We start from the raw sequence: 115,343 nt of genomic DNA on the forward strand, positions 1-115,343 counted from the left end.
CCTGATAAATCCGTAGTTCTTTGGCTTTGTCGTAAGTTTCCTGATTGCAGGCGTAAGGCTGATAACTTGACTCGACAGGCGTGGAGCCGCCGGAACTGTTTCCACCGCCACCGCTGCATCCGGCCATGAAAACGCTGAACGACAGTATGGCCGCCGCTTTGTTCAACTGCATGAGTGCTTCCCCGTTTTTTATTCTCGACATAAGGTGCGGGCTTACCTCCGCCAAGATTGCTCAGGGCGAGAAGTCCGCTAATGATATAGCGCCAAGTAATATCACCTATCAGACGAAAATTTATCCTTCCGGGGGGACGAGAATGGGGCGTAGAAAGAGGGAGGGATGCTCCTCCCTCCTAATGCAGAGAGAGGAGCTGATAGGTCAAACCATGCTGCGCAACATCCAGGCGGTCTTTTCATGGACGCTCAAGCGGTCAGACAGCAGCGAGGCGGAGCTTTCGTCCGTCGCCTCTTGGGCCGCAGGCAACGCTTCGCGGATATTCCGGGCGATCTGCTCGTGGTCTTTCGCCAGCACCGCCAGCATCTCATTCGCCGCAGGTACGCCGGCCTCTTCCTTCAGCGTCGCCAGTTTCTGGTAGCTGGAGTAGCTGCCGGGAGCGAATTCACCCAGTGCGCGAATGCGTTCGGCGATAGCGTCAATGGCGGCCGCCAGATCGGTGTAATGCATTTCCGTCAGGGCATGCACTTCCTGAAATCGGGGACCGGTGACGTTCCAGTGGAAGTTCTGTGTTTTCAGGTACAGGGTGTAGCTGTCCGCCAGCAAGCTAGACAATGAGTGCGCGATATTCTGACGGGCGTTTTCAGTTAATCCGATATTGATATCCGACATGGTCGTCTCCATTCCTGGTTACTTAAAGTGGTTGAGGAGATGATATGCTCAACCCGATAAGCAATAAATTTTATTAAAACTAAAATCATGATTGATTCTAGCTATACAACCATTAATTATTCCGTTTACTCCGCCATGTTATAGCTGATCAAGACCTTAGCTAACAACCCGCCCGGGCATGATCATTTCAATTGTCACGCCATCGCTGACGCCCGAAGCCAGTTTCAGTTCGCCACGATAACTTTCCACCAGTTCGCGCACGACGGAAAGCCCAATGCCCTGACCAATCGGGCGACTATCCAGGCGCACGCCGCGCTGTAGCGCTTTTTCCCAATCCTGCGCGGGAATGCCGGGACCATCGTTCCTGATCGCCAGCGTCACAAAACCGTCCACTTCGCCAGAACCTTGAATAGACACTTCCGCATCGCCGTATTTAAAAGCGTTATCAATCAGATTGCCCAGCATCTCCATCAAGTCCGCTTCATCCGCGAGAAACGCCACATCTTCGGGCACGTTGATTTCACAATACATGCCTCGATCAGCATAGACTTTCTGTAAAACGGAGGTGACGCGATTAACCAAGGGCAGGATAGGCGTTGGTTTATGCCAAACCCCCTCCCCCCCGGCGCTGGCTCGCTTGAGCTGGTAAGTCACGACGTCATCCATCCGCGCCACCTGTTCACCCAGGGTGCGCCGACGTTCTTCCTCATTCATGTCAATAGCGCCGCGCAGCACCGCCAGCGGCGTCTTCAGACTATGCGCCAGGTCGCCGAGACTATTGCGATAGCGCTCCCGTTGTCGCCGCTCCACATCCAGGACCGTATTCAGCGCGTGGGTCAACGCGGCGATTTCTTTGGGGTAGTTTTCCGACAGAGTGTCCATCTCGCCTTTTTCAATCGCCCCCAATTCTCTGGTCACATTTTGCAGAGGCCGCAACGCCCAGCTCAGAAACAATGCAACGATGGCGCACAAGGCGATTGTGACAATCACCAGACCGATAGAGAGCGTCCTGGTGAATGAACGGGACTCCTGCTCCAGCAAAGACGCCTGCTGCCAAACCTCGAATACATAGCGACGAAAGCCATTTTCGACGAGGCCGCTGTCCACAGCGAACAGAGCAGGCAGTTGCACTTGCAGATAGCCTGGCCTGGCGTCTACGCGCCGATGGGAAATTCTGCCCGGCTCGGTCTCCGGCGCCAGCCAGGGTAATGTCTGCGGGAGACCTAAACTGGAACGGGACTGCCAGACGATAAATCCATCGCTGTTGCGCACAACCGCGACCAGACCCGACTGGGCCTGATTAAAGCGGCTTTCCTGAAGCTCTTCCGGTAAGTGCAGACTGTCGCCAGAAGGCTCCGCCGCCGCCAGCAACAAATAAAGATGCGCGCTGAGGCGATCGATGTGCGCCCGCTCCAGACTTTCCTGATAAGCGACATAAACAACCCACCCTGCCGATACCACGAAAAAGGGAATTACCAGGGTGAGCAGCCAGAAGCGGGCGCGAAGTGAGAGCCGCCGCACAGTGATCAGGCGGTCTTCTGTGGCGACCAGTTAAACCGGTAGCCCTGTCCGCGCAAGGTGGTGATCGGCTTGTTGACCCCATCCGGGTCCAGCTTTTTGCGTAAGCGGCCGATGAAAACTTCTATGACATTGCTGTCGCGATCAAAGTCCTGCGCGTACAGATGCTCCGTCAATTCAGTTTTGGACACGGCCTGACCAGCGCGATGCACCAGATATTCAAGCGTGTTGTATTCGTAAGCCGTCAGCTCCAGAGCGGAACCGTCGATTTGCACCAGCTTGGCGCGGGTATCCAGGGTCATAGGGCCAGCCTGAATCACTGGACTGCTGAACCCGGAAGAGCGTCTCAGCAGGGCGCCCAGCCGCGCCATTAATTCGGCGACGTGAAAAGGTTTCACCAGATAGTCGTCAGCGCCGGCCTCCAGGCCGCTGACTTTATCCTGCCAGTGTCCGCGAGCGGTAAGGATGAGAATGGGAAACTCCTTGCCCATGCCGCGCCACTCCTGGATCACCTCCAGGCCGGTGCGTTTGGGCAGGCCCAGGTCGACGACGGCAAGGTCATAAGGGTTTTCTTTACCCAGATAAGCGGCGACCTCGCCGTCTTCCGCCGTGTCTACGGCATAGCCATGTTTAACCAGCTCGTCCCGTAATTGGCCACGTAACAACGCTTCGTCTTCGACCAATAATATTCGCATGCTTGATTCCCGCTAACTTCCTATACCCTGTCGCTTTATCGGAGTTGACGCCCCGTTAGCTGACTCTTCCCGAGCTGCGCTCAACTACGTAGGTTTTCACCACTCCGTTGGGAAGCAAAACTTTCACCCGATAGACATCGCCCTGGGACTCAACTTTCAGCACCCGTCCTCCACTTACCTGACGCACGAGACTGGCGGCGTCCTGCTCACTCACGTCCGCCAGCAACAAGGTGTCCGCTTGCGAGGGTGAATAACCGAAGGCCGGAGCGGCCAACGCAGCCGGGGTATGCAGCCAGGCTGTCAGTAAAATGGATGTTAAGAGCAATGTTCTGGTCATGGTTCAGCTTCTCGTAGAGGGCCGCCCGCCAACCAATCAGGCGGGCTCCACAGTCACTCTGATACGAATGCGGTCACCCGGGTATTGGTCCATGCGGGTGCGGTATTCGCGTCCCTGATACTTATAGGTCACCCAGTATCCCATAGTCTCCTGCACATATTCCACGTCGTAGGTGGTTTCGCAGCGTCTTTCATTGGTGTAGTAGGACTGGGAATAAGAGGTTGATCCCCGATTGGAAATATCATGTCCGATGGACGCGCCCAGTATCGCGCCGACAGCGGTTCCAACCTGCTTATTGCGTTTCTTGTGCCCTACCGCATTACCGATGGCTCCGCCGATCACGCCGCCCAGAATAGTGCCGGTGTATGAGTCGGAAGACTGACGCGGCGCTTCGTGGCGAACCTGTTCAGTCCAGCAGGACTCGCGAGGCGTGCGATGCTCAACGGATTTAGTGATAGGCTCTACATCCACCACTTTGGCGTAATCGTATTCAGCGCCGCCGCGGTGGTGACGGCCGCCAGCAAGAGCCGGCGTGGCCAGGGTAACTGAAAGTGCGGCGACGGCCAGTGTTTTGATTTTCATGAATGAATCTCCTTGCGCTTATCTGATGGGGTCAGATTAATGCAGTCAACCTGAATGCTAACTGAACTTGCGCCAACTATTATTTGTCTGCAACGACAGGGCCTGCCCATGTCAGGCCCAGCCTCCCGCGGCTGGCCGCGCAGGCGCATCCATACGTCTGATTATTAACCGTCCTCAGCGGCGCTAGACCGCCCAGCCTTTTACTTCCTGCATAAGGAATGTGAATGCGTTCTCCACCCGGCATTGTCTGCTGCAGGTGCGGCGCAGAGCGATCAGCCCCTGAGTCACGCTCACCAGGTAACAGGCGGCGGCTTCCGCATCCACATCCCCACGCAAGCCATTATTGTCCCGCGCACGGACCAGAGCCCGAGCCAATAGCATCTCCAACTGGCGCAGCCAGTCATCCACTTTTTTCTGCACTAGTTCGTCCACGCCCCCCATCTCAGAACCCGCATTTTGAACATAGCAGCCAACTCGGCCGCCTTCGCTGCAAAGCACTGCGCTCAACCCCGCCAGGTACTCTACGACCGCTTCCAGCGCAGCCTCATCGTGCAATAAAGGCGCAGCGATACGCCGTATTACCGTATTCAAATAATGGTCAAGCGTTAAGTGAAACAGGGCCCGCTTGTCGCCAAAGGTGTTATAGATACTGAAGCGGTTCAATTCCAGTTCGTCACACAACTGCTGTAACGAAGTGGCTTCGAAGCCCTGCCTCCAGAACAGCTTCATGGCGATATGCAGTTTTTCTTGTGGGTCAAATGCGGTAGGTCTTCCCATTAATCTCTTCTGATTGCTCAGGCTCTTAAGCGGATTTTCAAACAAAGGTCGTCTACATTATAAGCAGTTCTTGACTGAACATTTAGAAAAAATCTATATTTCTAAACGATCAGTCAAAAATAAAAGGCGGAACAATGAAAATTTATCAGGCACGGATCGCGCCCAATCCTCGCAGAGTAAGAATTTTCCTGGCGGAAAAAGACATTGCGATGGAGTATGTCGAAGTCGACATTCAGAAAGGAGAACAATACAGCCCTGAATTCAAACAGAAAAATGTGCTGGGTCTGCTCCCCGTACTGGAGCTGGACGACGGCTCCCACTTGTCGGAATCCATCGCCATCTGCCGCTACTTCGAAGAAGTCCAGCCCGAGCCGCTACTGTTTGGACGAGACGCCAAAGAGAAAGCAATCGTCGAGATGTGGATCAGACGCTGTGATTTCTATTTCATGTTTCCCACCGGAATGTGTTTCCAAAACACATCCGACTATTTCAAAGGGCTCAAGCGCCAGGTTCCCGAATGGGGCGAGCTATGTCGTGAGAAGTCCGCCAAGTTTTTCAATCTATTGAACAACCATTTTGAGCATAACGATTATCTGGCTGGCGATTACTTCAGCATCGCCGATATCAGCGCGTTCTGTACGGTAGACTTCGCCAAGGTCATCCAACAGCGAATTCAACCAGAGCATACTCATTTGCAGCGCTGGTATGACGCGGTTGCTGCGCGGCCGTCCAGCAAAGCTTAAATAGCGAACGTCGCCGCATGGGCGACGCATAAGGAGCAATCTCATGATAGACCTGTATACCGCCGCCACTCCCAACGGGCATAAAATCAGCATCGCCCTGGAAGAGATGGCTCTTCCCTACACTGTGATCGCAATAGATTTGAGCTCCGGCGTGCAGAAACAGCCGGAATACCTGAAGCTGAACCCCAACGGACGCATCCCCACCATCGTGGACCGGGATAATGATGACTTTGTGGTATTCGAGTCCGGCGCTATTCTGGTTTATCTGGGCGAGAAATCGGGCGAATTTTACCCCACTGACGCCAAGCAGCGGTCACAGGTTCTACAATGGCTGATGTTTCAAATGGGGGGCATCGGTCCCATGATGGGACAGGCCAACGTGTTCTTCCGTTACTTCCCGGAAAAGCTGCAACCTGCTATAGACCGTTATCAGAATGAGGTGAAACGGCTTTTCGGCGTACTGGACGGACATTTGGCGGAAAACCAATTTCTGGCGGGCGACTACTCCATCGCAGATATCGCCAACTGGGCCTGGGTGCGCACGCATAACTGGTCTGGCGTTGATATCGTCGATCTGCCTCACCTGACTCGTTGGGTGCAGGAAATCGCCGCCCGGCCTGCCGTGCAGAAAGGCATCGAAATTCCCAAGCGCGCAGAGCCGGAAGATATAGTGAAAGGCGTACAGTCCATCCTTGTAAGGTGACGAAGCTAGAGCTTGAAGCGCTCCAGCATGCCGTCGGACGTAATGGCGATCACCTCTCCATTAGCGGCGAACGCCATGTCCAACACCGCCCCGCTGCTTGCGGGGCCCCAGATACGTCTTGCCTTGGCGGACCAGTATCCGATTTCATTGCCGTTCACGGCGTCAACAAGGTAGATATCGCCACGGAAAGTGCCTAGCAATAGACGACGTCCGTCCTCGGAAAATCGGGCGCTGGTGAAGTTCTCATAGCGATAGGAAAGCTTGGCTTTGGCGTCGCCGCTGATGGTGTCCCAGATCACCGCGTCTTCTCTCTGTGCGGAGGAAAACGCCAAAGCGCCGTCATTGGAGAGCGCAACGGTTTTTACCTGGTTGGAGTGAGAGAAGGTATGCATCAATGCGCCCGTGTCCAAGCGCCACAGGCGCGCGCTCTGATCATCCGAGCCAGTAATCGCCCAACGGCTGTCGCCGGAAATATCCACCGACGTTACTTCCGCTTTATGAGGAAACTCATAGCGGGCCTGACCTTTTTCCAGATCAAAATACACCGCTTGGTTGCTGCGCATGCCAAGCAAAGCGTATTTATTATTCGGACCAATGGCGATACTGGAGATTTTATCCGGCGCACGCCAAAAGTTGAGCGAGCGCCCATCCAACACATTCCAAACAGCCAGATCCGCATCGACAGCAGTAATGGCCAGCTTAGCGTCGTCCGCCATCGCTACTGCGCGGATGGTGCTGAACTCTCCCTGTTCATGATTCCAGTTGTATAGCCGCTCATTTTTGCCCACCCCCCACAAACTACCGCCATGCTGCAACGAGCCGATAAGCGCATAACCTGCGTCGGCGGAAAGCCCGGCGCTGAGCAACCCTTGTTGCGCCACTTTTAATGAACTTTCAGGGCCTTTGCCGCCACAGCCGGAAAGCAGCAAAAAGACTGATAAAATCAGCGACAGGGATTTCCACAGGTAAGTCCTTGGGGCGCGCATACTGAGTCAGGTGGTCGAGACTGAATTCAAGGTTGATTAAGGAAGTTTAGACAACCTTATATGATAGGCAAAATTATTTGTGAAAAATTAACAGCTTAGAACAAGCCGACCGCCTGAGGCGACCGGCTTTCATGATTTGGGCCGGTTCAGGCGACTTGGTCAGCGTGAGCGTTATGCAGCTTTTCGATCAGCATATCTTCCAGTTCGAAACGCTCTTCAAGGCGTTCGCCCAATCTGGAGAGTTCAGGCAACAGCGCATTCAGCTCCGACAACTCTTCCGGCGTTTTATCAAACCGGTCGTTATAGTCCAGCGCAGCTTCAGTGGTGGACTGGATCTTAGGATACAGCTCTTTCACCAGTTCCATACCGCCGTCGTTAAACTCGCGAGCTTCTTCGATTAATTGCTCGTACACTTCAAAGTGGCCTGCGGAAACGTAATCCAACAGCACTTGGCAGAACGTCTTAAAGTTTTTTACCGCTGATTCCACATCGTCAAACTTGCTCTTACCAACCAGATCGCAATAACGCACGATCAGGTCTTGCCTCTCCTTAAGCCAGCGGTCGATTATTTCACTGACGCCACCCCATCGCTCTTTGGCGTTTTGGCAATTTTCCAGCATGACCTCACCCTTATCTCTATCTATCTGTGCTAGCCGTTAGTGTTATAAGTATTTTTAATAGTGGCTTCCAACTATACGCGATCACTCGTTTGCTAAACAAGCGTACCGAATTCCTTTTTCAATGTTTTACCAAACCACGTTCAACGCGGCCTGCGCACCCATGCGAAAGCCCAGACGGCGGTAAAACCAATGAAAGCGACCAGCGTCCAGCCGGGTATGCTTAACCCCAGAAACGTCCACTGCACCTCAGCGCATTCGCCAGTGCCGGTAAGCATCATCGTCAACACTTCCGAGAATGGAAAAGCCTCCAGCATATACTCCAAACCGGGACCGCACGCAGGCACCTGATCCGCCGGCAGACTCTGCAGCCATAACTGACGCGTCGCCAGCGCCGCGCCGCCCAATGTGGTCACCCAACCCAGGAATGCATAAACCGTTGTTCCCGTGTTCTTCGGGTTATGCAGCGCCGCCGCAAGAAACACCAGTCCCGCCAGCACAAACGCGATACGCTGCGCCATACACAATGGACACGGCTCAAGATCTTTCACGTATTGCAGGTAGAAAGCGAATCCCATTAGTCCGGCGATAGCCAGAAAACACAGGAAGTAAATCGTTCGGTTAGTGAGCCATGCGGGCATGAGATCTCCTGTTCTCCTGGTAGAGTAGCGTGTCAAAACGGTTTTCGATTTTGCTGAGAATAAACTTTGCTTGCAAGACGCGAAAACCATTTGACGCTCTCCAAGGCCTTGTCTAGGCTCGAAATAACCAAAGTTTAATCAAGAGGACGCCTTCCATGGTATTCAAGCACGCGTTTCCGCGGGACATCCGTCTGCTTGCGCTGCTGGCGATCATCGCCCTGGCGACGGCGTCCGGCGCATACGCGGAAGGTCAGGATGACCTGGTGCAATATATCGATCTGAAGCCCTCGTTCGTACTTAACTACGACGGTCCCAGCAGCAAACTGAAGTTCGCCAAAATAGATGTTTCCGTACGAGTCAACACACGCACTGCGGCGTCGGCGGTGGAACACCATATGCCGGCGCTACGCAACCTGCTGGTGTTGATGTTCAGTCGTCAAACGGAAAAGGTGATGGGCTCGAATGATGGCCGCGAACAGTTGCGAGCCGAAGCGTTGCAGGCGCTGCAGGACTTCCTGCAGGAAGAGTCCGGAGGCAAAATGGTGGAGGATCTGCTGTTCACCAACTTTGTAGTGCAACGCTGACCTCTTAAGCACCGGACCCCGACGTCGCCATTACCAGCGACGTCGGCGAGACCCTTCGGTTCGACAGACTCAGGCCGTTCTCGCCTTCCCTTTCTTGTCGCCTGCTTGAGCGCCGTCTTCCCAGCCCGCCTCCCAGGCTGCGATGACAACTTCACCTCGGTACGGGCATTTAACCCGCTCCATACCCAGGACGCCCGCCATGTATCCTTGCTGATAAGCCTTGTTTAGCGTTTCCAGATTCCAATTCAGAGATAGATCTGCGGCCATACCCGGCCTCCCAATTCGCATGCCAAATTAAGTTGATGGTTCAGATTTGCTTTTATCGTTATATCGCCGCCAGCGTCGTGGATGACTTGTTTAGTAATCCCTGCAGCAGGCTGCGAGCTTATTCATTGGCTACTTCGCGACCCAGGATTAGGCCAATAGGCTTAGTCGCATTACAACAATAATCCAACACACCAATAACAAAAAGCTTCTGACGCCTAAAAAGTGTAGCAAATTGTAAACTTATGTTACAGCAGGCAAAAAGTAGCACGCCAAAAGGAGTAGAACAAGGTGAATGGCTCGGAAATGTGCACTGGTTGACGCGATGGTTGATCGGACAATTTCAGCAAGGGTAAGCAGGAGGCGCGGAGCCTGGAGAGATCAATCAAGCCGGGACCTGCACGATCCCGGCATGCTTAAAGTAGACCAGATAGGATTAGACGTACGTCAGATACTGTTTCAAATAGGCGTCGAAAGACAGGTTGTCCGCTTCCCGCAGCGCTCTTTCGTCGGCCCAGGACTGTTCACCGGCGCGAACATAGTGCTGCATACGCTCTGGAGACAACGGATTTGCGATCAATGTCTGATGATGCGCTTGCGACATCGCCAGGGTCCAGTCAACGTAGCTCTGACCGTTGGAGACCGCCGCATAGGTGCGCGCGGACGGCGTCAGGCTGGGGTCATTCACTTTCGCCCTGGCGTCACGTACAGCCACTGCATAGCTATCGCCGCCTTTAATGGCGTCCAGCTCTCTGGCGCATAATTCGACCTGCTCCAGAATGCGCGACGCCCATTCCTGGAGGCCGCCCTGAACGTAATCATTCTGCAGCAAACGCACCAGCTCAACGTCTGTGGCGCGCCCTCGAGAGACCGCGGTCAGGAAGTTCTCTTCAATGATCGAACATTCTTCATCCACGATCTTAGCGCTGTCAGACAGCAAGCAGGTCAACAGGAAGGCGTCCAGAAAACGGATTTGCGACTCGCTCACGCCGATAGGCGAGAACGGGTCCAAATCAAGGCAGCGCACTTCAATGTACTCAATCCCGCGGCGCTTGAGCGCCTGGATCGGCTTCTCGCCGCTCTGAGTCACCCGCTTGGGCCGGATGGTGTTGTAGTACTCGTTTTCGATCTGCAACAGGTTGGCGTTAAGCTGAATGTATTCGCCATCCCGCTGCAAGCCGATCGCCTCGTAACGAGGAAACGGCGTGTGCGTGGCGTCATACAGGGTTTTGACGTAGGTGCTGAGGTGATTAAAACAGATCTTCAGCGACGACTGCGCATTATTCTGGTACCCCAGATCGCTCATCCGTAAAGAGGTCGCATGAGGTAATCCCAGGGTGTCGGTCCCAAATTGATCCAGCTTATGATCGCGACCATTCAGGAAACTGCGGTCCAACGCCGGCGAGGCGCCGAACAGATACATCAACAGCCAGGACCAACGGCGGAAATTGCGAATCAATGAGAAATAGCTCTCTGATTTAAATTCCTGCAGCGGCGCGCTTTGCGCCAGCACTTCCTGATAAGCGCGCCAGAAATCATCTCCCAAGGAGAAGTTGAAATGCACGCCGGCGATGCTCTGCATAATGCGGCCGTAACGATAAGCCAACCCGCGTCGATAGACGTGCTTGATTTTACCCAGGTTGGACTCGCCGTATTCCGCGATGCGAATACTTTCATCCCCATCCAACAGACTGGGCATGCTGCCCGCCCACAGGGATTCGCCCGCAGGCAGATTGGCGTGTACGAACTGATGTATTTCCTGCAGAGAGGTCAGCAGTTCATCCACTTCACGAGTCACCGGAGTGATCAACTCCAGCAACGCTTCAGAATAATCCGTGGTGATATTCGGGTGGGTCAATGCGGAGCCCAACGCCTGCGGATGGTCGGACTGGGCGATGAAGCCCTTACTGTCGACGCGCAGACCTTCCTTTTCTATACCGCGATAGATATCCGCCAGCGCTTGGGGGTGACGACGTCTCAACTTTTCCAGTCGCGCCGCTAACTTCTCACTCATGCACGATTCCTTGCTCCAGGAACTAATATTGGAGGAGAGAACACTCTCCCCGCCTTCGCCGCCGCGTCGCTCCCGGCGAAACCCGCAGAGAGCGCGCAAAAATCTCCGCAGATGCGACCGTCCCTGGAATCACGGCAGTTATATTTAAATACTAGCCTTTCTTTCCTGGTTGCTGCTTCTGCGCTTTCAACAACAAGGCGCCGAACGAGCCCATGCCTCCCGCAGCGGATTCGTTACCGGCATTCCTCTTTTGTTTTTGAGGCTGCCGTCCGGCGTCGCGAGCGCCTGCGCTGGCGCCGCTTTGCACTTCGTCGTCCAGGCGCATGGTTAAAGCGATACGCTTACGCGCCGCGTCCACTTCGATAACCTTCACCTTCACTATGTCGCCCGCTTTGACCACTTCCCTGGGGTCTTTGACGAACTTGTGCGACAGAGCGGAGATATGCACCAGGCCATCCTGATGCACGCCGATATCCACAAACGCGCCGAAGTTGGTCACGTTGGTGACAGCGCCTTCCAACACCATGCCGGGCTTAAGGTCTTTAATATCCTCAACGCCTTCCTGGTACTGCGCGAACTTGAATTCAGGGCGCGGATCGCGGCCCGGTTTATCCAGCTCGGTCAGAATATCTTTGACCGTGGGAACGCCAAAATGTTCATCCACATAGTCATTCGCTTTCAGGCTGCGTAAGAATGTGGTGTCGCCAACCAGGGATCGCAAGTCCCGGCCATTTTTTTCTGCGATTTTATTTACCACTACATAGGCTTCCGGGTGCACCGCCGAGGCGTCCAGCGGGTTGTCGCCGTTCATGATGCGCAGGAAGCCGGCGGCCTGTTCGTAGGTCTTGTCTCCCAGACGCGGTACTTTAAGCAGTTGCTGACGATTCAGAAACGCGCCCTTGGCGTCGCGATAGGCCACAATGTTGCCCGCCAGCGTCTGGTTCAGACCCGCCACTCGCGCCAACAACGGCGCAGAGGCGGTATTGACGTCTACGCCCACCGCGTTAACACAGTCTTCCACCACCGCATCCAAGGTACGCGCCAGCTGCGTTTGGCTGACGTCGTGCTGATATTGGCCCACTCCGATGGATTTGGGATCGATTTTCACCAGTTCGGCCAGCGGGTCCTGCAAGCGTCGCGCAATAGAGACCGCGCCGCGGATGGTAACGTCCAGATCCGGAAATTCTTTTGCGGCGTATTCAGAAGCGGAATAAATCGAAGCGCCGGATTCATTGACCATAATTTTGGTCAGTTTCAGTTGCGGGAACTGTTTGATCAGATCGGCGACCAGCTTGTCGGTTTCTCTGGAAGCCGTCCCGTTGCCGATACTGACCAGCTCCACTTTGTGCTTGGCGCACAGAGCCGCCAATTGCGCGATGGATTGCGACCACTGATTTTTCGGCGCATGAGGATATATCGTCGCGTGATCGACAAACTTACCGGTGGCGTCGATCACCGCCACTTTAACGCCTGTGCGCAGACCGGGGTCCAACCCCATGGTGGCCTTGGCGCCCGCCGGCGCCGCCAGCAGCAGGTCCTTGAGATTGCTGCCGAATACATTGATGGCCTCTTCTTCCGCACGCTCGCGAATTCTACCCATCAAGTCGGTTTCCAACTGCGTCAGCAGCTTGACGCGCCAAGTCCAGCGCACCACATCCTTGAGCCAGCCATCGGCGGCGCGGCCTTTGTCGGAGATGCGCCAGTGCGCGGCGACGATGTTTTCACAGGGATGCGGCTCCAGCCGGGACTCAGGCTCGTCCGGCAACACGATCTGAAAGCTCAGCACGCCTTCGTTGCGGCCGCGAAAAACCGCCAGCGCGCGGTGTGAGGGAACGCCTTTCAGCGGCTCCTGGTGTTCGAAGTAATCGCGGAATTTGGCGCCGTCCTGTTCTTTGCCCTCTACGACGGCCACTTTCAATACGCCCTGCCCCCAGAGATGTTCTCGCAGGCGGCCGATCAATTCGGCGTCTTCCGCAAAGCGCTCCATCAGGATGTAACGCGCGCCTTCCAACGCGGCTTTAACATCGGCGACGCCTTTATCCGCATCAACAAAGCCTTCCGCCAGAGTTTCAGGAACCAGCGTGGGGTCCGCCAGCAGCTGTTCCGCCAACGGCTCCAATCCTGCTTCTTTGGCGATCTGCGCTTTGGTGCGGCGTTTGGGTTTATATGGGAGATACAAATCCTCCAGGCGGTTCTTGGTGTCCGCATCGATGATCTGCGCGCGCAACTCGTCGGTGAGTTTGCCCTGCTCCTCAATGCTGCTCAGGATAGTCTGCCGCCGATCTTCCATTTCACGCAGGTAGCGTAAACGGTCTTCCAAGTGACGCATCTGGGTGTCATCAAGACCGCCAGTGACTTCCTTACGATAACGGGAGATAAATGGAACGGTAGCCCCTTCATCTAGCAGCGTGACGGCCGCCGCAACCTGTTCGGTTTTGGCGTTGAGTTCTTGGGCGATAACGCGATAAATCTTTTCCATTAAAAACCTGTTTACTCAGTTCTTTGCATAATATCTGCTGAATTTCGCCAGCTCGCTCTCCCATTGTCTATAGGGGTCGAAGTCTTGCGCAGCCCCGTCCTTTTACTCAAGAAATTCCTTATCAATCAACGGCCATTGCAGTTACAACAGGCCTTGGGCGACGCCTTCGACACAGGGGGACGGCCGACAGTCTTATATTCCGGGCGTCCCATTATATAGATCAGGCCTCAAACAAGAAGAGCCAAAACAGACAGGGGGAATGCGGTTTGGACAGGCCAGTCCTTACTCATTACTGCTTGCGCAAGCGGCGCAGGTCGCCGGCCACCTGCAGAAAATCGCAGAATTCATGGAAAGGCAACGGGCGCGCGAACCAGTAGCCTTGGGCCTGATCGCAGTTATGCTGGCGCAGAAATTCCAACTGCTCAGGTTTCTCTACGCCTTCGGCGACAACGGTCATGGAAAGACTATGCGCCAGCGAGATCATCCCACTGACCAGAGTGGCGTCTTCAGCAATCGTGCAGACGTTCTCGATAAAGGACTTGTCTATCTTCACCGTGGAGATAGGCAGGTTGCGCAAGTTGGTGAACGAGGAGTAGCCCGTTCCGAAGTCGTCCAGCGCGAAGCGCAGCCCCAGATGAGTCAACTCTTTCAGGCATTTGAGCGTGTAGTCCCGGTCAAACATCATCGCGGACTCGGTCAGCTCGAACTCGAACTTGGTGGTGTCGATATTGGCGTTATAGATAATGCGGAAGACTGTTTCCGACAAACGCCTGTCGAAAAACTGTCGGAACGACAGGTTCACCGCACACACCAGGTCGTCATACCCCATTGTCTGCAACATATTGAGATCCCGGCAGGCGCGCTCCAGCACCCAATATCCCATGGGAATTATCAGACTGCTGCGCTCGGCGGCGGCGATAAAAGCCGCAGGCGTCAGCACGCCCAGACGCGGATGGGGCCAGCGCACCAGCGCTTCCATGCCCACCACTTCGCCACTGCGCACGTCGATCTTGGGTTGATAGTAGAGGTCCAGCTTGTCGCCGCGCAGCGCCTGCCGGAACTCGGTCTCCAGCTCCAGGCGCATATCCAGTTCACGATTCATGCGATCATTGAAAAAGCGATAACTGACGCCATGCTCTTTTTTGGCGTCGAACATCGCCTGATTGGCGCGGCGAAGCAGTAAATCCGCGCTGTCGCCAGACTCTGGAAACACCGCCATACCCATGGATGCGGTCAAATTCACCGGATGCTGATTGACGACGAAGGCCTGTTCGAAAACGTTAGCCATTTTTTTGGCCACATTGATCAGGCTGAAACTTTCCTGACCATCTTCAAGAATGACGGCGAACTCATCCCCTCCCACCCGGGCCAGGCAGTCGGAGCGCCGCAACACCTGGCGCAATCGCGCCGCCATCATCTTGATCAGAATGTCCCCCGCCCGATACCCCAGGGACTGATTCACAGTGCGGAATTCATCCACATTCACGAATATCAGGCCAACCCGATGCTTAACCCGCTCCGCGCGCAGAATCGCCTGATGCAGGCGATCATAGAAGCGGGCGCGATCCAGGATGCCGGTCAGGCTGTCCAATTGCTCGCGCATTTCAAAGTCGAGGCGATACAGCTCGCGATACCAGGCCCGACGCAGCGCCCGCACCAGCAAAGAGGCGTCCAGGGAGGATTTACACAAGTAGTCCGCGGCGCCGGCCAGAATCAGGCTCCGGGCGCGCCGTTCCTCAGCGAAGGGCCCCAACGCAATGACTGGCGCATCGGCATGATGAGACAGGATGCGTAGAAAACTGTCCTTGTCGCCGTCAAACTGGTTTTCCTCCCACAGCACCATGTCAAACTTGCGTTTGCGCAGTATGTCCATGGCCATGGGAATGCTGTTGCACCAGTACAGTTGGATATCCGACTCAGCGGCGGTCAGGTGTTGCAGCCAGAGAAAGTCGCAATGTGACTTCACTATCGCCAGCACATCCACATTGTCTTCAGTGCAGGAGACGGCCCGAACGCCAGATTGATCCGGATTCATAAGAGATTGTCCGACATGCTCGCTCATGCAGTAAATCCCCTCAACCGCGATTTAACGCAGTGTGATGACAGAACTTATTCACGGCGGCGGTTAACATTTGCAACTAGCGCCAACTTTTACGGTAATTTAGCCATGACGTTATTGCAGCTTATATAGAATGTTAGAATTTTAGTGACAACACTTAACATTTAGACCATTTTCGTTTTTTTTTCCTGTCCGCCTCGGAAATTATTAACATGGCAATGATATTGGCATGTTAATCATCAGGCGCATGGGTGCGCCTGCGCGGCGGCTAGCCGCGGGAGACAGGGCCTGACCTGTGCAGGCCCTGTCGTTGCAGACAAATAGAAGGAAGCTATTTGTCTGCCTGGTTAATATTGTGCGGGCGCGCTTCCCCGTTATAAGCATTCGTTATCAACCAGGCTGCGAATGTCTGATAAAATGCCGCCCAGTTTTTTCCCAGCCATGAGCAAACCGTGTCGCAACTCAATCCCCGTCAACGTGAAGCCGTTAAATACATCGACGGCCCTCTACTGGTGCTCGCCGGCGCCGGCAGCGGCAAGACCAGCGTTATTACGCGAAAAATCGCCTATCTGATCGAAGAATGCGGCCTCAAGGCCAAGCATATCGCCGCGGTGACGTTCACCAATAAAGCCGCCCGTGAGATGAAAGAGCGGGTCAGCGCGTTGGTATCTGGACCTGCCGCCAGAGGTCTGACGGTCTCGACCTTTCACAACCTGGGAATGAATATCATTCGCCTGGAGCATAAAGCCGTGGGACTCAAACCCGGCTTTTCCATTTTTGATCAGCAGGACTGCAAAGCCATCATCAAAGACCTGCTGTTCAAAGAGTTCGATGAAGCGGAGGAAGACGTCGACCAACTACAGGCGCACTTCTCCAATTGGAAAAACGACATGCTGACGCCGGCGCAGGCGATCAAGCAGGCGATTACCGCCGAGGATCTGACCGCGGCGCGCCTGTATGAGCGCTACGACCACTATCTGCGCGCCTACAATGCGGTGGATTTCGACGATCTGATCCTTATGCCGGTGATGCTGTTCCGCAATCATCCGGAAATATTGGCCGCGTGGCGCCTGCGCATCCGTTATCTGCTGGTGGACGAATATCAGGACACCAACCTCAGCCAATACGAGCTGGTGCAGCAACTCGTGGCGGGGCGTCAGGCCTTCACCGTGGTGGGCGACGACGACCAGTCCATCTACGCATGGCGCGGCGCCCGGCCGGAAAATCTGGTGCGTCTGCAAAAAGACTTCCCGACCCTGAAGCTGGTCAAACTGGAGCAGAACTACCGCTCCACCGCCCGTATCCTGAAAGCGGCCAATACGCTGATCGCCAATAACCCCCACGTTTATGAAAAGGCGTTGTGGAGCCAGCTGGGCATGGGGGATGAAATTCGCATTATCCGCGTACGCAATGAAGAGGCGGAAGCGGAGCGCATTGCTTCGGAAATCATCGATACACGCCTGAAAAAGCGGGCCCAGTACAAAGATTTCTCCGTGCTGTATCGGGGTAATCATCAATCCCGTCTGCTGGAGCTCAAACTGCAGGCGTACCAGATTCCCTATCGCATCAGCGGCGGCACGTCCTTTTTCTCCCGCAACGAAATCAAGGACGCCATGTCCTACCTGCGCCTGCTGGCCAACCCGGATGACGACGCCGCCTTCCTGCGGGTGGTCAACGTACCGCGACGGGAAATTGGGCCGGTGACTCTGGAGAAGCTGTCTTCCTATGCGGAGTCACGCAAAATCAGTCTGTTTTCCGCCATCTCCGAGTTTGGATTGGAAAGCGTGCTGACCGGCAAAACACTGGATCATCTGCGGGAATTTTCGGAGATCATCCTGCACACTGGCCAGAAGTGCGAAGAGGAACACGACGCGGTTCCTGTACTGAAGCAGCTATTCACGCGCATAGATTATGAAGAGTGGCTGCTGCAGAACAGCACCTCGCCGCAACAGGCGGAGCGGCGCATGGCCAACGTATGGATATTGCTGGACCAGGTGGCGCGCATGCTGGAGTACGACGCCGCGGCGGACGAGCAGATGACCCTCAAAGACGCCATCGGCAAACTGCTGTTGCGGGATATCATGGATCAGCAGAAGGAAGAAGAGGACGAGGATAAAGTCCATTTGCTGACACTGCATGCGTCCAAAGGTCTGGAATTTCCCCATGTATTTATCATGGGTCTGGAAGAGGACATTCTGCCTCACCGCAACAGTATCGAGACCAACCAGATCGAGGAAGAGCGTCGCCTGATGTACGTGGGCATCACCCGTGCGCAACGCAGTTTGTGCCTGACCTTCTGCTCCGAACGCAAGCAGTTCGGCGAGAAAATCGAGACCATTCCCAGCCGCTTCCTCGACGAAATGCCGCAGGAAGACCTGGTGTGGGAAGGCCTGGGACAGCGCAACGAAGAGCGCAATCAGGCGCGCGGCCGCGCTACCCTGGATGCGCTATTGCGGGACCTTGGGGATTAAACCTCAAACACTACCGCCGCATTCTCCGGTCGGAAACGGTGGTTGGCGATGCTGGCGTTGATATAGGTGCAACCGTCTTTTTCAAGAACGCCATAGCTTTCATGAATGTGTCCGCATACGTGGAAGCGTGGGCGAATACGCGCAATGGCCTGGGTCAGTTCCTCACACCCTACCCTCAGGCCGCCAACGGTCTGATCGTGGACGCCGAATGCCGGGCCGTGGGTAATCAACACATCGGTATCCTCGTCTATCAGATCCCACTTGGCTTTCAGCTCCCGCCCCCGCTGCAGATTAAACGCCCAATTATGGAAAAAGGGTTGCCAGGGAGAGCCGTAAAACTTGACGCCATCAATGGTGACCGCCTCGTCCTGCAGATACACCGCATTGGTCAGCAGCATGCGACAGGCTTCTTCTTCCCGCGCGAAACACCAGTCATGGTTGCCGGCGATAATGATTTTCACCCGATGGGGCAAAGCGCCCAGAAACGCATTGAACGCCTCCACTTCCTTTAATTTTCCCTGCCCGAATATATCCCCGGCGTGAATCAACACATCTCCGTCGGGAATATCAATCTTGTCATACATGCCATGGGTATCGCTGATGGCGACGCACTTCATCTGAATCATCCTTCTCCGATTGACACTGCCAGTCCGGCATCATACCCAAATAAACACGCTGAAAACGACCGCTTTGTCGCAGTTCGCTATTCACCTCTGGCGTTATAGCGAAGCAGCCGCCCTGGCGGCCTGATCGTAGACGCCGGTCAGGGTGCGCAACACCCGCGCCACTTCGCCGATTTCTTCATTGCTGATGCCGGTGGTGAGCAGCGTATCCACCAGACAGTCATTGCGCACTTCCCGGTACTTGAGACAAAGCTCCGCGCCGCTTTCCGTGGCGGAGTAAAAGGTTTCCTTACCGACTTTTTCACTGGTCACCAGTCCCATTTTCGCCAGCTTGCGCAGGGAGTATGACACCGTATGGGTGTCGTCGATGTGCAGGATGAAGCAGATATCGGCAATGCGCTTGGGCCGCTCGCGGTGATACACGTTATGCAGCACCAGTATATCGATGGTGCTGAGCTCTTTATTGCCCGCCGCGGACATGCAGTGCACCAACCAGCGCTGGAATGTGTTTTCAGCCATTATCAATGCGTACTCAAACTCGCTGAGCTCAACGCTGCGCTCATTGAGCAGGTGGCTGGAGGAGACGATTCTTGATTTTGTCATGGTGTGTGTTGTTTCCTTCTTGGTCTCGCCAATGTGGGCCAGAGCATACTTTCGGCGCCGGGCAATGTCTAATCCTGCCGCCGAAAGCCGCTCCGTCAGGCGTTGTCTAGTCCTTTTGCGACTCGCCGAAACCGCCGCCTCCGGGGGTTTCGATTTGCAGGCGGTCCCCCGCTTCCAATTGCAGGCTAACCTGAGCGCCCAGAGACTGAACGCCGCCGTCACGGCGAATCACCCGGTTTACGCCCACTTGTCCAGGTTCGCCGCCGGATGCGCCATAGGGCGCCACTTCCCGCCGGTTGGACAGAATGCTGACCTGCATAGGCTTGAGGAATCGCAGACTGCGACATACGCCGTCGCCGCCGCAATGCCGCCCGCCGCCGCCGGAACCGCGCCGCACCTTGAACTCCTCCAGCAATACCGGGAAACGCCATTCCAGCACTTCCGGATCGGTCAGGCGCGAATTGGTCATGTGCGTATGCACCGGCCCAGCGCCGTCGGCATTGGCCGTAGCGCCGTCACCGCCGCAGATGGTTTCGTAATACTGGAACTCATTGTCGCCCCAGGTCAGGTTGTTCATCGTGCCCTGGGCAGCGCCTTTCACGCCCAAGGCGCCGAACAGCGCATCCACCACCAGCTGGGAGACCTCTACATTGCCCGCCACCACTGCCGCGGGATAACAAGGATTCAGCATGGAGCCTTCCGGGACAATAATCTGCAATGGCCGCAGACAGCCGCCGTTGAGGGGAATCTGATCATTGACCAGACAGCGGAATACATACAATACCGCCGCATGCACCACCGCCAGCGGCGCATTGTAATTACGCGGGTGCTGTGGGCTGGAGCCGGTGAAATCCACCGTCGCCGTGCGCTGGTCGCGATCCACCTGGATTTTCACTTGCACCTTATGGTCGTCATCCATGGCGTATTCAAATTCGCCATCGGACAGCACATCGATGACCCGACGCACGCACTCTTCCGCATTTTCCTGCACATGCTTCATGTAAGCCTGCACCACTTCCAGGCCATACTGGGACACCACTTTCTGCAGCGCCTGCACCCCCGCCTCGCACGCCGCCACCTGGGCGCGCAGGTCCGCGATGGTGAACTCGATATTGCGCGCCGGATGAGGACCGGACAGGAACAGCTCCCGAGTCATCTTCTCCTGGAATACGCCTGCATCCACCAGTTTGACGTTATCCAGCAGAATGCCTTCTTCATCTATATGACTGGAATCCGACGGCATGGAGCCCGGAGCCACGCCGCCCACATCCGCATGATGTCCCCGTGACGCTACGTAGAAACAGATATTTTCCCCAGCGCTGTCGAACACAGGCTTAATCACCGTGATATCCGGCAAGTGAGTGCCGCCGTTATAGGGATCGTTGAGCATGAATACATCACCGGGACGCATGGTTCCGGCATTGCGCGCCATCACTGTCTTGATGCTGTGGCTCATAGAACCCAGATGCACCGGCATGTGCGGCGCATTGGCCACCAGCTCGCCCTCTGCGTCAAAAATCGCACAGGAGAAATCCAGTCGCTCTTTGATGTTTACCGACACCGCCGTGTTTTGCAGCACCAGCCCCATTTGTTCTGCGATGAACATGTACAGGTTATTGAAGATCTCCAGCATCACCGGGTCGGCGTCAGTGCCTATCGAATGGCGCTGCGGACGCGCGGCGACGCGCTCCAGCACCACGTCATTGCGATCCGTCAGCTGCGCACGCCAGCCTGGCTCCACCACGATCGCGCCGATTTTCTCCACGATCACAGCGGGGCCGTCAATGGCGCGTCCCTGGGGAATATTTTCACGCACGTAAAAAGGAGCCTGATACTGCTCGCCGCCGGTAGTCAGCGGCAGCAGTTTATCCGGGGTCAGCTTGCCCCCCTGACAAGGCGCGGTCGCCGCCACCTGTGCGTCACCGCGCCCGGAGACTTCCACTTGCACTGCTTCCACCATGAGCGTTTTATCGGCGACGACAAATCCGAAGCGCTTTTCATGCTCGATAGAAAAAGCCTGACGCACCGCATCCACTGCGTCCAGCGCCACCAGAATAGAGGTGTCGGAACCTTGATACTTAATATGCAGTCGCGCGGAGGATTCAATACGCGCCGCCGGAACCCGTTGCTCCGTCAGTTTGGCGGCGGCGTCCTGGCTCATGCGCTCGACCAGCGGCGTCAGCTCCGCAATCAATGCTTCCGACAAGGGCTTTTCTACTGTGGTTTCCGCCATTTCCCGCACATCCGCCAGCCCCATGCCGAAGGCGGATAACACGCCGGCGTAGGGGTGTAGGAATACCCGTTTCATTCCCAAAGCGTCCGCTACCAGACAGGCATGCTGGCCGCCAGCGCCGCCAAAGCAACAGAGGGTGTAGTCCTGCACATCGTAGCCGCGCTGAGTGGAGATATGCTTGATAGCGTGGGCCATGTTATCCACCGCAATCGCCAGGAAACCTTCGGCCACTTGCTCCGGCGTACGCGTATCGCCGGTCTGATCCTGAATCTGCTGGGCCAGCGCCGCAAATTTTTCCCGCACGCACTCTGCGTCCAGGGACTGATTCGCTTCGGGACCAAACACTTTCGGGAAATAATCCGCCTGCAGTTTGCCCAGCATGACGTTGCAGTCGGTCACCGTCAGCGGTCCGCCATTGCGATAACAGGCCGGCCCCGGATAAGCGCCGGCGGACTCCGGCCCTACGCGATAACGTGAGCCGTCAAACTTAAGCACCGAGCCGCCGCCCGCCGCCACCGTATGAATCGACATCATCGGCGTTTGCAGGCGGAACCCGGCCACTTCCGTTTCGAAACTGCGTTCATATTCGCCGCGATAATGGCACACATCCGTGGAGGTGCCGCCCATGTCGAAGCCGATCAGCTGCTCGAAACCCGCCGCTTCGGCGGTTTTCACCATGCCCACCACGCCCCCGGCGGGGCCGGACAGTATGGCGTCTTTACCATTGAATACGCGGGCGTCGGTCAGTCCGCCATTGGACTGCATGAACATCAGCCGTCCCGGTTCGCTGGCCATGGAGCCCAGCTGCCCTGATACCTGGTTGACATAACGCTTAAGGATCGGCGACAGGTATGCATCCACCACCGTGGTGTCGCCCCGACTGACGATTTTCATCAGCGGGCTTAATTCACTGCTCACCGACACCTGGGTATAACCAATATCCCGCGCCAGTTGCGCGACTTTGCTTTCATGCTCGCAGAAAGCGTAACTGTGCATAAACACGATGGCGCAGGAACGCAGGCCGCGCTCATAGGCCGCGCGCAACGACTTTTCGGCGCCCGCCACGTCGAGAGGCGTCAACACTTCGCCTTGGGCATTGATGCGTTCATTCACTTCCGCTACTTCGGCGTAGATCATGTCCGGCAAACGAATATCCAGAGCGAACAGGTCCGGACGCGTTTGATAACCGATGCGCAGAACATCGGCGAAGCCTTTGCTCACCACCAGCAGCGCCGGCTCGCCTTTGTGCTCCAGCAATGCATTGGTGGCGACGGTGGTGCCCATTTTGATTTCTTCGATATCCTGCTCCGGCACCTGCGCGCCTCGGGGAACGCCCATGAGTACGCGCACGCCTTCCAGCACCGCGTCAGGATATTGCGCAGGGTTCTCGGAAAGCAGCTTATGGGTGATCAATTCTCCTGCAGGATTACGCGCCACGATGTCTGTAAACGTTCCGCCCCGGTCCACCCAGAAACGCCATTTGCCCGCACCCGCCATGTTTGTCTTTTGTGTTGTCATTATGTCTGTCACCTCAAAAAATCTCTTAACCCGCTCAGCCGCGATTGCTCAAAGTCTGCGGCAGCCACAACGCAATTTCCGGATACGTACTGAGCAGCGCCACCGCCGCCACCAGAATCAGGAAGAACGGCGTCGCATAGCGGGCCACCCTGAAAATATCCCTGCCGGTCAGGGATTGGATAACAAACAGATTGAAACCGACCGGCGGCGTGATCTGCGACATTTCCACCACCAGCACCAGATAGATGCCGAACCAGACCAAATCGAATCCGGCCTTTTCCGCCAATGGCAGGATGACCGATGTGGTCAGCACCACCACGGAAATGCCATCGAGGAAACAGCCGAGTAGAACAAAGAACAGGGTCAGCGCCACGATCAGCAATGCCGGAGACAGTTGCATGGCGCCAATGAATTCAGCCAACTCCCGGGGAATGCCCGTAAACGCCATGGCGACAGTGAGAAATGAAGCGCCGGCGAGAATAAAAGTGATCATGCAGGAGGTGCAGACCGCTCCGATCAGGCTGCGCTTAAACATATCCCAGCTCAGCGACCCGGTCAGGGCGGTTAACGCCAGCGCTCCGATAACGCCAAGAGTGGCGGCTTCCGTAGCGGTGGCGACGCCAGCGTATATGGAGCCGATGACAAAACCGATCAGCAACGTCACAGGCAGGAGACGCCTCAACGCAGTGAGTTTGGTTTTCATATCCGTTTTGCCTTCCGCTGCTGGAACCTTATGTCGGTTTAGCAGGGACCAGATCACCGTGTATCCCATAAACAGGCAGATCAACATCAGTCCAGGGATCGCTCCCGCCATGAACAGACGGTCAATGGACACTTCCGCGGCGACGCCGTACACGATCAGAATTATCGAAGGTGGAATTAGTAATCCCAGAGTACCGGAGCCAGCCAAGGTCCCAATCGCCATGGTTTCGTCATAGCCGCGCTTTTTCAGCTCCGGCAGGCTCATTTTGCCGACTGTGGCGGTGGTCGCCGCGGAGGACCCGGAGACAGCGGCGAATATGCCGCAGCCCAGAATATTCACGTGTAGCAGTCCGCCTGGCAGACGCTGTAGCCAGGGAGAAAGCCCTTCGAACAGGTCTTCCGACAGGCGGGTGCGAAACAAAATCTCTCCCATCCAAACAAACAGCGGCAATGCGGACAGCGTCCAGTTGGAGGAAGCGCCCCAGGTCGTGTTCGCCATAATGGCCCCGATCTGCGCATTGTCATTGAGCAGCATGGCGACAAAGGCCACGGTGAACAGCGTTGATCCCACCCAGAAACCAAACGCCAGGAAGGTGAACAACACCCCCATCAGCAACATCGTTAATTGCAAAGTATCCATAAACGCTTACTCCACCGCCGCTTCGCCGGCTTCCTGCGCCGTCACGTAGCTGGGTTTGCGTTTAAGCAGCGCTGCGACCCAATCGTCCAGCACGGCGATAAAAAATAAAGCCAGTCCCGCCAGCATGACGCTTTGAGGCATCCACAAAGGCACTGCAATATAGCCCGTGCTGACATCTTCGAATTCGTATGTTTCCAGAACAAAGCCACCGACCGCGTAGGTAATAAAACCAACCAGAATCAGCAGCGCCGTCAGGTTGAACAGCTCCACATAGCGCTGCGCAACGCCTTTTACCTGACGGGTAAGAAAGGTCACGCGAATATGGCTGTTATGGCGAAAGCTGTACGCCAGGGCGAAAAAGGTGGCCGAGGCCAGAAAGTAACCGACGAAATCTTCAACGGAAGGAACAATCAGACCAAACCAGCGTCCCACTATCTGCATCGTCATCAACAGACAGATCAGCACCATGCTCACGGACGCCAGGACAAGGCCCGCCTTGTATAGGCGATCAAGCGTAAGTCTCAGCATTTTCATCTTCCCACAGCGTGTTATGGGTATTGTTTTTATTTGTGAGGCGGACTCTCGTGAGCCCGCCTGAAGGGCGGACGGAAAGGGAATTAGCCGCCGTTGAGTCCTTTCACAATTTCAACGCCTTCAGGGCCGACTTCGTCCTGCCATTCCTTCGCCATGGTCTGGCCGACTTTGCTGAACTCGCTGATAAACGCCTGCGTGGGCTCAGTCACATTCATGCCGTGCTTGGCCAGGTCAGCGGTTTTCTCAGTGGTTTCCTGCTCCGCCATTTTCCAGCCGCGCTCTTCCGCCTCTTTGGCTGCTTGCAGCACCGCATCCTGTTGTTCCTTGCTCAAACGTTTGAAGGAGCGCAGATTCACAAACACCATGTTCTTGGGAATCCAGGCGCGACTATCCATGTAATAACGGGAAAAGTCCCAGGCCTGACTGGAAACGCCTGTCGTAGGTGAGGTCACCATAGCGTCGATGATGCCGGTGCTGAACGCCTGCGGAATTTCCGGAGTCTGCACAGTAGTGGGCGTTGCGCCTAACAGTACGGACAGGCGCGAAGTTGACGGACTGTATGCGCGCATCTTCAGACCTTTAAGGTCATCAATAGCGGCCAGTTTTTCCTTGGTGTAAATGCCCTGGGGCGGCCAAGGCACGCTGAAGAGCAGCTTAAGCCCTTGTTTCTCCAGTTTCTTTTCAATGTGTGGGCGACTCGCGTCATAGAGTTTTTTGGCGCCGTCGAAACTGGTCACCAGAAATGGAATGTTATCGACTTTATAGATGGGATCGTCATTGCCCAGCAGCCCCATGAAGACCTCGCCAATGGGAGCCTGGCCGGTGCGCACGGCGCGGAATATCTCAGGGTGTTTGAACAGAGAAGCGCCGGAGTGCACCACGATTTTCAGATCGCCGCCGGTGGCTTTATCAATATCCGTCGCGAATTCGCGAATGTTCTGCGTGTGATGAGTCCCGTCCGCATAGGGGGTAGGCATATCCCACTTAGTGGCGGCGAAGCCAGTGGATGCGGATAACGAAAGCAGAAAGGATAAACAGAGTCTTCTTATTTTCATTGGGTTTGCACCTCTTGTTGGTTCAGGGAGACCTGAATTGCTATCGAAAGATCATATTTACACAAAAAATCCTTTTTGAATACGTTTTGCATTCATTTTACATTCAAAAACTTTAACCCGACCTAAAACAAAGAGGTAAACCATTGACGTTACAGGATTCCCTCCATGGATGCGGAATAACAAGGGATGTGTATATCAGGAAGGGGCAAATGACAGGCGAAAAAAAACCGCCCTACGGCGGTTTCTTTTGCTACGGTGGGTAAGCTTACTGGCTCTGCTCAACAATAAACTCAACCGTGGCTTTAATTTCATCATCGGAACAATCGCCACAGGTGCCGCGCGGCGGCATGCCTCTGATGCCATTGATCGCATGGGTCACCAGCGTTTCCATGCCTTGTTCGATACGTGGACCCCAAGCAGCCGCATCGCCTTTTTTCGGCGCGTTGGCGACGCCAGTGTCGTGACAGGCGAAACATTTACTGGCATATATATCAGCCGGTTCACGGGGGCCGGACGGCGCAGCGGCGGCTACAGCAGCCTGAGCGGCTTTACACTCCTGACCTTCCACGCACACTTCGCCCACAGGCTTAATGCGTTCTGCAATCTTCTCTTCAGCTGGAGTTAATGACCACACAGTGCCCGCAAACACCATCGCCAACATTGCGGTAATCGCTTTCACGGTTGTCTTCACGACCCATCCTCATCAGCAGCTTAAAATTATTAATGGCGCATTATAACGGCATCGCCGCAGAAATAAAGCAGAGGCTCCGGGTTATCAAAGGACCTGCGGCGCGCATTTTTGATCCATGACAGTTCCCGGGCGAAAGCTTTAGAACCCCCACAAATGACCATCCCAAGCGCTTTCTCGATAAGCTTCCACAACTCGGGATGAAAAGTGGATTCGCCTCTACCGCCTCGCTATAATGCCCGACGCGCTTAACCGAGCGCACTTGTTCGCGCTCACAAGGCTCGAGCCTACCCCGACGCCAAAAGCGGAGGGGCCGCGCTTATTTTTCCCAGCGCACATTCCAATCCAGCAACGTCATGGTAACGCCGATGCGCCTCGCACCTTATAGACGCCACCTCATCATTACGGAGTTCGTCGCCCTCGCCTTCCTGATCGGCTCCATGTACCTGTTCGCCCAGATGGCGAAGCAAGGCGAAGTGGTTTCCCCCCGACTTTGGCTAATACCTATTATTTCCAGCTTTCTGGTAATCTCAGGTTTTTGCGGCAATCTTTATATCCGCTGGGTGGAGAGCGTCAGCCAGACAGATGGACAATCATCAGGCGGGAAACCTGTTCAGCGAGTGTTCATATATCTGCTGATAGTCTCCTTATATATCATCTGGTTTATGGCGGTGGCTCAAGCATGGTCCTCTCATCAGGCGTTAAGCGCCTCACCCTAGCACTTTTACTCTGTTCTGTGTCAGCTTCCAGCTGGGCGCTGCGATGCGGCAAGGATCTGGTCTCAGAATCAGATCTGGATTACGAAGTTCAGGCCAAATGCGGCCCGCCGGAGCATATCAGTCTGATCGGCTACGGCCTGACGGATGATAAAACCCGAGAGTTTAAAATCGAGCGCTGGATTTATCGGCAGCCAAACAAAACTCTGTTCATCCTGCAGTTTGAAGCCGGCAAGCTCGTGGATATTTCCTGGAAACGCGCACCCTGATTCATTCAACGCATAAAATAAAAGGCCGGCGCTCCGAAGAACGCCGGCCTTTTTTGTATCTCATTCTTTATCGATAGCTCAGCCGAATCAGATGCTGTCGATCTTTTCCAGCAGTTCCGCCGTCTTGGCCTCCATCAACGCCTGATCCCCACGAGACTCAACGTTCAAGCGCACCAAAGGCTCGGTGTTGGACATACGCAGGTTAAAGCGCCAGTCGTCGAATTCCACACTCAGGCCATCCACGAAATTCACGGATTTCGCCTTGGGCGCGTATTCTTCCTCGATGGCTTTCAGCACTTTGCCCGCATCTTCCAGGGTACGGTTGATTTCACCGCTGGCGGGATACTTTTTCATGCGGTCGTCAATCAAACTGGACAGCGACTTGCCGGTAGCGCTGATCAGGTCCGCCACCATCAACCAGGGGATCATGCCTGAGTCGCAGTAGGCGAAGTCACGGAAGTAGTGATGCGCGCTCATTTCGCCGCCATATACCGCGTCTTCATCACGCATACGCTGCTTGATGAAGGCATGTCCGGTTTTGCTCTGGATGGCTTTGCCGCCTGCCGCTTCAACCACGTCGATGGTGTTCCAGACCAGACGCGGATCGTGAATGATGCCCGCGCCAGGGTGCTTGCTCAGCAACTGCTCCGCCAGCAAACCTACGATGTAGTAACCTTCAATGAAGCGTCCGGTTTCGTCGAACAGGAAACAGCGGTCATAGTCGCCGTCCCAAGCCACGCCGAAGTCAGCGCCAGATTCCAGCAACGCAGAACGAGTGCTGTCGCGGTTTTCCATCAAAAGAGGGTTAGGCACCCCATGCGGGAAGTGTCCGTCCGGCTCGTGATGTACTTTGACGAAGGTGAACGGCAGGTGTTTTTCCAGCTCATCGATAACCAGACCCGCGCCGCCGTTACCGGCGTTGACCACGACTTTCATCGGCTTCAATGCAGAGGCGTCAACGTAAGTCAGCAGGTGCTGAATATAGGCTTCCAGAGTGTCCAGCTTGTGATAGGAGCCTGGCTTTTCGGCGTCTTTGAACTCGCCCGGCACTTTGCCTTTGATATCCAACAGGCCGGTATCGGAACTAATCGGGCGGGAATCCACGCCAACCAGCTTCATGCCGTTGTAATCCTGGGGGTTGTGGCTGGCGGTCACCATGATGCCGCCGTCCATTTTGTGATAGAAAGTCGCGAAATACACCTGCTCTGTGCCGCATAAACCGATGTCGTAAACATCGGCGCCGGCCGCCATCAGGCCTTTGCTTAAGGCTTCGGCCATAGCCGGACTGGACAGGCGGATGTCATAGCCAACCACTACTTTCTTAGCTCCGGTCACCTCAACATAGGCGCGGCCAATCCGTTCCGCGATATCGTTATTCAGCTGGTCAGGCACGCGGCCTCTGATGTCATAGGCTTTGAAACAGCTAAGATCCATGAATGCGTTACTCCAGTATGTGTCTGTAAATATGGACTGCAATGAATATAAGTCGATTGTAAAGTGGATATCGGGCCGTTGCACTGCGCCAAAAGGAATATATTTCCGCCATGGAAATACCCCATAAACCTCATTCATGCAGACATTCGAACCGTTGCGTACAGTCACCGCCGCAGTAGGTCAGGATAAGGTCGATACAACTGTTGGCGGCGGCGCGCACGCTCTCCGCCGCCATATCGGCATGTCCCTGAACGATCAACAAAATCCTGCGACTTGACGGCTGTAGACAAGTCTCCCTGGATTGACGGCAATCCATCCTGCACAACACCCGGTCGGCGTCGTCCAGATAAGCAAACTCCCCCGCCGGCGCACGCGCCAGCTCTTCTGCGCCCAGCGGCGCGAACCTCTCCACGCCCCGGGTGATATCCAGGCGCACATCGCCTTCCAACCTGTCGATATCATGAGCGCCAATGGAAATTCTTCGCTCTAAAGACATCAGGTTATAGATATCCACCACAGGACTGATTAACGGAATATCGCCATTACGCCGCAGGGTTCCGATCAGATTTTCAACTGAAACCGGGAAGCGTTTCCAGGATCGCGCCATCGACGCCTTTAGTCGTCGGTAGCCGCCAATATGGGGGTCTGAATCCAAATCACAACCCTGATACGCCGCCACCGCTTGCGCCAACTTTACCTTCCTAAGGGCATGTAAATAAGGTGTATAGTCCTTGTTATTCACATCCTCCAGCGCCACTGCGACCACCTGCAAACCTAAATTCGCGGCGGCGTGGGTCATCTGAAAATCAACCATCCCTAAACTCCTTTTGCTGGGCGTACGTCAACGCGATGGTTGACTGGCGCAGGCCAAAAAAGGCAGGGGAAAACAAGCTCGCCCTGCCTGATCGCTTCAATCGTCCCGGCGTTTTACATAGACTTTTTTCTGCGCTCGCCGTGCGGAGGCGGCGCGCGCCATTGCGTAAGCCATCGTTCCTAACGCCAAAACTGCAAGGAAAGACACGCCGGAGCTATCGGCAAAGGTAAAAGAGGCGGTTGCGTCTTGCCAAGTACTAACCAGACCTGATTGCATTGTCCACTCCCACTATTACGGTAGTGTTTTAGTCTCAGTAAAAAGCACCCATCCCTCAGCGCATCGGCCAACAGCATCAATGCCAAGCTTCCATAATTGTTCAGCATAAAATATGCCATGCCTTAACCTACTGATTCAGGTTAAGAAGCATCAAACTGGCAAGCCGCAGACGTCCTTGCTGACGCCCTCATTCGCGTCACTAAAGCGCCTGCAAACTATCAAAGTGGTGCATAGATACACATAAATAAAAGAAGGGGGACATCCATAACCAGACCCAACGGCCATATCAACGTACGGCCAGAATCTTCAGCGTGAACCGGAATAAGAGAAGAGAAACCAAGAAAAATCGAGCCAAACGCGATTCAGACATAGACAGAAAACGACAATCTACCTATCATATGCACCCTGTTTTGTTGAGTCTCGAATGGGCTCCACATCACAACCTGCCCTAAAGCGCCCGTAGCTCAGCTGGATAGAGCGTTGCCCTCCGGAGGCAAAGGTCAGAGGTTCGAATCCTCTCGGGCGCGCCATTTTATCTCTCTTATCGCATAGCAAAGCCCTTACACTGCCTGTATGTCCCAAGCATATCTATATGGTTTTGTTCAATAAAGAAGAATGGAGCCAGCTCTCGCATGGGCTCCATAAAAAGAACTGCGAACGTTGAAAGGTTACCCTTTCGTCCTCGCAAACATTTCTTCAAACAAGGTTTTGGCTGGCTTCTGGCTATCAATATTGTCTTGATTCAGTTCAAGATGGTTCTTGATGCATTTCAGCATAGCGATGCGTTTTTTGCGCTTGGCCAGTTTGGCGGGGTTGCCCGACCCTTCATATGCTCTAATGATGTCATCGATATTGAGTACATTTCCCCCTGCGATATGCACGCAATCCTTCACTTTTTCCGCGACCATCCCGTCCGCGCCGCCGATCAGGTCAACAGCCAGATCGCCGAAACTGCCAACAGCGACGACGAGTTCCCTACCTTCCAAAGACTTGAGAATTCTCTCCCTGGCCGCTGGCGCCACTACCACTTCAATGTCGTTAGGAAAGATAGATCTGTACTCTTCAGCCCCTTCAGACATATTTCTGGGCGCTCTGGCGATATGCATCCACGCTGCGCAGCCGCCAACCACATACCAGCCATCCGCACCCGCCCAGGTATTCATATATGCGAAAAATTCGGGTATTCCATTTATTCTGTGAACTGACATTCCATAGATCCTTGTTAAGTTTGTAAGTGTTATTTTTATCGCATAGAGAGATACGCGTTATTCCCTATGCTTGTACGAGGATGGCGTTTTTCGCCCAGGTATCCCTTCACACTTTGCGAACTAATTTGTTTATGGAAAGGCAGGCGCGAATCATGGGTACAAGCGTATTTATGACTCGGCATTGATCGATTCTCACCACACGGCAGCCATATTTGCACAGCACCAGAGAAGCTTGCGCTCGCCTTCTTGGTTAATAGCTATACTTTCCTAATAACGCCAAGTTTAAGGCGCTGAAGGTTGGCGGCCGTTCCGGCTTCCTTGTTTCCTAACTGCACGTTGAATTAGGCAAGAATGATATGAAAGCGTTAATTGTCAGTGTTGTTTTGTGTCTAATCACTTCCTTTGCTCAGGCGGAGAAGATTACCCTGGCGAACGGTGAATGGGCGCCTTATCTGTCTGAGAATTTGAAGCATCACGGATTCATGTCCCGGATCGTCAAGGATGCATTTGCAGAGGAAGGCATCGAGGTGGATTATGTATTTCTCCCCTGGAAGCGTGGTTATGAGGACGCCAAAGAAGGCAAATTCGAGGGGACGCTGATCTGGGGTTATAACGACGAACGCGCCAAGGATTTCCATTACTCCGATACAGTGGCGACGCTGGGCACATCTTTGTTTTACAACAAAGACAACCCCATCGACTGGAGTGCGCCGGAAGATCTGGCCAAGTATAAAGTCGGCGGCATTATCGGCTACGCCTATGGGATTGAAGAGCAGGAAAAACAGGGCGTGGTCAAAATCGACCGCATCGGTAACGAAGAGGGAAACTACAAGAAGCTCGCCGCCGGACGTCTGGACATCGTGCTGGAGGACACTGAAGTCGGCATAGAAAGCATTGCCCGTTTCGGCTTTGCGGACAAACTGGTTCCTCATCCCCAAACGCTGGAGCCACGCAAATACTCTGTTCTCATCAGTAAAAAAACGCCCAATGCTCAGCACCTGCTTGACGCCTTTAACCGGGGCTTGAAGAAAGTAATCGAGGACGGTCGTTACGAGCGTTATCTGCAGGAGTCACGCAAAGGGGAATACAAATAGTTTCTGCGACTGGGTTGCGCAGTGCGCGAGATTCCGCTTTGATGACGCCAACAGGCGGATAAGGCGAGGTCATCAGTGGATCTGAATAAAGCATTGATAACAGCTGCGGTCATGGAAGACCTGGACGGCTTGAAGCAACTTCTGCAAGACAATCCCGGGCTCGACGTGGATACGCGCAGCCCATTCGCAGCAACAGAACGCAATACGCCGTTGATTATCGCCGCCGGCAACGGGGATGCAGCAATGCTCACGTTTCTACAGGCCCAAGGCGCCGATATAAATATCCAGGGTAAGAACGGCGCCACGGCGCTAGCCATGGCGGTGGAGTGGCGGCGCTCGGATATTTTCGAACGTTTATTGGAGACAGGGGCCGACGTCGATCTCGCCATGGACGATGGAACCACTCCCCTGATGAAAGCCGCCGCTTATGGCCTGCCGGATTTGGCGAAGCAACTGTTACAACACGGAGCCAAAGCCAATCACAGCAGAAGTGACGGTTGGACGCCGCTCATGCTGGCGTCTCATTCCGGTAACGAGGAAGTGGCTACGCTACTGCTGGCGCACGGCGCAGAGGCTGACCATCAGGAAAGCAACGGGCGCACGCCGTTGATGGCGGCGTGCTTCAAAGGCCATATCCGCATCGTGGAAGTGTTGCTCGCCCATGGCGCAAACTCCGGGCTACAGGACGCCGGGGGCGCCACAGCGTTATCAGAAGCGTCAGAACGGGGCCATCAGGCGATCGTCGCGTTATTGCAAACATCAGGCGCCGCCGGGCCCCTCAAGCCTTCTTTCCTGGAAGTGGCCAGGGAGAAAGAGAAACGCCACTACGCAGACCTCTCCAAAGACGCCCAGCAAGCGTTTGAAAACCTGTTGAAATGGCTGACCGCGAAAGCGAAAACCTGGGCGAAGAAGGTCGACGCGTCACAACTTGATGCCGTTAACGACGACAGCGTCGAGAATATCTGGCTTTATTACCTAGCGGATAAACTGTACGAAAAGGTCGCCGCCCTGGACGACGCAGTGCAACAGGAGTTGATCGTCTACGCCCGCGCCCTTGACGCCGTCGATCACGGTGACGGGATGCTTTCTTCTTACCTGAAGACCGTATTCATGGATATGCTCAAGGCTTTAGTCGCGCCGCAGCGGTACGCCAGTCTGTATCTATAGGGCTGCACAAAAGAAAACGGCCCGCAAAGGACCGTTTTGAAGGAGGCGGAGGCCGTAATCAGCCCAGTTCGCTAATGAACTGCTCCAGTTTGTCCACCATCTTCGGCGAGCCGACGAACAGCGGGCAACGCTGATGCAGTTTTGTCGGTTCGATATCCAGAATGCGCTGGCCCGGATTGGCGATGGCCTTGCCGCCAGCCTGTTCGATCAGGAACGCCATGGGGTTGCATTCGTACAGCAGACGCAACTTACCTTCAGGATAGCGGCTGGAGGTCGGATACAGATAAATACCGCCCTTGATCAGGTTGCGATGGAAGTCGGACACCAGAGAGCCGATATAACGCGAAGTGTAAGGGCGCTGCGTGGCGTCGTCTTCTTCCTGACAGAATTTGATGTACTTCTTCACTCCTTCCGGGAAGTGAATGTAATTGCCTTCGTTAATGGAATAAATGGTGCCGTCTTCCGGAATGCGCAGATTCGGGTGCGAGAGACAGAATACGCCGATAGTCGGATCGTAGGTGAAACCGTTAACGCCATTGCCGGTGGTGTACACCAACATGGTGGAGGAACCGTAGATGATATAGCCGGCGGCGATCTGCTTGTGGCCGGGCTGCAGGAAATCCTCTTCCGTCACATGCTCCCCTTCCGGAGACACTCGGCGGTATACCGAGAAGATGGTGCCCACGGAAACGTTGACGTCGATGTTGGAGGAGCCGTCCAGCGGATCGATCAGCACCACGTATTTGCCGCCCAGGTTCTTGGTTTCTTCAAAGCGGACAAACTGTTCTTCTTCCTCAGACGCGATGCCGCATACCACGCCGCGTTGCGCCAGCGCATTCTTGAAGCGCTCGTTGGCGTACACGTCCAGTTTCTGCTGCTGCTCGCCCTGCACGTTTTCGTCGCCCGCGGCGCCGGTGATATCGGCCAGACCCGCTTTGTTGATTTCACGGTGCAGAATCTTCGCCGCCAGACGGATGGAGGAAAACAGCGAGGTCAGCTCGCCGCTGGCGTCCGGGTAGTCTTTCTGCCGATCGATGATGAACTCGCCCAGGGTCTTAATTATTTCCATAATGGTTTCTCGTATGTAGAAGGAACTTTTTGGTCTCTAGAGGTGTAAGGTCTATTTTTACTAACATGGCTGCATAGTTAAAGGGCGCAGTTGTCGACTTGGCTTTTTATTCGATGCCCGCGCTCCCGTCAGTCAGTGATTACCGCTAAGGGGCTTCTGACCGGTGAACCGATGATTGAACTAAACGATCTGACCATGTCCTACGCGCTGGAGAGCAGTCGCGTGAACGTACTATCCGGCGTGGACCTCGCCATCGCCGATGGTGAAACAGTGGCCATTATAGGGCCATCCGGCTCAGGGAAGACAACCCTGTTGATCCTGCTGGCGGGTCTGGAGCAACCCGAAAGGGGCGAAATCCGCCTGGACGGAGCGGTCTTGTCGACGCTGAACGCAGACGGTCTGGCGGATATGCGGCGCGACAAACTCGGTATTATTTTCCAGTCTTTTCATCTGGTTCCCAGCCTTACCGCCCTCGCCAACGTGGCGCTGCCCCTGGATATCGCCGGACACTCGCAATCCCGCGAGCGGGCGCGCGAGATGCTGGCGAAGGTCGGCCTGGCGCAACGGGAAAATCATTACCCGTCGCAATTGTCCGGCGGCGAACAGCAACGGGTCGCCATCGCCCGCGCCCTGGTGCACGCGCCCAAACTGGTGCTGGCGGACGAACCCACCGGTAATCTTGATCTTCGCACCGGCGAAAAAGTCAGCGATATTCTGTTCGATCTCAATCGCGAAGCCGGCGCCACTCTGCTGATGGTGACCCACGACGAAGCCATCGCCAAACGCTGCAGCCGGGTGTTGCGTCTGCATGAGGGCAAGCTGGTGGAGGAGCCTCATGCACTTCCTGCTTGAACTGGCCTGGCGCGACCTGCGCGCCAGCGGCCGCTCATTGTGGGTGTTCTGCGCGTGTCTGCTGCTGGGGGTGACGCTGGTGGCCGCCTCTGGCGGACTCTACCGCATGATCAGCGCCGCCTTGCTGGCGGATACCCGCATGCTGCTGGGCGGCGATCTGGAAGTGGACAGCAATGCGCCGCTGCCGCAGGAGACCCTGGACTGGATGCGGGCGCGGGGCGATATCTCCCTGGTGACGGAATTGGACACCATGCTGGGCGGGCCGGACGGCGCTTTTCTACGTGTAGAGCTGCAAAGCGCCGACGCCAACTATCCCCTTTACGGCAAACTCACTCTGGACCCCGTGTCGGAGTTGGCGCAGGCGACGGCCTTCAAGGACGGACATTGGGGCGCGGCGATCGACCCTGGTCTCGCGGGCAAGCTGAAACTCAACATCGGCGACAAGATCAAAGTGGGATCATTAACCTTGGTCGTGCGCGCACTCACGCTGCAACAACCGGATCGCAACCTGAACGCCAATTGGCGCGGCGCGCCCGTCTTATTGGCGGAGGACGCATTGCTGGCGTCCGGTCTGATTCAACCCGGCAGTCGCATCGATTATGAATATCGAGTCCGCACCGACACGCCTCCCATCGTCTGGCGCGAGCAATTCTACCAGGCGTTTCCCGGTCAGCCCTGGGAAGTGCGCACCTTTGAGGACCGCAGCCGGCGCATCTCCGAACGTCTGGATCAAATCGCCTCAGGTCTGCTGATCATTGGCTTCAGCACGTTATTTATCGGCGGGCTGGGTGTCTTCAACAGCATCCAGGCCTATCTGCAGGGCAAACTGAAAACCATCGCCACCCTGCGCGCGCTGGGCTTGCGCAATGGCAGGCTCGCCGCGCTCTACCTGTTGCAAACCGGCATCATGGCCGGCGGCGCCAGCGTTGTGGGCGCCGTCCTGGGAAGCGCGATGGCGCTGCTTGGCGCGCAAGTAGCCGCTGCGGAGGTTTCCATCACCCCTTCAGCCAGCGCGATGGCGACGCCCAGCCTCGCCGCCATCGTCTTCGGCCTGCTGACTGCTTACGCCTTCGCCCTGCCCGCCATTGGGCGCGCGCTCGCCGCCTCCCCCGCTTCTCTGTTTCGGGGGAACGACGCCGTTGTCAGCACGCCCGCCCCCGTCTGGCGAGCCGCAACGCTGCTATGCGCCGCAGCGATTATCGCGCTGGTGCTGACGGCGCTGCCCGATCCTCTCTTTGGCGCCGGGTTCGTTTCCGTGGCGGGGCTGTTGCTGTTGTTGCTGGATCTGCTGGTCCGCTTACTGAGACGCGCCGCCATAGCATTGGATCAGCATCCGATCCTCAGCGGACGCTTCACCCTGCGCCTGGCGATGGCCAACCTGCACCGCCCCAATGCGCCGTTGCGCACATCTCTGCTGTCTCTGGGCTCCGCGCTAACCCTGCTGGTGGCTTCCACCCTGGTGACGGCCGCCCTGGTGCGGGCGATTCACGGGACGATTCCGGAGGAGTCTCCGGCCCTGGTGCTGTATGACGTGTTCCCCTATCAGTACGACGAGGTGGTCGCCGCCGTACAAGGCCCTCACGAGGCCCGTCTCGATATGGCCCCGCTGGTGCGCTCACGCATTCTCAACATCAACGGCCGCCCGTTGAGCGAACGCTTCAGCGAAGATCTGGAGCGTCTGCGCGACACCCAGCAGGATGAATACAAGCTCAGCTACTCCGTTGACAACATCGACAACGTCAATGTAGTGGCAGGCGCCTGGTGGCCGGACGATGCGCCATTGAGCGAAGCGGGGCTGCCCAACCTGGCGATGGAGGATCGGGAGGCGCGTCAGCTCGGGCTGCAACTGGGCGACGTCGTCCGTTTTCAGATCGAAGGCCGTGAACTGGAGGCGGAAGTCGCCGCTATTTACAGTCAAAAAGGCCTGCAAACCCGTTTCTGGTTTGAAGGCATCCTCGCGGACGGCGCCTTGGAGCCGTTCATTCATCGCTATGTGGGGGCCGCCTATATGAGCGACGCCGACGCGCTGTCAGCGCAAAACCAGATCGCCCGGATCGCTCCCAATGTCATCACTGTGCGCACCGCCGTCCTGCTGAGCACAGCGCGGGATCTGCTCGCCAAAGCGGGGGTCGGATTGGCGGTGGTCGCTGGCGTGAGCCTGGCCGCCAGTCTGCTGGTGCTGACCAGCGTCATGGCCGCCGGACGCGCCCGCCAGGTATACGACGCCACGGTGCTGCATTCCCTCGGCGCCAGAATGTCAGTGATCAAACGCGGTCTGCATATGGAGTACGCCCTGTTGGCGGTGATTACGTCCCTGTTCGCCGTGGCGCTCGGCTCCGCCATCGCTCTGCCGCTGTTGCATCTGCGTCTGAAACTGCCCTCCGAAGACCTCATCTGGCTGGGCGCCGTCACCGCGTTCGGCGTCAGCGCCATTACGCTGAATTTAGGCGCGCGCTATTTGATGCGACGCCTGCAAATCAAGCCCGCCAGCCTGTTGCGGGACGCTTAGAAAGGGACAGGGCTCTCTTTCCGTCCCAACCAGCAGGCCGCCAGCGCCCAGAACAACGCCAGCATCGGAATCCAGGCGCAAGGCTCCGCCATGGTGTCCAGGGTCAACCAACTGGCCACACACCAACAGCCGGGAGCCGGGAGCAGCCAGCGGGCGACGCCGCCTGACATCGCGGTCACAATTCCCATGCTCCCTATCGCCAACGGGTCTGGAGCCATCCCAAACACTTCCGCGGCGGCGAGCGGCCTGTCAAAGAAAAGCGTCGTCAATGGATGCCCTAACAAGGCGTAGAGAAACAAACTTGCTCCCAGCCAAAAGCGTCTACTCGCGAGAGGCGCAAACCTCAACCGATCTTTGATGACGCCCAGCCAACACAGCAATACAGCCTGCGCCGCAAACCCGTAGGCGACGTATTCCACCGCCCAGTTGATGACCGCGTAACGGCGCCATAGAAACGCCCAGGCGACGAACAACCACAGCGCCGCCAGAGTGACGCCGACAGCCTTGCCGCTCCAGGGACGCGGCCGCGCCATCAGCGCCAGCAACCCGATGCCTATCAGCAAAAACAGCCATTGCCAGGGCCACCAGGCCTGGTTGTGCATCTCGAACAAACGCCAGTACACCCGATTGGAGAACAGCAGGAAATGCTCCGGGCTATAGGTCCACCATTCGCTCATGCAAGCAGGTTCCGCACATGCTCGGCCATACGCTTGCGCTGGTTGGCGTCCGGGAAAGGCGGCGACGCCGCGGCGACATTCTCACGGACATGATCCACCCGTGTGGTGGCGGGAATCACACAGGTCACAGCGGGATGGGACAAAATAAACTTGAGAATGAACTGCGCCCAGGACGCGACGCCAATCTCCATCGCCCAATCCGGCAGACGCTCGCGTCGCAGGCGTCGGGTCAGGTCGCCCTGCTGAAACGGCCGGTTGACGATCACCGCTATGCCCCGCTCCGCCGCCAAAGGCAACAGACGTTGTTCGACCTCGCGATCAAGCGGGTTATAGGTGAGCTGAACAAAATCCAAAGGGCGCTGGCGCATCGCCTGCTCCATGGCGTCATGGCGACGTCCATGGGAGGTGGTGACGCCGATGTAGCGCAGATCACCGCGCTGCTTCATGGCCTGCAAGGTATCCAGATGCGCCTCCCAGGACAGCAGATTGTGCACCTGCAGCAGATCAAAGCGGGGTTTGCGCCAATGAGCGAGAGAGTCCGCAATTTGCCGCGGCCCTTCCTCAGCGTCCCGCAGCCAGACTTTATCCGCAGAAAACGCCTTGTCGCCCAAGCGGGATTGCGCCAGACCATAACCGATAGTGGCTTGAGCCGAGCCATACATGGGGGACGAGTCAATCATCGCGCCGCCGGCTTGTAAAAACGCATCCATGACGGCGGCGCTTTCGTTCAGCAACTGGCGATCATTGCCGACGTTGAATGTGATCCAACTGCCCAGCCCGACGACTGGCAGCATTTCACCTGTGGAAGGAATCGGTCGCGCCAATGGCGCGGCCTCCTGATTGCGCGCCCGGATTGTCGGCATCTGCGTCATCAGCGCGGCGGCGGCCATCCCCTGCAACAACCTGCGTCGCGTCAAATCCCCTTGCGCCATGCTCCCCTCCTCCCGGCTTACGCCTGTGGGTTAAGGTCCATACCAAGAGGATAAAACAGTGCGTCTGTCGTGAACAGCGACGCGCTCAGATGAAATATACGCAGAGCGCGTCAGGGACAACAGCGTATGCAGCGTGAGGGTGAAACCTGACCATACACCACGATATTGTCGCTCTCTTCCTGGGGATAAACCGAGAAATACTCCGTGTCCGCCACTCTGACGGATTTTTCCCCCGCCTCAAAGTACGCCTGCCCATAGTCGTACTGCACATTGCCGGAGCAGCTCCAGAACCGGTCAATGTCCAGCCAGCCGCTTTGGCCATTATCGCCGCCGCCGAACCAGCGGCAATCGCCGGTCACATTGATGCGGCCCACGGTATCGCGACGTATGCGGCCATCAGGCATACGCCGATCACCCTGGGCGAATATTTCCACAGGAGGACACAAATAAACCGCCCCCGAGCCTACGTCCAGATCGCTCAGCAAGTCTTCGACATAGGCTTTCAGATCAGTATAGCTGCTGCGCTCCATGATCAGCCCATCCTCGCGACTGACCCGCACCTGCTCAGCAATACCTTCCAGCCGCTGACGCAGCGGCCGCGGCATTTCATACAAGGGTATATCGCGACCGATCCTGAGATATTCAAACAGCGAATCCACATCGCGCTCACTCGCCATCGCCGCCTGGGTCAGGCAGACAAGGCACAATAGGAAACGTTTTTTCACCCTGATTTCCTCCTGAAAGCAGCTCTCCTAGCTCACTTTTTACTAAAAAAGACTAGTTGAGAAGATAGGAAAATCAATGTGATGACGCCCCTAGTACTCTTAGGAGGAGTAGTAGCTATGATGCCCCCATGTAGCTAAGTCATATCAGAGAAGTGTATTGCCGCAGGATGTTAACCGTTTGTGGCAACTGTTGCTTTTGCAGAATTGCAAGAAACTTTTCTTTATCAATTGGAGGATTTTTTAAAGCTTCCCTTTGCTGCTTGATTGCCTGACAGGCTGCGCCAGGCGCTAACTCCAACTGAAAACATACAAAGTCATCAGGGTGAATAACCTCTAGGTCGTACTTTTCAAGCTCGTTTGTTGGAAAATCCTTTAAATTAAAAGAAACAATCGCATCAGCTCCGGCGCGAATAGCAGCTGCAACAACATGTCTGTCATCAGGGTCTGGCAGACTGATAGACTCTATTAAACCCTCAAATCCTGTGACCTTTGCATCTCTAACATGAGAATCCATCAAGCACTTGATTCTCTCTAGGTCCTCACGCAAAAACTTCCCCTGTCTCATCAGCGCATTAATCCATTCCTCATGAATAAGGTCCGTCCACCTTGCCATAAATAGATCCTCCATCGCCAAGCGCATAAAAAGGTCTCTCAGAGGCGCAGGATAAAGTACGCAAGCATCAAGAATCACAGAGTACCTAGCCATGATGATTTATTCCGAATCCAAGTCGTACCCCATTCCTAATTTTTGTGATACCGCCGCTAACTCATCGAGGGAATCACACCTTTGCTTGTCTATGCTGCTTTTATAGTCCATTACGTCTTTTGCAAGAACACGCCTATGAGACCCAACTTTACGAAACGGAAGCTGATGATTCTCAAGTAACTTCACAAAAAATGGACGGCTGACGTTGAGAAAGGTAGCCGCCTCTTGAGTTGTTAACTCCGCATGGATTGGCATGATGCTAATTGCATTTCCTCGTGACATTTCCGCCAGAATATTAAGTAGCAATTGCACTACAGGGCCAGGCAAAACAATTTCATCTTTCTCGTTGTTACTACCTTTGATACTGAGCTGTACACGATCAGCTGAGGCGTACTTTGCCAATGCCCTGCTTGATCGCTTCGCTTCCTCTACGTCCTGGGCCGTTGGCAACTGAACGACGTTAGACGCCATAGGTTGTCTCCTCTTTAATTCAAATAATTATATCTACTCCAGATAGTATAAACGAATTATTCGAAATAAATAAAATATTCGAAATGCCTGTACAGCCTACCACTAAAAATACATCGAACGCCCCTGATACACAGAACCGCGGTAATAATCTGTGCGCCTGCTACACTTTTCTAAGAATGATCGCCGACATCTAAAACAAATCTAACATCCATGCCGAGGCACAGCTATGATCAGACCTTTCCTCATTGCCATATTGATCTCTGTCTTCACTGTTTCCGTTCGCGCAGAGACGATGGAAATTCGCCATGTCGCCCTGAGAGAGGGCTCTACGCTGGATCAATACGCGCTTGAATTGCTCAAGTTTCTTGTCGCGCAAACCGGAACCGACGCTAAATTCATCTCCTTCCAACCTTCCAGCGCGCAGACCCGCCGGGAAATGCTGCTGAAGGATGGTTCTTATGATATCGACTGGCTGGGGGCCACGGCGGAAATAGAAGAACGGGTGCCGCCGGTCCGCTTCCCCATTCTGCGCGGCCTGCTGGGTCACCGGGTGTTCATCACCAACAAGGAAACCAGCGCCAAGCTGTCCAAAGACATGACCTTCGATCAGTTAAAAGCGTTCAGCGTGGTGCAAGGCCAGGGCTGGGGCGACATCCCCATTCTGGTGGGCGGCGGTTTCACCAAAATGCAGACCAACTCCACGTTCGACAACCTGTTCAAAATGGTCGACGGCGGCAGGGCGGACCTGTTCCCACGCTCCATTATTGAACCTTATGGCGAGCTGGCGTCACGCTGCAATCTGGGTGCGGACTATGTCTGCACTGACAAAAACATGATGGTGGACGACAAAATTCTGGTGGTCTACAAACTCCCCATGCTGTATTTCGTGTCGCCCAAGCGCCAGGATCTGATTAACGTTCTGAACACCGCCTTCACTGACCATTACGACGCCTTCCTGGAATTCTTCAACAATCACCCATTGGTGAAAGACTCATTACAGAAAATGGAAGGCCGCAAGGTGTTTCACATTGAGGAGAACAAATCTCTCAGCGACGCCACCAGCAATATTCCCGACAAATACTGGTTGTCGCTCTGATTCACCACTAAAGACAACCAATCAGACGCAACACGAACAAAGGCGGGACACCCCGCCTTTTTTGCGTATTCCGGTCAGCCTGCAGACTTACTTCTCAGGGCAGATAAACATAATCCAGGCTGAAGTTGGCCACACGAGACTTTCTCGACACAATCTTGAACTTATAGGTTCCCACAACGCCTTCCGTGTCATAGCTGAGCTTTTCCGGCGCTTCGTTAGTGGCGGCGCTGGCCACCAGCGCGCCATCGGGGTTGTACAAGTACAGATCCATATCGTTGCGCCTGCCGGAGAAGCGCAGTTGCGCGTCGATCTTCCCGCCGGACACCGTCACTTCGTGGTAAACCGGCTCCCAGCCAATGCTCCCTTCAAACGAACCTGTAGTCGGCTGCGGCGGCGTTTCACAGAGTTTGAACGTCACCGGCGCCACGCCATGGTTATAGTCGGCGATGGCGATCATATCCGGGCAGCCGTCGCCGTCCGTGTCCGCCACCGCCAGTCCTTCCGGATCATAGTGGCTTGCATAGGGAATACTCACACGGATTTCCTCACCCAAACCATCCGGTCCGTTCAGATACACGCCCAAGGTGTTCCAACCGCCGTGTAAAACCAGAATGTCATCGTATCCATTGCCGTCCAGATCCACGGCGCGCAGGGTTTCTGGAATGTCGTGGGAGGTCAGCTGTACCGGCGTATCCATGGCGCCGGCGGCGTTTTGCAAATAGACCCAGAGATACGTTGGCGAGTTGCGCCCTCTGGCGATCGCCAGATCATCCCGACCATCGCCATTGAAGTCGCCGGAAGCGATGCCGCTGGCGCTGTCGTTCAGGTCCAGATAGAAAGGCGCGGCGGCAGTAAACGCATCGGCCCCGTCATGCAAATGCAGTGAAAAATCCGGTCCGGAGCCCTGCCCGGACATAATCGCCAGATCCATCGCCCCATCGTGGTTGAAGTCTCCCAGCGCCTGATCGTTATAACCGCTGGCATTGGTGGCCAAGGTGGTTTGATAAGCGACGGAGCCGTCGCCAGCGCCGAAATACTGCGTCGCTGGCGCGGACCAGGGCAGCCCGATCAGATCTGGAATACCATCCCGGTTGATATCCACTGCATCCAGTGTGTCCGCTGCCGCAGAGCCGACCAGAGAGGTCTGGAAACCGCCCGCGCCGTCATGAGTGAGAACGCTCAGGCCCTGAGCATGACCGACAATAATCTCTTCTGCGCCGTCGCCATCCAGATCGGCGATAGACAGTCCGTTACGGTTGCCGGTGGCTTGATAGCCGATGCGAGTGGGTTCGCCAAGACCGGCGGAGGTGGGATGAAAGACAAAAACGCTGTAGTCGTTTTCTGCATCGAAGTAAAAAGAAGAAACCGCCACCAGCTCCATGTCGCCGTCACCGTCCACGTCGCCAAAACCGACGGCGTCGATCCAGGTTTTGCCGGGTTTGTAGGCGGCGCCGACCGTGAATCCCGAGCCTTCCTCGGCGGTGAATTTCATCGCTTCGACGGTGGCTAAGCGAGGGGCCAGCATGGGCGGAGTCAGGCGATCATCGCCCAGTGGGCGGCCATATATATCCGTAGCGAGAGGCTGCGCCAGCACAGCGCCGGCCTCCAGCATGAGCGTCAATCCTATCAGCGGGGTTTTCATAATGGGTCCTCCTTTATGCGTTGATTCTCCCGCATCAAACCCGCTTCTCTCTTGTTTGTACTTCCAAGAGCGGAGCTGGGTGATGCGGTAAGCTCATCCTCGCAAGCAGTACGACCCTATATGTCGGATTCGACGCCAACTACTTCGCATTCTCCAGGAGACAGCAGGAGAAGGCAGGAAGCATGACCTCGCCATTAGAAATCACCGCGTCTGACGGAAGTAACGGTTCACTCCAGCGATTGCCGGGCAACGCAAACGTCTGCGCCTGAGGAGAGAGGTTAAATATCCCTAATACTTGAGTTTCGCCTTCCGCCCGCAAAATCCCAAACAACTCATCCGGAGCGTTCAGCAACTCCGCTCGTCCCCGCCGCAGCTCGGCCCGCGCCTTACGCAGCGCCAGCGCCTGCCGGGCATAACGCAACACCGAGTCCGCCTCATCTTCCTGCCGGTTCGCCGCTGCGGCCAGATGCTCATCCGGCAACGGCAGCCAACTTTGTCCCGCGCTGAAGCCGCCGCAGGGAGCGTCGTCGCGCCAGGGCATCGGCGTGCGGCAGCCATCGCGGCCTTTGGCGTGCGGCCAGCCATTAATGCCTTCCGGGTCCTGCAACAGTTCATAAGGCAGGTCCGCCTGGGTCAGACCCAACTCTTCGCCCTGATACACACAGGCTTTGCCCGGCAGCGTCATCAGCAAGGTCAGCGCGGTTTTCGCCAGCGTTTTTTGCTGAGCAGGCGTCGCCTCCGCCGCCCAGCGCGAGGTCACCCGCATCACATCGTGATTGCCCACGGCGAAAGTCAGCTTGCCGGGACCGACTTCCGCCAGCACCGCCGCCACAATGTCTTTCACCACCCGGCCGCTGATGGGCGCGCCCAGGAGGGAAAAATTGTAGCAGGACTGCAGGCGATCCTCCCCCGCCGTGTATTGAGCGCTCACCGCCATACCGTCGCCGCCCACTTCTCCCAGCAGAAAGCGGCCGTCATAGCGATCCGCCAACGCCCGCAGACGGGTCAGAAACGTCACTACCTCATCATGCTGATTGAAGGAATGCCGGTGGTGCTGCAAATGAAACGGGTTGGCCCGCGCCGCGGCGGATTGCCGGAATGGATCGTCCAGATCCCTCGCTGGGTTATCCGTCAGTTCAGGGTCATACGCCAGGGTGGCGATGGCGTCGATGCGCAGGCCGTCCACGCCCCGCTTGAACCAGAACTCCGCCTGCGCCAGCATGGCTTCCGTCACGGCCGGATTTCGGTAGTTCAGGTTGGGCTGGCCCGGCAGGAAGTGATGCAGATAGTACTGGGCGCGGCGACCGTCCCAGGTCCAGGAAGGTCCGCCAAAATGCGCGCGCCAGTTGTTGGGAGGGCTGCCGTCCGGTTTGGGGTCGCGCCACACGTACCAGTCCGCCTTGGCATTGCTGCGGTCGGAGCGGCTTTCCTGGAACCAGGGATGTTCATCGGAGGTATGGCAGGGAACCAGATCGATCAGCAGTTTCAACCCCCGTTCATGCATCGCCGCTAACATGCGGTCAAAGTCCGCCAGTGTTCCGAAGATAGGATCGACGTCGCAGTAGTCCGCCACGTCATAGCCGAAGTCCTTCATGGGAGACTTGAAGAACGGCGAAATCCACACGGCGTCTACGCCCAGGCTGGCGATGTAGTCCAGCTTTTCCGTAATGCCGTTCAGATCCCCGACGCCGTCGCCGTTGGAATCGCAAAAACTGCGCGGATAAATCTGATAAATCACGCCGCCGTCGCTCCAATCCGAACGCTGCGTTCGCCCTTGCAATGCATAACTTTCCGCCATGGGTCGCACCTCATCTGCTTGAACATAAACGATTAACTAAAATGATTTCAAACCAAGCCTGATTTTCTATATAAATACGAAAAATCTCGCTTCTTACTCGATTTTAAGCGGATGCTATGGAACGTAAACGTTTACGTCAACAGAGTAAAACACAGGCTTTTAATGGGGATTTACAGCCATGAAAACCACCATCAAAGACGTCGCCCGACGCACCGGCGTGTCCATCGCCACGGTGTCCCGGGTCATCAATGGGCTGGGCGGATACTCCAACGACACCCGCAAAAAAGTATTGTCCGCCATCGACGAAATGGGCTTTCGACCCAACGCCGTGGCGCGGGGGCTGGTGAGCAAAAAGACCCACACCATCGGCGTCATGCTGCCGGACGTCTCGGGGATGCTGGCGGCGGAGATCCTCAAGGGCATTGAGTCCGTAGCCAAAGAGCAGCGCTACAGCGTCATTGTCTGCAACACCAATTATTCCGGCGACCGCTCCCAGGAATACGTGCGGACGTTGAAAGAGAAACAGGTGGACGGCGTGCTGGCGGTCAGCGAGTACATGACGCCGGAAAAAAGCAAAGCGCTATTGAGCCTGAATCTGCCTGTCGTGCTGATTTCCACTCTGTCCTACTCCTATCCCTTCCCCTACGTGAAGGTGGATGACAAACAGGCCGCCTACAGCGCCGTCTGCCACCTCATCGACAAAGGCCACCGCCGCATCGCCATGATCAGCGGCGATCGCGCCGACCTCATCGCCGGGGCGCCCCGCATAGAAGGTTATGTTCAGGCGTTGCGGGACCATGGGCTCAGCGTGGATGAGTCGCTGATTCGCTATCGGGCGGAGTTTGAGTCTTTCGGCTTTCACAGCGGCGCGCTGTGTATGGAAGGGTTACTGCGGGACAAGCCCGGCCAGTTCAGCGCCGTGTTCGCCGCCAGCGACGAACTGGCGATGGGCGCGCTATCCTGCGCCTACCGCCATGGCGTCCGCATCCCAGATGATCTGTCGATTATCGCCTACGACGACACCCGCATCGCGGAAATGGCGACGCCGCCGCTGACCGCGCTGCATCAGCCGTTGTTCGCCATGGGCAGTCGTGCGGCGGAAATGCTGTTGGACATGTCCGCCGCCGGAACCCTGGAAGCCGACAGCGTGATCATCCCGCACAAAATTATTGAGCGGGAGTCAGTCCGGGCGCTCTAGCGTTGCCGCCAAAGCGCCGCATAACGGGGAATTTAAATCGTCGAATAGTGGCGGTAGATGCGGCCAAGCACTTCCAGATCGCCCATACTGGGGTTCCAATCGCCGCTGACAACATGACCGGGATCAATCTTGCAGCCGCCGTAACGGGTGTTGTCGACCGAGTCCATCAGACCCGCCGCCTGATCCGCATACATCATGATGGATTTGGGGTCGAAATCTGTGCCATAGGTTTCAAATTTACGGGTGCTGTTGCGCTTGTTCAGCTTGTAGGCGTCCAGCGCCATTTTGTTAGCGCCCCAGGTATTGAGCACACTGTCTGGCGCATCGTCGCGCTCATGCTCATGGGCCAGCCCCAGGGCGTGCCCTACTTCATGGGGCAGCGACTTGATATTGGCTTTGCCATAGACTCCCAGCTTGGTGCTGGCGCCGGGGAAATATCCGATATCCGCGGAGTTGCTGGCGAAATTGAGTGTGGCCACGCCATTGCCAGCCGCGCCGACTTCTACGAACTTGATCAACTGGACGCCCCAATATTCCAGAACGCAGTGCTCCCAGCGACGGAATGTCGTTCGCACAATCTGCACATATTCCCTGTCCAGCCCCTCCGGCGCGAACACCTTCACCACGCCGTTCGGCCAGGGGCCGCCGACATTGGTTTCACTCTCAGAGAACTTGCCATCCCAACTCATGCGGTAAACCATTGCAGTACCGCCATCTCTTTTACATCCCAATCCCATGATCCCACTCCTTTTTAGTTATGGATCTCAGAGTTTAGCTCGTCTCAATTCAATGTTACTGAGACGACGCCAATCCAATTTCAGTGCGATCCAGGGAGCGACGTTGGAGACGCCTTCCAGTCATGAGAAAATGTTATTTATTGTAATTCCGTCATCCCGCGCCGCCCCACTGGTTGAACCAGACCAGTTCCTCCAAGACCTTGCGCTGACTCCAGTTTTCCTGTTGCAGCATGGGCGCGTCGTAAAATTTGTCCACATGTCCCAGACACAGAATGGCGATGGGCTCACTGCCCACCGGACATTGCAGCAACGCGGCTAACTCGCCGGGATCGAACAACGACACCCACCCCATGCCGACGCCTTCGCAGCGGGCCGCCAGCCAGAGGTTTTGAATCGCGCAGCTGGCGGAGGCCAGGTCCATATCCGGCATGGTGCGACGGCCAAAGATATATTTTTCGCGGCGATCCGTGAGCATCACCACCAGCAATACCGGACACTCACGCACGCCTTCCACTTTCAGACGCATGAACTCTTGCCCGCGTTCGCCCAGCGCCTCCGCCGTCAGCAAGCGCTCTTTCTCCACCGTGGCGGCGATATCCCGGCGCAAACTGGGTTCGGTGACGCGAATAAAGCGCCAGGGCTGCATGAAGCCCACGCTGGGAGCATGATGCGCCGCCTGCAGAATGCGCTCCAACGTCGCGTCGTCCACCGGGTCCGGCAGGAAATGACGCATATCGCGTCGCTCATAGATGGCGCGATACACCGCCTGTCTTTCTTCAGGGGAAAAGCCGCTGTCTGTCATGAATTGCCTTATTTGTTATCGAGGGCGGCGGTCAGTCTCCCTGCGAGACCAGCGTCCTCCAAGTCAAAAAGTCCAAACCGTAAGTACGCCAGCTCGGCATTCACCCGCCACAGGCGGATCAGCACTCCCCGCTGCGCGCAACGTTGGAAAATCCGCTCGGCCTGCGCGGTTGTCGTCAACACGGAAACAAACAACGACGTGCGGCGGCATTCAAGCGCTGTCTTCAAGGCTGGCTGCGCCAACAACAGGTCCTGCAATGACTCGCTCACTCGCGCCAGTTTATCGCGCATGGCGACAATCCAGGCCTCATCGCGCAGCGCCCGCGTCGCCACATATTGCGCGGCGCTGTTCACCGTCCAGGGACCAAGCTGGCGCTGCAACGCCGCTAGCCAGTAAGGCGCGGCCGCCACAAATCCCAAACGCACTCCCGGCCAGCCAAAAAATTTGCCGAAGGAGCGCAGCACAACGACGTTCTCCGGCAAGGTCTCGCCCAGCAGGCTGGAATCCGCCTCCGCATCGGCGAAGGCTTCATCCGCCACTAGCACCGCGCCGCGAGTTTGCAGTCCCTGCGCCAACTCACGCAGCGTCGCCAATGGCGTCGTACGGGCGGCGGGGTTATTCGGATTAATCACCACCAGCACGCGCAAGTTTTCTGTCTGCGCCAGACGCGCCGCCGCCCCCGCCAGATCCCCCGCAGGATAGTGGACGATGTTGAAACCCTGACGACGCCAGTGATGCTCATGCTCGCGATAACCGACGTCCGGCAGCGCCGCTGCGCCGGGCGCGCAGCAGGCGGGCAGATGCTGAATCGCCCATTGCGCGCCGGGAATCGCCAGCAGGGAATCCGTCCCGTAATAAGCGCTGGCGGCCTGTTGCAGCGCCGGATCGAAATAAGGCAGACGCCGAAAGACTTGCGCCGGAATGCTCGTCAATGGGTACGGAAACGGACTGACGCCGGTGGACAGATCCAGCCAGTCATCAGGGTCAATGCCGTAGAGTTGACTGTACTTTCCCAGGTCGCCGCCATGGACGGGAACCGGCTCTTCCGCCTGAGGGCCCGCATGGCCGGCCCCGTTATCGAAGTCGTTCCCGTTCATTCAAACCGCTCCCCACAGCCACAGCGCGCATGCTCCCAAGGCGACCGTCGCCGTCCACAATGCCAGAGCGCGATTGATGAGCGCACAGGCGCCTTCGATGGATTGCGCCGAGGCGGCGTCGCCGCAGCCCAGCAACGGCCGTTGTTGCAGGCTGCCGTGATAAGTCGCCGCGCCGCCGAGCCGCACCCGCAGCGCGCCTGCGCCCGCCGCCATTACCGGTCCCGCATTGGGGCTTTTCCAGTGTGCGCCCTGAGCGCGCCAGCATTGCAGGGCGCTGTCCATGGCGCCGCAACAGGCGTAACTGAAGGCGGTCAGGCGGGCGGGAATCCAGTTGAGGACATCGTCCAATCGCGCCGCCGCCCAGCCAAAATTCACATAACGCGCATTCTTATAGCCCCACATTGCATCCAGCGTATTGCTGAGACGATACAACACCACGCCGGGAATGCCTGCGACCAGAAACCAGAAGATCGCGGCGAAGATGGCGTCGTTGCCATTCTCCAGGGCCGATTCCGTGGCGGCGGAGGCGATTTCCTCCTCGCTCAGTCCCGCCGTGTCGCGGCTGACGATCATGGACAAGCTGCGCCGCGCCGCGTCCGCGTCATGCCTGCGCAACGGCGCGGCGACCCTGCGCGCATGATCCAGCAAACTGCGCCAGCCGATAGCGAGATAGAGTACGAAAGCGGAGAAAAGGATACGCACCCAGGCGGAAGATTCACTCCACTCGCCCGCCAGCCAGGCGAACGCCGTCCAGGGCAGAATAGCGGCCGTCAACGCCGCCGCGCCAAGCGCGCGCATCGTTGGCGCAGAGAAGTCGGCGATGCGGATGCCCCCTTCCACCCAGCCGGCGTAACGCCCGAAGCCAACCAGGGGATGCAGCCGGCGCGGTTCTCCCAGCAGGGCGTCGAAACTCAGGGCGAGGACAAGAATCAGCAATGTTTCCATCGGTCGGTATGCGCCAGGCTCATGATGAGGCGACCTATTCTCACCATGGTCCACGCGCATTGCAACCCGCTAACTTGTTGACTTCCCCCGCATTCAGCCAATAGCATATCCCGCTGACCAAGGTGCTCGACCGCGAGATAATCGGGAAATCTGGTGCGCGTTACGCTAATCCAGTGCTGCCCCCGCAACGGTAATCGAAAGTAATTTGCCAACGCCACTGTGTCGTCAGTTTTGACATGGGAAGGCGCAAATGTTGTGTCGAAAATGCTTCGACCTTTCGTAAGCCCGGAGACCGGCCTTGCTTTATCCACTGCAGTTCGTACGGGTAGGTGCGCAGATCATGCAAACTAAAAATCTCTCTCTTCCATTGCTGGCTTCCAATAACGCAGCGCTACAACTTATCGGCGCCATGTGTTTCGGCGGACTGATTCTGTTCGCAGTGGGTTTTCTGTCCATGGATGCGGCTCACAACGCCGCCCACGACACCCGGCATGCGTTTGCCTTCCCCTGTCACTAAAAAATACTGATTCTCCTGGCTCCTACAGGGCCTGACGTCCGTTCGTCCGCGTCAACTCCGCACAGGTTTTAAGACACGCACGACGACGCATCGCATGAGGAAGAGACATGTTATTTCAGCGTATTATCCTGGCGTCGCTGCTGGTCGGCCTGTTGGCTGGCGGCCTGCTGAGCGCCGTACAACACTCCCAGGTCACCAGTATCATTCTGGAGGCGGAAACCTACGAAGGCGGCGAGGAGCCTGAGCCGGTCGTAATGGAAGATCACCAGCATGCGGCGGCGGACGCCCATCATGAGCACGACCACGGCGGCGCCGAAGCTGGCGGCCATCATCATGACGAAGACGCCTGGGCCCCGGAAGACGGCCTGGAGCGCACCCTGTATACCCTGCTTGCCAACGTGCTCGCCGGTATCGGCTTCAGCGCCCTGATGCTGGCCTGTATGTACGCCGCCAGACTCAGCGGCAAAAGCGGCGCAGGCTGGGGCGCGGGATTAGTGTGGGGACTGGCGGGCTATGGCGTGTTCTTTGTCGCTCCCGCCCTGGGACTGCCGCCGGAGATTCCCGGTATGCAGGCCGCCGCGCTGGAAAATCGCCAGCTGTGGTGGATCGCCACCGCCTTGGTCACCGCTATCGGGTTCGCTTTGCTGGCGTTCGCGCCGGGATGGAAAAAGCTGGGCGGACTGCCTCTGCTGATTATTCCCCACCTGGTCGGCGCGCCGCACGCCAATGCGCCGGAGTTCGCCGCCGCCAACCCACAGGCTCTGCAAGCGCTACAGATGCTGCATCATCAATTCATCACCGCCGCCACCCTGACCAACGCGTTGTTCTGGGTGATCGTCGGGCTGGCCTGCGCCTGGTTCCTGCGTCGTTGGAGCAGCCAGGACGCTGCGCTGCAGGCGCGCTGAGTCAATGGACGTCGCCGCCCAGGCTGCCCCCGCCGCCTACCCTTTCGCCGCGGTTGTCGGCCAGCAGCCGCTGAAAACCGCATTGCTGCTCGCCGCCATCAATCCTCATCTGGGCGGCGTCTTGATCAGCGGTCCGCGCGGCTCCGCCAAATCGACACTGGCGCGGGGACTGGCGGATCTGCTGCCGGAAGCGGCGGACAAATTCGTCACTCTGCCCCTGGGCGCTTCGGAAGAGCGCCTGATCGGCAGCATTGACCTGCAACAGGCTATGGGCGAGCGACGCGTGCAGTTTAACCCCGGCCTGTTGGCCAAAGCTCACGGCGGCGTGCTTTATATTGATGAAGTCAATTTGCTGCCCGACCCCTTGGTGGACGCCCTGCTCGACACGGCGGCCTCGGGCGTGAACTTTGTCGAGCGGGACGGCCTCAGTCACAGCCATCCGGCGCAGTTTATTCTGATCGGCACCATGAACCCGGATGAAGGCGAACTGCGTCCGCAGCTACAGGACCGTTTCGGTCTCGCGGTCACGCTGGATGAAACCTATGACGTGGAACAGCGCATGGCTATTGTGGAGCGGCGTCTGGCCTTCGAACAGGATCGCAACGCGTTTCGGGCGCAATGGCGCGATGCGCAACGAGAGCTGAAAAGCCGCATCGCCGCCGCCCGCGAACGCCTGCCGCAGGTTCTCTGCCCAACAGATATACAACGGGATATCGCCAGCCAATGCCTCGCCGCCAGCGTAGAAGGCGTGCGCGCGGACATTTGCTGGCGCCGCGCCGCCATCGCCCACGCCGCCTGGAACGGACGCGACGAGGTCAGCGTGGAAGACGTAGCGGCGACGCGTTCGTTCGCGCTTAGCCATCGCGCCAAACATCAGGACACACCCCCTCCCCCCACTGGCGCCGCGCCCCCTCAAGGTGGCGGAAGCGCCAACAGTGGAGGAGATTCATCTTCTTCGTCATCTTCCGGAACCGCCGGCGACTGGGGGGGCATGCCGCCGCAACGGATGGCGGCGGACAAGCCTGTGACGCCACAACTGCCCGAGATCCCAACGCTACGTTCTCCGTCCTCTCGTCGCGACACACAGCGCGGCGGCGCGGAACAACGACAAGGTTCGGCCCTCGGTCGCGCGCAACGCAGCTGGCAGGCGCTGTCCTCACGGCCGGACTGGTTCGCCACGCTCGTCCACCCCGACAATCGGGACGACGGGTTGCGCGAAATACGCTATCAACCCCGTCGCCACAGTCGCGACACCCTGAACTGCGTCCTGCTGGACACCTCCGCCTCCACCCTGAGTCAACGCGCGCTGGCGCAGGCGAAAGGGGTGATTCTGGGATTGGCCCGACAGGCCTACCTGGCGCGGGAGAAACTGGCCGTGCTGGCGTTTGGCGCGCAGCGCACGGAGTGGGTGATACCCTGCCGACGCGCCCCCAAAGATATCGCCGCCCTGCTCAACGAACTTCCCGCTGGCGGCGGTACGCCGCTGCGACAGGCGCTGCTGCATGCGCGCCAACTGCTGGCGCGACAGACCCGCGCCAACCCGCATCTGACCTGCCGTACGTTGCTGCTGACTGACGGGCGCAGCCGCGATCCGCTGGACGATCTGATTTGGGGTTCGCCCCTGTGGGTGGTGGATACCGAACAGACCGCCGTCAGACTTAATCGCTGCCGACAACTGGCGCAACGCCTCGGAGCCGCTTACGCCCCGCTGGCCGCCGTGCGCGCCGCCCTGGAACACTAACGCCCCGGAGATACGACTGATGCTGGACGAAAACGAAAAACACCGCCGTCGCATGGCCAACAAGAAGCGCATCATTGACGAGCGCATCGCGCAAGCCCAGGAAGAGCGCGGCGTGCTTATCCTGCTCAAGGGCAATGGCAAAGGCAAAAGCAGTTCCGCCTTCGGCACTATGGCGCGCTCACTCGGCCACGGCCATCGCTGCGCGGTGATTCAATTCATCAAAGGCAGAGACGCCACCGGCGAATTTCTGTTTTTCAAAGACCATCCCCGCGTGGACTTTCACGTCATGGGGCATGGCTTCACCTGGGAAACCCAGGATCGCGAGCAGGACATCGCCGCCGCCCGTCAGGCCTGGGCCCTGGCGGAGCAACTGCTGACCGACGGCAGCTATGATTTCCTGCTGTTCGACGAGTTGAGCTACATGGTCAAGTACGGCTACCTGCCGGTGGAGCCCATGGTCAAGGCGCTGCAACGCCGCCCTCAGCATCAAAACGTGATGATCACCGGGCGCACCATGGCGACGGAGTTGCAGGACATCGCCGACACCATCAGTCAGGTGCAGGATGAAAAGCACGCTTTCCGTTTGGGCGTGAAGGCGCAAGCGGGTATCGAATTTTAGTTATGAGTGAAGATTGATGGAGAAAGCGCACTGATGCAGGCCCGTTGTCCCGCTCTGTTTATTTCCGCCATGGCTTCCGGCCAGGGTAAAACCACCGTCACCGCCGCTCTGGCGCGTTATCATCGCAACCAGGGACGTAAGGTGCGCGTCTTCAAGACCGGCCCGGATTATCTCGATCCGCAGATTTTGCAGATTGCGTCCGGGGCGCCGGTGGAGCCGCTGGATTTGTGGATGGCGGGTGAGGAATATTGCCGCGATCAGCTCTACCGCGCCGCCCGCGAAGCCGATTTAATCCTGATCGAAGGCGCCATGGGCTTACTGGACGGCGAGCCCAGCAGCGCCGACCTCGCGGCCCGCTTCAACCTTCCCGTCGCCGTCGTGATCAACGCCAAGGGCATGGCGCAGACTACCGCCGCGGTGGCCTATGGACTCGCCAATTACCGTCGCGACTTTCAGTGCGTGGGAATCATCGCCAACGCCCTCGGCAGTGAGCGGCACCTGTCGCTCATCGCTGAGAGCCTGCCGTCGCAGGTTCCCCTGCTGGCCGGAATATTTCGCGACGACGCCATCGCCCTGCCGGAGCGGCATCTGGGTCTGGTGCAGCCTTATGAGCAACAGGGACTGGAACAGCGCCTGGATCAGGCCGCCGCCGCCATCGCCCATACGCCGCTGGCCAACCTGCCCGCCACCGCGACGTTCAAGCCGGCGCTGCTGCCCGCCGTCAGGCCCATGCTCGCTGGCGCGCGCATCGCCGTCGCCCGGGATGCGGCGTTCAGCTTTATCTACGCCGCCAACCTGCGTTTGTTGCAGGAGATGGGCGCGGAGGTTTTGTTCTTCTCTCCCCTGGAGGACAGCGAGCCGCCGCCGGCTGACGCCTTATGGCTGCCCGGCGGCTATCCGGAATTACATGCCGAGCGCCTGTCCGCCAATCAGGCCATGAAAGCGGCGCTGAAACGTTTTTTTATGGACGGCCGACCGATGCTCGCTGAATGCGGCGGCATGCTGTATGCGCAGGAAACCCTCACCGATCAGCAAGATCGTATTTTCGCCATGGCCGGACTTATTCCCGGAGCCGGTGAAATGCGCGCCAAGCGCGGTTGTCAGGGTATGCAGACGGCGCCGCTACCGGAAGGCGACGTGCGCGCTCACGCCCATCATCACTCCCGCAGCCATGGAACCCTGCCGCCCATCGCCTATGGCCGCCGTCAGCGCCATCCTGCTCCCGGCGAGGTCATCGTGCGCAGCAAAGGCCTGACCGCCACCTATTTGCACCTGTTCTTCCCTTCCAATCCCGGCGCCGTGGCCAACCTGTTCCGGCCAGGCCCCACGGAAGTCTGAGGCATGTGGCGGGAGAGCCCCGAACGCCAACAGCCGCTGCGCACAGGTCTGACCACCGGGACCTGCGCCACCGCCTGCGCCCTCGCCGCCGCCCGCCTGCTGCTGACCGGAAAATCCTGCGACGAATGCGAAGTCACTTTGCCGAAAGGCAGGAAAGTGCGTCTGCCCATCGCCGAATGCCGCCGTCTCGACGTGTATAGCGCTTACGCCGCCACGGTTAAGGACGCCGGCGACGATCCCGACGTCACCCATGGCGCCCAGGTGTTCGTCATCGCCAGCCTGGGAACCGGCGCGGGAGAAGTACGCTTCTCCGCCGCCGACGGCGTCGGCACAGTCACCCGCGACGGTCTGTCTCTGGCGGTGGGCGAACCCGCCATCAACCCGACTCCGCGCCGCATGATTCGCGAGCATCTGCTGGAACTGGCGGACGAGTGCGCCTACAACGGCGCCTTTGATGTGGCGGTCGGCGTGGAGAACGGAGCCGCCCTGGCGCAGAAAACCATGAACCCGCGTCTGGGCATCGTGGGCGGACTTTCCATCCTGGGAACCACTGGCATTGTGCGGCCGTTTTCCTGCTCCGCCTATATCGCGTCCATTCATCAGGGCGTGGACGTGGCCCGCGCCAACGGTTACGACCACATCGCCGCCTGCACCGGCAACGCCAGCGAAGATTACGCGCGCCGTCACTACGACCTGCCGGACATGGCGCTGATCGAAATGGGCGACTTCGCCGGAGCCCTGCTGAAGTATCTGCGCCGCTCACCGCTGCGCCGGCTCACCATCGTGGGCGGTTTCGGCAAGATCAGCAAACTCGCCTGCGGACATCTGGATCTGCACAGCAAGGCCTCAGAAATAGACCTGGACTTTATCGCCGACGCCGCCGGGTCACTGGGCGCCACGCCGAATACCCTGGCCGCCATGCGCGCCGCCAACACCAGTATCGAAGCATTGCGTCTGGCTGGCGATCTGCCTCTGGGCGATCTGATCTGCCGTCGCGCCTGGGAAAAAGCCGCCTACACCATGCATAACAGCATGCAATTGGAAGTGGTGGCGATCGATCGTCAGGGCCTGCCGGTGGGCGCCTACGCGGGAGAAGACTTATGACTTTGCTGATACTTGGCGGCGTACGTGACGCCAAACTCTGCGCAGACCGACTGCACGCTCAGGGCGTTCCGCTGGTTTACAGCCTCGCGGGACTACTGGAGCGCCACGAGGCCCCCTACCCGATTATCAGCGGCGGCTTTGCGCGTTTCGGCGAAGACAGCGTCAGCGGCCTGGCGAACTACCTCCGCGACCATCAGATCACGGCGGTGGCGGACCTGACTCACCCTTACGCCGCGACGATTTCTTCCAGCGCCGTCCGTGCGGCGCAGCGCTGCGAGATTCCCTGCTGGCGCTTTCAACGTCCGCCCTGGCGGCCGGGACCACAGGATCGCTGGATTGAAACAGACGGCGGCGACGATCTGTTGCACCGACTTGAAGATTATCGACGACCGTTTTTCACCCTGGGACGCAGCGCCTTTCCATTGCTGACGCAGGCGGAGTCTCAGGGACTGCCGGCGGAACAACGCTGGCTCATCCGCTCCGCGTTGCCGGCGCCCGGTACGCTGGCGTCACGCAACGATATTGATTTCATACAGGCGCGAGGGCCGTTCGCGCTGCAAGAAGAAAGAAACCTGTTCGACGCCTTCAGCGTGGACGCCCTGGTCTGCAAAAACAGCGGCGGCGCAGCCACTGAAGCGAAACTGCAGGTCGCCGCGGAGCGCGGCCTGCCGGTGTTCATGCTGCGGCGTCCGCCGACACCGACGGCGACACGGGAGTTTGACGATCTGGAGCGCTTTATTGAGCACTGCGCCGCCATGACGCTCCCGCTTAGCCCACTGGATCAAACCTATAACAAACACTCTGATAGCGGGCCTTCCTGCGCCCGAGACAGCACACGAGAGGAAAACGATCATGTCCAACAGCGATAAACCCGCCATCCTATTTGTCGGCCACGGTTCACGCGATAACGAAGCCGTGGAGCAGTTTCATCAGCTGACCAAACATTTTCGCGAACGCTTTCCGGACCGCCTTTGCGCCACCGGTTTTCTGGAGTTCGCCCGTCCGGTCATCGCCGACGGCGTGGATGAACTGGTGAAACAGGGCGCCACCCGCATCAGCGCCATTCCCGGCATGCTGATGGCGGCGGGCCACGCCAAGAACGACATTCCCAGCGAGCTCAACACTCTGCAAAGAGAGTTCGAAGGCGTCAGTATCCACTACGGCGCAGAACTGGGTGTGAACCCCAACATGCTGCGCGCCGCCCGCGACCGCATCGAAGAAGCGGAGCCGGAGTTCGGCGAAGGCTACTCTCGTCAGGACACCCTTCTGGTAGTGGTGGGCCGCGGCGCTTCCGACCCAGACGCCAACTCCAACATCAGCAAAATCACGCGTATGCTGGAGGAAGGCATGGGCTTCGGCTGGGCCATCACCTGCTACAGCGGCGTCACCACGCCTCTGGTTCCCGATGCGTTGAAGCGCGCGCACGGCTTGGGCTTCAAGCAGGTCATCGTGTTCCCCTACTTCCTGTTTACCGGACGTCTGGTGAAAAAGATCTACGACTGGGCCGACAGCTATCAGGCTGAGCACCCCGAGGTGAAAGTGGTGAAAGCGCCTTACCTCAATGACCACCCGCTGATTCTCGACACCTTCGCCGATCGTCTGGATGAAATCGAAAAAGGCAGCCCGAACATGAATTGCCAGATGTGTCAGTACCGGGTGCAGATCGTCGGCAACGAGCACAAGGTGGGTCTGCCGCAGGAAGGCCATCATCATCATGTGCGCGGCATCGGCACCGATGGCGATCACAGCCATCATCACGATCACCATGACCACCATCACAGTCATGGACATCACGGCCATCACCACAATCATGATCACGATCACAGCCACGACCAAGAAGAGGCGAAATCCTGAGGGGCTATGCACTTCGACTACGAAAAAGATCCTCTGGCCATCGAGCGGGAAAGTTTCCGCCAGATTCGTGAGCTGACCGACCTGACCTCACTGACTCAGGACGAAGCCCAGGTGGCGATGCGTCTGATCCACAGTTGCGGCGATCCGCAGATCATGGCGCAGTTGCGCTTCACTCCCGGCGCCGTGGAGGCGGGACTCGCCGCTATTCGCGCTGGCGCGTCGGTATTGTGCGATGTGGAAATGGTGCGTCACGGCCTCACCAAACGCATGCTGGAGACGCCCGCTCACTGCTTTTTGAATGCGCCGGAAACGCCTGGCTTAGCCAAGACCAACGGTGAAACCCGCTGCATGGCGGCGCTGGAGTTGTGGCGTCCTCTGCTGGCGGATAGCGTGGTTCTGATCGGCAACGCGCCTACCGCCTTGTTCCGCTTGCTGGAAATGGTGCGCGACGGCGCCCCCAAACCAGCGCTGGTCATCGGTATGCCGGTAGGATTCGTGGGGGCGGCGGAATCGAAGGACGCGCTCTGGCGTCACTGTGACGAACTTGGTTTGCAAGCGATCGCACTACTGGGTCGACAGGGCGGCAGCGCCCTCACCGCTTCCGCCTTCAACGCGTTATTGCGCATCAGCCGGGGGATATACTTCTGATGACGCAGCCTGTTGCAAATCCTCCTTTGGTGCATGTCGTCAGCCTGGGCGTCGGCGAGCGCGCCTTGCTGCGCGCAGAAGCCCAGGAAGCGCTGCGCCGCGCTGATCTGATCATTGGTTCCGAGCGGCAATTGCAAACCGTGGCGAGCTACCCATCGCAGGCTCGCACGGAGCCCTTGCCTTCTCCATTCAGCGACTTGTTGGAGTTGCTGCGCGACGATAGCGGACAGGAGATTGCGCTGCTGGCGTCCGGCGACGCCCTGTTTTTCGGCGTCGGCAACTGGCTCAACCGCCATCTGCCAGCGTCGCAACTGCGTTTCTATCCGCAGATTTCCAGCGTTCAGGCCGCCTGTCATGAGGTGGGACTGGATGAGCATGATATGCAGACGATCAGCCTGCACGGCCGCCCGTTCGCCAGCCTGCGCGCCCAGCTGCGCAACCGCCGCAGCTATGCGCTGCTGACAGACCAGCACAGCAGTCCCTACGCTATCGCCTCCGCGTTACAGGCTTGGGGCATGGCGGATTCAACGCTGTGGGTGTGCGAGCAGTTGGGCTACCCCGAGCAACGCCTGCGCAAATTTTCCGTGGCGGAGCTATTAGCCAACCCGCCGGACGTTCACGCCCTGCATGTCACCCTGTTGCAGACCGCCGGTCCGGGTGGCGTCCTGCCTGAATTTCCCGGTATTGCGGATCAGGATTTCCATACCGACGGCGAGCCCGGCAAAGGCATGCTCAGCAAGCGCGAGGTGCGCCTGTGCATCCTGTCTTTGCTACAGCCCTGCGCCGATGATATCGGCTGGGACGTCGGCGCCGGTTGCGGCGGGGTGGCGGTGGAGTGGGCGCGCTGGAATCCCCGCGGACAGGTTTACGCCATCGAGCGCCACGAAGAGCGCTTGCGCCAGTTGCACCGCAACCGCGAACACTTCGGCGTCGTGCGCAACCTGCACATCGCGGCGGGACGGGCGCCGGGCGCCTTGACGGACCTGCCCCGCCCCAGTGTCGTGTTCATCGGCGGCAGCGACGGCGAGATGGATACGCTGCTGCGCTATTGCTGGGAACAGCTTCCCCCTGGCGGACGTCTGGTGGCGAGCGCGGTCACCGAGGACAGCAAAAACCGTCTGTTGCAGTTTCAAACGCGCCTGCAGGACGGCGACGCCGAATGGACGCAGGTCGCCGTCAGCCGGGGGGAAACCCTGGCGGGACAATTATTGATGCGACCGCAGCTACCGGTCACGTTGGTCAAGTTCAGCAAACGGACATCTTTTTCATGACGACTTCCATTTCCACCGGCGTGTTTTTCGGCGTCGGCGTCGGCCCCGGCGACCCGGAGCTGTTAACACTGAAAGCCGTGCGCAGGCTGCAGCAGGCGGATGCGCTCGCTTACATCGTCAACAGCGACGGCCATTCCCTGGCCAAACAGATCGCCGCGCCGCACTTACGCGCAGGCGCTCAGATCGAACTGCCGATCCGCATCGAAATGTGCAGCGACCGGCGGCAGGCGGAACAGGCTTATGACGAAGCCGCCGCCAGCATCGCCCGCTTGCTGGATCAGGGTCAGGATGTGGCGTTTCTGTGCGAAGGCGACCCGCTGTTTTACGGCTCCTTCGCCTATCTGCTGGCGCGTCTCGCGCCAAAGTATCCCTGCGTCGCCATCCCCGGAATCAGCTCGCCCCAGGCCGCTTCCGCCGCCACCCTGTTGCCCCTGGCGCTGCAGCACGAAAATCTGGCGGTGATCAGCGCCCGTTGCCCGGATGCGGAGCTTCTCGACGCCCTGTCCCGCTTCGATAATCTGGCGATTCTCAAAGGCGGACGCAAACGCAGCCGCGTACTGGAACTGATCGCCGCCACCGGCCGCACGAGAGATGCCGTATATCTGGAGCACCTGACCCAGACCCAGCAGCGCGTCGTGCGTGACGTCACTACACTGGATGACGAACCCGGCCCTTACTTCTCCCTGTTTCTGGTGTGTCGCCGCAAGGGGGCGCCATGACGGCGATTATCGTTCTGACCCCGGCGGGACTCGCCCTGGCGGAGCGATTGCAGGTCTTGTCGCCCACGCCAATGGCGCTGCATTACCAGCCCAAGCCCTTTCAGGAAACCGCGCAGAGCCTGTTCCAACAGGGCGAGCCGCTGATTTTTATCTGCGCCGCCGGCATTGTGGTGCGCACGCTCGCGCCGGTATTGCAGGACAAGTATCAGGACCCGCCGGTGCTGGTGCTGGATGAAGGTGGACGCTACGTCATTCCATTGCTTTCCGGCCATGAAGGCGGAGCCAACGAATGGGGACGCCAGATCGCGGAACGCCTCAACGCCCAACTGGTCCTGACCACTGCGCAGCCCTATCTGGAACCGGTGTACGCGCTCGGCATGGGGTGTGAGCGGCATTGTCCGCTGGAGACGCTGGAAGAACTGGCGGATCAATGTCTCGCCCAGATGGGACTGATCTCATCGCAGATTCAAACCCTCGCCTCCATCGATATCAAAGCGGATGAAGCGGGCTTAATCGAACTCGCCCGCCGTCGCGGCTGGATGTATCAGACCTGGAGTCCCACGCACTTGTCCGCGTTCGAGGGACAATTGACGCAGAAGTCCGACATCGTATTCAGGGAAACCGGCGTTTATGGCGTGGCGGAAGCCGCCGCCCTGGCCTCCGCCGCCCAGTTAAGCGGCGCGCCCGCCGAGCTGGCTTTGCCCAAACACAAGAACCGACGCGCCACCTGCGCCGTCGCCCGCAGCTATTTATCGCGCAAGACAGAAACATGAAACGACTTTACGTACTGGGCTCCGGTCCGGGTTCGGAATTGATGATCACCCCCCAGGTGGAGCAGGCCATCGCAGCCAGCAGCGATCTGGTGGCTTATGGCCTGTATCTGGAATTACTGGGTGAGCGCACCCGGGATAAAACGTTGCACGACCTGCCTCTGGGCGAGGAAATCGAGCGCGCCCGGCTGGCGCTGAATCTGGCCGCCGCCGGCAAGCCCACGGCGCTGATCTCCAGCGGAGACATTGGTATTTTCGCCATGGCGACCCTGGTGTTCGAGCTGCTGGAGCGTCGACTCAGCGGCGCCGAAACAGAGTCGGATGATCATGACTGGCGTCAGGTCGATATCCAGGTCATGCCTGGCATCAGCGCCATGCAGGCCGCCGCCGCCAGCATGGGCGCCGCACTGGGTCATGATTTCTGCGCGGTGTCCCTGTCCGATCTGCTGACGCCCTGGGAAACCATAGAAACCCGCATTCGCGCCGTGGCGGCGGCGGATTTCGTGATCGCCTTCTACAACCCGGTCTCCCGCAAACGCCGCTGGCAGTTGGCCCGCGCCAAGGAGCTTTTATTGCAGCGACGTCCCGCCGACACACCAGTGATACTGGGCCGCAACCTGACCCGCCAGGACGAGCGGGTCAGCGTCTGCACGCTGGCGCAGCTGGATGTGGAGCAAGTGGACATGCTGACCCTGGTGCTGGTGGGCAGCAGCGCCACGCGCTGCTTTCAGAATGGCGACAAGCAGTGGGTATATACGCCGCGGGGCTACGCCCGTAAGCTCACGCCACCAGAGAGCGTCGCGCCATGACCGTGTATTTTATCGGCGCAGGCCCCGGTGACCCGGATCTGCTGACCATCAAGGGACAGCGCCTCATTCAACGCAGCCCGGTGATCCTTTACGCCGGCTCGCTGGTGCCGGAGGAAATACTGGCGCAGGCGGACGCGGCGGCGGAGATCACCGACACCGCCTCCTTGAATCTGGATGAAATCCTCGCCCTGATCGCCGATGCGCATGCGCGAGGGCTGGACGTGGCGCGAATTCATTCCGGCGACCCGTCCATCTATGGCGCTATCGGCGAACAGATTCGTCGCCTGCAGGCGCTGGCGATTCCGTTTGACGTCATTCCCGGCGTCACTTCCACCAGCGCCGCCGCCGCCTTGCTGGGCAAGGAGCTGACCTTATCCGGCGTCTCGCAAACCGTCATTTTGACCCGCTACGCCGGCAAAACCCCCATGCCCGAGCGGGAGAATCTCGTCTCCCTGGCGCAACATGGCGCGACTCTGGCGATACATCTGGGCGTCACCCGCCTGCATCAGATTGTCGAGGATCTGGCGCCGCATTACGGCTCAGACTGTCCCGTCGCCGTGTGTTATCGGGTGGGCTGGCCGGACCAGCAACACATCCTGGGCAGGCTCGAAGATATCGTGGAGAAAGTGCGCGCCGCCAAAATCACCCGCACCGCGCTGATACTGGTGGGACGGGTGCTGGCCAGCGAGGACTTCAACGAGTCTTATCTGTACAACGCAGCGCAGGCCCATATCTATAGGCCCAAAGTGAAACCGGAAACGCCGCGAAAAGTGCGCCGCACTCAGGCGTAGAATACAGTGGCGGCCTGGTCAGACGGAGAATATGTCCGTCTGGCGACGCCGCTACTTTTCGCAGTTAAATAACGCGACTTCCTTTAGGGAAAACGCAACATTCATCGCCACTCCCCAAACAAACTTGAAACCCACCGCCACAATGTGACAAGCATCACATTTGTACATTAAACATATATAACTAATGCGCCCTTAACCCTTGCCCGTGAAAGAGTCTATTTCCGCTTTCAGTTGTTCATTCTTTCTTTAGAGTTATGGCCAGACATAGAATTGACCACGCCAAGCATATCCAGCCATCAAAGAAAACAGATATAAATACAAAATCAATTTAATAACAGTAACTTAACAAAAATTAAAACATTTAAATAAGCAATATCTAATTAAATAAAAAGTTAATTAGTCAGGTATATTTCATTATTACGAAAGGAACCAGACAACCTTTAAAGGTCTAGCCCATAAGACCAAGCAACAATTACTTATAAGCCTCTTACCCGCCTATATACAACGGATTTAAGAAACAGGTGTATAAATACCTAGTTCTCCCGTCAAAACAAGTTTGCTACCTTCCAAAGAACGACGGATTAGTCCCGCGACAGATAACTGAACTCTATGTTTTTCCTTAATAAATACTTAGGGAAACCAGCGGTGTTGGATCACAGTGTTTTGTCGCAGCAAAGGAACTGAGCCGCCGGACGGTATGCGGAAGTCCGCATCGCTCTGGTAATCCAATCTCATGCCGAACAGAGCGGGAGTTATTCGCCATACCGGACCGCGCCCAGCCGCAAAGAGTAGTCGGTCCAGCAGTTATTGATCAGTCTTGAGCGTCAGGTACGGTTGATTCGAGCGTCTTGAAAATTAGCGCCTGTAACCGGGAGGTCCTCTCCCCGGCGGGGCGAGTTATCGCGCATTCAGCATTAAATAAGGAGAACTAAATAATGCCTAGCGATTTAATTTCGTACGACGAATGGATGAAGCGGACTGCCGCCACGGGCAAGCCACGCAGTCGCCTCCTTAAACAGCTGGACAGCCACATCAAATCCTACGAGATGTTCGGCGGCGGCGCCGAAAGATGGTATCTGAATCAGAAACTGGAAGAGTGGAAGAAGAGCAAGGGTCCCAACGGCGAATGGCGTAATAGCGTGCGCAACCGACACGGCGCCATTGAAGAGCTCAGTAAAAAAATGGCCGGACAAGGCCCTGAGCTGAACGACCTCAAAAAGGTCTATCAACGCGATCTGGATCACGCCCGTTTGGGAGCCGTCTACCTCTGGTCCCACACTCACTTGCACGACACGCTGATCAGCGCCTTCGCCGCAGGAGCCATCAATATCGCCTCCGCCGGCATGCGCATGCATTCAGAAATCCTCACCTCTAACGGCCACACGGCGGCGGCTCAGAGTCTGACCAGCAAACGGGTGAACATGGGTTACGTCATGTTGCCGGGGCAGAAGATCATTGAGGCGGTGGAAGGGTCCGGCTATCTGGCGGAGACCGGCGCCAGCCGTAATGTATTCATGAAGGCGCTGCACTGGATCGAAGACTATTGCCGCAAACTGATTGATGCGCTGAAGTCCAAGTTCAAGGACAAAGTGTCGCTGTCCATGACCGCCATCAAAACGGTCATCAAGGCGATTGTGGTGAAGTTCGCATCCTCCGCCGCGCCTTACGTGGCGGGTAGCATGGATGTATTCAAAGGCTTGGTGAACACTACCGATCACGCCGTTACGGCGGTCACCACCTGGTGGCGCGGACGTGGCGTGAAAGTGCTGGAAGGCCATCCCCAGGTGATATGCGACGCCCTGCGCATGCAGATGTGCAAAGGCATGGGCGCAGGTCTTTACGACGCGCTCAAAGGCGCGTTTTCCGCGTCTACCTTCATCATCGGCGGCATCACCGGCGCAGTGATGAATCTCGTATTCACCTGTCTGGAAACTGTTACTCTGTTCATTTTGCGCCTGCGTGAAATCGCCCATATCCGCCACTTCTGCAAAGAGGCGCGCTCACACTGGAACGTTTACATCAGCTCGGGCAAAACCCGCGGCGTGCACCAGAACCCCATCCGTTTCAAGGACTGGTTCGAAGGCTATGTGGACAAATCCGCCCTGATCGCCGCCTTCACGTTGAACAGCGGTATTTGCGGCGACAAGATGCACTTCCTGAATATGTTCCGCGATAACGGCTACGTGATTTCTCAGTATGAGTTTGACCGTGGCGTGAAGTACGTGGATACGTTGAAAACCTTCGCAGCGGAATACATCGGCAAGCAAAGTTATCTATTCCACTCCAGTGACAAGATGGTCAATGGCTTGCTGGATAACGCCAAGAACTTCACTAACGGCGAGCATGGCAAGTTCCGGGAAATCCTGTTGAAAGTAGCTAACGCCTGATGTTGACCAGGTCGGCCCCGGCGCCGGCCTTTACCCTCCTCTCTGCTTGCAATCACACTCAAGAACGCCGCGCCATAGACGCCAGATTGTCGCCTTTCAAAGCGCTCTCCGCCCTGACCGTTTCATCTTGTTTATCAGCCTGTTAACGAGTAATTTTAGCGTTGTGACGGCGCCCTTCGGGTCGGTCCTGCTGTGTTCGCCGCGCAACCTCAAGTTCAGGAAGCATAATTAAAAAATAATAGGATCAAGTATGAACAAATCATTTTTGCCGATAATTCTGGGCGTATTGCTGGCGACGCTGCATTCGCTGAGTTACGCCAGGGGCGAGGTGGGGTTCACCATCCGCGCCGGGGATAAGGAGGCGCACTGGAGCAAAAGCCAGTTACTGAACCATTCCGCCAGACAAGTACTCAATATCCCCCTTCTCAACTATCCCGACCAAAATTTCTCCATTAACGCCGTTCCCATCTCCGTGCTGTTGCAGGACATGGACCTGACCGACGCCTCTGTGCTGATTTTCACCTGTCTCGACGGCTATTCCGGAGTACTGGAGAAGAAGTATCTGCTGAATGACGACCCTGACGCCTCCCGCGCCTATCTGGCGATAGAACCCGATGAGAAAAAGTGGCCGCCATTGCCGAAGGACGCCAACACCTCCAAACAAAGCGCGGGGCCCTTCTATCTGGTGTGGAGCAATCCGGAAAAGTCCGACATTCCTCCAGAGTTCTGGCCCTATCAACTGAGTTCGCTGGACGTAGAAGATGACTTCGCGCGCATCTTCCCAGCGTTGCTGCCGGCCGGACACCTCGCCGCCAATGATCCTGCGCGCAAAGGCTTTCAGGTGTATAAAGCGCGCTGCATGCACTGTCACCAGATCAACGGCCAGGGCGCGGCGAAACTGGGGCCGGACCTGAACCAGCCGATGAACCCTACCGAATACTTCAACGAGGCGGCGCTCAAGCAGTTCATCAAAGACCCCACCTCCGTGCGCAAGTGGTCCGATATGAAAATGGTGTGGGTGAAAGACGATATCTGGAAAGACGAGGAAATCGACGACCTCATCGCCTATCTGAAGCACATGGCGGAGAGAAAACCGGATATGAAACAGGCCTCTAACTGAGGCCTGAGATAGCCGGGCGCAGAATGGTCAGCGTCCTTTGACGATATACATGCCTTCGCTGCCGGGCCGCGTCAGCTTGAAACCGAAGCGGGCGTAGAGTTCCGGCACATCCGCCATCAGCGTGATATAAGCCCCGTCCGGGGCTTCCCGTTGCAAGTACGCCATGATGCTTTCCATCACTTTCCGCCCCAGCCCTCTGCCCTGATGCGCGGGGTCTACAGCAACGTCGACAATCTCAAAGTTCAGGGCGCCGTCGCCGACCACCCGCCCCATACCGACGCAGGTTTCCTGCATCATTACGCATACGCCGAACAAACTGCGCGGCAGCCCTTTCACCGCCGCCTCTCTTGGCCTTGGGGTCAAACCGGTGATTTGACGTAAACGCATGAAATCATCTACTTCTGCGACTTTCTCAACCACTTCGTACATGCAACTTCCTTTCGAATTCCTTTTATTTTCAACTCATTTCAGACTCAGATCGCGTCGCGCATTTTCTGCAGTATTTTCAGACAGGCGCTGTACAAAAGCTCCTCAAACATTTGGGCTTCACGGCTGGCTTCTTCTGCGCCATTTCCAAACACCCCCTTAAGACTGAACTCAGGCAATGAGTGCGAAAAGAATGGTTTCCATGGCAGCTTTTCTTTCGCTTCATAGGCGGCGACAGTTTTCCCTGAGGCGATGTTGTACAGCCTTGCTTTCAAGTGCACTTTCGGACGATTAATCAGAGGCAGCGTCACAGTGTTGATGTCCGCCATCAACAATCCGCCCCAGTTGTACTTCAACACCACCATTTCCAGCGCCAAATCGGACTTTCTGGGTTCATCAATCGTAGACATGTGTGGAAGGCTGATGAACGCCGTCAGCTTTTCTCTGATGAGATTTTCCAGTTCGACCGACGACCCAAAGAGATCGAATTTAGGGCTTTTGCCTTTATAGGCGGAGGTCACGACCAATGAGTCGAGGTACACCCGCGCCTTTTCCCGTTTGAATAATTTTGACCACACGTTGTACTTATTCCCTCTTTCAGCCCACGCCAACAACGTCGGACTTATCCTCCATTGCGCGACCAATGCCGAATTGTTTTGATTTCTTCCGCCGGTATTCCCAGGGACTCCAGAAAATCCTGGTGCGCTTCCGGCGACATGGATTCAAACTCCACATGCCATTGCCGCATGGCCGCTTCATCCAGCCCTACCGCCGCCAGCATGGCCACCCAGCCCTGCTTGTCGATAATACGGGATTTCTTACGCACCCGCTCGCTCTTCAGGATAGTGGCGATCACCTGTTGTTGAGCGCGCAGGCGCTGTATTTCCCGGTTAATCGACTGTAGGCGCTGTTCAAGAATAGCCTGCACACCGTCATGGGGTTGCGCCAGCACGCCGGCTATATTCTCCAGCGGCAATCCCGCTTCGCGATAAAACACGATTTTCTCCATCCTGCTGAGGTCCGCCTCGGAATACAGCCGGTAATTGGCCTCGCTCCGGGCGCTGGGACTCAGTAGTCCAATAGAGTCGTAATACAGCAACGTGCTGCGCGATACGCCAAATTTACGCGACATCTGACCAATGGTGTACATCCCGTCCGCCTCATCATTTTGCCATTCAATAAAGCGGTCATAACGACCGCTTTGTGTTTCTAGTCAGGATTCTACAGGGCCCGAATGCGGTTTATTTCCTCCGCGGAAATCCCCAGCCATTCCAGCAGGCTTTGATGCGCCTGCGGATAACGGGCTTCGAACTCCCGATGCCAACGCCGCATGGCCTCTTCATCCAACCCCGCCGCCCGCAAAACCTCCACCCATTGCGCTTTATTCATCAAAGTATCGCTCATGATTCATCTCCCGATAGTTCAGTGAAAACCGTACAGCTGCGCAGCCGACGAAAGCTACTTTGGGGTATGAAGCTATAGACAGGTCAAGGGAGGATTCGGTTATTCTTTTCCTTAAATCGTTTTCCGTTGCAAGCAGAGAAGATTAAACCTTGTGGACGCACTCAACGCGCTCAGTCTTTGTCTCATCATGCTCGCCCTGGCGGCTGTTCCCAGCTCCAGCGTGGCGCTGGTGGTCGCTCGTTCATCCGTGTCCGGCTTTGCTCATGGCGCCGCGGTGACGGCAGGCGTCGTTTGTGGCGATTTGATTTTCGTGTGTCTGGCGATTCTGGGTATGACGGCCCTGGCGGACGCATTGGGAGGGCTTTTCCTGATCATCCGCTATCTCGCAGGCGCATATTTGATCTGGTTTGGACTCAGCCTGATCCGCTCGCGTTCCACCCTCAGCCTTAGATTTACAGCGCCTTCAAAATCTCGTCTGACGACCAGTTTCAGCGCAGGTTTGCTGCTCACGCTGGGAGATGTCAAAGCCATACTGTTTTACTCAAGCCTGTTCCCTGTGTTCGTGGACATGTCATCCCTGAACGCTCCCGACATAACGACCATCATTGTAATCACCGTCATTACCGTCGGTGGCGTAAAGCTCCTCTACGCCCGTCTGGCGCAAAAGATAACCGCCAGATTTATTAACAGCCCTATGGCGAGTGCGGCCAAAACTGCTATGGGCGGGGTACTTGTGGGAAGTGGGGCTTATTTGATTGTGAAGGGGTAAAGCACCTCTCCCCCTCACCTTAGGCGCAGCTACAAAGCAGGACGACAGCTGACCCGGAGGGATACACGGCCTTTAAACTCATAGTCAGGCTCAGTTGAGACGATAAAGCTTAAGTATTTCCCTTGGTTTAACGCTGTATTTTTAAATGCGCGCATCAGCTCGTTTTCCACCTTAACGCCGTCCACCTGAAACTCATCCACCACTTGATAGTTAATTAGCGCACTCATACATGTGCAGGAGCCAATGCTGTCATGGTATGAGACATCCGCAAGCAGGCTTATATGATCGCCAGCTACCTGAAGCTGTGCAGGTTTCAGTTCCATACATGCATCCAATTTATTCGAAAATTGAAACCGCTCAATGGCGAGATCCGCACGTGAACCATTGGCTTGACAAGCGCCAACGGCCACCATGGACATAAAAAGAAGAAATATTCGTAAAGATTTGCTCATTATTCATTCTCCAAAGCAGCCTGTTTACACTATCAGATTGTTTTGTAGATCTGACTATAACCCCACTGTCGATTCCAACTAAGCTCAAACGATAAGGATTTATACTTCGCCGAATTCTTACGGCGGTTTGAGCCACACGTTTATCACCAGGGAACCGATTATGTCACTCCAGCTTTACGCGCATCCTTTTTCTTCCTACTGCCAGAAAGTGTTAACTGCGCTTTACGAAAATCAGACGCCGTTTGAGTTTTGTCTGGTCGCCCATGACGACGCCGACGCTTGGCGACGGCTTGAAGCGCTTTGGACGATGAAACAGTTCCCTGTATTGGTGGATCAGGGGATAACGGTGGTGGAGTCGAGTGTGATCATTGAACATCTGGATCTGTATTATCCTGGGCCTGCGCCATTGATACCCAAAGATCCCAAAGCCGCCTTGCCGGTGCGCATGATGGATCGCTTTTTCGATAACTATGTTATGACGCCCATGCAGAAGCTGGTGTATAACTACATGCGGGAAGAAGGCGCTCACGATCTACAAGGTGTAGCGGAAGCTAAGCAAAAGCTTGATAAGGCGTATGCGTGGCTGAATGCCGCCCTGGTGGGATGTGAATGGGCGGCGGGGGATGCGTTTACCCTGGCGGATTGCGCCGCCGCGCCCTCTCTTTTTTACGCCGATTGGGTGTATGCGATTCCGCCTGAACACACCAGTTTGATTGCATACCGACAGTGCCTGCTGGCGCGTCCTTCCTTCGCCAGAGCCGTAGAGGAAGCGCGCCCCTATCGCAAGAACTTCCCCCTCGGCGCGCCGGACAGAGACTAAAAAAGCGTTATTCTCCAAACACTTACAGAATTGGACAGTAAAAAGGCGAAGAGAGTCGAGATATTTTACAACTCGACTCCTGCCGGCTTCCGCTTATATGTAACAGACCGTTGGATTTACACCCGTTTAGGCTTTTCGGCCTAGTTTGTGCTGTATTCCGCTTCGTTGACGGAAGTCAGCAACATTGATGTTGATAAATGACAGAAAGGAGATAAAGGCATGAAGCCGAGTAAGTATCCCACCCTTCTCGCAGCCACGCTGGCGCTTTCTCTGAGCGGAGCCGCTCAAGCTTATTTGCTGACCGGAACCATTTACGATCACGTCGCTTCTGAAGCCGACTTCGAAGACGCCATCAGCGGTCTTAAAACAGGCATGCTGGCGTCCACGCTGGGCTCAGACGGACTACCTGACTACATTGGTACTGGCGGCTACGGCGGTGTGCAAAGCGCGGCGAGCTTCGATAATTGGTGGAGCGATTCCCACGGCTCCAAATCCGTGGAATTGAATCTGGCGGACAACGGAAGCGGCATGTACTCGTACAGCGATTCCACATTCTTCCCTATCGACGGCGAGTTGTCCGGCAATGAAGGACGCAGCCACAATTATCACTTCGCCATGCATCTGGAAGGTAAGACCTCCTTCAAAGAGATGGACGTGTTTGACTTCACTGGTGATGACGATCTGTGGGTGTTTATTAACGGCAAACTGGTGATGGATCTGGGCGGCGTGCATGGCCCGGTCAATGGCCACTTCAGCGGCTCAGACCTACTGGGCCTGGGTTTGTCGGAAGACACTGTTTACGATCTTGATATCTTCTTCGCTGAGCGCCACACCTCTCAGTCCAACTTTAATATCACTACCAGCCTGCGCATTGAGCCGCCGACGCCTGTCAGCGAATCTTCCGTGCTCGCGCTGTTGGTGACAGGCCTGCTGGGACTGGGCATGCGGAGATGCTTCCGCAAATAGCCGTCAACCTATTCTTGCTCTCACTTTAATGCGCGCAATGACGGATTAATCAGTGAAAGCCAGATACGACAAGGGGGAGCGTCAGGCTCCCCCTTTCTTTATCCGGGCGAATAGGGAAGTTAAGCGGCTGACTTACTCCGAGCTGCTAACCTCCTGTGCGAAGAGGCCTTTGGATGAATGCTGCACTTGATACTCCACGTGACTGCCTGCGCGCAGCGTTTTATAGCCGTCTTTTCTTATGGCGCTGTAGTGTACAAACACATCGCCTTCGGCGCTTTCAATGAAACCGTATCCCTTTGCGTTATTAAACCATTTCACCATGCCGGTAGTTCTTTCTCCTGACTGCATGATCTCTCCCTTTCCATGTTTAACTATGCGGCTTTGGTCGCGCGTGCTTCCTTAGCCTTATTCCTGATTTCACTGCGGGAGGCGCAGAGGCCTTTCCCGCGCAACTCTGCCGTCGGCCCTTCCCGGTCCGAACGACGATTAGGAGATCGATTATACTCCCTTCCACAAAATTGGTAAGAGCCAGAATTCTTTTGTCCTCAAAAGATTGACTCACCGATTTCACAAATCCAGCATATAGATTCTGAAAATTCTTAAAACGGGATATTTTTCGGATGATCAGCCATATTGACCATATTGTCCTCACCGTTACGGATATCGAACGCTCCGTGGCGTTTTACCAGCGCGTCCTGCATATGGAGCCTGTCACCTTCGCCGCGGGACGCCGCGCCTTGCGCTTCGGTATGCAGAAAATCAATCTACAGACATTGGGACAGGAAACCCGCAACCGCGCCGGCGTCGGCTCTGGCGACTTATGTTTGATCACCCAGTGGAAACTGGAGGACGTCATCGCCCACTTGCAGGCGAAACAGGTCGAAATCGTGGAAGGCCCCGTCACCAAAAGCGGCGCCATGGGGGCCATCACGTCCGTCTATTTCAACGATCCGGATCTTAACCTGATCGAAGTCAGCGTTTATTCCCAATAGGCGCAAACAGTGGAAGCCTACTTCAGTCTGTTTTTCATCGCGTTTCTGGCGGCGACGCTGGTGCCCGCCTATTCCGAAATTATGTTGGCTGGCCTGCTCGCCACCGGCTACGACCCCGCCCTGTTGTGGGTGTTCGCCACCGTCGGCAATACCCTTGGCTCTGTCGTTAATTGGGCGTTGGGGCGTTATCTTCTACATTTTAAGGACCGGCGCTGGTTTCCTTTCAAGGAAAAAAACCTCGGCCCCGCCCAGCGCTGGTTTCAACGTTACGGCGTCTGGTCACTGCTCATGGCCTGGGCCCCGTTGTTCGGCGATGCATTAACTTTTATCGCCGGCCTCATGCGAATTCGACTTCCTATCTTCGTATTCCTCACCTTCGCCGGCAAAGGAGCCCGCTACGCCATCATCGTGGGCCTGTTCGATCAGTTCGAGACCTACTTCCTGAATACAGACTGGTTTTGAGGCGGGGCGTCGCCATAATTCATCATTTTTCCGCTATGATTTCGCCTGATTAAACGAAGATAATGCCTCTCTGATCTCTCATCCTGACGCCCAGATTTACATGTCGCCAAACGCATTTTCCGGAATCGCCGCATTCACCTCGCCGCTTCATCGCATCGGCGTCCGCATCATGATCGCCTCTCTTTTTCTCTGGTTATTCAAACCTGTTCTAGCCTGGGTATGGAAGCAAATGCTGACGCCGGAGAACGAATTCCATGTCATCGCCTGCCTGTTATTGGCGGGCGTGGCCATCCACGCTTACCGGAGAAGTCCTCCCGCACACCGCGAGCTGAGGTTTCAATGGAGCGCACTCGCCTTCGCCCTGCTGGCGGCGAGTTGTCTGGCTTACCTTCTCAATGAATACATCACCGGTATCCACATTTTTTCCGCCACGCTGATGGCGACCGCCTGCTACGGCATGCTCGGCCTCTATGTCGCCCCCGCCCTCTGGCGCAGCGCGTTGATACCCTGCGCGCTGTTGATATTCGCATTGCCTTTCGAAGGCTATCTCGATATCTACCTTGGCTTTCCCCTGCGCTTACTGTGCGCCGACCTTGCTGGCGACTTACTCTCAGCGCTGGGCGTTCCGCCCCTGTCCAATGAGTCCATCATCCTGATTGAAAACAAGGCGGCGGTGGTGGATCTGGCTTGTAGTGGTCTCAAAGGAATCTGGGCGGGCATGATCTTTTTTCTCCTGCTCACCTGGCTGGAGCGCAAAGCGCTGTCCTGGCGCTGGTTAGCCGTCCTGATGCTGTTTATCTGCGCGCTGATATTTTTCAATGCATTGCGCATTACTGCACTGGTGTATACGGATCTGGCGCTGAATGCGCCGCAGGCCGCGGACCACATTCATACGGCCCTGGGCGCGTTAGGATTTGTGCTGTCCTGCGCCCTGGCCTGGCTCGCGCTGACGCTGGCGCCGTCGCGACATGAGCCCACGCACTCTGCTGAGAAGAGGGTCCCTTCGCCCTCTATGCCGGCAAGCCAGTCAAACTGGCGGCGTAAGGAAGAGTTAGGCATCCTTGGCGTCTTGCTCCTGGCGCTCATCAGCTATACGCCTCATCCCAAACCTGCGCTCGCCGCAGAGGCGATCGAGCTGCCTCCGCCGCCGCAATTCAGCGCGCAAGTTGCATCTTTATCCGATATTGAAGCGGGCTTTTTTAACCGTAACGCCGCCACCGCCCGCAAGTACTTGTTCACGTGGCGCGATATGCAGGGCAGTCTGATCCTGGTGCACAGCCGTTACTGGAAGGCCCAGCACGATCCGCGCAACTGCTATCAATCCCAAGGCGTCAGCATCGACGATGAGAAGACCTGGGTGCTGCCGGATCACAGCGAGATCAAATATCTGCGCCTCGACCAGGGCGCCCGTTCCGCATTCTATTGGTTCCAGTCCGCCGACAGGCAAACTGCGGATTATTCCTCCCGCGTATTTTCCGCCTGGAGCGAACCGGAACAATCCTGGGTGATGGTCTCCGTCGCCTGGAACAGCATGATTTCCCCCGACCTTGCGGCGCAGGCGACTGCTCTGCTGCGACAACATGTTCAACACATCCTGACCGGCGCTGAACGGAGCGACAATGGAAAATAAGAAGTTACCTGGGTGGCTGGCGGTTTGCTGCTACCTTTTATTCTGGTTCTGGAACCTGACCTACGCCGTTCTTACAGGCGTTCTAATCGTTCCTTTTTTTACGCTGCCCGCTATTAGCGGCGCATTCATCGGCCTGCACAGTTGGATGACGGCGGTGTTTTCCATCCTGTTGGTGGCGATACCCGCGCTCTGTATCGGGTTGGGGTTAACGCGTTTCCGGAAAAATCCCACCGCGCTGATCAAACTGTTTTACGGCGTGGAGATGCCGATTATCTTCATTATGCTGAGCACGCTATTCCTGTTGCGCGAGCTGAACCCGGGCGTCACGCATGTGCTGATCAATATACTCATCGCCCTATTCGCCTATCTCGCCTGTCTATGGGGCGGCGTCAATACCCGTTTCCCCATGTGGCTGAGACTCAGTCTCGCCATGACCATGCTGTTGACCGGTCTATATTGCGCGTTGCTGCTCGCGCAGTTCTTTATCCCCGCCACGGCGGGCTTCTTCGAATTACTGGGAGAGATCGAACTACGCCACTTGGGTGACATTTTTAACTATCTACTCTTCCTGGTAGCGCTGATATGTGGCCTGTCGACTTGCGTGGTCTTTCTGGCGCTCCCCTTCGTTCTTACTTTCCTCTATATCCGCGAGTTTCTGCGCGAGTGGCGCATCGCGGACGCCAGCCTCGGGCGCGCCAAGGCGGGCGCCGTCGCAGCGGGGATACTGGCGTTGAACGCCCTGTTATTCGCCGTATTGAACCAACAGCCGCAACAGGAAACGTTCGAACGCATGGCGTTCCTGGATCAGCGTTTCCAACCTGGCGAGACGATCCCCAGTATTCCACGGGAAGAACACGACGCCTTGCGCAAAGGACTGATCAACGCCTATCTGGCGCCCTATCGTTATCTGTCGACCACAGAGAGAAACGGTGCGGTGTTTAACGCTTATCTGGGCGCTTTTGACTCCGCGGACCACTCTCTGGCGAAAGGATCGCAAGCCATCTTCAACTTTCTGGCGACGCCTTTTCTCTACGACGGAGCCTACTTCCGTGAGGACAAAGAACGCGCCGCCCGGTATTACCGGGCGTTCTTTGATCAGCCCATCGAGAAAGGAGAGCCGGAAGCGATTTTACACGCCATCCAAGCCACCTTCGATCAAGGTCAGCCTGTTGCGGGTCTGCTTGATGTGTTAAACCGATATGTGTTGATCACCAATATGGCGATCACTGTCGAGCCACAGGGTGACAACGCGCGCATTCGCATCGTGCAGACTCTGGAAAACCAGACCTACAACAACCATGAAGTCACCTTTCATTTCAGCCTGCCGGAAGAAGCGGCGCTCACAGGTTTATGGCTGAGCGACGACGCCAAGGATCTGGATAAGTTCGCCTACGCCCTGGCGCCTCGCGGCGCGGCGCAACAGGTTTACAATGACGAAGTGCAACAGCGCATTGATCCCTCTTTGCTGGAGCAGGTCGGCCCTCGTCAGTATCGCTTGCGCGCGTTTCCCGTTCCGCCTCGTAGAGCCAATTACAACCGCTCCATGGGCCTGCTACTGGGTACGGACTACGAGGTCGACCCCATGTATTTGACCTTTGAATACAAAACCACCATAAACGACCAAGGCGCCTGGCCGTTGCCTCAACTATTGGAAAAGCGCAACGCCTATTGGAGCGATCAAACTCAACGTACTTTGAACGACCAGCCACTCCAAACTGAAAAAGATGCATGGCTTCCCATTACCGCGCAGATGTCAGCGGCCGCCCCGCGCAAGCAACATGACGCCGTCGTCGCTGGCCAGCGCGTTCGCGCCGTTCCCCGCACCGGCGCCGATGCGCAATGGGACATACAGAAATCGACAACGCCGTACGCCATTCTTATCGATGGCTCCTACAGCATGGGCGAGCAGGCCGGGAATGTGACGACAGCTTTGAAACAACTACAGCAGCTCGATGTCGCCCACGAAATTTTTCTGTGCCGCGAGCGCTGCCAGTCCATTACAGCGCCGCCGTCAGCCGACGAATTTTATGGCGATAGTCTGCCCATGAACCAGTTAGCCGCCTGGCGCAGAAAGGTGAAACAGAACTATGACGCGGTTGTGCTGCTGACTGACGCCGGCAGTTATGAATTGGAATCCCAGTTCACGCTCAAAGCCGACCAGATGCCGCCAGTATGGCTGGTTCACCTAGGCGAAACCCTCGCTTACGCCTACCACGACAAAACACTGGATTTGCTCAAACAAAGCCATGGCGGCGTAGCGCTATCGCTTCAGGAAGCGATAGCCGCGCATCAGTTCAGACAGAAGCGCGCGACTGACACTGGCTTATTCGCCGTTACCCAGCATTACCTGTGGTATGCAGAGGCAGGCGCAGACGCTGAAGCCGTCCTGAGCAACGCAAAAACCGAAGCAGACTTCTTCTCCGCTATCGCCGCGCGCCGCTGGCTGGAGTATCTGGCGCAGACTCGCGATGTATCCGACGTTAAAGTGCTGGATGAACTCCACGCCATCGCCAAAGCCGAACACCTGGTGACGGACTACTCCTCCATGATCGTACTGGTGGAAGAGCGCCAGAAAAAAGCGCTGGAGGAAGCGGAACAAAAGGCGGATCGGTTCGATCGCGAAGTGGAGACCGGACAGGAAACCTTCAGTGCGCCCATGGATATGTTCAGCGCCTCCCCCGTCCCTGAGCCGGAAGAATGGATACTGCTGGGACTGGCAGGGTTGATGTTGGGCTTCGCCGTCCTGAATCGCAAACGCAGGCTGGCGATGCAGCCCGCCTGTATCTAAAACGAAAACGCCCGGGTCACCCGGGCGTTTTCTTATGCGTCGAATCAAGTCTTGTTCGATCAGTACGGCAGCAACATGCCAATGCCAAACAACAAACCAATCACGACAATCAATACCAGCAGTGAAATTCCAAACGCCACCCAATTCGAAATCATGGCGCCGCCGTTCTCCATGTGATGCTCGACATCATCCCCTTGGTATTTTTTGGCGATCTGCATCATCGCCACCAATTGCACTACCGTGAACACTACATTGACGCCAGGAATATCCGGTACAAAGAACGCCAGTCCAAAGATCACCACCAACGCTAAAAATGAAAACACCAAAGCGTTGCGGGCCATATCTTCCCGGCCAAGCTGCTTGAAATTGTGAGAGAGAATAATGCCGCCGGCCAAGATAGTGCCAAAGAAAGTCGCCAGGCCTACGGCGGGCAGCTTATACAGGCGGTAATCGCCAACGGGCTTCCGACCGCTGCGGCTGTCAATAAGGGAGGATTCCGGGGTTTTATATACTTCTTCCATTATCTGCTCCAAAACTCTATGCATGAAAAGGTTGACGCTGGGAGCAATGGAGGACGACGTCCATTGCGCGCCAAAGAAATGAAAGCGATGAAAAAGGCGAAAACCCGTCGCGGGAAAATAAAAACTCCCCAATCAAAGAGGCCAAGTTAAAAAAACCCGGCCGAGGCCGGGCGCAAGTAAGGGTAGGTCAACCCAGGAGTAACCAGACGCCGACAACGATCAACCCGCCGCCGAACAAAAAAGCCTGCACTTGCTGGCCCAGTCCGCCCGCCAGGCCTTTCACCAGCACCGCGCCGGCGGCGATCCAGGCCAAATGCGTGCATACATTCAAAAGCGCCAGCATGGCCGCCAGCCACAACGCCCGTTCCGTTGCGTCTTCCCCCTGCGCGCCGAACAGGGAGAACATCAGCACAACCATGATCCAGCCCTTCGCGTTAAGCAGTTGGATAATCAGGCCATCGCGAAAACCCAGGACCTTGGGTTGCGCCGTCTCTCTGGACAATGCCGGACGGAAAAAACAGTAACCCAGATAAAACAGGTAGCAGGCCCCGGCGGTCCGCATAATGCTGTAACACTGGGGGTACTCCTGCATCACCGCTCCCAGGCCAAAGCCCACCAGCAGCGACTTGAGGACAAACACCAGATCAATGCCCGCCATCAAGGGCAGTGAGCGCTTGACGCCTAATTGCGCGCCGGATGCGGCGAACACGACATTGGCGGGACCAGGACTGAATACGAGGGGAAACATGACGGCCAGCCAGGCCGCGACAAAGCTTAACGACATAGGTTTACTTCCTGCATTGACTCCAAAGCCGACCTCCACCGTTTTGTGAAGCGGCCAACAACGGGATCTAATCTATGACGAAAGGACTTTGTGGTTCTTGTATGAAATTGCGCTTGGCGAAACGGCCGGGAGTCACGCCATATACGCGTTTGAAATTACGATGCAGATGGCTTTGATCGAAGAAGCCGCACTCCAGCGCCGCCGTCAGCGGCTCCATGCCGCTTTCCAACAGCCGCTTGGCTTCACGGGTTTTCAGCAATATCAGGAATTGGTGAGGGGTCAGCGCAAAGCGCTGCTTGAAGGCGCGAATCAGCTGAAAGCGACTCATGCCGGTCAATCCCGCCAACTCTTCCAGGGCGACATTGCGACGCCAGTTGTCGTGCAGATAGTCGCGAATTCGCAGGCAGCCTTGCAGATCCTGGGCGCCTTTCGTCTCTACTTCGCCGCCATCGCCATGGCGCTGGAAAAGCTGATGCAGCGCCGCCGTCAGCAACGAGTCCTGAGCCAGAGAAAAACTCTCCGCCTCCAGCGCCTGGTGCAATTCCAGCAGTAAGGAGAAAGTCGCGGGATCGTCAATCACCGGGCCGCGTAAAAACGGAGCGAAACCATTGCGGTTCTCGCGCAATGTCTCCCGCAGTATCGCTTCCTCGAAATAAAACATACGATAGCGCCAGCCGCCTTCGCTGGCGGCGAAACCGGTATGCGGCTCGGCGGGGTTGATGGCGACAATCTGGCCGCGGGGAATCACCGCCTTGCCGCCGCGATAATCCAACCCCTCAGCGCCCTGCAGAATAACGCCGACGGCAAGCTGGTCGTGCCAGTGCTTACTGAATGAGAAATGGTTGAAGGCGGCGGACAGCAGCTCTACGCCCTGCACCCGGGAACTCTCCCACAAGCGAGAGTATTCTTTCACTTGGGCGCCTTATTGCGACGGGACAAGGCGTCGTAAATCACACCGGCAATCGCGCCGCACGCCAAAGCGCCGGCCAACGCGTAAATGCCCAGCAACAGATACATCAAGCCTCCCCCCGCCACGCTGGCCGCCGCCGAGGCGCCGCGCTTCCAGGCGGGAGCGATAAAGGTGGCGGCGACCACGGCGCAGGCGCTCACCAGCCCGGCGCAGACAAACCTCACCTGTGCCGGCCATGCGTCCCAGCCTTCCGCCAGACAATCGCCGCCGCCATACATTTCAGCATCACATCCCCACTCAACGCGCAGATTGTAGTAGATGAGCGCCAGCAACGCGCCATAGAGAACGCCGGCCACCCAGGCCAACGGAGTACAGAGAATGCGGACAATAGCAGTAGCGTTCACAACACATCCTTTTCAGGCAGGTCCTTTCGACGCTTATTAATCAGGCAGACAAATAGCTTCCTTCTATTTGTCTGCAACGACAGGGCCTACACAGGTCAGGCCTTGTCTCCCGCGGCTAACAGCCGCGCAGGCGCATCCATGCGCCTGATGATTAACATGCCAATATCATTGCCATATTAATAACGCTCCAAGGTTAAGTTTGCTAAAGATGTAAATCTCCGGCGGCAAAGTCAATACGCGCCCGCCACGCCGGTCGTCATTCACTGGGCGCGAGATAATAACGCGCAACAAACTCTACCCGCTGTCCGGCTTGTCTCCATCCGCTTTTATTCCTCTGGCGATCTGCGTTTACCCGCTCTAAGAGGATGAAAATCCGGGATATTTGGCGCAGAATGCTGTGCAGTAACCCAGGCGCAGGAGTTCGCGCCGCCGCATTCCACGGAACACTGCAAGAGGCTCATTGTGCAACTGAATAAAATTCCCGCCACGGTCGTCACCGGATTTCTCGGCAGCGGCAAAACCACTTTATTGTCCAATCTGTTGAAACAAGCCAACGGCAAGCGCATCGCCGTCATCGTCAATGAGTTCGGCGAGCTGGATATCGACGCCGATCTGCTGCGCAACTGCCCTCTGGATTGCGACGACAACGCCGCCACGCAAACGGATTCCGGCATTTACGAACTCGCCAACGGCTGTATCTGCTGCACGGTGGAAGAAGAGTTCCTGCCGGTAATGCAGAAGCTGGTGGAGCGCCGCGACCAGATCGACCACATTCTGATAGAGACCTCCGGTCTGGCGCTGCCCAAGCCATTGGTGCAGGCGTTCAACTGGCCCGACATCAAGCAGTTCTGCACCGTGGACGCAGTCATCACTGTGGTGGACGGTCCCGCTGTCGCCGCAGGCCGCTTCGCGCATGATCCGGAACGGGTGGAGCAACAGCGTCTCGCGGACGACAGTCTGGATCACAACCCCAGCCTGCGGGAGCTGCTGGACGACCAGCTCAGCTCGGCGGATCTGGTGGTCATCAGCAAAAGCGACTGCCTTGACGAAGACGGCCGCGCGCAAGCGCTGCAGCAAGTACAGGCGAAGCTGCCGGAGCGGGTGAAAACCCTGTTCGTCGCCAATGGCGAGGTGGACTCACAAGTGTTGATCGGCCTGGAAGCGGCGACGGAAGAGCGCATCGAAGCCATTCACACCCATCATGATCATCACCATGATCACGGTCATCACCACCGCCATGCCCATGACGATTTCGACTCCTGCGTGATTACGCTGGGCGCCGTGGACAGCGACAAGCTCCTGGCGATTACCCGCGACCTCATCAGCGCCAACACGATCTATCGGGTCAAAGGCTTCGTCGCCAACGGCGATAAGCCCATGCGCCAAGTGGTGCAAGCGGTGGGCGACCGCATCGCTCATTACTTTGATCGCCTGTGGGGCGCGGACGAAGACCGTAAAACCCGTCTGGTGTTCATCGGCCAGGGCATCGACGCCTCCGCCCTGCGCGACACCCTGAGCGCAGCGGAACTCTGATTCCATGCATCTGCTGGCGGCGCAACCGGGTGGTTTCAATGACGGCGAAGGCATCGTCGATCTGCAACAGACGCCCGCGGATCTGGTGATTCTCACTGCGGCGGACGGCGCGCTTGCGCTGCTCGCCCAGGTGGCGGAGACGCTGCCGGATGATTATCCCAGCCTGCGCCTCGCCAACTGGATGCACCTGAGCAAGCCGGCGGCTTTCGACCTCTATCGGGACCAGGTCCTGGACCACGCCAAAGTCGTGGTGCTGTCGCTGCTCGGCGGCGCGTCTTATTGGCCCTATGGACTGGAACAATTGCAGGACTGGGCGCGGCGTCCAGGACGCACATTGATTGTGGTTCCTGGCGATGACGGCGAAGACCAGCAACTGCTGAACGGCGGCAACGTCGACGCCGCCTGCGCCCATCGCGTCTGGCGCTATTTGCGGGAAGGCGGTCGCGGCAACAGTCAGCAGCTGTTTCGCTATCTTGCGACGCGTTTTTTCGATTGGAAACTGCCCTGGCTTGAGCCGCAGGTTATCCCGCGCACGTTGATCTATCATCCGCACATCGCCGACGCCACCCTGCAGGACTGGCGCGATGAGTGGCGCGCGGACCAGCCCACCGTCCTGCTGTTGTTTTATCGCAGCCACCTGCAGGAAGCCAACACCGCGATGTTCGACGGGCTGATTCGCGTACTGCAGGAACAGGGTTTGAACCCACTGCCGCTGGCGGTGGCCTCCTTGAAAGAGGCCGCCTGCCTGGAAACGGTAGATCTGCTGTGCCAGCGCAGCGCGGCTACAGTGATTCTCAACACCACCGCTTTCGCGCTGCAAAACACCGGCAACGCATCTCTCTCATCAACGCCCACTGACTATACCCATCCACTGAGTGTCGACGTTCCTATTTTGCAGGTGATTCTGGCTTCCAGCAGTGAAGCGGACTGGCGCGAGCAAAGCGGCGGCCTGCGTTCCCGGGATATCGCCATGCATATCGCCCTGCCGGAACTGGACGGCCGGGTCATCACCCGCGCCGTGGGATTCAAAGACTCCGATCACTACAGCGAACGCTGTCAGCTGAATGTGGTTCGCTACGCGTTACAGGAAGAGCGCGCCCGCTTCGTCGCCGAACTGGCGCTGCGTTGGAGCCGCCTGAACGCGAAGCCCAACGCCCACAAACGTATCGCCCTGGTGCTGGCCAACTACCCCACCCGGGACGGCCGCATCGGCAACGGCGTCGGCCTGGACACGCCGCGCTCCACGTTAAACCTGCTACGCGGCATGCAGGCGGCGGGATACCCAGTGATGGATATTCCCGAAAACTCCGCGGCGCTGATCGAACTGTTGCAGTCATCCATCACCAATAACCCAGATACCCTTGAGCTGTTGCCCTGCCAGCAAAGCATGGCCCTGGCGGATTACGAAGCCTGCTTCAATCGCCTGCCGGAGCGCTGTCGACAGGCTGTACTGGAGCGCTGGGGCGCGCCACAGCAAGATCCCAAATGTCGCGCCGGCAGGTTGATGCTGTCCGGCGTCCGCCTGGGGGAAACCTTCGTCGGCATTCAGCCTGCGCGGGGCTATAACATGGATCTCGCCGCTAATTACCATGATCCCGACCTGATCCCACCTCACAGCTACCTGGCTTTCTATTTCTGGCTGCGCCACGCTTATGAGGTCGACGCCATCGTGCATGTAGGCAAGCACGGCAATCTGGAATGGCTGCCGGGCAAAGGCGTGGCCCTGTCAGAGCAGTGCTGGCCGGACATTGCTCTTGGCCCCATGCCCCATATCTATCCCTTTATCGTCAATGATCCCGGTGAAGGCGCGCAGGCCAAACGACGCGCCCAGGCGGTGATCATCGACCATCTGATGCCGCCCATGACCCGGGCGGAAGTCTATGGCGAGCTGGCGGAACTGGAGCGCATGGTGGATGAGTATTATCAGGCCATGGGCCTGGATGCGCGTCGAGAAAATCACCTGCGCCGAGAAATTCTACAAAAAGCCCGCAGCGCCCATGTGCTAACGGAACTGCCCCAGGCAGGCGCGGATTCGGACGATAACGCCGTACTGCAGGAACTGGACACTTACCTCTGCGACATCAAAGAAGCGCAGATCCGCGATGGCCTGCATTGTCTGGGAGAACTGCCGGAGCCTATGCAGATGCGCGACACCCTGACGGCGCTGGTGCGACTGCCGCGTGGTGAACAACCTGAAGATCGCGGCCTGTTGCATGCGTTGGCGGCGGATCTGCATATGACCGCCAACGGCGCGGACGAATTCGATCCCTTGCAACCGCAACCCCGCCTCTGGCTGGGCGCACGACCGCAGCCTCTGGTCGCGCTGTTGCAGTCAGTCTGGCGTACGGAGCAGCATACGCGGGAACGTCTGGAGATTTATGCGCAACAACTGGTTGAGCAGTATGTGCTGAGCGATGCGCCGTTAATCGAGCTGCGCGACAGCCTGCCCAGCGCCAGCGCCCTGCTAGCCTATCTGCAGGCTGTACTGAAGCCTGCTTTGCAACGTAGCGCCGATAACGAGATTCAACACAGCCTGCGCGCGCTGGCGGGACGCTTTGTGCCCCCCGGCCCCAGCGGCGCGCCCACGCGCGGACGTCTGGACACACTTCCCACCGGGCGTAATTTCTATGCCGTGGACAGCCGCGCGATTCCGTCCAAAACCGCCTGGGAACTGGGTCAGGCGTCAGCGGAGAAAGTAGTGCTGCGCCACCTGCAGGAGCACGGCGACTACCCCAGGCAAATCGGTCTGTCGGTCTGGGGCACCGCCACCATGCGCACCGGCGGCGACGATATCGCGCAAGCCTTCGCTCTGATGGGCGTGAAACCGGTCTGGGCGCCCGGCTCTCACCGTGTGGTGGACTTCGAAATCATACCGGCGTTCTATCTAAACCGCCCCCGCGTGGACGTGACTCTGCGGGTGTCCGGTTTCTTTCGCGACGCTTTCCCCAATGTCATCAAGCTGTTTGACGCCGCCGTGCAAAAACTGGCGGAACTGGAAGAGCCCGGCGACAGCAATCTCATTCAGCGTCATATACGGGAACGGGAGGCGCAACTGACCGCCGCTGGCGCGTCAGCGCAAGAAGCCAGAAGACAGGCGGGGTTCCGCGTTTTCGGCAGCAAACCCGGCGCCTACGGAGCGGGACTTCAGGGCTTGATCGACGAGCGTTGCTGGGAAACGCCCAACGACCTCGCCCGCGCCTATGTGCAATGGGGCGGCTACGCTTACGGTCAAAATGAAGCAGGAGAAGAAGCCTTCGGCGCGTTCAGCTACCGCCTTGGCCAACTGGAAGTGGTGATGCAAAATCAGGATAACCGGGAGCACGATATCCTGGATTCCGACGATTACTACCAGTTCCAGGGCGGCATGACCAATGCAGTCAGCGTGCTGCGGGGGGATGCGCCCAGCGTCTATCTCAACGATCACAGCAATCCCGCTGCGCCGAAAATACGCACGCTGAAAGAGGAGCTTAACCGGGTCATTCGCTCACGGGTGACCAATCCGAAATGGATCGCCGCCATGCAGCGACACTCTTACAAAGGCGCTTTCGAAATGGCCGCCAGCGTCGACTACCTGTTCGCCTATGACGCCACCACAGGGTTGGTGGACGACTACCAGTACGCCAATGTCAGCGACGCCCTCGCCTTCGACGCCGCCAATCAGGCCTTTATGCGCGAGCACAATCCGCAGGCGTTGCAGGAAATGGCGGAGCGTCTATTGGAAGCCATGCAGCGTGGACTTTGGCAAGAGCCGGGGGATTATCAGGAGCGGATTGAATCGCTGATATTGGAGCTGGATGAGCAGGCGGAGAGAAGTCTGTGAGCAGCAGGCGCGTGCATACGCCTGCTGGATTAATAATCTAGTCGACCTTCTTTTCCATCAATATCAGATTGTCTTTCCTGTCGACCAGGGCGAAGCCGTGACGACGGTACAGATTTTTTGATGGATTACAGACGAAGGTTTTCAGGCGGACGCTGGGCAGTTCGCGCACCCAGGCGGCGGTGAACGCCCTTTGGATGGCCTGGCTGCCAACGCCGAGATTGCGATAGGCGGGCAATACGTGCATGTCGCGTACGATGCAGGCTTCTTCGTCAAACGCCAGACGCAGCACCCCGACTTTTTCTTCGCGATAGAAAATATCGTAATTTTCGTGATCGCCCCAGTATTTCGAAACCCGCTCCGGCGTCCACTCCACCTCATATTTGTTGAAGTACTCCGCCATGCTCTCGCGGATCACCCGCTCAGCGAAGGATTGGTCATCGGATTCTCGGAAGTATACGTCCGTGTTGGCGTTCATAGGGACAAAATACTAGTGTTGTTGCGGTTAATGGGCCGCCGATAATAGCTTTTCTGCGCCTGCAACGCCACCACCCCGGGCTCAGAGCCCTGAAAAATAAAGGGGAAAACGGCTTTTTATCATCTTTACGGTCTAAAACATTACCGCCAATCTAGACTCTACGACCTAATACCTGAACATCGTTTATACAACCATGATTGCAAGAATCACCTGACTCCCAATTCAACACTGGACGATTCGCATTCCTCAGACTCCTCTCTCCGCAGACGCTCTCGCTTGTGATAACGGCCCACCACCCAACTCAACACCACAAACCCCAACAGCGACCACAACAGTTCCCAGCCGTTAAACACCCAGGCGCCGACCAACGCCACCAGACAGTCCGACGCGAACAGCGTCTGCCCGGCCTGCAGGTCATAACGGTGCTCCGCCCAGACCGCAACGATATTCACCCCGCCGAGGGATGCGCCATGACGCATGATCCAGGTCAGCCCCGCGCCGATGAGCCCGCCTGCGATCAGCGCGGCCAGCCATTGCGGCGTCGCCTGCAAGGCGATCAACGCCATCAGTCCGTCGCTCAACAGACTGACAAAAGCGATGGCCGCCAAAGACTTAAAGGTGAATGCGCGCCCCAAGGTAAGCCATGAAAGCACAAAGAAGGGGCAATTCAGCAGGAAAAACAGGCCGCCGAAACTCAAGGGAATCCAGTGCCCGATGATCAACGCCCACCCGGCGACGCCGCTGACCAGCAAGTGCGAACTGTTGAGAAACACCAACCCCAAGGCTACGAGGGCGCAGCCCTCAACGATGGCAAGACCTTTACGCCACTGCACGGACATCTACTGCTCCTGTATGTATGTGAGGATCGCTCAATACGCCGCCGCGTCGATGCCGGGATCGCCGGCGCTGGCGCGGGTTGCATCAAAGGGGGCTTACAGCAATATCCGGACCAGCGCCAATAACCGCGTCAGAGCCATAGGTTTCAAGCGTACAAAAAGCGATCAATACTGTGTCTTAAGGGCTATAATTTATGAATGCGGCGAACAGGTAGACTCCCTCTATTATTTGCTCGCCGCGCCTGCTCAGTCAGGCGTCGCTTTTGCGTTAATTAGCTGTAGGAGGACGAGAAAATGTCTATTGCCTACCGAGTCAGACAGTACCTCAACAATCAACAGATCTCCTATGACGTCACCCACCATGTCTATAGCGAAGGCGCCGTACAGACCGCCATCGCCGCCCATGTGCCCTTTAAGAACATGGCCAAGGCCGTGGTGATGGAGGATCACGAAGGTCGCCATCTCATGGCGGTGCTTCCCGCCATCAACAAAGTTCAGATGAGGAAGCTGGGCGCCCTCGTGCAGCGAGGGTTGAAACTGGCGGATGAGAAATCCCTGTCTTCCTTGTTCGACGATTGCTCCCTCGGCGCCATTCCCGCCGTCGGGCTGGCCTATCAGATGGAGACTATCGTCGATGATGAGCTGCTGCGTTCAGCGGAGCTATATCTGGAGGCGGGCGATCACCGGGATCTGATTCACATGAATCATCAGCAATTCGAAACGCTGGTGCGGGACTGCAAACATGGCGACTTCAGCGCGCCTATCGGCAGCCCCTCCGCCTTTCATATGTTCGGACGTTAATAATATGGCGATGATATTGGCATGTTAATCATCAGGCGCATGGACGGGCCGCGGGAGACAGGGGCAGACCTGTGCAGGCCCTGTCGTTGCAGACAAATAGAAGGAAGCTATTTGTCTGCCTGATTAATAGTGAACCCCGCCCGGGCGCTCAATCCTGCAGCCAGATTAAGTGGTAAGAGCGCCCGTCCGCTTCATAAGCCAGGACGATAAAGTCTCCCTCTTTGGTCAGCTGCACGGGGGTTTCCCGCTGCGTCAACATGGCCGGCCCTACGCCGCCCTCCATCTCCAGCATCCAGTTGGCGCCGTCGAAGTACAGCAGCCCGCTGCCGGTGTAGATGTCACGCAGGCCTTGGTCGTCGTAGGCGTTGAGTTCAACGAAGATCTGATATTGGTCAGCTTTGAGCGCATACAGATCCATGCCGCCCACAAGATGCATCTGTTTGTTGTCGCGCGAGTAACTCATCAACTCATAGCCGCCCGCCGTTAATATAGATGCTTTCGCTTGAATGGAGACCTGCGGCTGACTTTCCGACTGCGCGACATCGGCGATCTGCGTGGACGAGGCGGACATGTTCTCGATCCCCGCCGCCGGCGCAGGCAATTGATTGAATCCATATTGACCGTTCTGGGTCAGCCGGGGCGTCAGCGCGATGCCGACGCCCGCCAGCAGCAACACCAGAGTGGGCGTATTAAAGCTTGCGTAGACGCCGCTCTGGCGTGCTTCCGAGCCATGGTTGGCGAGCTTTCCGCCGAAAAACAACACGACGCCGCTCAACACCAGCACGACGCTGGCGATAGTAATGACCGCATTGAGAGTTTCCATAATCCTCAGCCTGTATATTGTTATTGTCGCGTCAGCGCCTTACTGGAACTCATCGTCATCAGTCAGGCGTCAGACAATTCGCTACTGATAGAGACTCTTGTTGATGTCTTATAAATTAGTCCTTTTTGTGACGCAGTTCAAAAAATAATCACATAGAGCGCCAATAACGACACAAAAACGCGGGGAACGGTTACGAAAGGATTACAAAGAGGCGCTGATTGCGGAGACCTGATCGATCAACGCGATCTGGAACAAAGGCAGCTTACGACCGGGAAAACGGGTGGAGTCGGCATAGCCGATCAGAGTCGCGCCAAAGGTCTGGTAAAAACCGGCGGCGTTAGGGTCGCCCTGAATCATCATCAGGTGATAACCGCATTGATAGGCCCACAGCACCGCATGTTCGATCAGAGCGCGACCGACGCCCTGACGCATGTAGTCCGGGCGCACGAACAACGCGTCCATTTCCGTACATACCGGAGATAACGCGCGCAAAGAATAGAAACCGGCGATTTCACCGCTGCGGGCGACCGCCGTATATACCGTGTGTCGGGACATATAGTCCTCGGAATAAGTCAGCTCCGCCTGGCAGGCGTCCATGAACTCCTGGGAATAACCCCAGACCGCCTTGCTCTCCATGGCGATCTCACTCAATACAACACACTCTTCCGAGAAAGCTCGCCTAATCTTCATTGCCGATACTTCACACCAAACCTTGGCGAATCGTTAGCAAAACAAGCCCCAAGCCGGCCCGTCCGCAGGAAGACGGAGCGGAACGGACCGGCGCAGGCAACTCTTTAATAATTCGGAATATTTTTGAGGGGCCCTTATATTGACACATCCAAGCCCCGGAGTCTTAACAATATTTACGCTTATTTCGCAATCCCGTCGTCAGCGTAGACGGCTGTGGTACGAACGACACCGGACCATTGTGGTCGATCACCCACAGGTTGCCGCCCATATGCGAGAATAACCAACGCACGGAAGCGACATCAGACAGCAGCAGGGTGAACCAATAAGGTTTGATCACCGGCTCAGCGCCCACAAACCTCGGCGTGCGGGCCTCCACCTGAAACATTTCCTGCACATAGGCTTCCAGCCAGACGTCCGGCTCGCTCGACGTTCGTTCCTGTCGATGCTCATGCTCCGAAGCGCGACGCCGCGCAGCGATTTCTTCCGCATGGATTTGCGACGGGCTCCAAGTCGCCTCTTCCGCTTCCCCGATGACAGAAGCCTGCGCCATCCCAACCACCAGCCAAGCGCCCAGAAAACCAAGAACTGTCGCCTTTCGCATAAAAAGCCTCCTCTTACATTCTGCGGCGCTACAACGACTCAACGAAAACTGTTGGGAGTAATTCAAGTTTCATACCAGGAAACCTGAATATCGCGGACAAACTGAAAAAGAAACCAAAAAGAAATATTTTTTCTTTTAAAAACAATAAATTGAATAAAACAAAATCGACAGAAAAGAAGATCAAAGCAGGCTTCAATCCAGGAAAAACAAGAGGAGTCCTAGGCAACGCTTATAAAGCCGTTGCAATAAAGTAACTGAACTTTACGGAGGGGCGCTGGAAACAGCGGAAACGCCCGGCTTAGCCGGGCATCGGGCGGTTGCAATACGGAAACACCGAGGCGATCAAAAGTGTCAGAATCCTTCCAGCACGATTTTGCCGATGGCGGCGTCGCTCTCAATCAGGCTGTGGGCGCGTTTCAGGTTCTCTGCATTGATCTTGCCCAGGTTCTGCTTCAGCGTCGTGCGCACAGCGCCTTCCTCGACCAGTTCCGCCACGCGATTCAACAAGCGGTGCTGCTCAATCATATCTGCGGTTTCATATAAAGAGCGGGTGAACATCATCTCCCAATGCAAAGACAGACTCTTACGTTTCAGGGGCATGATGTCGATCGGCGTGGAAGGATCGTCGATCATGGCCAGCCGCCCCTGCGGCTCCAGCGCCTGAACGATGCTGTCGTAGTGCTTTTCCGTGTGGGTAAGACTCGCTACATGAGTGACGCCGTCAATGCCGATGCGCTGTAGCTCCTCATGCAATGGAAGACGATGATCGATCACATGATGCGCGCCCATGGCCAGGGCCCAATCACGGGTTTCCTGACGCGACGCCGTGCCGATGATCACCGCGTCAGTCAGTTTGCGCGCCAGCTGTAGCATGATGGAGCCCACGCCGCCAGCGGCGCCGACCACTAACAGGCGGACGGGCTCGCCGTTTTCACTGCTTGCTCCCTTCTGGCTGATCTGCAAACGATCAAACAGCATTTCCCAGGCAGTGATAGCGGTTAACGGCAGCGCAGCCGCTTCCGCAAAGCCGAGATTGGATGGCTTACGTCCGACAATACGTTCATCCACCAGATGCAGTTCGCTGTTTGTGCCGGGGCGGGCGATTGAGCCGGCGTAATACACTTCGTCTCCGGGCTTGAACAGGCTGACCTGATCTCCAACAGCTTTCACCACGCCCGCAGCGTCCCAACCAATGACTTTATGGGCGTCGCCTTCCGCGGACATGCTTCGACGCACTTTCACGTCCACAGGGTTGACCGCCACCGCCTTGATCTCCACCAACAGGTCGCGTCCCTGAGGTTGCGGATCAGGCTGGGTGATGTCCAATAGCGATTCTGGATGATCGATGGGTTGCGCTTGCAGATAACCAATAGCTTTCATATTCGTGTTCCTGTGAAGGTGAATTCAGGGCCGTAATGCGGCGATAAGGCATTCTCGTGGATTGACTGTTAACGAAAAACAGCCTATTAGTTGTTTCTTTTTCAAATATTTTTTGAAAATGACCTCCATCAACGACCTTACTGTTTTCCACCAGACCGCTCTGCACGGCAGCCTCACCGCCGCCGCGCGGGAACTGGATATAACTCCCGCCGCCGCCAGCGCCGCCATCAAACGCCTGGAACAAAGCCTGGATACCGCACTGTTTGTGCGCTCCACCCGCAGCCTGCGCCTCACCGGCGAAGGAGAAAGCTTTCTGCAACACTGCCGGGCGGCGCTGAACGCACTCGATACCGGGCGGCGGGAGTTACTGGCGAAGAAAGGCGAAATTGGCGGAACCCTGCGTATCTCCGCGTCTTCAGACTTTGGCCGCAATCTGCTGATGCCCTGGCTGGACGAGTTTCAGACGCAGCACCCAAACCTTGTATTGCGTTTGGAGCTGACAGATCGGGTGGCGGACATCAACCGGGAGAACGTGGATATCGCCCTGCGTTACGGCGCGCCGCCGGACTCCAACCATGTCGCCTTCAATATCGTGCGCACGCGGCGCATCATCTGCGGCTCGCCGGCGTATTTCGAACGCTACGGCGACCCGCTGACGCCGGAAGACCTGCAAAACCATAACTGCCTGTTGTATCTGGTGGATGAGCGCGCCTATGACCAGTGGGGTTTCCATGACGGCGAGCGACGCATCACCGTCAACGTCAATGGCGACCGCATCAGCAATGACGCCGAAGCGGTACACCGCTGGGCCGTCGCCGGCGTGGGTCTGGCCAACAAGTCCATGCTCGACATGTGCCAAGATCTGCTGCACGGCCGCGTCCGCACCACCCTCACCCAATATGCCTGCGCGGAAATCAGCATGTATCTGATCTGTCCCGGTAAAAAACAGGTGACGCCCGCCGCGCTATTGCTGCGGGATTTCTTGCGGGAGAAATGCGCGGCGGCGTTGGCGGCGGTGGAATAGGCATGTTTTTCAGTTCTGATTCAGTTTTATGCTCTGGGAAGCCCTTCGACAAGCTCAGGGCGAACGGCTGATTCCGATTATTGAGACACAGCAGGAACGCAGCCCTTCGACAGGCTCAGGGCGAACGGCTGATTCCGATTATTGAGACGCAGCAGGAACGCAGCCCTTCGACAGGCTCAGGGCGAACGGTTGATCTCGATTATTTCAGTCATCAGGCGGTAAAGTTGAGGCTCCATCTTGCTGCATAAACCGCTAAGCTATAAATAAAAACCGCTTAACCGCCAGGACTTTCTCTCGATGGATACGTAATGAGCCCAATCTCACTTCACCGAGTTTTTCGCTGGTTCTTCGCCGCAACGTCGGGTTGCTGCGCCGCTCAGGTCTTAGCGGAGCAGGAAGCCGGGCTGGTCTGTGAGTATGCGGAGATTCAGCCCGGCGAGGTGGATTTTGATAACCCCAGGGAGCAGTTGCGACAGGAACTGGGCTTAACCATCCCGGAAAATGCGTTGATTGGCGAGGTCTATGTCTTCAACCGGGAGATTTTCGACGCCACTGATCCGGAAGAGGATCACTGGATTTACCGCACCGCCAACGCCCTGCACATTCGCACCCGAGAAGAAACCGCCCGTTATCAGTTGCTGTTCAAAAGCGGCGATCCCTACGACCCGCATATGCTGCAGCAAAGCGAGCGCGCTCTACGGGACAAATCCTACCTGTACAACGCCTGGGTGCGGCCCTTCCGCGTGTGTGGGCGAGTCGTGGATGTCGCCGTGGTCACCCGGGACTTATGGACGCTGCTTCCCGCGCTGGGTTTCAGTCGCAGCGGCGGCGAGAACACCACCGTACTGGGCCTGACCGACGAGAACTTTCTGGGGTATGGCAAACGCCTGGCTTTCAGCCATAAGAAAGATGAATCCCGCACCGGCTTCACCGTTGATTATCAGGACCCCAACCTGCTTGGCTCCCGCTGGTCCTCGCAGCTGACGTTTTCGGAAAACAGCGACGGCTATCGTCGCGCCGCTCAGTTCGTGCGACCTTTCTATAAAGTGGGCGCCAACTGGTCCGGCGGCGTCGGCTACAACCGTGAGCAGTTGACGCAAAAGCTCTATTACCGGGGCGACAGCGTCAGCGAGTTCAAGCAGCGTCTGGAGAATTACAACCTGTTCAGCGGCCATTCCATCGGCGGCGGAGAATTCAGCGATCACCGTCTGCTCTACGGCTATGAATACGCCCATTACGACTTTTCGGAAGAAGCGGGGGAAACGCCCCCCGATCCCTTTCCCGAGGACCGTACCCTCAGTTATCCCTGGATCGGTTACGAGTATCGAGAGGACCTTTACTTTCAGACCTACAACTTCAACCAGATCCAACAGATCGAGGATATTCCCACCGGCCTGCAGCTATATGCGCGTCTGGGCTGGTCGTCGGAATCTTTCGGCGCCAGCGAAGATCAGTGGGTGCTGAAAAGCGGAATCAGCCGCGCGCTGATTGCAGAGCGTCTGCAATTCGCGGACTTTCAATTCGACCAGAGCGGTTACTGGAGCCCTTCGGGAGACCGGCTGGAAAATCTGATCCTGGGCCTGCAGACCCGTTATCTGCGTACTGACTCCAAGCGCAAGAACAGCTGGTACGCCGCGTTGAATCTGGCTTACAGCAAAGACCTCACCTCGGATTTACAGCTGACCTTAGGGGGCGACAACGGACTGCGCGGATACCCGTTACGTTATCAGACCGGAGATCGTAGCTTTCTGCTCACTTTGGAGCGGCGTTATTATTCCAACTGGCATCCGTTCGAACTGTTTCGCCTGGGCGGCGCGGTCTTCGTGGACATGGGGCGGGCGTGGTTTCCCGGTGAGGATAACGGTCCCAACAACGGCGTCCTGCACGATGTCGGGATCGGTCTGCGTCTGACCTCCAGCCGTATCCAGGTGACTCGCGTCCTGCACCTGGATATCGCCGTCCCGCTGGACCGGGACGAAGGCGGCGGAGAGGAAATCGATGGCGTGCAATTCCTCATCCGCGGCCGGCAGACGTTCTGAGCGAGGCTTAGCTGCCGATAACGCCGCCGTCGTCTTTGGTGATGATGACGGTTGCGGCGCGGGGACGGGCGGAACCGCCGTCCGGCCAGTTGCTGGTATAGCTGCCGTCGCCGTTCTTGCTGCCTGGGTGCTGAATATTGACGAACATGGTCTTCAGGTCCGGCGTCGAGGTCACGCCCGTGACTTCGCAATCCACGACTCCGGTGAAGAAACGGCGGATTTCACGGGTGGACGGATCGGCGGCGAGCATCTGATCGTTGCCGAATTCTTCCGTTCCGCCGGTGTCGGTCTGAATCCACAATACGCCGCGCTTGTCGAACCACAAACCGTCCGGGCTGTTGAACTTGTTGCTGTCGTCCAGCGTCACCAGCGCCGCGGTCTCACCTGGCGTCGCCGTCCCGGCGGGGCCGCCCAGCACAAAGATATCCCACTGGAATGCGGTGACGGAACCGCTGTTCTCGCGCCAGCGAATGATATGGCCGTACTGGTTATTGGGGCGTGGGTTCGCCGCATTCACCTGATCTTCGGTGCGTCGGCTGTTATTGGTGAGCGTAAAGTACGCCTCGCCGGTCGTCGGATGCACCGCGCCCCACTCTGGACGATCCATCGGCGTGGCGCCGACGAAATCCGCCGCGGTGCGGGTATTGATCAGAATATCCGCCTGATCCGCAAAGCCATTATCCACCGTCAGGCCGTTGACGCCATGAGACAGCTCCAGCCACTCGCCGCTGCCGTCATCGTTATACTTGGCCACGTATAGCTTGCCGTCGTCCAGCAGCGCGCCGCTGGCGGTGTCCGCATAGTAGGCCTGGTTGGACACGTACTTGTAGATGTATTCGAAACGGGAGTCGTCGCCGGAGTAGCAAACGATGGGTTTGCCCTCTTCCACCAGCCCGAAGATGATGCCTTCATGGCCGAAGCGGCCCAGCGCAGTGCGCTTCTGTGGCGTGGAAGCCGGTTCGAACGGATCGATTTCCACAATCCAGCCATAGGTGTTGGGCTCATTGCGATAGTCGTCCGCAGCGCTGGCGCCTTTGCTGCTGGCGTCGAAACGTTCGTAGACGTCCACCCCCGCCACGGTGTCCCAGCCATAGCGGGAGTTGCTCCCCACGCCGTAACGGGAAAGGTTGCGCGGCTTGGGATCGTCATCGCTCTTGAAGTATCCCGCCCAGTTCTCTTCGCAGGCCAGATAGGTTCCCCAAGGCGTGTGCCCCATGGCGCAGTTGTTCAGCGTGCCGCGGGCCAGCGTTCCGTCGTTGCTGTGCTTAGTGACGGCGTAATCGCTTCCACGCACCGGTCCGCGCAACTCCATGTCGGTAGCGCCGGTCACGCGACGGTTGTACTGGCTGCCATGCACGATATCCCAAACGCCAGCGGTCTTCTTGATATGAATAACGCTGACGCCATGGGCCGCCACTTCTTTGTGCACTTCCGCTTCAGGACGGGCGCCGCCCACTTCGGTCGGGCCGTCTGGATGCAGGAAGTCCGGCTCGATGTATTCGTGGTTCATCACCAGCAAACCTTCTTCCGAGCTGGAGCCGCCTTCTTTGAAATCAATCGGGAAGTAGTGCATGCCGTCGTGGTTCATGCCCACTTGCTGTTCCTGGTCCGCGCCGGTATTGGTTCCGTCGCCCAGATACTCAGGCAGCGCGCCGGTCAGGGGCGTACCCCAGGGAACGAATGGCGTGGCGGTGTAGCCGGCCGCCACTTTCACCTCGTTGGCGACGCTGGTGGCGATAGCGGTGAAGCCCAGCAATGGGCCCTGGTTGTCATCAGGGTCATCGCCGTTGTCATCGCTGCTGCAGCCCACCAGGGACATGCCGAGCATGCCCGCCAGAGCGGCGCTAACGCCGCCCTTGATAACCGTGCGACGGGCGATGCGGGTTTCAAGCACGGAAGCGAAAGGGCGGTTTCCGGAAAAGTTAGTGACTGGATCAATTCCGGAGTTGTCGAATTCGAATTTTTTTATGTTGGACATACTCAAACCTCTTCTCATCAGAGTTCACTTCAGAACGCAGTGGGCCAGAAATACCGGAAAGAGGTGACAGCATGGTTACAAACAGATTTCATTCCTCAACAATCAGTTAAACGCCCTGTCGGCGCGCCGACGAAAAAATGTCGACTTTATGGCGTCCCGCCTGAGTCCGGGCGACATGGGCGACCTCTGCATATACTTATTAATCAGGCAGACAAATAGCTTCCTTCTATTTGTCTGCAACGACTACGTACACAGACTCCTGTCACAAGGAATTGTAATGATCTACCGCGTCCTGCTGGCCATGTGCGGTCTGCTGATCTGGCTCCCCGCAGCGGCGGAGCCTCTCAAACTCGGCGTGGGATTGCTAACCGCCTCCGGCGACGCCCGTGAAGGCGTCATTGAAACCGTGCGCCGCTTTGAAGCGCTATACCCAGGGGCCAAGGTGGAGGTCATCGCTAAATACGACGAGGAGTTCAAGCTTTCCACCCTGTCCTGGCTGGAGAAAGGCGGCGACAACGCGCCGGATATCTACTTCGGCAGCGCGGGTGAGCGCCTGTATCGTCTGGTGCGCAAAGATCTGGTGGCGGACATCAGCGCCATCTGGAACAAAGAGAAGCTGGACGAACAGTTCAAGCCCGGCATCAAGGCCTCGGTGAGTCATAACGGACAGGTTTACGCCATTCCCTTCGCTTACTATCAATGGGGGCTCTATTACAACGCCCTCACCCTGGTCCAGTACAATCTGGAGCCCCCGCAGACCTGGAGTGAGCTGCTAAAGGTCTGCGGCGTATTGAAGCAGCATAACGTGTATTGTTTCGGCATCGGCACAAAAGACTTCTGGCCCGCCGCCGGATGGTTCGACTATATCGACTTGCGTCTGAATGGTCTGGCTTTTCATCAGGCGCTTACCCGCGGCTGCGTGCCGTATTGGGATCGCCGGGTCGTTAAGGCCATGCGGTTATGGGCGGAATTGATCAACGCCGGTTATTTCTCTCCCGGCGCGGCGGAGCATGATTGGAGGGACGTGTTCCCGGAAATCTACCGCGGCAAAACCGTCTTCACTCTCACCGGGAATTTTGCCGAGACCGCCCTCGTCAACATCCCCGAAAGAGTTAAGGAAGCCATACGCTTTCTCCCCTTTCCCCGCATCGCCGATAACATGCCGAATTACGAAGACGCCCCCACGGATATCTTTTTTCTCAGCAAAGCCGCCGCCAACAAACCCTACGCTAACGAACTGATAGCCTTTCTGGCGCGTCCGGACATTCAGGAGCTGCTCACCAGCGGTTTGTTCATGATTCCGGTCAACATCAAAGCTCAGGCGCAGGATACTTACTTCGTAAAAGAAGGCCTCAAAGTGCTGCATGAGAGCGACGGCTTCGCACAATTCTTCGACCGCGACACGCCAAAAAGCATGGCTGACGACGCCATCCGCATCTTCAGCCAGTTTATTGAACACGGCGATGTGGAACGCGCCGTCAACGCTCTGGAAAAAGCCCGTATCGACGCTTATCAAGGCGTGCATGCAGCGGTGGACTGCTGAGGCTGGAATTACTTAAGCCCGTATTTTTCCTGCAACGCCCGAATCGTCTCTGCAGGCAACGCGGACTTCTGGCCATCAAGATAGACAGCGGCTTTGTCGCGGCGTTCCATGCCAATCAACGCCTGCACAATGCGTTCGGACAGTTCAGGGTCCTGTTGCAGTTGAGGATCGCTTTCCTGCGCTGTCACGCCAGCCTGGACGACGGTGAGATAGTCTTTGGTCTCCAGTGCGGCCTTGCTTAACAGCACGTAGCCTTCCAGGGTCAACTCGATCTTCAGGGAGGTCGTCACGGCTTTCACCGCGTCGTCATAGCGTCCGCTGGCGTAGTAGGACTGCGCCAGGGTCAGAGGGGCGAGATACCAGTCGGGATAGGCGTTGATGAGCTTGTTCATCAACGATTCCACCGCCTCGTAGGCGCCTTGCTGAATGCCCAGCTCAGCAATTTTGAGGTAGGGCCAGCGATTGCCGGGATCGAGTTTTACGCTTTGGTTAAACGCCTGCAGCGCCGCTTCATTTTGTTGCAAGTCCTGGTAGATTTTTCCCAGCCAGTATTCATAACGCCCATCTGTTCCGCCCAGTTCCGGCTCCAGTGAACGCCAATAATCCAGCGCCTGTTGCGGCGACTTGATTTCACTCAGCTTCTCCACATAGGCCAGTACTTTTTGTTGATCAACGTCTTTCTCAACGCCAAAGGTCGCCGCAGCCCAGAGCAGCGCACACAAGGCCGCAATTCCGCGCAGCCGGCGGAGAGCGCCGACGCTTTTTAATGTCACTCTTTTGTTCATGTACTAGCCCGTCTATAAGTTCTCCGCGTTCTTCGAGGGACGTCGCCATTCGACTGGCAACTCAGACACAGGCGTCATCGTTTCGCTCAATGGCGCATACTCAATACGTATCCGCTCGCCTTCAATAATAATTTTGGTCGGCGCTTGATTCGCCGCGCCCTCGGGTCCTCTGTCGATATCAACATTATCAAGGGCTTCGGAACTAACGCCACCGCATTTATCGTAGACAAGGTCGCCGCGATACAGTGTCAAAAACTCAAGCTTATCCGCCCACCCCGCCACGACATAATAAAGCTGATAAGCGTCGCCGTTCGTGTCTTTGGAGCTTAGCAGGCTGTATTGATCAGGAATAAAACATTCATCCGGTTCACGGGTCGTCCATAAATACGCCAGCGCCGTCACCGCCAGGAGCGCGAATATAAAAACGGCTAGAGACAGGTACTTCAGTAACTTCCACACGCTTGCTTGCGTCCTATGTATTTTATTGCGCCGGTGAGTATAGGGTTAGCTGTTTGGTTCAGGCAAAGGCGTCTGGGCTACCGGGGGTTTCTTTGGCGCTCTGGGGGGCCCTTCGACCGGCTCAGGGCGAACGGGGCATAGGGTGGCCCGACGGATGAAAGTATGTGTGAGTGGGAGTTGTATTGGATTAGTCTTTGCTGTGGGTTCGTTGGCGCTCTGGGAGGCCCTTCGACAAGCTCAGGGCGAACGGGGGGTTTTGTGTCCCGATTTATTCGCTTCTTTTCGCTTGAGGCCAGTCGATGGCTCTTTCCCTGTTCGAATAACTTTGGCATAAAGGCGCTGATTTTAATGGGACAGCTTATCAGGAGTCTGACTTGCACTATGTCGATAGGAGTAAAGTGGTGGAAACCTCCGCTTACTTAAAAACGCTTTCACAGGATAAAGACGATTTTTCCGAGCTTCTGCGCGCTGCAGGGGATGAGCTCGCTTTTTACAACTGGTGTGAGGAGGTTTTGCAGTCTTATATCGGCATGTATACGCCAGGCATTCTGGGGGTGTTTCTTTTTCAGATTCGCCCGGCGCGGCCCGAGGTGGATGAATGGGTCTGGGTGATTACCGGCGATTTGCCAACCGCGTATATCACCACGGAAGACGCGCCCAATGCCGCCTGCGCCCTGGATGGCTATATCGGAGCCATGGAGGAATGGGTGGCGGCGGTGGAGCAAGGCGAGTCGGTGCAGAATCTGATTCCGGTGAATGCGCCGCCGACGCCTGAATACGCGCAGGCGTTGAAGGTTCGGCTGGAGCTGCTGGACCAGCATATTCTTGCGGATTATCAGGATGATCTCGCGCAAACTGGACCGGCGGAATAATAGCGCATCTTCTGAAAACGGTTATTCAAACCGCTGTCGGTATTCGCTTGGGGTAACGCCGGTGAGTTGTTTGAAACTGCGACGCAGGGTGGCGTCGTCGGCGAAGCCCAGCTCATCGCTGATCCGGTAGATGGACTTGCTGGTAGCGATGAGTTCGTCGCTGACTTGGTTATGTTTGATCAACCGCATGAGCTGGCCGCTGCTGTAGCCGGTTTCCCGTTTTATCCGTCGCGCCAGGGTGCGGCTGGATAAGTTGAGGTGATCGGCCAACGCCTCCGTGGTCAACGCCTCGGCGGGACATTGCTCCACCCATAACGCGACCGCGCGCATGAAAGGCCCTTGTTGCAGCAGGCCGGGAATCCCCTGAAATGGGGTGTGACGCTCCTTGAACCGGGGTAGCACCATGTACTTCTGTATTTCCTCCGCCACTCTGCGACCGCAATGCTGCTCAATCAACGCCATACCGAGCGGCAGATAGCCGTTAACGCCCGCCGCGGTGGCGTTGCGAGTGTTCATCACCACCGTGGACGCCGGTTTCCAGCGCACACCGGGAAAGCGGTCTGCGGCGGTCTCCGCCAGCCACCATGTGGTGGTCGCAGCCTGCCCGGTCAGCTTGCCCGCTTCTGCAACCAGGCATACGCCCGTGCAATAACTTAATAGCATTACCTGATCAGGCAGCTTGCTCAGTGCCGCCACCAGCGCGTTATCCTGCGCCGTCACCACCGTGGTCGCATCCCGCCAGGCGCCGGGCACGACCAACGCGCCCAGATTCGCGTCGCTCAATTTGTTGGTGGCGATGCTGACGCCATTCCCCACTTCAAACGTCTCACCGGACAGGGTCAGCCAGTTCACCTCGAACTGTGGCTTATGCAAACGCAGATTTACCGCTTTGAAGATATCCGCCAACGCAAGCAATCCTGACGCGATGCATCCGGGATATAAAAGCAAACCGATATTCATAATGGTCTCGCCACTCTGTCCAAAAATGTATGTTTTATGTCTTAGATAGACATGCTAGCCATTGTCTGGACTCCCTACAATAAGTCCAACGCTAACAGACAGCCGGAGCCCGGACATGATCATCACACAGTTGCGCAACGCCACTCTCCTCGTGGAAATAAACGAGATGGCCATTTTGGTGGACCCCATGCTGGCGCCGCAGGGCGCGATTCCGTCGCTGAAGTACGCCACCCGCACTCGACGCAGAAACCCACTGGTGGGCCTGCCGCCAACCGCGCCGGAAATCCTGGAGAAAGTCACCCACTGCCTGATCACCCACTGTCAAAAAGGGCATTTCGATCATCTTGACCGGGCGGGAGTGAAGTGGCTAAGAGAACGGCGCATCCCCGTGTTTTGCATGCAGCAGGATGCGGCGTACCTGAAAAACAAAGGCTTGGTTGTCCAGCCAATACAGAATCAGTCCCGTCAGGCGTTTCTGGTCGGACGGATCACGCCGATTCCCTGCGTTCACGGCGAAGGTCTGATCGGCCGCTTTATGGCCCATGGATTCGGCTATGTGATGGCGTTTCCCGGCCAGCCAACGCTCTACATTATCGGCGATTCGATTTTCACCGATGTCATCGAACGGGCGGTCGAAACCTATCGCCCCGACGTGATCGTCATGCCCGCCGGCGGCGCGCAATTTGATTTGGGTGGGGAGATTATTATGGGCGCGGACGACGTGAGCAGAATGTGCGCGCTCAGCGGCGGGGTCGTGCTGGCCAACCATCTGGAGGCGTTGGATCACTGTCCGGTCACTCGCGCAGAGCTGCGGGCGCGACGGGAGCGCGAAGGATTACAGGACCAACTGGTTATTCTGGAGGACGGGGAAAGCTGGCGCGCCGATATCAAACATAGACGCGAGTCTCGCCCGTCCCAAACGCATGCAGCGCCACTACCCGCTGAATAGCTTTGGCGATTTTCTTGCCGCCCTGAGCGGAGGGTTCAATGGGAGACGTGGCGGAATAATCTCCCACGTCCTGACAAAGGTTGCGCAGATCGATGACAGGGAGCCGTCTGGCGATGGCTTCCTCCAGAATGATCTCATTGAACAGCGCCAACCCGGCCACGGTTTCCGTTCCCAGACCGGGGATATTGTTGTAAACGGTGCAGACCACCAGATTCGGGCTTCTTTCCAGCAGGGCCTCCAGCATGTTGCTGTAGTTGGAGCGAAAGGCGTCGCGCTCCCGGTCCATCGCGCGCATGGCCGCGCCGACTGTGTTAACGCGGGCGTCCAGAATATTAATCACGCTCAGGGCGTCATTGCCGCCGCAGCTCACGATGACGTGAGAGGCGTCGTCGGGAAAGTCCGCCAATTGCTTAGATACATCCGTGGTGACGCTGCCGTCCACCGCGATCAGAGTCACGGTGACGTCATCGCCCATCACCGCCTGGAGTTGCTCCACAACGGAATCGCCTTCATCGACGTAGGATGCATTATCAAATATGGAGTCGCCGACCAGAACCACGTGCACCGGCGTATTTATCGCGCTTACTTTAGCCATAACCCTGCTCTACTCGCCTCTCGAACGCCCACTACCAAAAGTCTTTTCCTTCTTCTCTGCTAAAACAGATAGCCCACTATTCCCGGTTTAACCAGTGGGGAAAGGGTTTACCCTAGGCGGATGCGGCGAATTTCTCAGAATTAACCGCTAATTACCAAGCCGGCTTTCTATACAGTTCCCTTCTCAGCATAGATAATTTCCGCGTGAAGCGGTCCCCTTCAACCCGAGTATACGCCGGGATAGTAGAACAGGAAAAAGTGAAATTTAATGACATCGCCGACAATTGCTAAGCCCATGTGGCTGTCTGGATCAGAGTGTAAAGTCGGTATTCTTTATCTGGCGGCGATAGCCTATCCGGCGGGACTGGTTTATGACGCCGTTTATCGACACCACGATCACTACACTGGAATCACCAGTTGGTATGGACTGGCGTCGCCAAGCGCTGAGGTTATCGCTTTCATGCCCGTCAAAGACGCCTTGCGATACCTGACCGGAGCCTATTACATCGAGGAAGGCTACCAAGCCGACGCCGCCATATTGCCCTGGCGCGACGGCGAACCAGACGCCAAAGCGCCCCAGATCGCCGCCGCTCCGGGCTCTTACGATATCCTCACCTGGGACGAAGAATTCGGCTGGAGCACACCCATCGCTTACTGCCGCGGGCATATCCCACTGGAAGCATTCCTGAATGCAGCCGCCAGATATATTCCTTTAACGCGCAAGACCTGCTGTCGGCCTTAAGACGCGCTAATCAGTGTCGCCAGTTCAAAAGTTCTGGAGGACAAGCATTAACAGTAAACCAAGCAGCCTCGGGCTCTAAGTTCATCGAGCCATTCCGGCTCTTGCAGCCGCTCGGACCAGCGCAGGTCCAGTTTGCAGAGGTTCTCCAACGACAGGATCGACTCAGGCAACGTCTTAAGACGATTTTTTCTGAGATCCAACAGGCGCAGTTGTTTCAGCTCGCCGATGGAGTCTGGCAGTTGCTCGATAGGATTATTGCGCAGATCCAACTCTTCCAATGACGCGCAACACCCGATTTCATCTGGCAACGTCGTAATCTGGTTGCCCTCCAGGAATAACTTACGCAGTTTGATTGAACGACCAATCGTTTGCGGCAGTTCAGTCAGGCGATTGTTCTGGAGATACACTTCTTTCAGCGTTCGGGACAGAAAGAATGAATCCGGCAAGGCGATAAGACCGCTGTTATACAACCTGAACTCCACCAATGACTCAAAACTGAAATCCTCCGGCAATGCCGTCAGCGGGTTGTCGCTCAGATTAAGGTAGAGCAATTTGTCCAATTGCTTCAGAGAGCCAGGGAGCGCGGCAATTTTATTGTTGCTGGCGTATAAAAACTCTACGTCACGACAGTGTGCAATCGAGCCAGGCATCTCACTCAACCTGTTGTGCGCGATATCGATAATCTTCAACTTGGTCAGATTGCCAATCTCACTGGACACCGCTTCCAGCTGATTCTTGCTGACGTTCAAATCTTCCAGCTGAGTCAGACTCCAGATCTCAGGCACAATCTCCGCGATCTGGTTATCGAAGACACTGAGTTTTTTCAGTTCCGCCGCACTTCCGATACTGTGCGGAATAGCGCTGATGCGGTTGCCGTTCAAAGACAACTCACGAAGAGAAGCGTAATCCTCAATGACCGGAAAGGAATCCAGCTTCTCGTTGTTTATTGAAATAATCCTGTTATTCACTTTCAGAGTTCCACGAGGTAAAAGGCGTATGGTAAAGGTAAGCGTTACGATAACGGCGGTCTTCAGTCACCTCAAGCCCTAGCCAGTCTGGGGAAGCAAACGGCTCATCTACGCTATCAAGCTCAATCTCAGCCATCACTAAGCCTTGGTTGTCGCCGTGAAATACATCGACGGACCATTCTTTATTCGAAACGGACACTATGTATCTGGTTTTCTCAATTGGCGGGCGCTCCATCGCGGACGCAAACAAACTTTCTCCGTCCGCCACAGGAATCGGGTACTCATACTCCTCGCGAACGATACCAGTCTGATTCACCTTGACGGTGAGATAGTAGTTATCGTTTTTATTTCGCAAGCGCACTTCCTTATTTGCATCCAAGAACATATAGCCCTGCCGGATCTGATGAATGGACTTAACCTCCATACGCTCAGGATCAAAGCGCTCTACAAGAAACTTCCGTTCTATTTCCAGGTTGTCCATTTTCATCACTCTTGGGTTACGACTTCTCTTAGTTTCACTTCAAGCCTTAAATATGAAAGCAGGCTGAATATCAGGGCCGCCACTGATACAGCGGCAAAAAGATATTTCAAATTATCCCAGTCGCCATTAACGACAAACAGTGAAGCGACAATAGGGCCAAAGAACGAACCGAAGTTGCCCGTGTGAATATAGCCGGACTTAATTTCTATCATTTCATGCTCATTGAAAGCCACCAATGTCACCAGAGAGAAAACAGCGCCTTCAAATACGCCCAGGAATAGAAAGTGAATGCAGTAATGGAGCGGCGATAAATCATCCGTATCAAACATATAGGCCACATTAACGCCAATAAAAACCGCCGAAATGGCGATCATTAATAGCGGAGAGACGTTCTTGCTGATCAGATACGAGGTTACCAGGACCGAGAAGACTCCCAGTAAGGTGCAAATGAAGATGATAGTAGTAGCGTAGTCGATGCCTTCTGCTGAGTTCTCCGATAGAAAGGAGGTAATCATGGACACGCTTGAAATGTACATCAGCGTAAAACACAGAAACACCATCATGATGAGCTGATAGGGTCTGTGCGTTAGCAACCTTTTATAGATAGACAGACCAAAACCGTCAGCGTTCGTCTGGGCAGGCGTTGCTTCTTTGGCCTTGTGATAGACGCTCATGTACGCCGCCAGCAAACACAGGAGCATGAGTGAGTGCGCCAAAAACACCGCATTCCAAGAAAAAATCGTGATGATGTAAGGAAAAATAACGTTGGCGGCGGCAAAACCTACTCCAAACACAGCCCCCCATAACGCCATCACGACATTAGTGTTGTTCTTACACACTTTGAACAGGAGAGTCGGGATGGCGATCATCATCAGGATATTGGTGATCCCCTCCACTACCCTTAGAAAAACGAAAACATATGATTCTGTTGTGAAGTACATCGCCAGCGAAGCCAGAGACGCGACCACCAAAGACCGGGTCACAATGACTTCTACGCTTAATTTTTTAACAAGACTCGCCAGATAAGCCCCAAAGAAAATGCCTATAAAGCTGATCATAGAAAGAATTGAGTTGGCTTCGACGATGGTCATTCCCATGTCTGACGAAAGATAGGGAACAATGATTGGGAACTTCGAGTACTGAAATACAACAACCACTCCCAACAAGAACAAAAAGGCAACCTTCACAAAAGAAACTCCTTTTCTACTTAGTAAACAGTAGGACTAACCCATACGCCATGCACAAACCTGTCACTAAATGATTGTACAGTCCACTCTTTATATTATTATAAATCAGTTTCCCTACGCTCAAATAAACAGCAATCGCCATGACGGGATAATAATAATTTAGAGAACGAAAATCCTCGCCCAGTATAGTGAAGATAACAGTTAGCTGCGCTATAGCAAAGATCAAATATCCATAAGCTATATTACTACGCACTTTTCCCTTATCACTGTATAGACTTGAAGCAAGTATGGTAAGCAGAGCGCCTCCCATATTAGTCAATCCATGTATCAGCCCCATAATTGGAATGTATGAGAAGAGAAAACGCGAAGCAAAGTGGCCCATAAAAGCAGATGCTTTAACAGATAACCTTGATATAGCTGTCAACACCATTCCTACACCAATCAGCGAGTATAATACACTGGGCTCGTCAAAACTAGCGGAAAAATATATCCCCATAGCAATGGTGGGAATAGATAATAATGGAAGGGTTAATTTAAGTTTATCGAGTTGACGCCATGAGGAACTTACCTGCACCGCACTGATTACCAAAGAGCAAGGTAAAAGTATAATTAAAGTCTCTATAAAACCATAGCCGAGTATAAGTAGCGTAGGCGTCCCAAAAACCAATAAGCCAACGCCCAATATAGATTGCACGACAGAAAATATTAAAACAACTATTACAACATCCATTATCACACTCCATTATGTTACATCTATGCATCCGCTTTATGGTCACTCGCCACTTTGGTAATACTTAAATCATCCAAATTAACTGCACATAAATTCCCTCCCCAGACACAACCGTCGTCGCAGCATATATAATAATCGCTAATGGTCATCCCCAGCGCCGCCCAGTGACCAAATACAATCTTATAGCCTGCGTTTCTTTTCACATCTCTACACGCATACCAAGGATAGAGACAGTCAGGTTGGGAACCTGGCGCGCAATTGAATGAAGTATTCATAAGGCCATTAGAATCCACAAACTTAACCCGGGTTAGCGCTTGTGCGGTATATATAAGGTTTGATTCAAAATCATTGCTTAGTCCATCAGGCAATCCAACGCTGTACATCTTGCGTAGAAGCCACTCATATCCATGCTCCGCTATGGATTCTTCCAATAACTTCACCTGTTTTCTGAGCTGACTGACCGGCCAGTTGAGTGGTATTCCTCCATGCACCACAATGACAGCGCCGCCCTCATCCCAATGAGCGAATTTGGCGTCTTCAAGCCAGGCGACATAGTCCTTGGCTCTTGGGCTGCGCAACAGTCTTTCCGTGCGATCCGACTTCTTCGGCGCAGCCAATCCATAATGCGTCGCAAGAAGTTTCAGGTCATGGTTGCCAAGCACCTTAACCACCGCGTCGCCATACTCCATGAGCTGCGCTATCACTTCTTCGGAAGCGGGGCCTCTACCCACCAGGTCGCCAGCAAGAATGAGCTTGTCGTAAAGGCGGTTGAACTTAATTTTCCGAAGCAGGCGGTTTAACTCATCCGCACAGCCATGAATATCTCCAATGATATAAGTGCTCATAACTCATTAACTTCCACTTTGTTCTGCACTTTTATCGCTCTCATTAAATCTACCTCCCTGATTCCATCCTGCTGACAGCCAGACAGATGCATAGCATTTCTTGATATATTTATATCAATTCTGAAGTTATCTTTATTTCTATAAAGAAATCCTCTTAATGAGTCCGGATGACTTTCTTCTGGGTTCGTACTTCCTTGTAGAAAGCACTTCAATACATCAAAGGACGTATCCGAATAAAAAGTAAAAAAAATAGAACGGCTTTTATCCGCTAGAAAGTGACTAAGCTGAAGTGGATAAAATCCATTCGCCAGAATTACTTTTTTTCCATCCAGGTCCGCCTTAACAACATAAAGTCCTTCCTCAATGCGGACAGCAGGCTCTCCACAATGCCAGAGCGCCATAAGACGCTGGCTAGAGTAGCCTATACGTTGTAACGACAGACTTCCGTATACCTCGCACTCGGAGCCGGAAAGCGCAACAATGCGCGCGTACAGCTCCTGATTTGCAGCGAACTCATTGGGAGACATGGAAGCGTATACATAGGCTTTTTCATATACGCCATTGATCAAGTTATGTTCTTTTAGATAGCCGCCAGGGAGAATATGACAACTGTCAATGCAAACACCGTATTTATCACAAAGCTGGTGAAAGTATGAAAATACCTCTTTCGTATTAATCAAACTATTCGCCAGTTCCGGCTTCAGAATTATCAAGCCATTTGAAGCATCGAAGCTTGGTTTTTTGTATAAATGAGATCTATGCTTGCACCTGATTTCCCTGAAACAACTCTGCAAAAATCCATTTTTACTCATAAAATTTAAGTCACCATTTCCAATGGCAGGTGATTACATTCATTAAGCGCATCCAAATGCCATCGGGAGCGACGCCATGTAAGCGTCGTTAAAGAACAATTTTTTATCTGGTAGCAAACGGTGTCCGTACTATGAATAACTCTCAGAATAGTTTTAATCACGCCTCCATGAGTAAATAGAAAGACATCCTTACTTTCATTGTGCGTAAGCTGTTTGAATACATCTGCAACAGCGCGCCTGAAATCCAGATACCTTTGACTATCGGAAAGTAACCGCTCATGCTTCGCCGGATGTGCGAAACCTGGCAGCTCGCTCGCCACATGAAAACTTGCTTCCTTCAATCCGGTAGCAATCGAGTAATTAACGCCAGCCGCGTTTACTGTCTGCACAGACCGGATCAACGGACTGCTATAAAATACGCTTTCTGTTTGATTGCCGTTGACGAGGGCGGAGAGTCTTCCCCCAAGTAACAACGATTGCCTGACGCCAAGCTCAGTGAGAGCGCTGTCTTTACTTGCGCTCTCTCCAGTTTGCCACTTGGATTGGCCATGCCTGATAAGGTGTACTTTCATTATCTTCCCAAAGATCAGCCGGACACAGATTGCGTCCGGCTATCGCCAGTTACTCTATTCCTAGCGCTTCAGCCGCGCGCTGATATTTGATGTCATAGATAACCTTGGTTGAGAATCGCTGCTTCAAGCTATCCACCAGATAGTCAATCAGCTCGATAATGCGCACATCTTCAGAGATTTCTTTTTTGATTCTTGGATATATGGAAATTTCCACTTCCTGGAAAAAAGCCTTTCGTTCTCCATTAATATCCTTTCTGTAATCCATAACTCTGGACCGATCCAAAGAGCAACGAAGTACGTCATACTCGTCAATCCGGACAAAGAACGTAGAGCGATTGCCAAAAAGGAGCACAGCTGGCTCCAGCTCTTCGCCAGAGATATTAAACTCCCTGAACAAATACTTACCTGGCTGATCAAGCTCTTTATCTTTTAATAAGTCTTTTACAATTTTGACGGACTCAGGGCTGTATGGAGCCTCCTGAATTTGCTTTTTCTTCTCGTCCTGAAAAACATGGCGGCGATCCAGCCGGTTTCCATGCTCGTTTTCCGGCATTTTAAAAGCGCAGAAAGCATGAGTGACTTTATTGCACGAAGTCCGTAAAAGCGCACCAGTCGGCAAGAGCTTATAATCTTTGGTGTCGTAGTAGACGGCGGTATTTAGAGGCGGATTCTCCCTGACGCCTTCTTTTTCCAGGAAGCGCACGCCGTTGATGTGTTTCGCCGCATCTTCAGCCACGAAGTCCAACCATTCAAAATACTGCTCATCCGTCACGCCATTCATATCAACTTTTACCGCAAGTTGATTAAATACGTTATGGCCTTTTTTTACTTCAAAAACTGGTTGAGAGTTATCTATCTTCAGACTTTTCATGCTGATTCCAAAATCCTTCTTAGTTTATTTTCCAATTGCGCCGGGCTCATCATAGGGGTGTTATGTTCCTTGCCACGATCTGGATAGAACGTGTTATAGGTATTTGTGAACTCCCTTTCTCTTGGGCCACGCAGCACAAAAGTGCATAACGCTTCGCCTTTTTCAGGGAAATTAACCCTGTGCGTAACGAGATAGTTTAGGTAGTAGGTTTGCCCCTGAACGTATTCTGTTTTAGCAATCTTGTTCAATTGGGCTTCGCTTTCAAAGTCACAGGTATGAATATTTCCTGTTTTTGAAGGCATGTATTTATATTTACGAAATGTTTTCAGCTCAACTGACTCTTCATCCGCCTCAATAAAATTATCAGAAGAAAGTTTTCCTCTGAATATATGAGACCAGAAACTGAACCGGTGATTATGAACTAACTCTTCATGCCTTTTAGAGTCGTCCAGATTTGGGTTCCAATTATGCAAGGTCAGTCTATACCCTCTTGGATCAGGGTTATCTATTAGTACTATTTTGTCGAAGTGATTGACGTGCTCGTACGAGCGTCCCGCAATTTTATCCAACAATTCTTCAGAGTTCAGAATCTCCAACAGCATACGCTCTGGGATATTTTCTTTAACAAGCCCTTTCATAAAGTCCAAGTTATATTTTATGGCCTCTTCAGTACTCACATCCTTTGGTAGGTCAAGTAGTTTTTCGGCTACTTCGTCTAAAATTGATAGCTCTGTTAACTGCACAATATTCCCTTAACTTAACATTGGCGTCTTATTTTTTAGAAAAACAAAACGCTAGCTTACCTACATCCATATTCGAAAATATGGCGTCCATATATCCGCATAGATAGCGAATCGAGTGTATTATCCGACCACTCCTTATTATCGATGAAAGGAATGTCGCGAGTATTTTTATCAACTCCTTCGTGAAGCGAAATGTCCCTGCTTCGTCAATGAGTGCATTATATAAAAGCGTAACGACACATCAGTGCAATGCCGCTGAATTTATGTGATTTTCGTTATTATTTTTTATGCATTCCTATGGCTTCATTTATATAGATGAAGGCAAGCATTCGGGATGTACAGGATTTGGAAGGAGCAGCACAAAACTTGCCCAAGCTTGTTGCTTCCCCGGTAGAAATTAAGAGCTGACGTGACGGAGATTCTAAGGTGGGACCATGGGCTCCTGAGAAGGCCTGAGAAATTTCCTGATGTAGAAGTCGGCCATATCCGACTCCTTCAGCTCATAAGTCGCCGCTATGTGTGGATTTAAGACGAGCAACAATGTCGCTGCGATAATCATGATGACGAAATCCGCGCAGAAAGCCTCAACGCCCAGGAAGACAGTGACATCACCACCAAGGAACAGCTCAACCAGTATCAATGCGCCAGCGATTGGAGCCGCTGTGCCTAGGGATAACTCTAGCTTTATTACTAGCCAAACCTGTGACATCCTTAACTATACGCGCAATAACGCTATCTCATATTATTATGTTCAAAGGAAGTTAGGGGCATGGATTTTTCAGGCAGAGTATTTTTTCTTCTATCGCAACGATGCATTGTGAATAATTAGGTGTAAATATGACTATCACTATTACCAGTTCTGTAGGTATAAATGGTGCCAATAGGAGAAATGACGTCGCTATCATCCAAGCACTGATTAATGCCTTTGACGCCTGGAAAACTGAGATTAAACCATTAACGGTAGACGGTAAAATTGGAAACAAATCCATTTATGCCATAAAAGAATTTCAAAAACAGGCAATTGGAATAAGACACCCCGATGGCAGGGTAGATCCCAATGGAAAAACTTTTCGATATTTAACCATGTATTTAAGCAATGATGAGCTATCTCTCCTGGAAACCTCACTGTTTAATGGAAAAGAAGCAACTCTCATAGTTTCTACTAAAAAAATACAGTCATTCTCTGGCCTAAGTGGTCAAACTGTCACCTACAAAAGCACCCTTCCGAAGGATCAGCAACTTGTATCAAATTATGCTATTTCTGTTATAAAGATAGCGCTTAAAGAAGCAGGAATGTCCCACGCAGTTATTACCTCAACCCTTCGAACGCCGAGTGAGCAGGCGAAACTAATGTATAAAAATGCAAAGCTCAATCTGAAGAAACAGTATGCTTTATACGGTCGAAATGGTGACAAAGTCCTAGATATATATGATAGTAACAAGGAAAAATCAGAGAGCGACATTATTAGCTTAATGGAGGACGAGATAGTAAATCTTGAGAAGGCCGGAAAAAGGGTGTCAAAGCATTGTGTTTCCGAGAGCTCATACAAAACCTTAAACGTCTTCGATATTGGCTACAATTCAACAAAGTCCGCAAGCAAAAATTTCAATAAAGAAAAATTTCACAACGCATTAAGTCAACTCAATAAAGATGGGTACATAAGCCAGTTAATTGATGAGACAAACAAATCAAATAAGTGCTGGCATATAGAAATTATCCCAAATAATAAGGCACTCCCTATATATGACAAAGGATCTATCTTAAACCCCATAAAATACATAAATGGACTTTGCTAATTGGAGCCTGAAGTGAAAAAAATCATATTCTCCTCATTTTTACTTATTGCAACCGCTAGTTGTAGTGCTGAAGAAGTCGAATGCCACTATAAAGCTTCGTTTGTTCAGGAGGCGGCCGTAACAGATAGCAGTGTGGCGCTTTCACACTGGAGCACAGAACGAGACAGAAAAAGCGATGAATATATAAAAAAGCTTTATCTTGTGTATAAAAATGGCGATATCGCCGTTATAGAACACAAATACTGTGACATGTATAACTTTGAGGTCAGCTATTCTTTCTCCAGTCAGAATCCAGCCCCCACAAGCCAGTCCATTGGGCAAATCGTCGCCAAGCATGCTCAATACGCTCAACTCACGCCAACCTATTCGCCCTCGCTGAGCAGCATAGTGACATCCGAGTTGGAGAAAAACGCATTTAATGGCCAGAAGCCTCTCTCACTTGGGTTGCCTCAAGAACCACTCACCTTCGACGACTTTGTCGAATACAGCGTTTCCTTTTTGCCGAATAAAGAAAGCAACATCCTGCAATCAAGCCTGAGCTTCTATATGGGCATTGGCGGGGCGGATTAAGCCTGCGCCGTTGAGATTTATGGGGTACGAGGTGAAGGCTTTGAGGCGCTGTTGGATGGCGCTTTGCTTATCCAACCTACGGTGATTGAGAGTCAGAGATTACGTAGTTCTCGTCAGCGGATTGGATAAGCCCAAATAAAGAAAAACGCCCTGCCCGTTCAATAGGTTCAGGGCGATCTCAGGATCGAGCAAAGTCTGCAGCCCAATAATTTACGGATCAACTGCCGCTTGGCAGTGGAGCGCCGATGGGTTGCATGTCGAGGAGGATATTTTTTGCTTCTTGTTTCCATTGCAGAGGCAACGAATAGTTGGGGAATCTGAGTGCTAGCACCGCCCCCTCGTTGAGTAAAGCGCGTACATTCGCCGGCATTTCCTGGTCCAGTTCCGCGCAGCCCTCGGCGTTCACTAAACCGCTAAAAGAAAGCGGTTCGACTTCGCCCAGCGCTTTGTGCGCTTCCAGACGCCAGCTCGAATTTTCGCCGATGTTGAATTGCTCTCCATGAGGCTGACTGAATCCCAGTCCGCAGGCTTTGAGAACGATCGGCAGCGCGGGGAGAGGCTGAGCTGTTCGTTTTTGATCACGCAAAAATTTCCCCCAGATCAGGCGGGCTTCAGGCGAGTTCAGCGATACGTAGTTATAATCATCCGGCTTGCGTAGGGCCTCCAGCCGTTTCAGGCCTTGTTCCAGTTTGTCTATGTCGGTTTCGTATCTGAGTTCCTCTTCCAACAGGTTTCTGGCGGGTTGGCGGGCCGCTTCCAGCCCTGACAGGGAGGCTTTCTCGTAGTGAATCAACGCCTGTTCTCTATTGCGCTCTTCCTGACCCCATCCCATTTCCGCAATGCGGGCCAGATGATAGTGGGCCACCGGCTCGTCCTGCGCGGCGCTTTTGCTGAAGGCGGATTGGGCTTCCACGTAGTTTTTCTCATCAAGCATTAGCACCCCGTAGTTGGTCCATGCCTGCCTGAGGCCTCTGTCCATCCCCTTCTGCAGCCACTCCACCGCCTGCTTTCTCATGGCGGACGAGTCAAAACTATCACGCTCTCCCGGCAATAAGTGTCTGGACATCTGGTAAGCGCGCACATATTGCCGGGAGGCTTCGAAGTCATAGCCTGCGTCCGGTTTCAACTCATGCGCCTGAGCGTAGTAATCGCCGGACTTGAGAATGTTGGGAAGCACGCCCGCCACGGCAAACACAGACGTAGGATCGGGCTCGTTATACGCAACCGCGAAATTAATATACGTAGGCATCTTCAACCCCCGCTCCAGCGCTTCCTGCAAAAGCGGTATTGCGGCCTTGGGTCGCCCGGCGTCAATCTCCATCACGCCCAGGTTATGGCTGGCTCGCGCAGAGCCTTTCTCCCGAGCCTGTTGATAAAAAGCACGCGCCTGCTCGCGGTCCTCATTAACGCCTTTTCCAAGATCGTGAGCTTTACCAAGCAAAAACAGGGCGTCTGCATCACCCTTGGCCGCGGCGTCACGAGCCTGAGAAAAAAATTCATCGTACTGCCCGCTGTTGAACAACTCTTCCGGCGTTGCGGCGCACGCGGAACGCCAACCGGCGCCGCTTATCAGTAATCCACACAGCAGTCCGGCCAAATAGTGTTTTTTCATATGAGGTTGTAAAAGTATGACTCGTTGAGTGAAGGGATATCAGGTTGTGGAAAACGGAGAAACGCTGTGATGTTATCCGAGCGTATTCCCGAAAGAAATATAGCGAGAACAACGCCTAAAGTCCGTCGTGGGGGGGGAAACAAGCTTGCTTTCACCCGAAGCGGAGAAGCACCGTTGGATGGCGCT

General features: G+C 55.8%; 114 protein-coding genes, 1 tRNA gene and 1 riboswitch (1 of these 116 running past the window's edge). Of the genes, 47 read left to right on the plus strand and 68 right to left on the minus strand.

The genetic code is table 11. The features are described 5' to 3' along the window. The 7 genes from HCH_RS28930 to HCH_RS28960 form a co-directional block, all read right to left on the minus strand. Positions 1-172: the 5' portion of an alpha-amylase family glycosyl hydrolase gene (locus HCH_RS28930; protein WP_011400104.1), read on the minus strand. Its footprint begins 1,499 nt before the window's first position; only the first 172 of its 1,671 coding nucleotides appear in the window; it begins with the start codon at positions 170-172; its stop codon lies beyond the left edge, outside the window. Between the two features lie 204 nt (positions 173-376). Next, a complete protein-coding gene (locus HCH_RS28935) occupies positions 377-844 on the minus strand; it encodes a Dps family protein (protein ID WP_011400105.1) in 468 nt (155 codons plus the stop codon). A 156-nt stretch (positions 845-1,000) separates the two neighbouring features. Beyond that, the gene (locus HCH_RS28940) at positions 1,001-2,365 is read right to left on the minus strand and encodes an ATP-binding protein (RefSeq protein ID WP_011400106.1); all 1,365 of its coding nucleotides are present in this window, start codon (positions 2,363-2,365) and stop codon (positions 1,001-1,003) included. Between the two features lie 5 nt (positions 2,366-2,370). Further along, entirely contained in the window at positions 2,371-3,057 is a 687-nt protein-coding gene (locus tag HCH_RS28945; protein ID WP_011400107.1) for a response regulator transcription factor, read from the minus strand. A gap of 55 nt (positions 3,058-3,112) precedes the next feature. Beyond that, positions 3,113-3,394, minus strand: a complete 282-nt coding sequence (locus HCH_RS28950) for a PepSY domain-containing protein (protein ID WP_011400108.1) — start codon at positions 3,392-3,394, stop codon at positions 3,113-3,115. 36 nt (positions 3,395-3,430) lie between these two features. Further along, a complete protein-coding gene (locus HCH_RS28955; RefSeq protein ID WP_011400109.1) occupies positions 3,431-3,976 on the minus strand; it encodes a glycine zipper 2TM domain-containing protein in 546 nt (181 codons plus the stop codon). A gap of 183 nt (positions 3,977-4,159) precedes the next feature. Continuing rightward, positions 4,160-4,753: a TetR/AcrR family transcriptional regulator gene (locus HCH_RS28960; protein ID WP_011400110.1), complete on the minus strand. Its 594-nt coding sequence runs from the start codon at positions 4,751-4,753 to the stop codon at positions 4,160-4,162. 134 nt (positions 4,754-4,887) lie between these two features. Between HCH_RS28960 and HCH_RS28965 the strand changes: the two genes are divergently transcribed. Both HCH_RS28965 and HCH_RS28970 read left to right on the plus strand, forming a co-directional pair. Further along, positions 4,888-5,496 (plus strand): glutathione S-transferase family protein, encoded by a 609-nt coding sequence (locus tag HCH_RS28965; RefSeq protein ID WP_011400111.1) that lies wholly within the window; start codon positions 4,888-4,890, stop codon positions 5,494-5,496. 43 nt (positions 5,497-5,539) lie between these two features. Then, complete coding sequence (locus HCH_RS28970) at positions 5,540-6,199, plus strand: glutathione S-transferase family protein (protein ID WP_011400112.1); 660 nt, start codon at positions 5,540-5,542, stop codon at positions 6,197-6,199. Between the two features lie 5 nt (positions 6,200-6,204). Here the strand turns inward: HCH_RS28970 and HCH_RS28975 are convergent, their stop codons facing one another. The 3 genes from HCH_RS28975 to HCH_RS28985 form a co-directional block, all read right to left on the minus strand. Continuing rightward, positions 6,205-7,185 (minus strand): WD40 repeat domain-containing protein, encoded by a 981-nt coding sequence (locus tag HCH_RS28975; RefSeq protein WP_011400113.1) that lies wholly within the window; start codon positions 7,183-7,185, stop codon positions 6,205-6,207. A gap of 146 nt (positions 7,186-7,331) precedes the next feature. Continuing rightward, positions 7,332-7,805, minus strand: a complete 474-nt coding sequence (locus tag HCH_RS28980) for an Rsd/AlgQ family anti-sigma factor (RefSeq protein WP_011400114.1) — start codon at positions 7,803-7,805, stop codon at positions 7,332-7,334. Between the two features lie 140 nt (positions 7,806-7,945). Next, the gene (locus HCH_RS28985) at positions 7,946-8,443 is read right to left on the minus strand and encodes a disulfide bond formation protein B (RefSeq protein ID WP_011400115.1); all 498 of its coding nucleotides are present in this window, start codon (positions 8,441-8,443) and stop codon (positions 7,946-7,948) included. 155 nt (positions 8,444-8,598) lie between these two features. Between HCH_RS28985 and HCH_RS28990 the strand changes: the two genes are divergently transcribed. Beyond that, positions 8,599-9,027 (plus strand): flagellar basal body-associated FliL family protein, encoded by a 429-nt coding sequence (locus HCH_RS28990; RefSeq protein WP_011400117.1) that lies wholly within the window; start codon positions 8,599-8,601, stop codon positions 9,025-9,027. A 69-nt stretch (positions 9,028-9,096) separates the two neighbouring features. Here HCH_RS28990 and rmf read toward each other — a convergent pair whose 3' ends face one another. The 4 genes from rmf to HCH_RS29010 all read right to left on the minus strand — a co-directional run bounded on the left by rmf (position 9,097) and on the right by HCH_RS29010 (position 15,846). Continuing rightward, the gene (rmf, locus tag HCH_RS28995) at positions 9,097-9,294 is read right to left on the minus strand and encodes a ribosome modulation factor (protein ID WP_011400118.1); all 198 of its coding nucleotides are present in this window, start codon (positions 9,292-9,294) and stop codon (positions 9,097-9,099) included. 433 nt (positions 9,295-9,727) lie between these two features. Further along, positions 9,728-11,305, minus strand: a complete 1,578-nt coding sequence (gene gshA, locus HCH_RS29000) for a glutamate--cysteine ligase (RefSeq protein WP_011400119.1) — start codon at positions 11,303-11,305, stop codon at positions 9,728-9,730. Between the two features lie 151 nt (positions 11,306-11,456). After that, positions 11,457-13,784, minus strand: a complete 2,328-nt coding sequence (locus HCH_RS29005) for a Tex family protein (protein WP_011400120.1) — start codon at positions 13,782-13,784, stop codon at positions 11,457-11,459. Positions 13,785-14,073: 289 nt separating this feature from the next. Continuing rightward, positions 14,074-15,846: a GGDEF/EAL domain-containing response regulator gene (locus HCH_RS29010; RefSeq protein WP_011400121.1), complete on the minus strand. Its 1,773-nt coding sequence runs from the start codon at positions 15,844-15,846 to the stop codon at positions 14,074-14,076. Between the two features lie 449 nt (positions 15,847-16,295). Here HCH_RS29010 and rep point away from each other — a divergent pair, with 449 nt between their 5' ends. Beyond that, positions 16,296-18,314, plus strand: coding sequence for a DNA helicase Rep (gene rep / locus HCH_RS29015; protein ID WP_011400124.1), 2,019 nt, complete (start codon positions 16,296-16,298; stop codon positions 18,312-18,314). On the opposite strand, the gene HCH_RS29020 is transcribed toward rep, so the two are convergent. The 7 genes from HCH_RS29020 to HCH_RS29050 form a co-directional block, all read right to left on the minus strand. Next, entirely contained in the window at positions 18,311-18,940 is a 630-nt protein-coding gene (locus tag HCH_RS29020; protein WP_202945280.1) for a metallophosphatase domain-containing protein, read from the minus strand. The two genes, rep and HCH_RS29020, sit on opposite strands and share 4 nt — an antisense overlap. Before the next feature lie 93 nt (positions 18,941-19,033). Continuing rightward, entirely contained in the window at positions 19,034-19,540 is a 507-nt protein-coding gene (locus HCH_RS29025; RefSeq protein WP_011400127.1) for a winged helix DNA-binding protein, read from the minus strand. Positions 19,541-19,646: 106 nt separating this feature from the next. Continuing rightward, on the minus strand, positions 19,647-23,291 hold the full coding sequence (locus HCH_RS29030) for a hydantoinase B/oxoprolinase family protein (protein ID WP_011400128.1): 3,645 nt from the start codon (positions 23,289-23,291) through the stop codon (positions 19,647-19,649). Positions 23,292-23,325: 34 nt separating this feature from the next. Then, positions 23,326-24,633, minus strand: a complete 1,308-nt coding sequence (locus HCH_RS29035; RefSeq protein ID WP_011400129.1) for a TRAP transporter large permease — start codon at positions 24,631-24,633, stop codon at positions 23,326-23,328. 6 nt (positions 24,634-24,639) lie between these two features. After that, entirely contained in the window at positions 24,640-25,161 is a 522-nt protein-coding gene (locus HCH_RS29040; RefSeq protein WP_011400130.1) for a TRAP transporter small permease, read from the minus strand. 89 nt (positions 25,162-25,250) lie between these two features. Beyond that, entirely contained in the window at positions 25,251-26,222 is a 972-nt protein-coding gene (locus HCH_RS29045) for a TRAP transporter substrate-binding protein (protein ID WP_011400131.1), read from the minus strand. Between the two features lie 265 nt (positions 26,223-26,487). Further along, a complete protein-coding gene (locus HCH_RS29050; protein WP_011400133.1) occupies positions 26,488-26,913 on the minus strand; it encodes a c-type cytochrome in 426 nt (141 codons plus the stop codon). Between the two features lie 365 nt (positions 26,914-27,278). On the opposite strand from HCH_RS29050, the gene HCH_RS29055 reads away from it, so the two are divergent. Both HCH_RS29055 and HCH_RS29060 read left to right on the plus strand, forming a co-directional pair. Then, complete coding sequence (locus HCH_RS29055; protein ID WP_238384943.1) at positions 27,279-27,629, plus strand: hypothetical protein; 351 nt, start codon at positions 27,279-27,281, stop codon at positions 27,627-27,629. Between the two features lie 17 nt (positions 27,630-27,646). Then, positions 27,647-27,895, plus strand: coding sequence for a DUF2845 domain-containing protein (locus tag HCH_RS29060; protein ID WP_238384944.1), 249 nt, complete (start codon positions 27,647-27,649; stop codon positions 27,893-27,895). A gap of 87 nt (positions 27,896-27,982) precedes the next feature. Here HCH_RS29060 and HCH_RS29065 read toward each other — a convergent pair whose 3' ends face one another. The 3 genes from HCH_RS29065 to HCH_RS34050 all read right to left on the minus strand — a co-directional run bounded on the left by HCH_RS29065 (position 27,983) and on the right by HCH_RS34050 (position 30,419). Beyond that, the gene (locus HCH_RS29065; RefSeq protein ID WP_011400136.1) at positions 27,983-29,329 is read right to left on the minus strand and encodes a phosphomannomutase/phosphoglucomutase; all 1,347 of its coding nucleotides are present in this window, start codon (positions 29,327-29,329) and stop codon (positions 27,983-27,985) included. A gap of 130 nt (positions 29,330-29,459) precedes the next feature. After that, entirely contained in the window at positions 29,460-30,143 is a 684-nt protein-coding gene (locus HCH_RS32790; RefSeq protein WP_011400137.1) for a B3/B4 domain-containing protein, read from the minus strand. 96 nt (positions 30,144-30,239) lie between these two features. Beyond that, complete coding sequence (locus HCH_RS34050) at positions 30,240-30,419, minus strand: hypothetical protein (protein ID WP_011400138.1); 180 nt, start codon at positions 30,417-30,419, stop codon at positions 30,240-30,242. Between the two features lie 453 nt (positions 30,420-30,872). Between HCH_RS34050 and HCH_RS29075 the strand changes: the two genes are divergently transcribed. Then, positions 30,873-30,949: transfer RNA gene (locus tag HCH_RS29075), tRNA-Arg, on the plus strand. A 138-nt stretch (positions 30,950-31,087) separates the two neighbouring features. Here HCH_RS29075 and HCH_RS29080 read toward each other — a convergent pair. Then, positions 31,088-31,582 carry a hypothetical protein gene (locus HCH_RS29080; RefSeq protein WP_041599007.1) on the minus strand — a complete coding sequence of 165 codons (495 nt, stop codon included), beginning with the start codon at positions 31,580-31,582 and terminating at the stop codon, positions 31,088-31,090. Positions 31,583-31,983: 401 nt separating this feature from the next. Between HCH_RS29080 and HCH_RS29085 the strand changes: the two genes are divergently transcribed. Both HCH_RS29085 and HCH_RS32795 read left to right on the plus strand, forming a co-directional pair. After that, positions 31,984-32,721, plus strand: coding sequence for a substrate-binding periplasmic protein (locus HCH_RS29085; RefSeq protein ID WP_011400141.1), 738 nt, complete (start codon positions 31,984-31,986; stop codon positions 32,719-32,721). A gap of 75 nt (positions 32,722-32,796) precedes the next feature. After that, positions 32,797-33,888, plus strand: coding sequence for an ankyrin repeat domain-containing protein (locus tag HCH_RS32795; RefSeq protein WP_011400142.1), 1,092 nt, complete (start codon positions 32,797-32,799; stop codon positions 33,886-33,888). Between the two features lie 58 nt (positions 33,889-33,946). Here the strand turns inward: HCH_RS32795 and fbp are convergent, their stop codons facing one another. Then, the gene (gene fbp / locus HCH_RS29095; RefSeq protein WP_011400143.1) at positions 33,947-34,957 is read right to left on the minus strand and encodes a class 1 fructose-bisphosphatase; all 1,011 of its coding nucleotides are present in this window, start codon (positions 34,955-34,957) and stop codon (positions 33,947-33,949) included. 171 nt (positions 34,958-35,128) lie between these two features. Between fbp and HCH_RS29100 the strand changes: the two genes are divergently transcribed. Together HCH_RS29100 and HCH_RS29105 are read left to right on the plus strand one after the other, a co-directional pair. Next, positions 35,129-35,809, plus strand: coding sequence for an ABC transporter ATP-binding protein (locus tag HCH_RS29100; protein ID WP_011400144.1), 681 nt, complete (start codon positions 35,129-35,131; stop codon positions 35,807-35,809). Beyond that, positions 35,793-38,318, plus strand: a complete 2,526-nt coding sequence (locus HCH_RS29105) for an ABC transporter permease (protein ID WP_041599008.1) — start codon at positions 35,793-35,795, stop codon at positions 38,316-38,318. Before HCH_RS29100 ends, HCH_RS29105 begins: the two co-directional genes overlap by 17 nt. On the opposite strand, the gene HCH_RS29110 is transcribed toward HCH_RS29105, so the two are convergent. From HCH_RS29110 to HCH_RS29130, 5 genes are all read right to left on the minus strand, one after another. Beyond that, positions 38,315-38,995, minus strand: a complete 681-nt coding sequence (locus HCH_RS29110; RefSeq protein ID WP_011400146.1) for a DUF6064 family protein — start codon at positions 38,993-38,995, stop codon at positions 38,315-38,317. The two genes, HCH_RS29105 and HCH_RS29110, sit on opposite strands and share 4 nt — an antisense overlap. Beyond that, complete coding sequence (locus tag HCH_RS29115) at positions 38,992-39,927, minus strand: aldo/keto reductase (protein WP_011400147.1); 936 nt, start codon at positions 39,925-39,927, stop codon at positions 38,992-38,994. Before HCH_RS29115 ends, HCH_RS29110 begins: the two co-directional genes overlap by 4 nt. Before the next feature lie 110 nt (positions 39,928-40,037). Next, on the minus strand, positions 40,038-40,652 hold the full coding sequence (locus HCH_RS29120; protein WP_011400148.1) for a hypothetical protein: 615 nt from the start codon (positions 40,650-40,652) through the stop codon (positions 40,038-40,040). Positions 40,653-40,791: 139 nt separating this feature from the next. Continuing rightward, complete coding sequence (locus tag HCH_RS29125; protein ID WP_011400149.1) at positions 40,792-41,358, minus strand: PIN domain-containing protein; 567 nt, start codon at positions 41,356-41,358, stop codon at positions 40,792-40,794. Positions 41,359-41,364: 6 nt separating this feature from the next. Beyond that, on the minus strand, positions 41,365-41,829 hold the full coding sequence (locus tag HCH_RS29130; RefSeq protein ID WP_011400150.1) for a helix-turn-helix domain-containing protein: 465 nt from the start codon (positions 41,827-41,829) through the stop codon (positions 41,365-41,367). Between the two features lie 226 nt (positions 41,830-42,055). On the opposite strand from HCH_RS29130, the gene HCH_RS29135 reads away from it, so the two are divergent. Continuing rightward, a complete protein-coding gene (locus tag HCH_RS29135) occupies positions 42,056-42,925 on the plus strand; it encodes a hypothetical protein (protein ID WP_011400151.1) in 870 nt (289 codons plus the stop codon). Positions 42,926-43,019: 94 nt separating this feature from the next. Here the strand turns inward: HCH_RS29135 and HCH_RS29140 are convergent, their stop codons facing one another. Further along, a complete protein-coding gene (locus tag HCH_RS29140; RefSeq protein ID WP_011400152.1) occupies positions 43,020-44,567 on the minus strand; it encodes an FG-GAP repeat domain-containing protein in 1,548 nt (515 codons plus the stop codon). 139 nt (positions 44,568-44,706) lie between these two features. Continuing rightward, positions 44,707-46,365 carry an alpha-amylase family glycosyl hydrolase gene (locus HCH_RS29145; RefSeq protein ID WP_011400153.1) on the minus strand — a complete coding sequence of 553 codons (1,659 nt, stop codon included), beginning with the start codon at positions 46,363-46,365 and terminating at the stop codon, positions 44,707-44,709. 178 nt (positions 46,366-46,543) lie between these two features. On the opposite strand from HCH_RS29145, the gene HCH_RS29150 reads away from it, so the two are divergent. Next, positions 46,544-47,563 carry a LacI family DNA-binding transcriptional regulator gene (locus HCH_RS29150; RefSeq protein ID WP_011400154.1) on the plus strand — a complete coding sequence of 340 codons (1,020 nt, stop codon included), beginning with the start codon at positions 46,544-46,546 and terminating at the stop codon, positions 47,561-47,563. Between the two features lie 32 nt (positions 47,564-47,595). Here HCH_RS29150 and HCH_RS29155 read toward each other — a convergent pair whose 3' ends face one another. From HCH_RS29155 to cbiB, 4 genes are all read right to left on the minus strand, one after another. Then, positions 47,596-48,300, minus strand: coding sequence for a M12 family metallopeptidase (locus tag HCH_RS29155; protein ID WP_011400155.1), 705 nt, complete (start codon positions 48,298-48,300; stop codon positions 47,596-47,598). Positions 48,301-48,451: 151 nt separating this feature from the next. Further along, on the minus strand, positions 48,452-49,102 hold the full coding sequence (bluB, locus tag HCH_RS29160; RefSeq protein ID WP_011400156.1) for a 5,6-dimethylbenzimidazole synthase: 651 nt from the start codon (positions 49,100-49,102) through the stop codon (positions 48,452-48,454). 8 nt (positions 49,103-49,110) lie between these two features. Beyond that, on the minus strand, positions 49,111-50,199 hold the full coding sequence (cobD, locus tag HCH_RS29165; protein ID WP_011400157.1) for a threonine-phosphate decarboxylase CobD: 1,089 nt from the start codon (positions 50,197-50,199) through the stop codon (positions 49,111-49,113). After that, positions 50,200-51,144, minus strand: coding sequence for an adenosylcobinamide-phosphate synthase CbiB (cbiB, locus tag HCH_RS29170; protein WP_041599011.1), 945 nt, complete (start codon positions 51,142-51,144; stop codon positions 50,200-50,202). Between the two features lie 103 nt (positions 51,145-51,247). Beyond that, positions 51,248-51,460: riboswitch (cobalamin riboswitch) on the plus strand. A 24-nt stretch (positions 51,461-51,484) separates the two neighbouring features. Between cbiB and HCH_RS29175 the strand changes: the two genes are divergently transcribed. From HCH_RS29175 to HCH_RS29250, 16 genes are all read left to right on the plus strand, one after another. Further along, positions 51,485-51,661: a CbtB domain-containing protein gene (locus tag HCH_RS29175; RefSeq protein ID WP_083769893.1), complete on the plus strand. Its 177-nt coding sequence runs from the start codon at positions 51,485-51,487 to the stop codon at positions 51,659-51,661. Positions 51,662-51,768: 107 nt separating this feature from the next. Then, positions 51,769-52,566: a CbtA family protein gene (locus HCH_RS29180; protein ID WP_011400160.1), complete on the plus strand. Its 798-nt coding sequence runs from the start codon at positions 51,769-51,771 to the stop codon at positions 52,564-52,566. A gap of 4 nt (positions 52,567-52,570) precedes the next feature. Next, a complete protein-coding gene (locus HCH_RS29185) occupies positions 52,571-54,307 on the plus strand; it encodes an ATP-binding protein (protein ID WP_011400161.1) in 1,737 nt (578 codons plus the stop codon). Between the two features lie 19 nt (positions 54,308-54,326). Beyond that, positions 54,327-54,926, plus strand: a complete 600-nt coding sequence (gene cobO, locus HCH_RS29190; protein ID WP_011400162.1) for a cob(I)yrinic acid a,c-diamide adenosyltransferase — start codon at positions 54,327-54,329, stop codon at positions 54,924-54,926. Positions 54,927-54,959: 33 nt separating this feature from the next. After that, positions 54,960-56,264: a cobyrinate a,c-diamide synthase gene (locus HCH_RS29195; RefSeq protein ID WP_011400163.1), complete on the plus strand. Its 1,305-nt coding sequence runs from the start codon at positions 54,960-54,962 to the stop codon at positions 56,262-56,264. Between the two features lie 3 nt (positions 56,265-56,267). After that, on the plus strand, positions 56,268-57,368 hold the full coding sequence (locus HCH_RS29200; RefSeq protein ID WP_011400164.1) for a cobalt-precorrin-5B (C(1))-methyltransferase: 1,101 nt from the start codon (positions 56,268-56,270) through the stop codon (positions 57,366-57,368). Further along, positions 57,365-58,237, plus strand: a complete 873-nt coding sequence (locus tag HCH_RS29205) for a precorrin-6A/cobalt-precorrin-6A reductase (RefSeq protein WP_011400165.1) — start codon at positions 57,365-57,367, stop codon at positions 58,235-58,237. The genes HCH_RS29200 and HCH_RS29205 overlap by 4 nt, the downstream gene beginning before the upstream one ends. After that, a complete protein-coding gene (locus HCH_RS29210) occupies positions 58,221-59,222 on the plus strand; it encodes a sirohydrochlorin chelatase (protein ID WP_011400166.1) in 1,002 nt (333 codons plus the stop codon). The genes HCH_RS29205 and HCH_RS29210 overlap by 17 nt, the downstream gene beginning before the upstream one ends. A 6-nt stretch (positions 59,223-59,228) precedes the next feature. Beyond that, a complete protein-coding gene (locus HCH_RS29215; protein ID WP_011400167.1) occupies positions 59,229-59,870 on the plus strand; it encodes a precorrin-8X methylmutase in 642 nt (213 codons plus the stop codon). Beyond that, on the plus strand, positions 59,870-61,141 hold the full coding sequence (locus HCH_RS29220) for a bifunctional cobalt-precorrin-7 (C(5))-methyltransferase/cobalt-precorrin-6B (C(15))-methyltransferase (protein ID WP_011400168.1): 1,272 nt from the start codon (positions 59,870-59,872) through the stop codon (positions 61,139-61,141). Before HCH_RS29215 ends, HCH_RS29220 begins: the two co-directional genes overlap by 1 nt. Then, positions 61,138-61,860: a precorrin-2 C(20)-methyltransferase gene (cobI, locus tag HCH_RS29225; protein ID WP_011400169.1), complete on the plus strand. Its 723-nt coding sequence runs from the start codon at positions 61,138-61,140 to the stop codon at positions 61,858-61,860. The genes HCH_RS29220 and cobI overlap by 4 nt, the downstream gene beginning before the upstream one ends. Next, a complete protein-coding gene (locus HCH_RS29230) occupies positions 61,857-62,633 on the plus strand; it encodes a cobalamin biosynthesis protein (RefSeq protein WP_011400170.1) in 777 nt (258 codons plus the stop codon). The genes cobI and HCH_RS29230 overlap by 4 nt, the downstream gene beginning before the upstream one ends. Further along, positions 62,630-63,439 (plus strand): precorrin-3B C(17)-methyltransferase, encoded by an 810-nt coding sequence (cobJ, locus tag HCH_RS29235; protein ID WP_011400171.1) that lies wholly within the window; start codon positions 62,630-62,632, stop codon positions 63,437-63,439. Before HCH_RS29230 ends, cobJ begins: the two co-directional genes overlap by 4 nt. Further along, on the plus strand, positions 63,436-64,230 hold the full coding sequence (gene cobM / locus HCH_RS29240) for a precorrin-4 C(11)-methyltransferase (protein ID WP_011400172.1): 795 nt from the start codon (positions 63,436-63,438) through the stop codon (positions 64,228-64,230). Before cobJ ends, cobM begins: the two co-directional genes overlap by 4 nt. 935 nt (positions 64,231-65,165) lie before the next feature. Next, a complete protein-coding gene (locus tag HCH_RS29245; RefSeq protein ID WP_011400175.1) occupies positions 65,166-66,617 on the plus strand; it encodes a hypothetical protein in 1,452 nt (483 codons plus the stop codon). Positions 66,618-66,867: 250 nt separating this feature from the next. Further along, complete coding sequence (locus HCH_RS29250) at positions 66,868-67,737, plus strand: c-type cytochrome (RefSeq protein WP_011400176.1); 870 nt, start codon at positions 66,868-66,870, stop codon at positions 67,735-67,737. A 27-nt stretch (positions 67,738-67,764) separates the two neighbouring features. Here HCH_RS29250 and HCH_RS29255 read toward each other — a convergent pair whose 3' ends face one another. The 4 genes from HCH_RS29255 to HCH_RS29270 form a co-directional block, all read right to left on the minus strand. Beyond that, complete coding sequence (locus HCH_RS29255) at positions 67,765-68,166, minus strand: GNAT family N-acetyltransferase (protein WP_011400177.1); 402 nt, start codon at positions 68,164-68,166, stop codon at positions 67,765-67,767. Positions 68,167-68,210: 44 nt separating this feature from the next. Then, a complete protein-coding gene (locus tag HCH_RS29260; protein ID WP_011400178.1) occupies positions 68,211-68,741 on the minus strand; it encodes a hypothetical protein in 531 nt (176 codons plus the stop codon). 44 nt (positions 68,742-68,785) lie between these two features. Beyond that, complete coding sequence (locus HCH_RS29265) at positions 68,786-69,313, minus strand: MerR family transcriptional regulator (RefSeq protein ID WP_011400179.1); 528 nt, start codon at positions 69,311-69,313, stop codon at positions 68,786-68,788. A 71-nt stretch (positions 69,314-69,384) separates the two neighbouring features. Next, entirely contained in the window at positions 69,385-69,567 is a 183-nt protein-coding gene (locus tag HCH_RS29270; protein WP_011400180.1) for a hypothetical protein, read from the minus strand. A 151-nt stretch (positions 69,568-69,718) separates the two neighbouring features. Here HCH_RS29270 and HCH_RS29275 point away from each other — a divergent pair, with 151 nt between their 5' ends. Continuing rightward, entirely contained in the window at positions 69,719-70,336 is a 618-nt protein-coding gene (locus HCH_RS29275) for a LysE family translocator (RefSeq protein ID WP_041599013.1), read from the plus strand. Positions 70,337-70,365: 29 nt separating this feature from the next. Here HCH_RS29275 and HCH_RS29280 read toward each other — a convergent pair whose 3' ends face one another. After that, positions 70,366-70,788 carry a DUF2195 family protein gene (locus HCH_RS29280; protein WP_083769842.1) on the minus strand — a complete coding sequence of 141 codons (423 nt, stop codon included), beginning with the start codon at positions 70,786-70,788 and terminating at the stop codon, positions 70,366-70,368. Positions 70,789-70,948: 160 nt separating this feature from the next. On the opposite strand from HCH_RS29280, the gene HCH_RS29285 reads away from it, so the two are divergent. Beyond that, positions 70,949-71,608 carry a glutathione S-transferase family protein gene (locus HCH_RS29285; RefSeq protein WP_011400184.1) on the plus strand — a complete coding sequence of 220 codons (660 nt, stop codon included), beginning with the start codon at positions 70,949-70,951 and terminating at the stop codon, positions 71,606-71,608. 219 nt (positions 71,609-71,827) lie between these two features. Further along, on the plus strand, positions 71,828-72,574 hold the full coding sequence (locus HCH_RS29290) for a fibro-slime domain-containing protein (protein WP_011400186.1): 747 nt from the start codon (positions 71,828-71,830) through the stop codon (positions 72,572-72,574). Between the two features lie 132 nt (positions 72,575-72,706). Here HCH_RS29290 and HCH_RS29295 read toward each other — a convergent pair whose 3' ends face one another. After that, positions 72,707-72,922 carry a cold shock domain-containing protein gene (locus HCH_RS29295; RefSeq protein WP_011400187.1) on the minus strand — a complete coding sequence of 72 codons (216 nt, stop codon included), beginning with the start codon at positions 72,920-72,922 and terminating at the stop codon, positions 72,707-72,709. A 272-nt stretch (positions 72,923-73,194) separates the two neighbouring features. On the opposite strand from HCH_RS29295, the gene HCH_RS29300 reads away from it, so the two are divergent. From HCH_RS29300 to HCH_RS29315, 4 genes are all read left to right on the plus strand, one after another. Then, positions 73,195-73,566 carry a VOC family protein gene (locus HCH_RS29300; RefSeq protein ID WP_011400188.1) on the plus strand — a complete coding sequence of 124 codons (372 nt, stop codon included), beginning with the start codon at positions 73,195-73,197 and terminating at the stop codon, positions 73,564-73,566. A gap of 9 nt (positions 73,567-73,575) precedes the next feature. Continuing rightward, positions 73,576-74,028, plus strand: a complete 453-nt coding sequence (locus HCH_RS29305) for a YqaA family protein (RefSeq protein ID WP_011400189.1) — start codon at positions 73,576-73,578, stop codon at positions 74,026-74,028. 100 nt (positions 74,029-74,128) lie between these two features. Continuing rightward, the gene (gene xrtO, locus HCH_RS32800) at positions 74,129-75,658 is read left to right on the plus strand and encodes an exosortase O (protein WP_011400190.1); all 1,530 of its coding nucleotides are present in this window, start codon (positions 74,129-74,131) and stop codon (positions 75,656-75,658) included. Next, complete coding sequence (locus tag HCH_RS29315) at positions 75,648-78,446, plus strand: TIGR02921 family PEP-CTERM protein (protein WP_011400191.1); 2,799 nt, start codon at positions 75,648-75,650, stop codon at positions 78,444-78,446. Before xrtO ends, HCH_RS29315 begins: the two co-directional genes overlap by 11 nt. 59 nt (positions 78,447-78,505) lie before the next feature. On the opposite strand, the gene HCH_RS29320 is transcribed toward HCH_RS29315, so the two are convergent. From HCH_RS29320 to HCH_RS29335, 4 genes are all read right to left on the minus strand, one after another. Beyond that, positions 78,506-78,967: a hypothetical protein gene (locus tag HCH_RS29320; RefSeq protein WP_011400192.1), complete on the minus strand. Its 462-nt coding sequence runs from the start codon at positions 78,965-78,967 to the stop codon at positions 78,506-78,508. A gap of 187 nt (positions 78,968-79,154) precedes the next feature. Further along, positions 79,155-79,751, minus strand: a complete 597-nt coding sequence (locus tag HCH_RS29325; protein ID WP_011400193.1) for a LysE family translocator — start codon at positions 79,749-79,751, stop codon at positions 79,155-79,157. A gap of 67 nt (positions 79,752-79,818) precedes the next feature. Further along, positions 79,819-80,664: an AraC family transcriptional regulator gene (locus HCH_RS29330; RefSeq protein WP_041599014.1), complete on the minus strand. Its 846-nt coding sequence runs from the start codon at positions 80,662-80,664 to the stop codon at positions 79,819-79,821. Further along, positions 80,661-81,065: a hypothetical protein gene (locus HCH_RS29335; protein WP_011400195.1), complete on the minus strand. Its 405-nt coding sequence runs from the start codon at positions 81,063-81,065 to the stop codon at positions 80,661-80,663. The genes HCH_RS29330 and HCH_RS29335 overlap by 4 nt, the downstream gene beginning before the upstream one ends. A 462-nt stretch (positions 81,066-81,527) precedes the next feature. Here HCH_RS29335 and cobW point away from each other — a divergent pair, with 462 nt between their 5' ends. Then, complete coding sequence (cobW, locus tag HCH_RS29340; protein WP_011400196.1) at positions 81,528-82,598, plus strand: cobalamin biosynthesis protein CobW; 1,071 nt, start codon at positions 81,528-81,530, stop codon at positions 82,596-82,598. A 4-nt stretch (positions 82,599-82,602) separates the two neighbouring features. Continuing rightward, on the plus strand, positions 82,603-86,418 hold the full coding sequence (gene cobN, locus HCH_RS29345) for a cobaltochelatase subunit CobN (protein WP_011400197.1): 3,816 nt from the start codon (positions 82,603-82,605) through the stop codon (positions 86,416-86,418). Positions 86,419-86,455: 37 nt separating this feature from the next. Here the strand turns inward: cobN and HCH_RS29350 are convergent, their stop codons facing one another. Beyond that, the gene (locus HCH_RS29350; protein WP_011400198.1) at positions 86,456-86,893 is read right to left on the minus strand and encodes a GNAT family N-acetyltransferase; all 438 of its coding nucleotides are present in this window, start codon (positions 86,891-86,893) and stop codon (positions 86,456-86,458) included. 206 nt (positions 86,894-87,099) lie between these two features. Continuing rightward, entirely contained in the window at positions 87,100-87,732 is a 633-nt protein-coding gene (locus tag HCH_RS29355; RefSeq protein WP_011400199.1) for a YitT family protein, read from the minus strand. A gap of 291 nt (positions 87,733-88,023) precedes the next feature. Between HCH_RS29355 and HCH_RS29360 the strand changes: the two genes are divergently transcribed. Further along, complete coding sequence (locus HCH_RS29360; protein ID WP_011400200.1) at positions 88,024-88,530, plus strand: aminoacyl-tRNA deacylase; 507 nt, start codon at positions 88,024-88,026, stop codon at positions 88,528-88,530. A gap of 148 nt (positions 88,531-88,678) precedes the next feature. Here HCH_RS29360 and HCH_RS29365 read toward each other — a convergent pair whose 3' ends face one another. The 4 genes from HCH_RS29365 to HCH_RS29380 all read right to left on the minus strand — a co-directional run bounded on the left by HCH_RS29365 (position 88,679) and on the right by HCH_RS29380 (position 92,024). Then, complete coding sequence (locus HCH_RS29365; protein ID WP_011400201.1) at positions 88,679-89,353, minus strand: hypothetical protein; 675 nt, start codon at positions 89,351-89,353, stop codon at positions 88,679-88,681. A 201-nt stretch (positions 89,354-89,554) separates the two neighbouring features. After that, complete coding sequence (locus HCH_RS29370; protein ID WP_011400202.1) at positions 89,555-90,043, minus strand: GNAT family N-acetyltransferase; 489 nt, start codon at positions 90,041-90,043, stop codon at positions 89,555-89,557. A 163-nt stretch (positions 90,044-90,206) separates the two neighbouring features. Next, positions 90,207-90,644: a hypothetical protein gene (locus HCH_RS29375; RefSeq protein WP_011400203.1), complete on the minus strand. Its 438-nt coding sequence runs from the start codon at positions 90,642-90,644 to the stop codon at positions 90,207-90,209. Between the two features lie 351 nt (positions 90,645-90,995). Beyond that, positions 90,996-92,024, minus strand: coding sequence for a zinc-binding alcohol dehydrogenase family protein (locus tag HCH_RS29380; RefSeq protein ID WP_011400205.1), 1,029 nt, complete (start codon positions 92,022-92,024; stop codon positions 90,996-90,998). Positions 92,025-92,142: 118 nt separating this feature from the next. Here HCH_RS29380 and HCH_RS29385 point away from each other — a divergent pair, with 118 nt between their 5' ends. After that, positions 92,143-93,048, plus strand: a complete 906-nt coding sequence (locus HCH_RS29385; RefSeq protein WP_011400206.1) for a LysR family transcriptional regulator — start codon at positions 92,143-92,145, stop codon at positions 93,046-93,048. A gap of 308 nt (positions 93,049-93,356) precedes the next feature. Continuing rightward, positions 93,357-95,087, plus strand: a complete 1,731-nt coding sequence (locus HCH_RS29390; RefSeq protein WP_011400208.1) for a BamA/TamA family outer membrane protein — start codon at positions 93,357-93,359, stop codon at positions 95,085-95,087. Positions 95,088-95,094: 7 nt separating this feature from the next. On the opposite strand, the gene HCH_RS29395 is transcribed toward HCH_RS29390, so the two are convergent. Then, positions 95,095-97,065, minus strand: coding sequence for a PhoX family protein (locus tag HCH_RS29395; RefSeq protein WP_011400209.1), 1,971 nt, complete (start codon positions 97,063-97,065; stop codon positions 95,095-95,097). 277 nt (positions 97,066-97,342) lie between these two features. Between HCH_RS29395 and HCH_RS29400 the strand changes: the two genes are divergently transcribed. Beyond that, positions 97,343-98,608, plus strand: a complete 1,266-nt coding sequence (locus HCH_RS29400; RefSeq protein ID WP_011400210.1) for an ABC transporter substrate-binding protein — start codon at positions 97,343-97,345, stop codon at positions 98,606-98,608. An 8-nt stretch (positions 98,609-98,616) separates the two neighbouring features. Here the strand turns inward: HCH_RS29400 and HCH_RS29405 are convergent, their stop codons facing one another. Together HCH_RS29405 and HCH_RS29410 are read right to left on the minus strand one after the other, a co-directional pair. Beyond that, positions 98,617-99,381, minus strand: coding sequence for a tetratricopeptide repeat protein (locus HCH_RS29405; protein ID WP_158305000.1), 765 nt, complete (start codon positions 99,379-99,381; stop codon positions 98,617-98,619). A gap of 24 nt (positions 99,382-99,405) precedes the next feature. Continuing rightward, positions 99,406-99,852, minus strand: coding sequence for a hypothetical protein (locus HCH_RS29410; protein WP_011400212.1), 447 nt, complete (start codon positions 99,850-99,852; stop codon positions 99,406-99,408). Between the two features lie 374 nt (positions 99,853-100,226). Between HCH_RS29410 and HCH_RS29415 the strand changes: the two genes are divergently transcribed. Next, positions 100,227-100,724: a hypothetical protein gene (locus HCH_RS29415; protein ID WP_011400213.1), complete on the plus strand. Its 498-nt coding sequence runs from the start codon at positions 100,227-100,229 to the stop codon at positions 100,722-100,724. A gap of 21 nt (positions 100,725-100,745) precedes the next feature. On the opposite strand, the gene HCH_RS29420 is transcribed toward HCH_RS29415, so the two are convergent. After that, a complete protein-coding gene (locus HCH_RS29420) occupies positions 100,746-101,684 on the minus strand; it encodes a GlxA family transcriptional regulator (RefSeq protein ID WP_011400214.1) in 939 nt (312 codons plus the stop codon). Between the two features lie 115 nt (positions 101,685-101,799). Here HCH_RS29420 and HCH_RS29425 point away from each other — a divergent pair, with 115 nt between their 5' ends. Next, entirely contained in the window at positions 101,800-102,633 is an 834-nt protein-coding gene (locus tag HCH_RS29425; RefSeq protein ID WP_011400215.1) for an MBL fold metallo-hydrolase, read from the plus strand. On the opposite strand, the gene HCH_RS29430 is transcribed toward HCH_RS29425, so the two are convergent. Next, positions 102,572-103,228, minus strand: a complete 657-nt coding sequence (locus HCH_RS29430; RefSeq protein ID WP_011400216.1) for an SGNH/GDSL hydrolase family protein — start codon at positions 103,226-103,228, stop codon at positions 102,572-102,574. The genes HCH_RS29425 and HCH_RS29430 overlap by 62 nt on opposite strands. Before the next feature lie 267 nt (positions 103,229-103,495). On the opposite strand from HCH_RS29430, the gene HCH_RS29435 reads away from it, so the two are divergent. Beyond that, a complete protein-coding gene (locus HCH_RS29435; protein WP_011400217.1) occupies positions 103,496-103,969 on the plus strand; it encodes a hypothetical protein in 474 nt (157 codons plus the stop codon). A gap of 47 nt (positions 103,970-104,016) precedes the next feature. Here HCH_RS29435 and HCH_RS29440 read toward each other — a convergent pair whose 3' ends face one another. Genes HCH_RS29440 through HCH_RS29480 form a run of 9 tightly spaced genes read right to left on the minus strand, consistent with a single transcriptional unit; the run spans position 104,017 to position 111,178 of the window. After that, positions 104,017-104,937 (minus strand): leucine-rich repeat domain-containing protein, encoded by a 921-nt coding sequence (locus HCH_RS29440; protein WP_011400218.1) that lies wholly within the window; start codon positions 104,935-104,937, stop codon positions 104,017-104,019. Continuing rightward, positions 104,930-105,418, minus strand: a complete 489-nt coding sequence (locus HCH_RS29445) for a CYTH domain-containing protein (protein ID WP_011400219.1) — start codon at positions 105,416-105,418, stop codon at positions 104,930-104,932. The genes HCH_RS29440 and HCH_RS29445 overlap by 8 nt, the downstream gene beginning before the upstream one ends. 5 nt (positions 105,419-105,423) lie before the next feature. Continuing rightward, positions 105,424-106,605: an MFS transporter gene (locus HCH_RS29450; protein WP_011400220.1), complete on the minus strand. Its 1,182-nt coding sequence runs from the start codon at positions 106,603-106,605 to the stop codon at positions 105,424-105,426. A 16-nt stretch (positions 106,606-106,621) separates the two neighbouring features. Next, a complete protein-coding gene (locus HCH_RS29455) occupies positions 106,622-107,335 on the minus strand; it encodes a TSUP family transporter (protein ID WP_011400221.1) in 714 nt (237 codons plus the stop codon). Between the two features lie 23 nt (positions 107,336-107,358). Then, complete coding sequence (locus HCH_RS29460) at positions 107,359-108,180, minus strand: symmetrical bis(5'-nucleosyl)-tetraphosphatase (RefSeq protein ID WP_011400222.1); 822 nt, start codon at positions 108,178-108,180, stop codon at positions 107,359-107,361. Further along, on the minus strand, positions 108,177-108,992 hold the full coding sequence (locus HCH_RS29465; RefSeq protein ID WP_011400223.1) for a hypothetical protein: 816 nt from the start codon (positions 108,990-108,992) through the stop codon (positions 108,177-108,179). Before HCH_RS29465 ends, HCH_RS29460 begins: the two co-directional genes overlap by 4 nt. 5 nt (positions 108,993-108,997) lie before the next feature. Then, positions 108,998-109,564: a histidine phosphatase family protein gene (locus tag HCH_RS32805; RefSeq protein WP_011400224.1), complete on the minus strand. Its 567-nt coding sequence runs from the start codon at positions 109,562-109,564 to the stop codon at positions 108,998-109,000. Positions 109,565-109,613: 49 nt separating this feature from the next. Then, the gene (locus tag HCH_RS29475) at positions 109,614-110,435 is read right to left on the minus strand and encodes a hypothetical protein (RefSeq protein ID WP_011400225.1); all 822 of its coding nucleotides are present in this window, start codon (positions 110,433-110,435) and stop codon (positions 109,614-109,616) included. Then, positions 110,432-111,178: a hypothetical protein gene (locus HCH_RS29480; RefSeq protein ID WP_011400226.1), complete on the minus strand. Its 747-nt coding sequence runs from the start codon at positions 111,176-111,178 to the stop codon at positions 110,432-110,434. The genes HCH_RS29475 and HCH_RS29480 overlap by 4 nt, the downstream gene beginning before the upstream one ends. Before the next feature lie 837 nt (positions 111,179-112,015). On the opposite strand from HCH_RS29480, the gene HCH_RS29490 reads away from it, so the two are divergent. Further along, entirely contained in the window at positions 112,016-112,975 is a 960-nt protein-coding gene (locus HCH_RS29490; protein WP_011400228.1) for a peptidoglycan-binding domain-containing protein, read from the plus strand. Between the two features lie 12 nt (positions 112,976-112,987). Continuing rightward, positions 112,988-113,545, plus strand: a complete 558-nt coding sequence (locus HCH_RS29495) for a hypothetical protein (RefSeq protein ID WP_011400229.1) — start codon at positions 112,988-112,990, stop codon at positions 113,543-113,545. 217 nt (positions 113,546-113,762) lie between these two features. Here the strand turns inward: HCH_RS29495 and HCH_RS29500 are convergent, their stop codons facing one another. Continuing rightward, the gene (locus HCH_RS29500; protein WP_011400230.1) at positions 113,763-115,157 is read right to left on the minus strand and encodes a tetratricopeptide repeat protein; all 1,395 of its coding nucleotides are present in this window, start codon (positions 115,155-115,157) and stop codon (positions 113,763-113,765) included. Positions 115,158-115,343: the final 186 nt, after the last annotated feature.

It is taken from the genome of Hahella chejuensis KCTC 2396, from assembly GCF_000012985.1.
In the GTDB taxonomy this organism is placed as follows: Bacteria; Pseudomonadota; Gammaproteobacteria; order Pseudomonadales; family Oleiphilaceae; genus Hahella; species Hahella chejuensis.

Excerpts from the sequence above, each read along its gene's own strand:
- HCH_RS28935 (WP_011400105.1), bottom strand. The coding sequence starts at position 844 with ATGTCGGATATCAATATCGGATTAACTGAAAACGCCCGTCAGAATATC.
- HCH_RS28945 (WP_011400107.1), bottom strand. The coding sequence starts at position 3,057 with ATGCGAATATTATTGGTCGAAGACGAAGCGTTGTTACGTGGCCAATTA.
- HCH_RS28950 (WP_011400108.1), bottom strand. The coding sequence starts at position 3,394 with ATGACCAGAACATTGCTCTTAACATCCATTTTACTGACAGCCTGGCTG.
- HCH_RS28955 (WP_011400109.1), bottom strand. The coding sequence starts at position 3,976 with ATGAAAATCAAAACACTGGCCGTCGCCGCACTTTCAGTTACCCTGGCC.
- HCH_RS28960 (WP_011400110.1), bottom strand. The coding sequence starts at position 4,753 with ATGGGAAGACCTACCGCATTTGACCCACAAGAAAAACTGCATATCGCC.
- HCH_RS28965 (WP_011400111.1), top strand. The coding sequence starts at position 4,888 with ATGAAAATTTATCAGGCACGGATCGCGCCCAATCCTCGCAGAGTAAGA.
- HCH_RS28970 (WP_011400112.1), top strand. The coding sequence starts at position 5,540 with ATGATAGACCTGTATACCGCCGCCACTCCCAACGGGCATAAAATCAGC.
- HCH_RS28975 (WP_011400113.1), bottom strand. The coding sequence starts at position 7,185 with ATGCGCGCCCCAAGGACTTACCTGTGGAAATCCCTGTCGCTGATTTTA.
- HCH_RS28980 (WP_011400114.1), bottom strand. The coding sequence starts at position 7,805 with ATGCTGGAAAATTGCCAAAACGCCAAAGAGCGATGGGGTGGCGTCAGT.
- HCH_RS28985 (WP_011400115.1), bottom strand. The coding sequence starts at position 8,443 with ATGCCCGCATGGCTCACTAACCGAACGATTTACTTCCTGTGTTTTCTG.
- HCH_RS28990 (WP_011400117.1), top strand. The coding sequence starts at position 8,599 with ATGGTATTCAAGCACGCGTTTCCGCGGGACATCCGTCTGCTTGCGCTG.
- rmf (WP_011400118.1), bottom strand. The coding sequence starts at position 9,294 with ATGGCCGCAGATCTATCTCTGAATTGGAATCTGGAAACGCTAAACAAG.
- gshA (WP_011400119.1), bottom strand. The coding sequence starts at position 11,305 with ATGAGTGAGAAGTTAGCGGCGCGACTGGAAAAGTTGAGACGTCGTCAC.
- HCH_RS29005 (WP_011400120.1), bottom strand. The coding sequence starts at position 13,784 with ATGGAAAAGATTTATCGCGTTATCGCCCAAGAACTCAACGCCAAAACC.
- HCH_RS29010 (WP_011400121.1), bottom strand. The coding sequence starts at position 15,846 with ATGAGCGAGCATGTCGGACAATCTCTTATGAATCCGGATCAATCTGGC.
- HCH_RS29020 (WP_202945280.1), bottom strand. The coding sequence starts at position 18,940 with ATGATTCAGATGAAGTGCGTCGCCATCAGCGATACCCATGGCATGTAT.
- HCH_RS29025 (WP_011400127.1), bottom strand. The coding sequence starts at position 19,540 with ATGACAAAATCAAGAATCGTCTCCTCCAGCCACCTGCTCAATGAGCGC.
- HCH_RS29030 (WP_011400128.1), bottom strand. The coding sequence starts at position 23,291 with ATGACAACACAAAAGACAAACATGGCGGGTGCGGGCAAATGGCGTTTC.
- HCH_RS29035 (WP_011400129.1), bottom strand. The coding sequence starts at position 24,633 with ATGGATACTTTGCAATTAACGATGTTGCTGATGGGGGTGTTGTTCACC.
- HCH_RS29040 (WP_011400130.1), bottom strand. The coding sequence starts at position 25,161 with ATGCTGAGACTTACGCTTGATCGCCTATACAAGGCGGGCCTTGTCCTG.
- HCH_RS29045 (WP_011400131.1), bottom strand. The coding sequence starts at position 26,222 with ATGAAAATAAGAAGACTCTGTTTATCCTTTCTGCTTTCGTTATCCGCA.
- HCH_RS29055 (WP_238384943.1), top strand. The coding sequence starts at position 27,279 with ATGCGCCTCGCACCTTATAGACGCCACCTCATCATTACGGAGTTCGTC.
- HCH_RS29065 (WP_011400136.1), bottom strand. The coding sequence starts at position 29,329 with ATGGATCTTAGCTGTTTCAAAGCCTATGACATCAGAGGCCGCGTGCCT.
- HCH_RS32790 (WP_011400137.1), bottom strand. The coding sequence starts at position 30,143 with ATGGTTGATTTTCAGATGACCCACGCCGCCGCGAATTTAGGTTTGCAG.
- HCH_RS34050 (WP_011400138.1), bottom strand. The coding sequence starts at position 30,419 with ATGCAATCAGGTCTGGTTAGTACTTGGCAAGACGCAACCGCCTCTTTT.
- HCH_RS29080 (WP_041599007.1), bottom strand. The coding sequence starts at position 31,582 with ATGAATACCTGGGCGGGTGCGGATGGCTGGTATGTGGTTGGCGGCTGC.
- HCH_RS29085 (WP_011400141.1), top strand. The coding sequence starts at position 31,984 with ATGAAAGCGTTAATTGTCAGTGTTGTTTTGTGTCTAATCACTTCCTTT.
- fbp (WP_011400143.1), bottom strand. The coding sequence starts at position 34,957 with ATGGAAATAATTAAGACCCTGGGCGAGTTCATCATCGATCGGCAGAAA.
- HCH_RS29100 (WP_011400144.1), top strand. The coding sequence starts at position 35,129 with ATGATTGAACTAAACGATCTGACCATGTCCTACGCGCTGGAGAGCAGT.
- HCH_RS29105 (WP_041599008.1), top strand. The coding sequence starts at position 35,793 with ATGCACTTCCTGCTTGAACTGGCCTGGCGCGACCTGCGCGCCAGCGGC.
- HCH_RS29110 (WP_011400146.1), bottom strand. The coding sequence starts at position 38,995 with ATGAGCGAATGGTGGACCTATAGCCCGGAGCATTTCCTGCTGTTCTCC.
- HCH_RS29115 (WP_011400147.1), bottom strand. The coding sequence starts at position 39,927 with ATGGCGCAAGGGGATTTGACGCGACGCAGGTTGTTGCAGGGGATGGCC.
- HCH_RS29125 (WP_011400149.1), bottom strand. The coding sequence starts at position 41,358 with ATGGCTAGGTACTCTGTGATTCTTGATGCTTGCGTACTTTATCCTGCG.
- HCH_RS29130 (WP_011400150.1), bottom strand. The coding sequence starts at position 41,829 with ATGGCGTCTAACGTCGTTCAGTTGCCAACGGCCCAGGACGTAGAGGAA.
- HCH_RS29135 (WP_011400151.1), top strand. The coding sequence starts at position 42,056 with ATGATCAGACCTTTCCTCATTGCCATATTGATCTCTGTCTTCACTGTT.
- HCH_RS29140 (WP_011400152.1), bottom strand. The coding sequence starts at position 44,567 with ATGAAAACCCCGCTGATAGGATTGACGCTCATGCTGGAGGCCGGCGCT.
- HCH_RS29145 (WP_011400153.1), bottom strand. The coding sequence starts at position 46,365 with ATGGCGGAAAGTTATGCATTGCAAGGGCGAACGCAGCGTTCGGATTGG.
- HCH_RS29150 (WP_011400154.1), top strand. The coding sequence starts at position 46,544 with ATGAAAACCACCATCAAAGACGTCGCCCGACGCACCGGCGTGTCCATC.
- HCH_RS29155 (WP_011400155.1), bottom strand. The coding sequence starts at position 48,300 with ATGGGATTGGGATGTAAAAGAGATGGCGGTACTGCAATGGTTTACCGC.
- bluB (WP_011400156.1), bottom strand. The coding sequence starts at position 49,102 with ATGACAGACAGCGGCTTTTCCCCTGAAGAAAGACAGGCGGTGTATCGC.
- cobD (WP_011400157.1), bottom strand. The coding sequence starts at position 50,199 with ATGAACGGGAACGACTTCGATAACGGGGCCGGCCATGCGGGCCCTCAG.
- cbiB (WP_041599011.1), bottom strand. The coding sequence starts at position 51,144 with ATGGAAACATTGCTGATTCTTGTCCTCGCCCTGAGTTTCGACGCCCTG.
- HCH_RS29175 (WP_083769893.1), top strand. The coding sequence starts at position 51,485 with ATGCAAACTAAAAATCTCTCTCTTCCATTGCTGGCTTCCAATAACGCA.
- HCH_RS29180 (WP_011400160.1), top strand. The coding sequence starts at position 51,769 with ATGTTATTTCAGCGTATTATCCTGGCGTCGCTGCTGGTCGGCCTGTTG.
- HCH_RS29185 (WP_011400161.1), top strand. The coding sequence starts at position 52,571 with ATGGACGTCGCCGCCCAGGCTGCCCCCGCCGCCTACCCTTTCGCCGCG.
- cobO (WP_011400162.1), top strand. The coding sequence starts at position 54,327 with ATGCTGGACGAAAACGAAAAACACCGCCGTCGCATGGCCAACAAGAAG.
- HCH_RS29195 (WP_011400163.1), top strand. The coding sequence starts at position 54,960 with ATGCAGGCCCGTTGTCCCGCTCTGTTTATTTCCGCCATGGCTTCCGGC.
- HCH_RS29200 (WP_011400164.1), top strand. The coding sequence starts at position 56,268 with ATGTGGCGGGAGAGCCCCGAACGCCAACAGCCGCTGCGCACAGGTCTG.
- HCH_RS29205 (WP_011400165.1), top strand. The coding sequence starts at position 57,365 with ATGACTTTGCTGATACTTGGCGGCGTACGTGACGCCAAACTCTGCGCA.
- HCH_RS29210 (WP_011400166.1), top strand. The coding sequence starts at position 58,221 with ATGTCCAACAGCGATAAACCCGCCATCCTATTTGTCGGCCACGGTTCA.
- HCH_RS29215 (WP_011400167.1), top strand. The coding sequence starts at position 59,229 with ATGCACTTCGACTACGAAAAAGATCCTCTGGCCATCGAGCGGGAAAGT.
- HCH_RS29220 (WP_011400168.1), top strand. The coding sequence starts at position 59,870 with ATGACGCAGCCTGTTGCAAATCCTCCTTTGGTGCATGTCGTCAGCCTG.
- cobI (WP_011400169.1), top strand. The coding sequence starts at position 61,138 with ATGACGACTTCCATTTCCACCGGCGTGTTTTTCGGCGTCGGCGTCGGC.
- HCH_RS29230 (WP_011400170.1), top strand. The coding sequence starts at position 61,857 with ATGACGGCGATTATCGTTCTGACCCCGGCGGGACTCGCCCTGGCGGAG.
- cobJ (WP_011400171.1), top strand. The coding sequence starts at position 62,630 with ATGAAACGACTTTACGTACTGGGCTCCGGTCCGGGTTCGGAATTGATG.
- cobM (WP_011400172.1), top strand. The coding sequence starts at position 63,436 with ATGACCGTGTATTTTATCGGCGCAGGCCCCGGTGACCCGGATCTGCTG.
- HCH_RS29245 (WP_011400175.1), top strand. The coding sequence starts at position 65,166 with ATGCCTAGCGATTTAATTTCGTACGACGAATGGATGAAGCGGACTGCC.
- HCH_RS29250 (WP_011400176.1), top strand. The coding sequence starts at position 66,868 with ATGAACAAATCATTTTTGCCGATAATTCTGGGCGTATTGCTGGCGACG.
- HCH_RS29255 (WP_011400177.1), bottom strand. The coding sequence starts at position 68,166 with ATGTACGAAGTGGTTGAGAAAGTCGCAGAAGTAGATGATTTCATGCGT.
- HCH_RS29265 (WP_011400179.1), bottom strand. The coding sequence starts at position 69,313 with ATGTACACCATTGGTCAGATGTCGCGTAAATTTGGCGTATCGCGCAGC.
- HCH_RS29270 (WP_011400180.1), bottom strand. The coding sequence starts at position 69,567 with ATGAGCGATACTTTGATGAATAAAGCGCAATGGGTGGAGGTTTTGCGG.
- HCH_RS29280 (WP_083769842.1), bottom strand. The coding sequence starts at position 70,788 with ATGAGCAAATCTTTACGAATATTTCTTCTTTTTATGTCCATGGTGGCC.
- HCH_RS29285 (WP_011400184.1), top strand. The coding sequence starts at position 70,949 with ATGTCACTCCAGCTTTACGCGCATCCTTTTTCTTCCTACTGCCAGAAA.
- HCH_RS29290 (WP_011400186.1), top strand. The coding sequence starts at position 71,828 with ATGAAGCCGAGTAAGTATCCCACCCTTCTCGCAGCCACGCTGGCGCTT.
- HCH_RS29295 (WP_011400187.1), bottom strand. The coding sequence starts at position 72,922 with ATGCAGTCAGGAGAAAGAACTACCGGCATGGTGAAATGGTTTAATAAC.
- HCH_RS29300 (WP_011400188.1), top strand. The coding sequence starts at position 73,195 with ATGATCAGCCATATTGACCATATTGTCCTCACCGTTACGGATATCGAA.
- xrtO (WP_011400190.1), top strand. The coding sequence starts at position 74,129 with ATGTCGCCAAACGCATTTTCCGGAATCGCCGCATTCACCTCGCCGCTT.
- HCH_RS29315 (WP_011400191.1), top strand. The coding sequence starts at position 75,648 with ATGGAAAATAAGAAGTTACCTGGGTGGCTGGCGGTTTGCTGCTACCTT.
- HCH_RS29320 (WP_011400192.1), bottom strand. The coding sequence starts at position 78,967 with ATGGAAGAAGTATATAAAACCCCGGAATCCTCCCTTATTGACAGCCGC.
- HCH_RS29325 (WP_011400193.1), bottom strand. The coding sequence starts at position 79,751 with ATGTCGTTAAGCTTTGTCGCGGCCTGGCTGGCCGTCATGTTTCCCCTC.
- cobN (WP_011400197.1), top strand. The coding sequence starts at position 82,603 with ATGCATCTGCTGGCGGCGCAACCGGGTGGTTTCAATGACGGCGAAGGC.
- HCH_RS29350 (WP_011400198.1), bottom strand. The coding sequence starts at position 86,893 with ATGAACGCCAACACGGACGTATACTTCCGAGAATCCGATGACCAATCC.
- HCH_RS29355 (WP_011400199.1), bottom strand. The coding sequence starts at position 87,732 with ATGTCCGTGCAGTGGCGTAAAGGTCTTGCCATCGTTGAGGGCTGCGCC.
- HCH_RS29360 (WP_011400200.1), top strand. The coding sequence starts at position 88,024 with ATGTCTATTGCCTACCGAGTCAGACAGTACCTCAACAATCAACAGATC.
- HCH_RS29365 (WP_011400201.1), bottom strand. The coding sequence starts at position 89,353 with ATGGAAACTCTCAATGCGGTCATTACTATCGCCAGCGTCGTGCTGGTG.
- HCH_RS29370 (WP_011400202.1), bottom strand. The coding sequence starts at position 90,043 with ATGAAGATTAGGCGAGCTTTCTCGGAAGAGTGTGTTGTATTGAGTGAG.
- HCH_RS29375 (WP_011400203.1), bottom strand. The coding sequence starts at position 90,644 with ATGCGAAAGGCGACAGTTCTTGGTTTTCTGGGCGCTTGGCTGGTGGTT.
- HCH_RS29380 (WP_011400205.1), bottom strand. The coding sequence starts at position 92,024 with ATGAAAGCTATTGGTTATCTGCAAGCGCAACCCATCGATCATCCAGAA.
- HCH_RS29385 (WP_011400206.1), top strand. The coding sequence starts at position 92,143 with ATGACCTCCATCAACGACCTTACTGTTTTCCACCAGACCGCTCTGCAC.
- HCH_RS29390 (WP_011400208.1), top strand. The coding sequence starts at position 93,357 with ATGAGCCCAATCTCACTTCACCGAGTTTTTCGCTGGTTCTTCGCCGCA.
- HCH_RS29395 (WP_011400209.1), bottom strand. The coding sequence starts at position 97,065 with ATGTCCAACATAAAAAAATTCGAATTCGACAACTCCGGAATTGATCCA.
- HCH_RS29400 (WP_011400210.1), top strand. The coding sequence starts at position 97,343 with ATGATCTACCGCGTCCTGCTGGCCATGTGCGGTCTGCTGATCTGGCTC.
- HCH_RS29420 (WP_011400214.1), bottom strand. The coding sequence starts at position 101,684 with ATGAATATCGGTTTGCTTTTATATCCCGGATGCATCGCGTCAGGATTG.
- HCH_RS29425 (WP_011400215.1), top strand. The coding sequence starts at position 101,800 with ATGATCATCACACAGTTGCGCAACGCCACTCTCCTCGTGGAAATAAAC.
- HCH_RS29430 (WP_011400216.1), bottom strand. The coding sequence starts at position 103,228 with ATGGCTAAAGTAAGCGCGATAAATACGCCGGTGCACGTGGTTCTGGTC.
- HCH_RS29435 (WP_011400217.1), top strand. The coding sequence starts at position 103,496 with ATGACATCGCCGACAATTGCTAAGCCCATGTGGCTGTCTGGATCAGAG.
- HCH_RS29445 (WP_011400219.1), bottom strand. The coding sequence starts at position 105,418 with ATGGACAACCTGGAAATAGAACGGAAGTTTCTTGTAGAGCGCTTTGAT.
- HCH_RS29455 (WP_011400221.1), bottom strand. The coding sequence starts at position 107,335 with ATGGATGTTGTAATAGTTGTTTTAATATTTTCTGTCGTGCAATCTATA.
- HCH_RS29460 (WP_011400222.1), bottom strand. The coding sequence starts at position 108,180 with ATGAGCACTTATATCATTGGAGATATTCATGGCTGTGCGGATGAGTTA.
- HCH_RS29465 (WP_011400223.1), bottom strand. The coding sequence starts at position 108,992 with ATGAGTAAAAATGGATTTTTGCAGAGTTGTTTCAGGGAAATCAGGTGC.
- HCH_RS32805 (WP_011400224.1), bottom strand. The coding sequence starts at position 109,564 with ATGAAAGTACACCTTATCAGGCATGGCCAATCCAAGTGGCAAACTGGA.
- HCH_RS29475 (WP_011400225.1), bottom strand. The coding sequence starts at position 110,435 with ATGAAAAGTCTGAAGATAGATAACTCTCAACCAGTTTTTGAAGTAAAA.
- HCH_RS29490 (WP_011400228.1), top strand. The coding sequence starts at position 112,016 with ATGACTATCACTATTACCAGTTCTGTAGGTATAAATGGTGCCAATAGG.
- HCH_RS29500 (WP_011400230.1), bottom strand. The coding sequence starts at position 115,157 with ATGAAAAAACACTATTTGGCCGGACTGCTGTGTGGATTACTGATAAGC.